Genomic DNA, 94,414 nt, shown 5'->3' on the forward strand with positions numbered 1-94,414 from the left:
TGGGCGTTTACCTAAGAGTATTTTTCGCCTTGGCTTTGATTTCCTTCGTGATATCATCCTTAACCTTCATGACGATGTTAATTCCTCTGCTTTCTTCAACTCCATTAAATTTTTGTCCTGTACTTAGTCATAGTTTTTTAAATAAGCTAAAGTAAAAAATTGCCTCTTCTAACCACAAACTGCGATCGCGATCGCAAAGAGTTGTTTTTTGTTGAATAGTCTGTGTCATAGGTTTTAGTCAGGTAGCATTTAGACAACATCAACCAAATCTATCTTAATTCTTTTGCCCACTGCCCTAGCTGCTTTATCTAAAGTTCGTAAAGTTACTGACTCATACTCAGGATCGAGCAAACGATCTAGTGCCGCACGGCTAGTTTGCATAGACTTAGCCATCTTGGATTTAGTTAAGCCACGTTCCTTCATTGCTTGTTCAACTTGCCAAGCTAAAACACGCTTCAGCGCAATTTCTGTTACTTCGTTTAAAATCCCTTCCTGTTCTAGAAAGTCATCAAAAGCAGAACCTAAATGACAATTGTTAGACATGGTTAACTCCCAGCTTTGTTTTTAAACTCAGTTTGTCGCTTGATGGCTAAATTCAAATCTTCCTTAGGCGTTTTTTGCGTTTTCTTAGTAAACCCGTGCAGAAGAATCATTTGCTCTCCTTCCACACAAAACAAGATTCTAGTAATCGTATTTTCAAGATTAGTACGCACCTCATACAATCCCTTACCCATAGGGCGACAGGTCGGCATTCCGATAGGAAAGCCAAACTCAATTGTTTTAATGTCTTCTCCTATTTTTTGTCTATCTTCTTTCGATAAGGTCATCAGCCAATCCCTAACAGGTTCTTTACCAGATTCAGTTTTGAAAAAGCTTGCTTTAATTCTCTTAATATTGCTCATAGGAAAATTACAGCAGAAGCTCTCAAAAGATAGAAATCAAGTGGTAAATAAGTGAGTACTTAAATTTGATTTTATTATTGTATCATTTTTGGTACGTTAAAGTGTCAAAATGTAAGGAGCATATAGCGCCCTTGTCCCAGAGATTCGCCACTTCTAACCACAAACTGTGATCGGGATCGCACAGCGAAGATTTTTGCTCAATAGTCTGTGTCATTCAATTACCTCCAATACATCGCTATTTGGCATTTGTTTGATTGCTTCTAAAATTTGAGTTTTAATCATAGTTTTTGGATTAATATCTACATTAGAATTGCAATAGGGAAAAAACTTAAAAAGAATCAAGAAAAGTTTTCCAATTTTTCTGATTTTCTATGAGTTCGTCGTAATCATCATCATATAAGGTACTACCTTGTGATATTTGCTCTAACTCATCAGGAGTTAGAGATTCATAAAAATTTCTCCCTGCTTCATCTTGTGCTATTACTCTCATTCTTTCATAAGCTTCCTGACTTCCATCACCTAATAAGTGTCTCAATCGTTGATCGATGGTAAAGGAATTGTCCAGTAAATGCGCTTCCAATATTCCAGAGCTGATATAATTAGAGGTAGAAGGATCTCGTGCTATAAATTCAACTACTGACCTGCCCCAAAAGCTCTCTACTAAAGGATCTAGTAATTCTAGTGAATAATTTAGCGTTAATTTATCTAGGTTTTTAGCATTTGCCATTGAAAAATGGATAACTTGGTTTCTTAGCTTTCCAAACTCTTTATACTGATTGATTTTATTGATTTTAATTCCTGTAGTTGCCCATAATTGCTCAGGCAATTCCTCGTATGAGAAAGTTCGACCATCTTCTAACAAATCAATAAGTGTAAGATTATTCTTACTAGGATTTGACTTGGGGAGTTTAGAAAAAATTAAGAGAGGATGTTCTTGAGCTATTCTGGCTTTTAGTAAAATTTCTGCTGCATGGGCTGCATGAACTACACACATTGGAGTGCGATTATCTATAGCTTCAAACAATGCACTTCGGAACAAAAGCATCCCGATTCGGCGCATATTTTTTGGGACATCTTTCATATCCATCTAAATTTCTTCCCAGAAATCAACATTGAGTATATCGTCAATATCTCGGCTAAACTGCCATATTTTAGGAAAATTCACAGATTTATAATCTGGATGAGCCTTCACAACCTTTAGCGCATCCTCAAAAGCTTTTTGAAATAACTCAGGACTATTGATATAGCCTTTTAAACTTGGAGACTGTTCAAGAATATCTTGGATATCGTTGCGAGTCCTAACAATTGTGACAACCCACCCCGCATAGTCATACTCACTCTTGACATAGCAACGCTTGAGAATATGCTCAATGAGTGTCGTCAATCTTCGCTTGAGTTCACGCCTATCTCTACCCGCCAAACCTTCTAACTCCTCAATTAAGTTTTCAACATCTAGATTGTGAAAATCACCTGCTTTTAACTTCGCGATCGCCTCTTCTAACCACAAATTAAGATCGCGATCGTATAGGGTTGTTTTTTGATCAATAGTCTGAGTCATAGGTTTAGGCGATGCAATACATCATCCATCAAGGTTTAAGATTGCTTCCAAAAATTAGTAGTTAACAACAAGTCAATCTCATGGGTAAATTGCCATGTATCAGGAAAAATCGTATTTTCATATTCTGTTTGTACGATTTCTAGTGCGTCATTAAACAATTCGTCAAAAACTGAGATTATGTGGCGTTTTAGGCTAGGAGACTGTTTGATAATCTTTTTGATTTCATTCCTTTGTCCGATGATTGTTAGCTCCCAACCTCGATAACATTCAGGTAAGTTGACGTAGCAACGCTTGAGGATATGTTCAATCAATCTAGTCAAACGTGATTCTAATTCGCGCCGATCTCTACCCGCCAAACCTTCTAACTCCTCAATTAAATTTTCGACATCTAGATTTTGAAAATCACCTGCTTTTAACTTTGCGATCGCCTCTTCTAACCACAAATTAAGATCGCGATCGTATAACGTAGATTTTTGCTCGATAGTCTGGGGCATAGGTTTAGGCGATGCGATACAGCATTTACGCATTATTTGATAAGTATATCTCAAAGAACAAGGGGCTGAAGCCCCTTGTCTGAATCTAATTACTCAATACCATCAAGAGGCGCAAAGCCTTGACGCTGAGTGTTTTCGGTGATAGACCTTGGCTCTAAGAACTGCAATAGATAATCGCGTCCGCCAGCTTTGGAACCGATACCGCTTAGTTTAAAACCGCCGAAGGGATGGCGATCGACCAATGCGCCTGTGATGCCGCGATTGATGTAGAGATTGCCCACTTCAAACTCACGATAGGCGCGTTCGATATGGGAAGGAGTGCGCGAATATAAGCCACCCGTGAGTGCGAAGTTCGTACCATTGGCGATCGCTAGTGCCTCATCAAAACTCTGTGCCTTGATTACCGCCAATACGGGGCCAAAAATCTCTTCTTGGGCGATCGCGCTGTCAGGATCGACATCGCCAAAAATCGTTGGTGGCACATAGAAACCATGATTGGGAACTTCACCTTCAAAAGCGAGTGTCGCGGTTTCTTTGCCCTTGGCGATATAGTTGAGAATGTTCTGCTGGGCGGCTCCGTCAATTACGGCGCTGAATTTTGTGTCAGGGAGATGGGCTTCACCCACCTTTAGCGATCGCGTGGCTTCCACAAGGCGTTCCATGAAGTTATCGTAAACGGGCGCGAGAACGATCGCTCTGGAACAAGCAGAACATTTCTGACCAGCGAAACCGAAGGCGGAATTCATAACGCCAACTACGGCTTGATCGAGGTCGGCACTTTCATCGATGATGATGCCATTTTTGCCGCCCATTTCCGCAATGACCCGCTTCATGTGCTTCTGTTTAGGACGCAAAATCGAGGCTTCGGTGACGATTTGACAGCCGACTTGCTGGGAACCTGTGAAGGCGATGAGATGCACATCGGGATGTTTGACTAAATGGGAACCAACGGTGGAACCTTTGGCGGGAAGATAGGTAAATACGCCTGTGGGTAAACCTGCGGCTTGCAGAACTTCCGCAATTTTCGCACCAATAACCGAGGACTGTTCGGCAGGTTTGAGAATCACCGTATTACCTGCGGCGATCGCAGCTACACTCATACCTAGGGCGATCGCAAAGGGAAAGTTCCAAGGTGAAATCACGACCACTACACCGCGAGGCTGATAGATGTAAGTATTATCTTCCCCCGGCAGATTGCGCTGTACGCCCGATTCGAGGCGTTCCATTTCCTTGGCATAGTAGCGGCAGAAGTCGATCGCTTCAGAAACTTCGCCATCACCTTCGCGGATCGGTTTAGCCACTTCCCAACAAATCCACGCAATTAACTCTTCACGCTTCTCTTCCATGAAGTCAGCGGCTTTGCGGAGCATATCGCCCCGTTCTTTAGCGCTGAGTTTCTTCCATGAGGCAAAGGCAGATTTTGCTGACTTCACGGCGGCTTCGGCTTGGTCGATGCTGGCTAGACCGATCTTGCCGACTACTTGCGAAGAGTTAGCAGGATTAACCGATTCGATATAGGTTTCTGTTTCTACCGCTTGACCATTGATGATCGGCAAATAGGTTTTACCAAGTTGGCGGCGAACCTGTTGTAAGGCAGTTTGGGCAGCTTCTCTCTCTTCATTAATCGCATAATCGCGATCGCTAGAATTAACAAAGCCATCAAAAATATTCAGAGCAGGTGCGCCATTGTAATTCGCATCCCGTTCCGTCATCACAGGCGCAGCAATTAATTTCCCAATATCAACACCTTCACCACTAATCCTTAAAAAGGAACTATTGGCGGTATTTTCCAATAGGCGGCGAATCAAGTAAGACATTCCCGGAATCAAGTCGCCAAAGGGACAGTACACGCGCACCCGATAGCCCATATCGGCGATCGCTTTGGCAAATTTATCACCCATGCCATAGAGACATTGAGTTTCAAAGGCGCGACTGGGGATATCTAGGGTTTGAACAATGGCGATCGCCTTGGCTAAGGATCTCGCATTATGGCTACCGATCGCCGCATAAAGGTATTGATGATTTTCGAGCAGAATCTGAATTAAGCGCTCGTAATTGGCATCGGTGGAGACTTTATCAGAGAAAACTGGCAAAGCCCAACCCTGTTGGTAGGAACGAATGGTTTCGCGATCCCAATAGGCTCCCTTGACTAAACGCACCGTGACGGGCTTACCGCGCAACTTTGCCCATTCCACAAGTTCATACAAATCCTGTTCGCTATCGCGCAGATAGCCTTGCAGGGTAATACCAACATCCGTGCGATCGCGAAATTCTGGTTCCGTTAAAACCTGTTTGAGAATTTGCAAGGTGAGCGATTTGAACTCATACTGCTCCATATCAAAATGGATACCACAGCCTAGCTCTTTAGCTTTACGCAAGAGTATTCTGGCAGGTTCGCTGACTTTCTCGGTCGTTTTTACTGGATCTAAAGGATCGAATTGGGAATAAAAAGCGCTAAGTTTTACGGAAACTTGCACGCGCTTAAGTTCTTCTCCATCAGCTTTATCAATCTGCTCGATCAAGCCCCAATTTTTTGCCTTGTTCGACAAATCCTCCATCATGCCAATATAGCGATTGAGATATTCACCTGCTTCTACTTCGCTAATGACTGACTCGCCGAGCAAGTCCATCGTAAAGCCAAAGCGATCGCGCCTTAGTTTCTCAATGGATTTTGTTGCTTCCGATAAGTTCTCACCGCAGATGTAGCGCTTGGCGAGGGTTGCCACTGCGGTCGAGAGGGTAGTTGCTGCTGCGGTTGCAGGAATGGAATTAGGATTGTCGGTACTGAAATTCAATAAAGCCCGCAAAGCAGGAACTTCCACCGCATCACTGGCGAGATATTCCTGCATATGCCTTGCGATTTCGGCTTTGCTTTGCAATGCTGGCAAGCAATCGATCAATCTAAATAATTGCACCCGTAAGCCTTCATTTTCCATCGTCCAAGCCATGAGCTTGTCATCAAGGCGCAATTCATCCTTAAGCTGAGATAATTTCGACCAAAAAGAACCCTTCTCATTGCCACTTAAAATCTTCTTGGCGATTTCCTGTGTCTTCGCTTCGTATTTAGAGGTATCGAGAGAAGTATTGAATTTGTTGTTAGAGCTTGTATTTGCTCGCTGTGTTGGGCTAACCACTGCTGTAATCCATAAACCTTGCGATCAATCAGTATAGCTAGTAACCATCATCTACTTATTTGTAGCTTTGTTGGCAAAATCTGGAAATTATAGGGTGATGATTGTTGCTATTTACGGGTTATCAGCGATCGCCATAGTACGAAATTTAATGCCAATTGTAGACAAGTCATGACAAAAAAATAGGCGCGTAATAGCGATCGCAGATTTGTTGGTAGAAATTACATCGACTTGTAATTAATCAAAAACCTGATGATAATTTAGTTTAGTCAGGTAATATTTACCTTTATGACTGATCGCTTAGCTAAAAAATTTATCCAGCTAACTGACTTTGTTGCATGAATAAAAAGAAGGCAAAAGATGGAGGAGCTTAGGATAGACAATTAACGAACAACAGAACAGGAGACAGATTTAGCAAGTTGAATCATGCGATTGAGAGCCGCACATTTGACGAACAACTCAACCGCCATTTTTGTGCATGGCGATCGCTTGACTGGATATCGTACAATTTTAATAACTTAGGTAAAACACTACGCTTAATTATTTGACTATTGCTGAAGCACAGGAGCAATTGCCAGCGCTATCTAAAAACCTCAGAGATCCAGCGATTATTACTCAAGATGGGAAGCCTGTAATGGTTGCTTTGAGTATGCAGCAGCTTGCTTCTTTGGTGGAAACAATGGAGATTTTAAGCGATCGCGAGTTTATGCCAGTGCTACTTGAAGGCATCCGACAAGCAGATTTAGGGCAAACGATTAGTCTAGAAGCCTTGAAATTAGAATTAGGTTTCTAATATGGCTATGGAATATAGAATTATTATTTTTGATTTCGGATATAGCAATAGATTTGAAAAATGACGAATCTTCCTAAACTTTTTTGATATTCTATATTCTCAAAGTCTTACATCTAGATTTATTAAAAAATTCAACCATTATGAGCGATAAATCACCATTATTCTTAAGTTGCATGGAATTAATTGCCCATGCTACAGAACTATACACTTCTGCCAAACCCCGAAATTATAAATTTGTGATTCTACATCTTGCAAATTCCATAGAACTTATTCTTAAGGATCGACTTGTTGATAAAGGTATCAGTATTTACAGTTCTAAGCAAAGAAGCATGACCATTGGAATTTGGGATGCTTTTGAAGAACTTAATAAAGTTGGCATTAATATCCAAGAACGTCCAGTAATAGAGCTATTGATAGATGATCGAAACACTATTCAACATAGATTCGGGTTTACTAATGCGGAAACAGTTTACTTCTATCTCGAATATGTGGTTGCTTTCTTAAAGCGTTTTTTGAATGACGAATACGGTCTTAATCTAGTAGATGTCTTATCTTCACATCTCTCAAATGAGGATTTAGCAATATTGGGTTTATCGGAGAAAAAATCAGAGGAAGAATCTGCTATTGACCGTTTGTTTTTGATTTCACCTGAATCTGCTATTATGCAAGTGTTTAATCTGATCGAAAATCGGTTTGTAAAACTTCTTGGTGCAGATGCAAACACTTCAAATGGATTAATCTCTTTTAGACAGCGTGCCAACATTCCAGATTTGATGCATAAACTATCGAAGGATGGATACCTAAATCATGATAGTTTTATTAAACTTAAGGAGTTGCGTGTGTTGCGAAATCGAGCAGTACATAGTGCTGATTTTATTAATGATGAGAACTCTCCTGATTGGGCTACAGGAATCACGCTTGCTAGAAATATTCTTTCTGGTCTTGACCGTGCAATTGAAGATGGCTTTGGATTAAGCTACAAGGATAATGAATCGATAGAATTATCTTCCATTGATAGGAATTCTGAATCTAAAAAAGATATAATGAGTTAATGTTTCTATAGCGTTATCACCAATATTAGATTGAGGATTTTGTTGATCGCATTGGTTTTTAGCTTTGAGAATAGGCAATCCATCAAAATCTACGATAGCAAATTATAGATAAAGCGGAAGTGGCAAAAGTTGCAATATGAAAATCAACAATTTTAATTTTAGAAATAATAGCCAAAATTGGCATCTAGAAAAGACTTACTTTGATAACTTAAACTTGTTGGTTGGTGCTTCTGGAGTTGGAAAAACCAGAATCCTTAAAGCACTTTATTTAATCTGTAATGTTGCTCAAGGCGAAGTCCAAATGTTAGAAGATGTAGAATGGTCTATTGACTTTTATCATTTAGGACAAAAATATAGATGGGAGCTAAAAGCACTAAGCCCAAATGAAAAAACTTTTTCTAGTGAGCAAAATCAATCTGAAATTGTAGATGAAAAGCTCATTAAATATGCAGAGGATAACGAATCTATAGAAATTCTTCATCGCACTAAAATAGAATCTACATTAAATCAAAATCAAATCCCAAAACTTAAAAGAACTGAAAGCGCGATCAATCTCCTTTCAGAAGAAGATTCTATTACACCTATATCTGAAGCCTTCAAAAGATTTATTTTTAATGAAACCCCTCAAAGTGTAATTGTTTCTATACCATTTGACCCTAGCAATGCACCCCTATCTCTAGATTCTAAATTAGAAGGTTCTGATTCCTCTCTTTATTTGCAAAAATTCAAAGTAGCATCTGGAAATACTACTACGGTACTTAAAGCATATTTCTTACAAAGATTCTTTCCTCATATATTTAATGAAATAAAATATACCTACATTGAAATTTTTCCTAGTGTACAAGATATCAAAATTACTATTAACAGAGAACCCAACAATCGTTATAGTCTTCTCTTTGAAATTAAAGAAACTTTTTCCGAGACTTGGATTACGCAGTTGCGAATATCATCTGGTATGTATCGAACTTTAACTTACTTGATAGAAGTGATTGCTGCACCTGAAGAATCAATTATTATGATTGATGAGTTTGAGAATAGTTTAGGCATTAACTGTATGCCCCAGTTAACAGATTTTATTCTAGACAAATCGCCTAATCTACAATTTATTCTCACCAGTCATCATCCCTATATCATCAATAACATCCCTTGGAAAACTTGGCAGTTAGTGAGCAGAAGCAACGGCACTATCAGAACTAGAAAAGCTGTAGATATTCCTGAACTCAATACAGCATCTAGCTTAGACAAGTTCACACAGCTAATTAACTTACTCGAACATGAGGAAGAAACTGCGTGAATCTCTTGTTCTTAGTTGAAGGAGGAAAAACAGAACCGAAAGTCTACAAAGCTTGGCTATCGCATCTATTCCCGCAGATCAACTTTGTAGATAGACCTGAAAATATGACCACTAACTCATGCCGAATCATTGCGGGTAATGGCTATCCCAACATGGTGAGCGCTCCAAAAATCTATGGAGGACGCTCCCGATTAGAAGAATGTTTACTAGACATCAAAAAATATAATAATATCGATCATTTCTTCTTTTGTGTAGATTCAGAAGATGATCCTTATCAAACTAGATTCGATGAAATTCACAACAAACTGGAAGACTTCAAAACCAAACTGGGTATAGATCAAACTCAAGCTACAGAATTTCATATCATCGTTCAAAATTGTTGTCTTGAAACTTGGGCGCTAGGCAATGCTGATATTCCTGCTCAATACTCAGCCAAGGGGAATTCCGACTTTTTCTCAGTTTTTCAGCTTTATTTTGATGTTCTCACCAACGATCCCGAATTAATGAGTTGTCCACCTGAATATATTACAAAATCGAGATTTCACGAGAAATACCTCAAACAATATTTGCGAGAATTTGGCTTGTTTTATAAAAAAGAAAGACCAAAAACCATTGAAGATAGGGCATATCTTGATGCTCTAATCAAAAGATGCCGATCAACCAATCATTTATCTAGCCTGAAGTACTTATTGGATATCTGGGATAGGCTTTAGAAAGCGATCGCTGTTTTGATTGGCTTGAGGATTTTGGCGATCGCCTTTAATTTGTAAACTTGAGAAAGGTGATCGCCGCAAAAAATGCTTTAACATGCATATATAGCTTTTCAGATAGGCAACCCATCAAACTAGACTATGGAAAAAGTAGCAAATTATGAACAAGACTTCTTAACATGGACACAGCAACAGGCTGAGTACCTACAGAAAGGTCGTTGGGCAGAATTGGATGTTAAAAATTTGATCGAGGAATTGGAAGCATTGGGACGTAGCGAACAAAAAGAACTCAGTAGCTATTTTCAGGTACTGGTAATGCACTTACTTAAATGTCAGTACCAACCTGAGAAAAGAACGTCGAGTTGGAATAACACACTTTCCAATTGTCGTGACAAAATTCAAGACTGTTTAGAAGATACTCCTAGTTTGCAAAGATTCCTTCTAGATTCAGAATGGATAGAGAAATACTATCGACGGGCGAGAAGAGATGCGGCAAAGGAAACACAGAAGCCTCTACAAACGTTTCCGACTGAATGTCCATATACGATCGCCCAAATCCTCGATCCAGAATTTCTCTCCTAAACACGCAAATGAACATCGCTCTCTTTGGAACTAGTGCCGATCCGCCGAGTATCGGACATCAACAGATCTTGCAATGGCTCGATAATCATTACGATCGCACGATCGTTTGGGTATCGGATAACCCCTTTAAAACCCATCAAGCAAGCCTATGCGATCGCATCGCCATGATGGAGCTAACCATCGCCGCCATCCAACCACCTGCGCAAACGATTGGCTTGCATCCCGAACTTAGCGATCCGCGTACAATTAACACCGTCGAGAAAGCCAAGCAAATCTTGCCCCATGCAAACTTTACCCTCGTCATCGGTGGCGATCTTGTGCGGCAATTGCCCACATGGTATCGCGCCCAAGATTTGTTACATCAAGTTAAGCTGCTAGTCGTCCCTCGTCAGGGTGTAAGCATTGCGGCCATTGATATTGAGCGCCTTGTCCAGATGGGCACGGAAGTGGCGATCGCCCCTGACTCCACCTCAATACCTAACGTTTCTTCGTCAGACTATCGCAACAATGGCAACAGTTCAGTCATAATACCCACAGTCGCAGCATATATCCAACGAGAGTCGCTTTACGCATGGCAGACAAGTCCCGCACCACAGTAACTAAAAAACCCCTAGCAGATTTCAAGGTCGGTGTCGATAACGTGATCTTTTCCGTCGATACCGAGCAGAATCGTCTATTGGTGTTACTGGTGATGCGTCAACACGAACCCTATCGCGATCGCTGGTGCTTGCCAGGAACCCTCGTGCGTCAAGGGGAATCCCTCGAAGAATCCGCCTATCGCATCCTCTCTGAAAAAATTCGCGCCAAAAATCTCTATCTCGAACAACTCTTTACCTTTGGTGATATCGGACGCGATCCTCGCGAAGCGCCCGATAGCTACGCAGTGCGCTATTTATCCGTCAGTTATTTTGCGCTTGTGCCCTTCTCTCAAGCCGAACTCATCGCTGATGGGGTTAGCGGCATCGCATGGTATCCCGTCAATCAAGTTCCCGAACTCGCCTTCGATCACAATCGCATTCTCGAATATGGTCATCGCCGCCTCTGCAATAAACTAGAGTATAGTCCAGTTGCCTTTGATGTCTTGCCTGAAGCCTTTACTCTCAGCGATCTCTATCAGCTCTATACCACTGTTCTCGGCGAGAATTTCTCCGACTATTCTAATTTCCGCACCCGTCTGCTGAAGTTAGGATTTTTGAGTGATACGGGCATTAAAACTTCACGGGGGGCGGGTCGTCCTGCCAGTCTTTATCGCTTTGATGCGGAGGCTTTTGCTCCCTTAAAAAATAAACCAATGGTATTTATCTAGGCAGTGCCATTGGCGATCATCGCTTTGATCGCAACATAAGGTTTGCGTAACCCCCAAAATTTATGAGTGGCGGCGCGAAGCGCCGCCACTCATAAATTTTGGGTTAATAGGACAAAATCAAAGCCTAAAACATAAGTGGCGGTGCTTTGCGCCGCCACTTATATTAGCTTCTTAAGGTTGCTTGGAACTTCTCTTCCAGCAAGTCGCGTACTTTTTGATGTACGGGATTGATATCGACATCGGTTAAAGTGCGATCGCTAGCTCGATAGACGAGACGAAAGGCAAGACTGCGTGAACCTTCAGGCACGCCCGTACCAATATATTGATCGAAAAGAGTAACGGAATCAAGAAGTTCGCCACCGATATGGGTAATCGATCGCTTAATATCAGCCACGGTGAACTTAAGCGGGGCAAAGAAGGCGATATCGCGATCGCTACTGGGATAGGTGGAGAAGGTCTGAAAAGTCGGAATGGACTTTTTCATCATGGCATCTAGTAAGGTATAGAAATCCAGCTCAAAGGCATAAATCTCATCGGGAAGTTCCTTCTCGGCGCGTAATTGAGGATGTAACTGCCCAAAGGTACCGAGGCGTTCGCCCGAAATCCATAATGAAGCAGTACGTCCAGGATGGAGGCGATCGTCCTTTTGATCGGGCTGATATTCCACAGCGACCGAGAGATTGTGGAAAACTGAATCGAGTAAACCTTTGGCTTCATAGAAATTCAAAGGCTTGGAGTCATGCTGCCATGCGCCGACGGTAGGATCGCCACCAAAAATCCCTGCAATGCGATCGGTTTCATCGCTGCCAGCTTCATCGAGCCAGAATACACGACCGATTTCAAATCCATTTAAAATACCATTGCCTTGATTGATATTAAAGGCACAGGATTCGATTAAATTGGTGAGTAAATCGCCTCGGAGTGCTCCATACTCGATCGCAACAGGATTATTAATTTTGACTTGATGGGACTCAGTGGGACTGCACAGAGACATATGCATGACTTCCGTTAAACCCACCGCCCTAAAAGCCGACCGAATCATTCGTCCACCTTCTTGATCGGCGGAGAGGAATCCAAATTCTGTTCTTGCGGGGAGGGTTTCCACAAATTTGTCATATCCATAGATCCGCGCAATTTCCTCGACTAAGTCGATTTCCCGCTCGATATCGGCATAGCGATAGGGGGGAACGGTTACTTTCCAGACTGCATAGCTACCTTCTTCGATCGGCTGCTTTTCTAGCTCAAAGGATAGTACCTTGAGGGTTTGTTCGACTTCGGCTTCTGAAAGTAAAGGCAGAGCGCTTTCATCTTCGCGATCAACTTCACCGAGGATCTGCCATACTTTGGTTAAACGGAGGTCAATGGTGCGAACTTCCTTAGATCTGGCATCGACGATGCTTTGTTCGATCGCTTCGCCCCCTGCGAGTTCGATGATCATCTGGATTGCCTTGGCGGTTGCGGCTTCGATCGCCGCTTGATTGACACCCCGCTCGTAACGCGCCGAAGCCTCGGTGCGTAAACCTTGAGCCCGCGCCGATCTCCTTGTGGTAACCTGTGTAAATAGAGCCGCTTCTAAAACAATATTGGTAGTGGTTTCCCCAACCTCGGTTTCAGCGCCACCTATGACACCCGCGATCGCGATCGGTTGGTCACTTGATGTAATTAAGAAGTTTTGACTAGTAAGGGTGCGATCGGTATCATCAAGGGTTTTGATTTTTTCGCCAGACTTCGCAAAGCGCACGCCGATATTGAGTCCTTCCTGTAACGTATCGGCATCAAAGGCATGGAGTGGCTGTCCCCATTCCAATAAAATATAGTTGGTAATATCGACAATGTTATTGATAGAGCGCATACCTGCCGCTTCAATCCGTCGCTTCAGCCATTCAGGAGAAGGGGAAACCTTGACACCTTTAATTAAAGTGCCGATGTAAACGGGACAGGATTTCCGATCCTCCACAGTTACCCAATTGGCAGTTGGGATTTGAAAATCTTTAGTAGCCAAGGGTAAGCGGACTTCCTTACCCAACAGAGCCGCTACTTCACGGGCAATCCCGACCATACTGAGGGCATCGGCACGGTTCGCGGTGGAAGTCACATCAAGGATGGCATCATCTAATCCCAAGAGGGGGCGCACATCATCACCAACGGTAACGCCATCGGGAAATTCATGGATGCCGCTTGATTCTTTCGCAAGCCCGATCTCAGCGAGCGAACAAATCATCCCTTCAGAACGTTCACCCCGTAACTTAGTTGGTCGTAATTTCAGATCAATCGTGGGTAAATATGTACCTATGGTAGCTACGGGGACAAATAAACCTTGTCTGGCATTTGCCGCACCACAGACAATTTGTAAGGGTTCGGGTGCGCCGATATCAACTTGACAGACTTGCAGCTTATCCGCGTTGGGATGACGTTCGGCGGTGAGGATATGACCGACAATGACACCCTCAGCCCATGTCCTGCGGTCTTCGATGGACTCCACTTCAAAGCCTGCCATCGTTAGTTTTTCTTCTAGCTCTTGAGGCGAGAGATCGCAGTCAACAATTTCACGGAGCCAATTCAAAGAGATACGCATTGGGAATTTTTGGAAAAAAGAGTGTTAAGAAATATTTAGATTATAAGTAGCCAAGCATGAGTAAACTAAAAAACCTGAAGTATGGGCTTCTGGCGCAGCAGCAGCTCTATGCTCTGGTTTTAGATTTTAACCTTGCCAAACTAGTTAAGCATAAAAACCCAAAACCAGAGAGCGTACCGCCCGCTATGCGGGCGGTACGCTCTTCTAGGTTTTAAGTTTAATTATGCTTAGCTACTTAGTAGTTTAGCAAAATCCGCACGGCAAACTTACTAACCGCATTTTCGTAATCCTTTAATATAGCTACAGTCACTTGAATGAGGACAAATCAAACGCCAAGAATTGGCTGGCGGCGCGAAGCGCCGCCAGTTAATTCTTGGCGTTTATGTCCTAATACATTTGGCGACAGCTATATATAAACAAAAGCCCAAAGAGAGAGGCAGCGCTTGGCGCTGCCTCTCTCTTTGGGCTTTGTTAGCTATAATTAACATCGACTAATCAAAAGAATCGTGCAGAATGAGTCAAAAAGAAGTAATCCTTACCGATAAAGCCCCCGCTCCCGTCGGTCCCTATAACCAAGCGATCGCCGTTCCTGCGTCGAGCAAATTAATTTTCATGGCAGGACAAATTGCGATCGAGCCTGCGATCGGCAAAATTGTCACTACTACGGTCGAAGAGCAAGCCGAACAGGTAATCAAGAATATTCAAGCCGTTCTTGCCGAAGCTGGGGCAGATTTAACTAACGTGATTAAGACCACTGTATTTCTTGCGGATATGGCGGATTTCCCCAAAGTGAATGCGATCTACGGCAAATATTTTCTCGCGCCCTTTCCAGCCCGCTCCACCGTTCAAGTTGCCAAACTGCCCCTTGATGCACTGGTGGAAATTGAGTGTATTGTCGCCATCTGACGAAATTATTTAGAGGTGCGAGGCAAAGCCTTGCACCTCTAAATAAGAGCCCAAAGAGAGTTGTGATGCATTCTGTTTTCCAATTGGCTATACAGTCTAAATGTAAAATCTAAATGTTTACAAATCGGCTCACCTTTAACCGCAAGTACTGCTACTTAACCATTTTACTCTTCTTCATAGAAGTGGGCATCGCAGTTTTTTTCAATGACCAGTTCATTCGTCCTTTTGTTGGAGACGTTTTAGTGGTTATGCTCATTTACTGTTTTGTCAAAACCTTTTGGAAGATTCACCCCAATATAGCCGCTCTAGCTGTCCTTGTATTTGCCTGTGCAATCGAAGGATTGCAATACTTAAATCTTGTAGATCGGTTAGGACTAGGACAATATAGACTTTTAGCAATTATTTTGGGAACTACCTTTGATTGGAAGGATATATTAGCTTATGTAATTGGTACTGCGATTGTTGTGATATCGGAAAATATAGCAATGTAAGGTTTACTTAGAAAATAAAACCCCCAATAACCCCAAATATGAGTGGCGGCGCAAAGCGCCGCCACTCATATTTATCGCTTGCTCATCATGGCTTCGAGTTGGAGCAACCGACTTTCGGCTAGCCGATCGCGACATTGTTTTACCGATGATGATTCGGTAAAACGTAGAGAATCAAACTGACAATGCTGAGCTTGGTAGATTTGCCATAACTTCTGACTGGAGGAGTCTTTGAGGTTTCCTTGACTTAATATTTTGGCAAGGCGTTGGGCCGTTTCATCTGGTTTGAGTTGAGAGTTGCTCTTTCCTTGCAAATCGGCAATGCGATCGTTGGTAACGTTAGCCAGACAGCTAGAATAGATCAGGGGATAAATGGAACCGCCCTTAAAAGGTGCGCTCGATTCCCGACAGTGGGTATCGCGATAGGAAGTCCAAGTTTGTTCGATCGCTTTGAGTTGGCTTTGTCTAGCTTCGGGAATTTGCCTATAAACTTCATCATAGATAAGCGATCGCAAGAAATCAGCAGTTTTTGCCCATCGCGAAGCACAGATATTTAATGCCATTTGGGTATCTCCTTCACAGGCAGGAGGTACGACTCCAAACTGCTTGGAATTGGCGAGGGTTTGGGATGTAGCGGGAGCGACTGCCATATAAGTCGAACTGAGGGCGATCGCGAGGGTGTATAAAATCTTTTTCATTCTCAATTATCCTAATTAATATTCCAAGTAAAAAACAATTCATTATTTATTCTGAAACTATTTTTTCATAGGTGTAGTGCCAAATAGGTGTTATACCAAATCACAAAATGGCTACGCCATTTTGTGATTTTAAAACCCTTACTGGTTTTGGTTTTCAATTCCCAAAAGTGTAGCCACACTTTTGGGAATTGGTATTAGATAGTCGGCGCGAAGCGCCGCCCATCCACTAAGTACGTCAGCATAAAAAAGCCTATGCCGCCCGCTGCGAGGGCGGCATAGGCTTTTAGTTTTAAAGTCCGTTGCCAATCAGGACAAAAGCTGACCAGTAATAGGGATGAGAAAACTCGGATTTAGGATTGCGAATCATCGATAGTTGGGCTTGGCGTAAGCTTTCTACCTTAGAATGTTTTTCTTTTTGGATTTCTCCATAAAAAATATCCATCAGCTTTTGTGTGCCACCGTCGGAAACCGTCCAGAGTGAAGCGATCGCTGCTTTCGCTCCAGTCCTTTGCATTTGGTAACCAAAACCTAGGATTTCTTCACCACTGCCAACTATACCGCCCAGAGCCGTTTGGCAAGCGCTCAATACCACTAGGTCTACCGCAGGAAACTTGAGGTTCTGAACTTCACGCAGACTCAAGCGCTCGCCATTTCCCATTAAAATGAATGACTCTTCGGGCTTGCCACTCACAAAGGCGGCATGGGTTGCTAAATGGATGATATTGTAGCTTGGCTTGGGTTCTGTGATCGTATCGCGCTCAAAGGATGCGTTTAAGAACTTGGTGGTATTGGGAACGATCGAACTGAGGTTTTCGATTTCCTTCCCCGCAAAGGGCAACCCTGAGAAGGAAAATTTCTGAGAACCCACATTAAAGGAGTAATCACCTTTGCTAAAGGCGGCGGCAATTACTCTGGGCTGGGAGATCGTCTGTGAACCAAGGCGAAAAAGATTCATCGCCGTAATGTGATTGATGGCATAGCTTTCGACGAGCCATTTTTGACCATCATAGAGAGCGGCGAGGGGAATATAACGCAGTTGACCATCGGGGGCATAGATAATCGTTTGGATTTGCGCTTTTTGGAGATCGTCAGCGATGGGCTGGATCATCAATTGATAAAGGTGATAGCTGGACTCTTGCACATCAAGGGAACTGGCATCCTGTAGATCCACTCGAAAAGCGGCGATCGCTTTTTCTAATTGCTGGCGATCAACTTTAACGGTGCGATGAATTGGCGGCACATCGGGAACAAATAAGATTAGTTCAAGGCGATCGCCAAGAATTAATGGATAGAATAGGGCTACTTTTTGGGGAAACTGTGCAGTTTGCATCAAAGCTCTCAACCGTTCTTGCAGGCTGACATAGCTATTCAGTTTGAGATTATCAGCGATCGCCTTTTGATTCAGATCTTTTTCTAAGCTCTTTGCTGGTTCGCTATCAAATAAACCTCCTATTTTTTGGCTTGTCGCAAACTGAATTTTCTCGATTTCCTCAAGCCTTGCCTTTTGAACATCGTTGGGTTTTGCCAGTTGCCTCAACTTATCCAGTTCTTCGCTCAAACTCGTTGATTGGAGTGCAACAGCGCTGATTAACTGGGACAAATTTTGTTCTAGTGGTAAAAGCTCTACGCCTTGGGCAGTGACTTCATTCCCCTTCACATCTTGGAGATAATCTTGAAGTTCCTGTACTTTCAGTAAATCTAATACCTGAAGAGCTTCCATTACTCGTCCTTTCGTCAATAGGATGCTGGCGAGTCCGCGATAGACATCGGCAACCGATTGCTTAAAGGCATTTTGATCCTCACGAGCGAGGCTGCGAATATCTTTGCGGATAGATTCGCGAACATTCACCGATAACTTATAGAAATAGATTGCTAATTCTAGCCTGTCCCGCTCTCCCATCAAACTACCCATGTTACTGAGATCGTTTGCCTCCCCCCGACGATTCCCTGCTTGACGGTGTAAGAGCAATGACTGCTGATAGTTGGCAAAAGCTTCATTGTATTTGCCCGTGTAGTTATAAACTAGACCGATGTTACCTAGAATCGTTGCTTCGGTAACGCGATCGCCAACTTTTCTCGCTACCTTTAAGGCGTTTTGATAGAAATTAAGGGCATCGCTATATTTTTTCTCAGTTAAAGCGATCGAGGCAAGATTGTTAAGGCAGATGGATTCCGAACCCAAATCGCCCGTTTCTTGAGCGAGTTTAAGAGCTTGAAAATAGACTGTGAGAGCCTTATCCAGTTCGTTTAGCTTTCTGTAGGCAAGCCCGATATTGCTATAGATCGAGGATTGAGCGCGTAAGTCTTTTCTTGTCTGGGCGATCGCCAAAGAACGTTGTAAAAAATCAATTGCCTTCGTTGGTTGTCCGATGTTGTAATAAAGCAGGCCCATACTATTGAGGGTATTCCCTTCGTTCTTGCGATCGCCCACTTCCTGATGGATCGCTAGGGCTTGGTCATAAAATTTGAGCGCTTGTCCGTAGTTACTGAGTTTGCGATAGACTGCCCCTAAGTTCCGCAAGGTATTCCCTTCTTCTTTGCGATTCCCTGTTTCTCTCCAAAGAGCCAGAGATTTATTATAGAAATCTAAAGCGATCTTGGGCTGACCGAGAATATCGTAGGCATAGCCCAGATTATTAAAAGTTGCTCCCTCTCCAATCGGGTCTCGTATTGCTTGCCGCGCGGCGATCGCTTTCTCGTAATAGGCAATAGCCGTTCGGAGATCTCCCAGTTTCTCTTGGGTTTTACCAATTTGATTGAGGAGCCGTCCTAATTGTTTAGGATCGCCTAGTTTTTGATATAGGGCTAACGCTTGAAATTGATAGTTCAGAGCCTCCTCATTTTTACCCAGATCGAGATAAATATAGCCAATGGTTCTGAGGGTAAGTGCTTCCCAATAGGTTCTTTTTTCAGTGCGGAAAACGGGCAAAGCCTCTAAATATTTGGCGATCGCTTGTTGCCTTTGCTGTTCCGTGCCATCGTTGATTTTGGTGGCTTCCATAAAGGCAACTTCAGCCGCGAGATACTGGCGATCGGATTCTTGCGCCATTCTTAATTCTTCGATTTTAACTGTAAATTTACCCACAGCCTTTGCATCGGCTGGATCGGCGGCAGAAACTACCAACTGATAATTGCCCGTAGTATTGGCAATAGTGGAAATTACTTCTGCTCCTTCATCCTCATTGGGGCTATCCGAATTAGCGATGGTTTGACCGTCAGGACTGACGAGTTTTACGACCAGATCGATTCCTTGCTGCTGTACGATCATCCTGACAAACTGACCGCTCTTTAGGGAAATGGGAAAGCTTTTCGACTCAGAATTCTGAATGGTTTCGATGGTCTCTGGTTGTGCCTCAGCAGAAGATGAGAGTGGAGGAATTGCAGGTAAAACAATAGTTGTGCAGATCATTGCGATGGAAAGGAACTTCTCGATCCCATCTCTAGTTCTTTGGTGAGAATCGCTTTCAAACAGTTGCCAAACCATAGCAATTAATCCTTTATTTGTTTATTTGTTAATCCTGCATTTGTGCAAATGATGCTCTCTAAGTAGTTCGGCATAATTCAAAACCAAAACCAGAGAGCGTACCGCCCGCTACGCGGGCGGTACGCTCCTCTAGTTTTTTTACTCTTAGTTACTTATAATAATAGTCCTATAATCTTTTAATTCTATAATCTTTGCAGCTTTTAAACCTCTGCCTCTCAAATCATGATCCTTCCTCCTTCGACTTCATCTCGGGCTGAACTTTTGACTGCCCTGCTCTTAGAATTAATAGAAATTTTACGCGATCGCCAAGGTGATACATGGTCAGCAATTGTGCGGATAGCAAACGGAAAATCTGCCACAATTGCGATCGATGATACGCGTATTTTCGTGCAGGCGGAGGGTGAAATGGATTTGCAACTGGCGATCTCGGAGGCGGATCCTAATGCGACGAATGCTTTTGAAAGTACAGGTAGAGCTCTGTACAACATTATCATTGGTAAATCTACCCTCGAAAAATCTGTGGCTTCGGGCAAGATTTTTATCAGTGCTAATTTTGGCGATCTCTTAAAAATCCGTTCGATCGTAACCGCAGTACTTTTAGACACATCGGTTGAGCCAAGATTACTCAGTCTGTGGCATCGATTTGAGCAGGAATGGTTGAAATAGATCTATCAACCGCAAAAGATGAGTGGCAGCGCTTCGCGCTGCCACTCATCTTTTGCGGTTGATTTATGTAATCTTGCTCAAAATAGAAAGCGTTCCAAATGCGATCAGAATTAGTCCACTTCCCCAATTGAGCCAGCTAGACCAACGCCGTAATTCTAAAAATCTCTTGATAATCCCCGTAAATGTGCCCGCGATCGCTAGGGGTAAGACCGAACCGATGGCGTAGGCGAGTAGAAATTCCGTGCCCATCAGCAGGTTTCCCGACCCTGATACCCAAGCTAAGAGCGTCACCAATACTGGCGTGCTGCATGGGGAAGCTACAAATCCAAAGGATAGACCGATTAATAGCGATCGCAATCCCTGCGGTAGATTTGGCGAGATTTCCCAATTGCCGAAACTTGGTAAGCGGAAGGAAATTACTTCCAATAACTGCAATCCCATCACGATCGCAATGAGCCCCATCACGACTGACCAACCCCAAGCTGTCTGTCCGTAGATTTTGCCTAGGAGGGCGGCGGCGAGTCCAAAACCTGTTAAGGCGATCGCAAAACCCAGACAAAACCAAGCCGATTGCAAGGCAGCTTTCCCCGTACTTTTGGATTCATAACCGCCAATATAACCAATGGTCAGGGGCAACATCGAGAGCGTGCAAGGGGTGAGGCTGGTGACCAGCCCTGCTAAGAATACGATCCCCACGCTCGTCCATGAAGCTTGATTAAGTTGTTTGTGGACTAAGACATCCGCCCATTGTTCGAGGTGATAAAACCAGTTAGGCAGCGATCGCATTAGGGTTTCCATAAATTGCATTACTTCAAAATCAAATATAAAAATCAAATATAAAAATCAAATCCCAAGGATGAGTGGCGCGCCACTCATCCTTGGGATAGTTAATGAATGGCGGTAATTGCTGCGCGAATTACCTCAGAACCAGCCCCAACGAGGCAAGATCTATCGGTGAGAATGCGCTTCCAAAGACGGCTACCCGCTTGACCGTGAAATAATTGCAGCATATGGCGGGTGATTTTATGTAACCTCAATCCCTTTGCCATCCATTCATCGATATAGGCAATCATGGCTTCGGCAACTTCTAGGCGACTACGGATCGGAGTCTCATCACCAAAAAATTCGCGATCGCTAGTGGCAAATAGATAGGGATTATCGTAAGCGGCTCGTCCGATCATTACGGCATCGACATATTTTAACTGTTCGTGGGCTTGCTCTAGGGTGATCAATCCCCCATTAATTTCAATGAATAAATGGGGAAATTCCTGTTTGATCCGATGGACATCAGCATAGCGCAGTGGTGGAACTTCGCGATTGTCCTTGGGGCTGAGCCCCTGTAACCAAGCCTTTCGCGCATGGATGGAAAATCGCCGACAACCTGATTCGGACAGAATTCGCACAAAGTTCTGCATGTCTTCATAGCGATCGAGTTCGTCAACCCCGATCCGATGCTTGACGGATACGGGGATCTTGGTGGCGGCACTCATCGCTTCAATGCATTGAGCGACGCGTAGGGGCGTTTTCATCAAGCAAGCGCCAAAATGTCCGCTCTGCACGCGATCGCTCGGACAGCCCACATTTAAATTAATTTCGTCGTAACCCATATCTTCAGCAATCCGAGCGCATTCGGCAAGATCTTGGGGATTGTCGCCCCCAACCTGTAAGGCAAGGGGATTTTCTTGGGGTGAGAAGCCCAAGAGATAGGCGCGATCGCCATGCTTAATGGCGGCACTAGTGACCATTTCCGTATAGAGCAAAGTCCGCCGCGTAATTTGGCGCATGAAATAGCGATAGTGGCGATCGGTGCGATCCATCATCGGTGCGATGCTAAGGGGATGGATGGGGAAGCGATCGCTCTTTGCCTGTGTAGGAATTGGCATTGCCGATAAAGGAGTCATGGTTGGAAAAGGAATCGTCGTGGCTTTGAACTTGCTTGCCCTATCTTAATATGCGTCATGGCGTAAACCATGTAGTAAACTTGGGACGGCTATTTTTGTTTAGAGGTATCGAAGATTCGTGAGTTCGCCAGAGATTTCATCCACCACCCCAGATTTATCTCAGGATGCCCATGGGCATCAAGGTAATCGAGATGAGTGCGAGCGTTCTCAAGGTATCACTACTCTTGCGGTCTTAGCATCGGGAAGCGGCAGTAATCTAGAAGCGATCGCTAAGGCGATCGAGAAAGGACAGCTACTCGCCAAGATTGCCGTAGTGATCTATAACGAACCCGAAGCCTATGTCAAGCAACGTGCTGATAAATTTGGTATTCCCGCAATTTTGATTAATCACCGCGATTACAAATCCCGCGCAGAATTAGATAGGGCGATCGTGGATATCCTCAAGCAGTATCACATCGATCTGGTGATCATGGCAGGTTGGATGCGCATCGTCACCCAAGTGTTGATCGATGCTTTCCCAGAACGAATTCTCAATATCCATCCGAGTTTATTACCAAGTTTCAAAGGCATTCATGCGATCGAGCAAGCTTTTAACTATGGTGTAAAAATTACGGGCTGTACCGTCCATATCCTCAGCCTAGAAGTCGATAGCGGCAGAATTCTCAAGCAAGCAGCCGTGCCGATTTTGGCAAGTGATAATTTGATGGATTTGCAAAAACGCATCCAAGTACAGGAGCATATTATTTATCCAGCCGCGATCGCTGAATATGCCCAATCTTTGACGAAATAGGATTAGGCGGCGCTTCGCGCCGCCTAATCCTACATATCCTGCACCCCAAGGGTGCGTTCTTTTATGGGATAGGCGAGTATGTTGTCACAAATCGAGATTTCATGTCAGAATTCTGAGATTATTTTGTGCTCTTGAGAAAGGATCGGCAACTATGCGTTTAGGACAATTGCTCGCGTTAGCAGGTTACCAAAATTCTCAGCCTGAGTTAGATGGGCTAGAAGTAGAGCGAGTAATTACGGATTCGCGTCATTGCCAAGCAGGGGATTTATTTATTGGGATGACAGGCACACAGGTAGATGGTGGTAAATTTGCACCCCAAGCGATCGCTCAAGGGGCGATCGCCGCGATCGTTTCCCATGCAGCCTTAGCCGCTTTACCCAATCCCGCAAAAGCGATCGCTGTCGATGATGTGGTCGTAGCTTGCAGTAAGATTGCCACCGCTTTTTATGACTACCCTGCCCAAAAGCTGAAATTAGTGGGAGTGACTGGAACCAATGGTAAGACTACTACCACCCACTTAATCGAGTTTCTGCTCCAAACCCAATATGCCGTAGCTTTGTTTGGCACGCTTTACACCCGATGGGCGGGTTACTCCCTGACCGCGACCCATACCACTCCATTTGCTGTAGATCTACAGGAACAGCTTGCCAAAGCGATCGCCGCAGGCTGTGATGTGGGTTTGATGGAGGTTAGCTCCCACGCCCTCGATCAACAAAGGGTATTAGGTTGCCCCTTTGAAGCAGCAGTATTTACCAACCTGACACAGGATCACCTCGACTACCACAAAGACCTCGAATCCTATTTTCAAGCTAAGGCTTTGCTCTTTGGTGACAACTATTTACAGGGGCGAGCGATTATTAACTTGGACGATCCCTTTGGTCAAAGGTTGGTAAAAATGCTGGGTGATCAGCCTTTCTGGAGCTATAGCATCAGCAATCCTCAAGCTGACTTTTACACGGAAAACTTGACCTACCTGCCCAATGGGGTGACGGCAACCTTGCATAGTCCCCAAGGCTCGATCGCGTTTAAATCACCGTTAGTGGGGCGCTTTAATGTCGAGAATATCTTGGCGGCGATCGCGACGGCTTTACATATGGGCATGAGTTTGTCGGAAGTAGTGAGCCGATTGCCAGAGTTTAAGAATGTACCTGGTCGGGTGGAGCGGGTACAGGTTAGCGCCGATCAAGATGTCACGGTGGTGGTGGACTATGCCCATACCCCCGATAGTCTCGAAAATCTACTGGAGGCGATGCGTCCCTTTACGCAACGAGAATTAATTTGTATCTTTGGTTGCGGTGGGGATCGCGATCGCACCAAGCGTCCTTTAATGGGTGGGATCGCCGCTAGGCTTGCCGATCGGGTCTATGTAACTTCGGATAATCCCCGTACTGAAGATCCACAAAGCATCCTCAATGATGTGGTTGTGGGGGTTAAAGCTCATATTGGTGATAAACCTATGATTGTAGAAGGCGATCGGCATAAATGTATTCAAACAGCTATCATTTCAGCTCAAGCAGGCGATACAATTTTGATTGCGGGAAAAGGTCATGAAGACTATCAAATTATTGGGCGGGAGAAAATCCATTTTGACGATCGTGAAGAAGCACAGGCGGCTTTAATTCATCGTCGCAGCTTGTATCACTAGCTAGCTCAAACCCCTTGCTTTTAAAGAAAAAAATTGGTTAAATCCTAGGCAAAAACACGTAAGGAGGATCGGTTATGATGCAAAAGGAAGTATATTCAAAACCAAGCTGAGTCGATCAATATTTGACTCTTTTGCATTTAGTTCAATAATCTATCTTAATTCTGAGAACAATCGTACAACTTTCAGGATAGCCATTGATAGACATTGATAGGCATTGATCACTCTATGATTATTCTATGTTTGTTAGGCTTCTTTACTTCTAGAAATGTGGATTTTTGTATAATAAATCACTAATCCCCAGATTCAGATTACTTTGGTATCAAAATTTTAGGAAGAAATAGCTACATGGGTTCGCAAACTGCCCCCAAACCTAAGCTGCTAGTTATCGATGATGAACCCGATAACTTAGATTTGTTATTTCGGACTTTTTATCGAGATTATCAAGTTCTGCGTGCCAATGGGGGGCCAGAGGCATCAGAATTACTTGATCGAGAAGGGGAGGTCGCAGTAATTATCTCCGATCAAAGAATGCCGATCATGAGTGGAACGGAATTCTTAAGCCAAATGGCGGTGAAGTATCCAGATACCATGCGGATTATTTTGACGGGTTATACCGATGTTGAAGATTTGGTAGAGGCGATCAATACTTGCAAAGTATTCAAATATGTCACCAAACCTTGGGATGAATTTGAACTTAAAAATGTGGTGCGGCAGGCGATCGATACTCACAATGTTCTTCGCAATCGTACCGCTGAACTGCGGCGCACGCTGCGCCAACAATCCCTGCTAAATGCGATCGCTTCCTCCGTTGATAGTGCAGCTCCCTATCGCGAGAGCATTGCGGCGATCGCTGAGTCAATCGCCCGAAATTTTGATGTTTCCGCCAGTATTTTGCGTTTAGTGGAGAATAGCGTTCTTTCCGAAAGCTATTTTACCTATGGCAATCAGTCGTTTCCAGATTTGCCTAAGCTGGTGAAAATTCTCACCCTGCGATCGCAGATCGTGCCAATTAACGATATTGCCAACGATGAGCGCATCTCTGAAACTGACAAGGCTATCTATGCCGAAGCTAATATCAAGTCCGTTCTCTATGTGCCTCTAGAAGTACAAAAAGAATGTCTGGCGATGCTAGCTCTTTATCACTGTGACAGTCCCCATCTATGGAGTACAGACGAATTAGATTTAATTGAGTTGGCTGCTGACCAAGCAGCGATCGTCAGCTCGCGCACTAGAGCCTACGATCGCATTCAAGAACTGGCGAAGCGCGAATCCTTACTCAATACGATTACCAGTACTATCCGCTCTAGTCTCGATCCGCAAAAGATCTTTGCATCGATTACGCAGCAATTGGGGCAAGCCTTAAATTCTGAAAGCTGTGCCTTATCCCTATGGACAGAAGGAGATAATTACTTACGTTGTGTCGGGCTACATTTGCTGGATGAAAATGAAGTAATTAATAGAAAAGAAAATCCTGATGGCTCCTTGCTGCCTCAATCGAGCATGAATATTTCTTGTAATCCCGTCTTCCAAGCTTTAATTGAATTAAAGCAGCCCGTGGCGATCGCGGATTTACATGAAAATCCAGAATGGAATATTACCGACCTTCCTTTGCGTTCTATTGCGCGATCCCTACTAGTCGTTCCCTTACTGTCTGAAGGGAAGATTATTGGTAGTATTTCCATGCGTCAAAATAAGCTGCCAAGGCAATGGCTACCAGAAGAGGTGTCCTTAGTGCAAGCGGTTGCCGCTCAAGCCGCGATTGCCGTACAGCAAGCCAATCTTTTCCAGACAACACGCCAACAAGCCCAGCAGCTTCTGGAATTGGATCGCCAAAAAACAGAATTTTTTCAGAACCTGTCCCACGAATTTCGCACGCCCCTCACCCTCACCATTGGTCCCCTAGAAGCGGCGATCGAACAATCGAATCCACTCCCTTACGAACAATCGGTGATTGCCCTACGGAACTGTCGCAGACTATTGCGGCTCGTCAATCAATTGCTGGATATCCAACGGCTGGATGCGGGCAAAATGCAAGCCTGTTTCCGTCCTTGCAATCTGGTCGAATTTGCCAGTCAAACCATAGATTCATTCCGTCCCTACTGCAATCGCAAAAATATTAATTTACTGAGTGAATTTAGTGACTGTCCCGATATTTATTTAGATCTAGAGAAATTCGATAAGGTTCTCTACAATTTGCTTTCCAATGCCATGAAATTTACTCCTAATAATGGCAATATTACCGTTCGCATTCATACGGACGAAGATGGTAAGCGTTGTATTCTCAGCGTCCATGATACGGGCATTGGCATCCGCGAAGATCAAATTCCCTTTCTCTTCGATCGCTTCCGTCAAGCAGAAGGTTCTGTCAATCGCAGTTATGAAGGTAGTGGCTTGGGATTGTCACTGGTTAAAGAATTGGTAAATCTGCATGGTGGTGATATATCCGTATCCTCGGAATATGGATTTGGTACGACCTTTGCGATTTCTCTTCCTGCTGGTAAAACCCATTTACCCCCTGATCAAGTGACGAATATGCCAGCGGATATCCAGATATCTCGCGCGTCGATCGAACTGGCTGATCTCGAAACTGATCTCAATACCGATGAAGATGCGATCGTAAATAGCGGCGATAATCCATCTTCGAGTCAAGAGCAGGCTGCAAAAATATTAATTGTCGATGATAACCGTGATCTGCGGAGTTACTTGCGGCGTGTTCTCAATCAAGCTGGCTATAAGGTGATTTCTGCCCATAATGGCGCTCATGGTTTGGTCAAAACCAAACAGTACCGCCCCGATCTGATCGTGACGGATTTAATGATGCCCCAAGTGTCAGGCTTGGATTTAATTGCCTTAATTCGCCAAGATCCGCAATTGGCAGGTACTCCCATTATCTTATTGACGGCAAAAGCTAATGAAGAGACTCGCATTGAAGGCACAGAAATGGGGGCAGATGGTTATCTGGCTAAGCCTTTTAACGATCGCGAATTGTTGGCTGAGGTTCGGAATTTGCTGGCTCTCAAAACCAACGAGCGAAGGGTAGCCCAACTTAATCTCTATCTCACGGAGTCGGTTCTCAAGCGATTTTTGCCTCCTGGTTTGGTATCTAAAGCTGCTACGGGAGAGCTAAGTCTGGACTTGCGTCCCGAACCGAGGATGATTACTGTTCTCTTTACCGATATTGTGGGCTTTACTTCGTTATCCAACACGTTAAGATCACGCCGTGTTTCGGAATTGCTCAATCAATACCTTGGCGCGATGACCGAAGCCATTTTTGCCAATGGGGGGACGGTCGATAAATTCATGGGTGATGGCATTATGGCGCTTTTTGGTGCGCCCGAGGATTGCAGTCCTAATGAACAGGTGCGTCGTGCGGTGAGAACGGCCAAGCATATGCAGCGATCGCTAGCGCAACTGAATGAGCAATGGCAAACCCAAGGGATTCCCAAGGTTAGATTTCGTTGTGGGATCCATCAAGGTACGGCGGTGGTGGGAATGTTTGGTAGTGCAGAGCGATCGGACTATACGGCGATCGGTCCTACGGTAAATATTGCTGCCCGTATTCAAGCGGCGGCGGAACCCGATTGCATTCTGGTATCGGCAGCGGTTGCGGATTATCTCAATGATGAGGAGTTACGCAAACGCGAACCTCTGAAGCTCAAAGGCGTTGATGAGACAGTGCTCACCTTTTTTGTAGATAGCTAGTAATAGCAAGGGACTTGCCCTTTAATGAAGTACCAAATATAAAACCAGAATCGGTGGAGCGGCGGAGCCGCTCCATCGATTCTGATAATAAAGTTGCGCCCCTACGGGACCCAACTTTATGGGTTTGGGTAATTTATTTTGCACAATTACTTAACTTGGTATAAAACCTAAAACCTGTGGCGCAAGCGATGCTTGCGCCACAGGTTTTAGCTATGGTTTTTAATTATGCTCAGTTACTTAACGTTATGATTGATACTGTGGCTAATTTGTCCAGATAACTATATGACTCAAACATCCCTTCCCCCCATTACCACCCAAGCAGCCCCACCTGAAAATCAATTTGTCCCTGAAAGCCAAGCGCCGCATTCTTGGTCTGCGGACTTTCTTCAAGAAGTGACAGCCTTAACTAAACGCCTATTTATCCAATTGCGTCGCCGTCCCACTACCTTGATTGCAGGGGTGTTACAGCCCTTGATGTGGTTGCTTTTGTTTGGAGCATTATTTAGCGGGTTGCCTAAGGGGTTAGTTGGGGACGATCAGACCTATGTGCAGTTTTTGGCGGCGGGGATCGTGGTATTTACGGCGTTCAGCAGTGCGCTGAATTCGGGATTGCCGATGCTGTTCGATCGCGAATTTGGGTTTCTGAATCGGATTCTCGTTGCGCCCCTAGTTTCCCGTTTTTCAATTATTGTCGCTTCGGCAATTTTTATTATGGCGCTGAGCATGGTGCAAACCGCAGCGATCGTTTCGGTCAGTGGATTTATGGGGGCGGGTTTACCAAGCTTGAGCGGCTTGCTAGTCATGTCGTTAATTTTGATGCTCCTGATCGTGGACTTTACGATGTTGAGTTTGGGGCTTGCCTTTGCCATGCCTGGACACCAAGAGATGCTTGCCTTTATTTTCTTGGTGAATTTGCCCTTAATGTTTTCGAGCACGGCCCTTGCGCCACTTGCCTTCATGCCTACTTGGTTGCAGTGGATTGCCAGCCTGAACCCATTATCTTGGGCGATCGAGCCAATTCGTTATGTGTATAGTCATGCCACATGGGCTTGGCATAGCGTAATTTTTACGGCTCCTTGGGGTGATATGACGATGCTCGAGGCGGCGATCGCCCTAGGTGCTTTTGGTGTCTTGGTCGGATTCTTTATTCGCGGTACTCTGCGCCGAGGCATAGCATGATTGCAGATATGGGTGAACTTCCTGCTTTTCCTGAAGTTCAACCCTTTGCCGATAACTGGTCATACCTTAAAGCGGAACTTGCTTGGCTCGATCGCGTACTTATGCGATCGCTAGCGAAACAGCGTCAAACCGATCGAGAAATCGATCGCGTTGCCAAAAATGCAGCCGATCGCTCCACTAGTCATTGGTGGAAAGGTTTTATTGCGATCGATCCATCTAAAGGCGGTAGTCAACTCCCCAAACATCCGCCTCAGACTAATCACCCCCTAGGACGCTTTGGCGATCGCCTAGAAGCTAGCCGCGAACAAAATATCCGCCTCGCGATCCCCACCCTATGCGATCGCTTAGAACTCGATCGATTTGATCGAGATCTGCTAATCCTCTGCCTTGCTCCTGAAATTAGTCGCCGTTACGAAAGACTGTATGAATTTCTGAATAATGACAATAACAACAATAAGCAACCTACCGTCGATCTAGCGCTACGCCTGTTTTGTCGCTCCGATGCGGAATGGCGCAAGGCTCGTAACTCTCTTACGCCCCAATCCCCATTAATTAAACGCAAAATTATCCAGCTTTACCTTCCCTCGAATAGCTCCTCGCGATCGTTGCTTGCCAAAGCCATGCTCGTGAGCGAAAAGGCAGCTACCTATTTTCTCAGTGAGGATTTACCCATTGAGTCAATTATTCCTAAACCTAGAAAGAAATAAAATTTTTAAGTCTGATTGCATTCCGTACCTTCAGCTTGACGTATGGAGCCTAAGACTGTGGAAACAACCACGCATTTTTTGCGATCGCCCGATCTAGAAACAAAAGTAATACGACCTAATTCCCCTAAGCCATTAGGATTGCCCTGATGCTTAAACTGCACCCGATATACATCGGGTTCGGGAATTGCCGTAAGTTTGGTTAAAGTCGTGCGCGGTTCGGGTTCGCTATTGTCCACAATTCTGACCCCTTCCTCAAAATTTTGCCAAGGGAGGTTATTCCAATAGGCTGCGTCGGTAGAAGTAGTGGGAGATTGATGAACGGCATATTGCGCAAATCTAGTGGTATTTCTAAAAGTTGCCTGCCACATACTTTGGGTGCGTTTGGCATTGCTTTGCGCCATGCGAAGGGTGCTCAAAGCAATGCTTTGGGCTGCGTTAAGTCTTTGGTTATTGGCAAAGCTGAGCCAAGATGGGGCAGCGATCGCCGCGAGTATGCCGATACTAATCATCACAACTAAGATCTCGAGCAGTGTAAACCCTAAAATTCCATGATGGCGAGGTCTTTTCCTCTTTCGATATGCGCCCATAGCTTTCAGTATTAAATCTGATGATTCTTGGTTAAATTATAGCAAAAAAACTTTTGTTCATCTGCTTACCGAAAATCAGCCGATTTAATAGGGGTAATAGATATGAATCTATGGGTTTGGGTTTTAATTATCAAAAGTGTAGCCACACTTTTGATAATTGGTATTAATTATCAATCAAACAAACCAAGGAAATTTTTGAAAGCGTGGCGAAGCAACGCTTTCAAAAATTTCCTTGGTTTGGGTTTGAACGCAAAGCGTTGTAAACAACAAACCCAATAAGGTTTTGAGATTCCCAAAATGGCGCTGCCATTTTGGGAATTGGTATAAAATCCAAAATATTGTTGCCGCGCGGAGCGCGGCAACAATATTTTGGATTTTAATTTTGTCCTAGACTGGCGGCAGCTATATCTCCTAGCAAGTGGTTGGTTTCTTTCCTGTGGCTAGAGCGCCAAGTATAGTTTGAATTTTTACCCAACCTGTATTCTGAGCACCAGTGGGATTAGATGTACTGAGATTAATGCAAATAGGAAGCTGGTTAGAATTGGGATCATAGATAAAGCCCCTCGCGTCGAACTCAATGTATCTATAGCCATTGGGATCGGTGGGGATATTATTTGCGGTATTCGTTACCGAGGCAAAGACTATACCTTGATCTAAAGATTGTAGACCTCCATTACTTCTCACGTTATCGAGCCGAAAGGTAGAAGTATCAACAAAGGTAATCCTAGTCCGCGTACTATAGCTAGTGGAGTTTTGGGTAGCGCTCTGAGCTGTTTGGTTATTGTTAGATTGTCTTGCTTTCGCATCTGACTGAGCAGTTTTAATGGCTTGAAAGACTTTGGTTTGCGAAGCATTGAGCCGTTGATTGTTCACAAAACTCAACCAAGATGGCGCAGCGATCGCACTAAGAATGCCTACCATAATCATGACTACCAGAAGCTCTAACAGCGTAAACCCAAGAGATTTACCATAGCGATCGCGATGTTTTGAGTATCTGCTTTTAGATTTCAAGGGTTGGAGATATTTTTTGAGGATATGCGGTAAATTTCCTAAAAAATAGCCAAATTTGATTAGTAACAATCTTAAATAAGTTCCTAAATTATTAAAGTTGAGCATGGTTCTTTTCCCTGAAGTTAGCTGAAATGACTATTGCTTAATGCCAATGGCGCTGCGACCGAAGGCTCGTACATCTACAACTGGGAAAAATGGGGTATTGGTCGATGTTGGCGTACGATTAGACAAGGGAACTCCCAAACGAGCAAGGGCATTACCCCTTAGATAAACTCTGGCAGTAACGCTTTCAGGCGCTACACAGGCATAGAAACTACTGAGATTTGATGGATTTGTTACTGTACTTGCGGTAGATGAAAAGTCAGCAGGGACTCTTTGTGTTACCGCTCCAGTAAGGTTGGAAGCGGATAGGGGATTGGGATTTCCTACACCTACGGAAGGATCGTCACAGTCGGGATTGGTAGTAGTAGTTACTCCTGAAATAGTAATATTCTTGCCGATTGGAACGTTAATGCCAGCCGAGGCAACCGCCGTAGAACCCGTACCTGCGGCATTGCTACCACCGCCTTGGTTAGTCTGATATTGCGTATCATCCATGAAATCTACTAAAGCTACAAACGGATTTGTATTAAAATCATAATAATCAAATTTTTTGAATGCAGAGGCTTGAGAAGAGAGGGTACCAGTGCCAGTAAAACTTATTCGGAGAAAACCTTTATCGGGAACGATGAAATAACCACTACGGTCTTGCTGAACAGTAGAAGTAATCAAAGTCGAGGTAACAGGTGTAATTGTAAGAGGTGTACCTGTTGCTGCAGCTCCTGCTCTATTTACTGCGGTGGAGGTTGGACAGTTGCCAGAAGTATCGGAAATCGAACCACCAGTACTGCAATACCAAACATAGCCATCTTTAAGCTCCCATCTCAAAATTCGCGCTGTATTTGACCAAGTAGAGCTGTTCAAATTTGCGTCGCTTTTAAGATAATAGGCAACCAGCGAATTTGTATAGTTAGCCATACCATAGGGAACTTGATAAGGGTTTGTAGCTGCATTACTTGAGGTGCAATTAGTTAAAGCCGTAGTTGGGGGGACGCTTGTTGGATTGTCCTTATAGGGCATACAGCCAAGAATTTGCGACCCACTTGTAGCATTAGTGTAACTTCGAGTTGAAGAGGGATCGTAATAATAGCGTTTCCAAAAAACTAGGACTGGCGTACAACCATTGTTTGCGTTACATTCAGTGCTAAGGGTTCCTCCATCGGCGATCCCTTGTCTATGGGGAAGTTGATCATTGATAGCCGCGAGCGCATCAGCCCCATATATGTAAGTAGCCTCTTGAAGGTCGTCAGCAATATAGCTTATGGCAGCTTGTAATTCTTCTTGAGCGTTGGATTTCGCGGTTTCTTTGCGATCGCTATCCAGCACGCCCAACAAAAAGCTAAGAAGCGTGACCACCATCAGCGCTGCTATAAACGATGCAACTAATAGTTCGAGCAAGGTGAAACCAGATATCGATGCTCGCCGATGCTTTCTCAAGAATGGAGGATTTGGCGATCGCGATATTCCTTTGCGCTGCCGAGATAAAAAATTTTGGAGAAGAGTTTTCACAGCATAGACTCCTTTGCTTTACTAATTTGAGCCAATACCAGTTTGGATATTGTTAAGGTTGGTAGCATTCACGGTTGGTAATATCTGTGATCGCATGGTCACAATGGGGCAATTGCGAGGGAGTGGATTGCCAAAGGATGAAGCTGATCTAGAACAGTTAATTCCATCAGAACCAGTTCCCGTCGCAAGGGTCAAACCACTATAGAGAGCATCAGCACGATAGACCCTCACCGCCAGCCAGAATCCTTGATTTTTCAAATCTGTAGAAGCCGTAGCTACTGTATTGAGTGGACCGCTTCGCATCGGCTGGATAAAAAAGTTTTGGGGATCACTATAAAAGTTTTGTGGGTTGGCACTACTATAAGCATTGCCATTCGGAGAAACACAAATACCTGGTACAGTACCTCCAGGGACATTATTAGCGATATTTTGGCAAGCCGTACTACTGAGCGGAAAAGTTGTTATTGTAGGCGCGACAATTGTCTCAAAAGTATATTGAGCTTGGGCATTTCCTGAGGTAGCAGAATTGTTGTCTCGAACTAAATTGCTGGGGAATTTGGTCGTATCAATCACTCCGCCTCTCACTGCATCAATGTACGATCGCGCGGCTTGAGTTGCCTGATCGACTCGTCGCGAATTAATTCGTGCAGAAGTCGTAAGCGCAACCATCGGTGTAATTGCCGCAATTAAAATGCCTACAACCGCCACCGCGACGAGGGATTCAAGTAGCGAGAATCCCGATTCGGAATCGGTTAAATAATTAGATCGCCCGTTCTTGAGGAGATTAGCAAGATTACGAGCGATCGCGATCATCGATACTTTGTGCATAGTTACGTGCGTAATAATTTGTGAAGTTCGATTGTTTCGATTGTCTATAGCTCGAAAATTGAAATTGCCCATAACCCACCATCTTCCAAGAATGAGAATGATAATGCAGAATTTTAAAAAAGTCTTTAATTAATTTGTATTTTAATTGGATTTTAATTGGATTGTATTTAGTAAAGGTGAGAAATAATTTATTTCACCACCTTTACATTATTTGCTGGCGATCGTTACTTGTAGACAATACTGGGAGTGTCAGCGGCAGTCTTACTGCCAAAGGTTGCGCTGTTGCTAGATGCAAGTGTGTCGCAAACTGCGCGGCGATCAGTTCCTCTCAAGACTCTCTTAACATACAGAGTAGGATCTGTGCCCAATCTCTCAGGCAAGCCAGCATTAACTGGCGAAGTGTTGGGGCTAGTCGCGGTCGGATCGGTCGGCTCTAAGGCGCATAGTAGCGATTGCAGCCAAGGATCGTCACTATTGACCTCTCTAAAAAACTCATTGGATCCGGGGATTGGGACTGCAAAGCGCTGGGCAAAGAGATCAGGTTGCTGAGTTAGTAGACCCACATCATAGCCCCAGAGACGAATCGGTGGTGAATAGTAAGGAATGTTTAGTGCAATGTTAGTTGTCGATTGATAAGACAGATCGAAACCGCTCATACCACCATTTGCTAAGTTAGCCACAATGGGTTGGGCTGGATTGATAAATATCGTTTTGATATCACCATAAACGACTCCATTACCATATTGCCCGCTACTACTCTGAACCGATGGCGATGTTGGTGAGAAAGGAGCAGTTGCGTAAGTGCTTCGAGCGTTTTGAATGAATCCACCAGATATTTTGAGAGGAACCTTGGTCCAGTTCTCAAGGAAACGCACAAAGTTTGCCAATCCGCCACCAGTTTCAGCCGAGGAGACCGTTGTATTTGGACTTACTCCAGTCCTTGCAGCGCCAATCGTACTAGAGGTTGTATAACTCACGCCTTTTCTTGATGGGGATGCACCAGCAACAAAGTAAGCATTGACCTCAGTTTTGGTCGGACGAATCGTCCATTGCCCCGCCGTAGAGGAAGGCAACCCATTAGTACCAGTGAAACTTGAGTCAATCTGAGCGATTACATTGTTTGGAGTGGTGACATTGGGGAAGTGGACTTGGAGTACGGGTTGGAGTGCGGGTTGATTTACCTGCGTCATGGCAGTCATCAGCGTTTGGTTACTAATGAGTGCTTGATTTGCATAAAATCCTAAGAATCTTACGCCTCGGAAGGATGTGTTGCCATCTAATACCGCGATTTCGGTAGTATTGTTTGCAGTAGCACCGCCGTTCGGCATTGTACCGATAAAGTTACCAGTAATTACATTAGGTAGACTTGGAGTGCCCGAAAACGTTAGGTTGACCGCACTTAAAAAGGTTCCAACAGCCCCGCTAGATATAGTTACTGGCGAACCGCCTAGGGTAGTTGATAGTTGGAAAGTAGTGCTTGAAGAAGGACTTGCAGGTATGACGTAGTAAGGGATTCCTGCTGTTAATCCTCCTGAAGAAGTGGATGCGAATACTGGCTTCCCAGAACTGAAAGCATTAGCAGTTGGAATAGTAATTGTATTGGCAGATACACTTGTAATAGATTGACTGGAACTAGTTCTGGGGAAGACCCAGAAAATATTATTAGGATCGACTCCATCTAAGTTCACGCGGAAGCTATTAAATACAATGTCTTCGGCTGAAGAAGCCATCATGATGAAGACTGGGTCGGGACCACGACGGATGCTGGTTGGCGTACAAGTACTATCAGCAGCAGAATCGTTAATATTACCTGTATAAGTTGGATTGGCGCAGTTAGCTCTAAAGGTCAGCGTACCCGAAAGAGTTCTGGTACCAGCGATCGCCGTACCAAGATTACTCAAGTTATAAACGTGAACCTTATTATTGGCGTAGGTGTTTTGCGCTCTCAAGGATAGATTGATGTTTCCACTGAAATTTCCAGAACCAGCAGAAGTTAGAATTAGAGGGGACGTACTCAAAGATGTTAGCGGCGCACCCCCCATAGTTAGCGATAAATTAAAGGTCTGTGGCAAGGGTGAGGTCGCACTAGAAGAGGCTGTCGCCGCAGTTACATCGCGAACGTAGTAAGTCATATTGGCGGTCAATCCTCCTGGAAGACCTGAGCCAGACAATACTACTGGCTGATTATTTACCAAGTTATGTCCTGCAGATACCCTGAATGTACCTGTCGCAAGGTCGGCTGCATTTAAGGTGAAAGCGTTCTCACTATAGATTCCGTGGTTCAACGGGCGCTTATCGGTGGCGGTAGTGGGGATCTGAGTGGTGCTGTTATATCCATTGCTATTAGTCGTATCAAGTTGTACGGGACTACTATTATCAGGCAAGCCTACAAACTTGTTAGCTCCAGTATTTCCTGGAATGAATTGAGTGCTGAGTAAACCAGTACCACCCGTCAAAGCTCCAGCAGTGCCACCGTAAGTATTACTACCCATGAAGTTAGCGATCGCTAAACTAGCTGTATTCGTTCCATTCGGGCAAGATCCACCGGATATATTGTATTGGGGTGTAGTGTTACCATATTGATCTTTGAACACTTTGTTCACGGATTGGTAAGCGCTCGACATGCCAGTTCCACCGCATACTGCATAGGTAGTTGCGGGAAAAATAGAGCCTGAGGTATTTCCACTACTGTTGTTGTCGCTAGGGAAATGGGGGTTATAGGGAAGGTTAAGGTTGAGGAGGTTGGTTGACCCAGAGGTTGTCGTGCTGCTGCCATAAGTAAAGGTTTGTGATGTGCAACGAGCATCTACGAAACCAGTGGTTGAGTCAATACAAACAGTGTCGGGTAGCATCAACCTACCCATCGAATTCAGATTTGCTTTTAATGTATCGGAGCCACCAAAAGGACCACCCCCGATCGAAGGAAAGCTCAAGTTATTGATGAAGAGGTTGTTAGTGTTATAAACAACTCCACTACCCTCTCCTAGCCAGTTACCGTTGCTATAGGCTGAGCGATACCATAGAGTTCTATTCGCAGTTGGTGGCAGAGAAGTACTCATTTGTGAGTTGCTACCATTGCCAGCATTGGTGTCAGTCAAGTCACCAGGCAACATCGGAATCTCGCCTAAGGTTTGAGGTGAAGGCGGGATTTCAGGGAAAATCTTATTATCCCTACTTGTAGCAGGTGTTTGGCTATTGTCTAAACTGTTGAGAGGGAAAATCTGAAGCAGTCCAGATCCCGCGGTAGTGCCATTGATTGCAGTACCAGTGGGACTTGTGGCAAGTTGGAATGTGTAAGGTTGATAGGTGCCGCTTGTGCCGCCCGAATTAATAACGTAATAAGTAGTAGTACCTGCAGTGAATGGAGCTGGTAAAGCACCGCTACTATTGACCGTTAGAATCACTGGCTGACCGTTTAAGAAGTTATTACCAGTTGCCGTGAAGTAATCGGATGCGGTATCGAAGCTGAATGTAAACCCATTTCCCCACACGTATTGCCCGATCTGATTACCACTATTGCCGTTCCACGATGGTGAAGTAAATACGCGAGGATAGACATCGGAAGATGAATGGTAAAACGGATAGGCAGCAGCAGGTGGTGAAATTATCGAGAGAGGCATACTCGACCCCGCATGGGTGCTGCTCATGCGAGTGGGCATACTTGCTGTTGCATGAGTGCTACTCAGTCGGGCGGGCAAGCTCGCAAATATGGGTACGTCAGGTAGCGAGTTGTTGATTACCGGAGTCGGAGTTGTAGGTGGTGTTGTTGGTGTGGGAGTTGTAGGTGTAGGTGTAGGTGCTGTTGGTGTGGGAGTTGTAGGTGTGGGAGTTGTAGGTGTGGGAGTTGTAGGTGTAGGTGTAGGTGCTGTAGGTGTCGGACAAGCTGCTGCTGTGGTTTTAGATCTTGGAGCGTCATCGTTGTTGTAGGAGGTATTTGTAGCACTTGGACTACCACAAGCAGGAGCCGCGGGAGTAGGAGGAGTAACGTTGGCATTTGTACTAATCGTCCCAACCCGATAGGACGATGCATTAGTACTTTGAGCGCTACCTGTGGAGAGATTTCCATAGCCAGTGGTTCCAGTCGCGTAAGTGACATTGGAACCAGCGAGGTTATCGATACTGAGTCTAAATTGTTCGGTGTTATTTTCGTTAGCACTATCGCGAACGACCAGAACGGAGAGTACTTTGGTGTCGGGGTCGTTACCAGGATCGGTCGGTCCATTCCACGCAATGACCGTGCAATACTGCTGGAGCAACGATGTTGTTATTGTTTTGTCAGGACATTGAGCGCTTTCGGGTGCAACGCTTTGAGCGCTAGTCGCACCTGCTCCCAAGCGCGGGTATGGACTGCCAAAAAGTACGTTTACAGTGCCCGTGCCAGTTGTCATGCTTAGATTGACTGGAGTAGTACCATTAGTGGTTGTCCCGTTATACAAGCGGTTGATGTAATCGACTTTAGTATTAGTATTCCCATCGGTAAATAAGGGGAATGCATCGCCAACATCACCTGGAACCGCCTGAGTTGTGTAGTTACCACTGGGGAATGGATACAGCGTAACCTTCACCCTTACCTGTTGACCTGAACCCAAGAGCGATCGGTTGTTGAGTTTGACACCAAAGTCAAAGCGCTTGTAAACGGCGTTGTTAGTACTTCTACTGCCAAAGTCAGCAGTATTCGCGGCAGTCGCTGCTAATACTCCACTACCACCAGTGTTATTGTCATAACCGTTAGCACTGGTAGCAGTAGTACCAGTACCAGTACCAGTACCAGTAACGTTACCAAGTGCACCAGTTGCTGTTGTGTCGGGAGGTGTTCCCTGATATCCCTGACCGACTCCAGGTGTAGTTGTACCCCAGTTAACAGATGGTAGAGTAGTCGTGCCTAACTGATACTCTAGCGTTCCACCAGTATTTTGATTTCCTCTTCTTCCTTCAACAAGAGTTAGATCGTTACGTTGGTAGTTACCCGAACTATCCACATAGCCCAGTTCGACTGATACTCCCGAATCCCCGCAACCTACAGTTCCATAGCTACTTTTATTATTAATATTAAAGGGTGTACCTAACGATCCCATGATCATTGGGTAGGTATAGCCTGTAGCAAGATTGCCATTATTTACACCGATGGGTAGCGGCCAAGACTGGTTGTTCTGACCAGGGCAATTGCCAGCAAAAATCAGTTGCTGGTTGCCATCTTGGTAAATATCGTCGTAACGAAGGAATGACGGGCGACGTGCGTAGCGGAAGTCACTCAGAGCAATATAGCGAGGTGCACCTGCTGGTGTAGAGACACTATTAGCCCCCGCCAACACCGTAATGTCGGGTAGAGTTGTCGTACCCGCGCCAGCCTTAACCCAATCCGAGAAAGTACATTCGGTAGAAGGGATTTTGCGGCAGATCTCCATGCCATATTCGTTAAAGTTAATGCGCCGCTGCACGGGCGTAACGCCATTAGCGTTATAGCTAGCCATATTGCCATTAACTGGAGTCGACGAATTGGGCGATCCCATCCAAGTATTGCTAGTCGTACCCGTACCGAGATCGGAATTGAGCGGAGTTAACCAAGCCGAGCTAGTTAAGAAATTGTTATTGAAGAAGCCATTGCGACGCAAGTTGAGAACGTAGCTACTATCCTTTAAGGTGTCGCTGTTATATAGAGAAGGATTTAACTGGGACTGCCAGTTGATGCTGGTAGAAGTATTGGCGTTATTGCGAAGGTCAAAGTCGCCATCGGTGCGATAGCCATCGCGGAAATTAGCAGATAGAATTGTTACTGCATCGGCTAAAACCGTCGTAGCTCTCCATTCGTCCCCATTAGTACAGTTTGTATTGGAACCAGGTCTGCAAGCAAAGTCTCCATTTAGCTTGTCAGCTGCCCCATTATTTGCATGGCGAGTGTAGAAGTTGTTCCATACATTAGTGAGTTCCGTTGCTGTGGGCGGATTGGACAGGGTTTCATTGAGTAACTTCGTAAACTCTTGCTGAGTATGCTTGTTAAATCCAGGAGTGGCGGTAGTGCTCAAAGGATCGTACTGAGCCTTGATATAAACTGGATTGTTGGAAACTAGGGTCATTCCCTTTTCGCCTTGAGTAGCCGCAGTCCAAGGATAGCTAGCGTAGGTGGTTTCCGAAACTGGAAGGCTACCGTCAGCATTGCCGAGGTTGCTAGTTTTGAGAGCGCTACGCCACAGACGCAGACCATTTATCAGCCGAATGCCATTGGGCTTGCGGGTGGGATCGAGGAGAAAGTCTGTAGAGCTGAGGCTGCTTTGATCGCTGCTGAGTGTTGTGGTTGGATTGCCAGATGCATCGGTACTGTAATAACTCAAGTCAGGTAGTGCATCTTCGCGGGTAGCGTAGACAACGCCACTATAGGGAAGCAAAAAGTCAGTAGCAACACCCGTAGCATTGATCGTACCTGTAACAGTAGAACCACGCATCCGATCTAGATCCATATCGGTGGTGCGGATTTCGAGAGGTTGGCGTTGCTCGATCTCTAGATCGTAGATATCGCCGCGATTTTTAGTAGCCGCCGTGCCAGTAGCGTACAGACTACCCGTTGAAGTGGAATTGTTTCCGTTAGCACCTTCGGTAAGGGATTCGTTGCGGTTGAGAGATTTGACTTCTCGACCATCAAGAAATGCAGCTTCTCTAAAAGTGCCGTGCGGTAACTGAATCCCTGAAATGGGAGATGCGGGAGTGCCAGTCGCGAGAGTGAGAGAACCATCAAGAATTTGCAACGCGCAAAGGTTGGCATCGAGGGTTGATTGTTGTGGCAATGTGAGTTTTGCTGCCGCTGCGGTGGTGACAGCCTGCGTGTAAACGATCTTTTTAAGTACGGCACGCAAATTGGGATTTACAAAGCGACCGTTCGGGAAGATGAGATTGGCTTGATAGGCAAGACGATCGCCGAGATTGGTAGTACTATCGGCAGGATTTCTAGCCCCATCCTTAAATTTATAAATATTGGAGGGAGAGAGAGTTGCGCTGACCGTACTGAGGGTGTTGTCATAAAACATCCCTAAATTGGGATCGTATTTAATATTAGTGAAGGCTACAGTTGTGTCAGAGGCAGTTTTGCCAACTTGATAGACTAAGCCATTATCCGAGCGTCCGTTAGTTGCACCATTCCAAGGAGCTGTCGATGCATTTTTGGCAGTAGTAGGATTGGTGGGATCGTAGTAACTGCTGACGCAAGCGATCGGTCTTTGGTAAGTCGTTGGCGCACCAATTGCATTGTAAGCACTGTATTTATAGTAATAGATTGCCGAGGCTCGCATTTGCAGATCGCCTTTACGACTATCCGCAGAGTTACCACTCGTCATGGGCATGGAGTCCGGCCAGACGACATAGTTACGAGGTGCTGGATCGAATGTCGTGGTATCGCTTGCAATGGCAGGTGCGGCGTAATAGGTTTGCTTGTAAGCGTGATAGGGATCGTCAAGACTAACTGTGGGATTGTCTATAGGCTGTCCGTTCCATAACGGAGCGCTAGATTCATCTACGTTGACTGTAGTTGTGTTGTCGACAACTCCCGTAACGAAGCGCGGTAGAAAAGTTTTATCGGTGCGACGGCTATAGATACCAGCATTGGTAATTATCCTAATCCCACCAGTCGTGGGTGAAACGTTAGCGGTAGTAACGGTTGGATTAGTAGGATCGGTAATGGTCGGGTCGGTAGCAGCCGATAGTTCCCAAAAACCGCCACGATCAGTTACCCCTAGATTGCTGAGAGGGATTGCCTGAGTATAGCGATAGCGCTCAACCGATCCAGCGGTACTTTCATTCGGGTCGTTCCAGAAGACTGATGAATCTGTGGAGATGTAGTTTTGCTGGGAACCGCTAACATACCCCAGAATGTTGGTACTGGGATTTACGTAGAGCCAGTAAGCGGGTAAACCATTACCAACCAATATGCGATCGCCTGCCATTCTCTCGCTATTAGCCGCCACATAGCTGGGATCGCTTGCGGCTAAACTGAGGCGATTAGTTATTCCCGTCGGACGTAGTAGGGTAAAACCGTTAGCTGCATCATAGATGGTTCCCTTTCCATCAAAACCAGCACCAGTGGATAAGCTATAGTTAGTCAAACTCTTGCCAAAGTTGGTATTGGCGAAGCTGGGTAACATCCAAGAGACGGGAGGTGCTAAATCTGGAGCGTTGGGGAATCCAGGAACGGCAATTTCTGTTAGTAAAGTGGATGGGACAGTATCTGTCCCCTTAAAGGGCACTTCACGGAACGATACCTTATGGATGCGGGCTTTGAAATAGGTCTGATAGGCAGAAACCCTAGCGGCATCGACTTCAGTCTGAGAGGATAACGCCCCATCTAGAATCCTACTAACTAGATCGGTTTGAACGGAGGTAGGATCTTGTTTATTGGCATAGTTGAGGTTGCTAGTGCTAAAGCCTGAGGGTAAAGGAAAACTAACTGTAACGGTTCCTCTTCCATCTGGACCACTAATAGCATCATTTACCAGCAAGTTAATGCGATTGTTAAAAGCAAAATCGTTAAGTGCTAGATCGGAGCTAAGATTTCCAGCTGCGTTAGGATCGACACTCTGATTGGTTTCATTGATTAGTTTGACACCTCCTGCGGTCGTGTCGGGCGGTTTGCCTGCACCTAAAAACAGGTGTACCTGTACGTTACCCGTAGCGCTTGATGTCGTTCCAGTTTTGTCTGGAGAGAGGGTTGTGGTGTCATTATTCAGGGCATCTCCTTCAACAACGTTACCCGCGATAACCATCTGGCTATTTGATTCTGTGTAATAACAAGAACCGAGTAAGTTAGGATTTGAAGGGTTATCTCCCGAACTGCTAACTTGATAGAAGGTAATATTACTATTGCTTGATGCACCTACCATCAGGTTGCCAGAACTGTAAATCCGCCCGTTGATGCGGAAAGTTGCTACGTTAACCAGTTCCGTATCGCCTTCAAAGAAAACAGCATTATTGTTTTGAGGCGATCGAGCCCGATCTTGTTGAAGTTCTACAGCAGCGATCGATTTTGGCCCTGTATAGACCTCATATAGAGCTTTTTGTGATGCATTAGAAGGAAAACTTGCCGTATCTGTAATGGGTACGGTAACAGCATATACAAAGAAAGCTTTACGGAGCTTATTGTCTCCAGAGGATGACCAACCTCCATTACTAGCAATATTTGTCAATCCTCCAGTGGAAACGCAAGCGCCCGATAGAGTAGTTTCATCCATTGGTAGGGCTCTGGACTCAATAGGAACGATCGGGCGATCAGTTATAGATGGAGGACGAGCTCGAAAAAGAATACTGTATAGACCATACGAATCAAACTTACCATTATTATCGGTATCTATCGGGAATTTCCATGCAGTCGATACATACTCCCGATTCTCGATTTTGTTGCCAGTAGTGGTGGTCGTTACACTAATATTACCATCGGGTTTGGAGGTCGCTGTACCCGCATTAGCACCAGTACCAGGCGTTAAGAAGTCGTAAACAAGTTGTAAGCGAGTCTCATCAGGTAATGTATATTTACCGCTATCGGCGGACATTACAGTGTCAAGCGTGAGTTCTGGCGGTGTGGTACGCGGTAAATTAGTATCGCTTAAGAGAGCGCTAATTTTAGCGCGAGCGCGGTCTAAAACGGGCGTTGACGCACTTCTAAAGACCTGCTCTGCACGTGAATTGGATGCACTTTTTGCACGTTCCGAGGTTCTCGCAACCGTCGTAACCACTAATAAAGTGACAATTAAAGTTACTAAGGTCACAGTTGGTAACACAAAGCCGGCTGCGCGACCTTTCTTTTGCCCCTTTGATGCTCCTAATAATTGCCGTACAAATCGACGACTGATACGAATAGGACTGCCGATTTTATTCAGCCATTTTCTTAACTTGGCGATAAACTCGGCAAAGAAGCGATTGATTTTTCGGCTTTGTTTGGAATCAGACATAACTTTTACCAACCTGACTGCAATATATTACCCAAGCAAGTTACAAAAGTTACAAGTATTTTAATTAAGAGTCTAAAAATATGCAAAATTGTTCATGGTTAGGCAGATCTGCTAATTAAATTCCACAATCTATAATCTATTTACATAGCTTATTTATAATAATTTCTAGATACAATACTAGACAAAAGGTACGAGCAAACCCTTACAAATAGGAATTTGCCATTATGATGCAAAAATCAGATATGCAAAACACTCAACCAAGATTTGCTACTTTCGATCCGCGCTATGGTTCAAAGATTATAGTCACTTCCGAACCAATTACTGATGATTGGCGACGCTGGATCGCTGATAGCAAGCTTGCAGGGGATGATGACAGCCTAATTATGCAACGTCTCGTTGCACATGGCATTAGTCCTAGTGCTGCTCGATTAGAAGTGAGTTCTCTAGGAAAAAACCCATATTTTCAATCAGGCTATAAATTCGTACAAATACTCAAAAAAATAGAGTCTCACGCAAATATTCTGGCTGATCTGGCATCTCTTTCGCCCAATTCACTCAAGATTGAAAATAGAGATAGTATTTCACGAGCCGATTTTCTTGAAAATTATTACACTAAAAATATTCCTCTTATCCTGACTGGTATTACTAAAAACTGGTCTGCGCTCTCTTTGTGGAATCCTCAATATTTGCAAGATCGGTTCGGACATGTCGAGATAGAAGCGCAAAGCGATCGCAATAGCGATCGCTTATACGAAATTAATATCGATAAACACCGTCGCAAAATGCAAATGACTGACTACGTGAATAACGTAATAAATGGTGGTGCTACGAACAACTACTATATGGTGGCAAACAACGGCAATATCCAAAAAACAGCTTTGCGCAGTTTGTTAGACGATATTGAAGTGTTTCCCGAATATCTCGACCCGCAAAAAATTGATGGCAACTGTTTCTTCTGGTTCGGGCCAGCAGGAACGATCACTCCTTTACATCACGATCCTGTTAATTTGATTTTCGTACAAGTATACGGTCGCAAAGTTTGGAAGATTATCCCACCGTACTATACCCATTTGATCTATAACTATCGAGGTGTCTTTAGCGAAGTAGACTGCGAAAATCCCGACTATGCGAAGTATCCTTTATTTCAAAAAATCCCAATTATTGAAGTGACTTTACATCCCGGAGATGCCATATTTATGCCTGTAGGTTGGTGGCATGCTGTCAAGTCTCTTGACATCAGCATCTCCATGTCTTTTACCAATTTTGTGTTTCCCAACCAATATGCATGGGAGTATCCGTCAATTACCAATTAATGATGCAATGCAAGCTCTGCTTAGGGTAAATATAAAGGCGGCGCGAAGCGCCGCCTTTATATTTTATTAGTTAACGTGAGTTCGGGATAATTTGAAACGGGATTTGAGAAATAGTTTGTGTATCAAATCCTTTTTCAAAGCCCAAAAGTAAAAGCCTTGCTTATCAAGGCTTTTACTTTTGGGCTTTGAAAATTTGTTAGCTTAATCCGAACTGACGTTAGTTAAATAAATTTAATCTTTTTTGCGGCATGAAGACATGTTTTCAATAGTACAAATCCTTCTTTAATATGATGAATATTGGATTTACCATAAGTACGGGGAAAATAACGGACGGGGATATCCATGATCTTTAATCCTAATTTGGCAGCCCCAAAAAGCAGATCGAAATCCCCAAACGGATCGAAGTCTCCAAAGAAATCGCGATTTCTTGCCAATCTTTGATAATTTTGGCGTGAAATCGCTTTTGTCCCACATAGAGAGTCTTTGATTTGAGTATTGAGTAAGTAAGACAGCAAAAAGGCAAATATACGATTGGCGATACGATTGAGCCATGGCATAGTTGCTTTGCTAAGTGGATAAATAAGACGACAGCCATTTGCAAATTCGCAAGTACCTGAAGCAATCGCCTCAAAAAAATATACTAAATCTCTAGGTTGTACTGTTAAATCTGCATCCAAAATTATTAATACATCCCCTGAAGCCCTTTCAAATCCTTGCCATACAGCATTCTTTTTACCATCACCAGATTGCTTATATGCTGCGATCTTGAAGCGATCTCTATATTTTTGCTGAACTCGCAAAATCTCATCCCAAGTTCCATCGGTCGATCCTCCTTCAACAAAAATAATTTCTGTGTCGCTCCCGATTTGAGGCATATTGGTGATGCAGGCTTCAATATTTCCTTCTTCATTACGTGCAGGAATAATTACCGAACAGGTGCAAGGAGATGAAATCTGAATAATAGGACGCGCAATAATATGCTCGTTTAAACAAAATTGGTTGAATAATGGTAGTGGTGCAATTACACTATTCGCAAACCACGAAATTAATGGAATATTTTTGGGTAATAGCAATCTTTTACTATGGCAGACAACTTCAAACTGACAGAGATGCAAGAGATTGGCAACGTCACTATAGCTCAGCCAATTGAGTTGAGGTAAAGGGTTTCTTTGTCCAATTAAAGAAGCAATCTTTAGAATAATTTCCCAACTAGGGTTATGTAAAGTTAAGATTAATCGGGTTGAAGGTTGACATGATTGATGTAAGTTTTTGAGTGTCTGGGTAATATCACTGAGGTAGCTAATTGTATTTGCCATCAAAATATAGTCAAATAAAATATCTGATGAACGAAATTCTTCAGCATTGGAGATTATAAAATCTAAGCGTGGGAAGTTAGATCGAGCTTGCTCTACTGCTTGCGCATTTTGTTCAATCCCTAAACCATAGCTTGGTTGTAAGGAATTAAGTAAATAGCCAAGATTTGAGCCGACTTCTAAAACTTTATGTTCTTCCCGAACAACAGATTTATAAAAATTTTCGATGTCTCGATAATAATAAAGATTGAGATTTCGCCATTTTTGGAGACTATTACGATAAGAAATATCCATGAATCAACAGCCTACTTCAACGACAAAAATTTCTGAGATGGATAAGAATGATTTTTACTCTCACCCAATCTACATTAATCAGCTTAAACCTGAAGTTATCAACTTTATCGATATAGGGGAGGGATTGCAGGTAATTGTGATTAAACAGGAGCATGAGATCTCAATAATTAGTGACATATGTCCACACATGGGAGGCTATGTAAGTCAGGGTAAATATTGTGCTAAGTCTCAGACATTGCAATGTCCTTGGCATGGCTATATTTTCGATCTGGCTACAGGTGTTTTTAAAGAAAATCCTAATGAAGTTATTTGGGATAAACTTCGCTATCCAACCGAACATTTTAAGCCAAACACAACCCCAAAATATAAGCTTAATAAACTTGAATATGAAATCGATCAAGATAAAATTTACATCCGCAGACAACCAAAATCTGGCATACCAAAATCTGCCATATAAGTACATTAGTATATCTAAAGCATAAAGCCAGAACCTGCATCGCCCCCTGCGCGTGCGGCGCAGATTTTTAGGTTTTAAGTTTATTTATGCTTAGCCACTTAAAAAAATCTAAAAAAATCTAAAAATAGTTTTAGTAAATGATCCATAAATTCTCATTAATTTACGAGTTAGACGCACCGATCGCGATCGCTGTTGCTGCGTATCTGGATAGCGAACATTATATTTTTTTACATAAAGACTATACAGATAAATATGAAGTTCTTTATCATGAACCTCATAGTAAAGTGATCACCGTTCGCCAAACATGGAAACTTTTTGGAATTAGCATGGGACAGGTTTATAAGTGCGAATATATTCCGCCAGCCGAATTCCGAAACTATGATGTCAAGCCTTCCCCTTGGTATGTTCCCAGCATTCACCATCTCATATCGGTAAGTACAAATCTGCAATACTTGCCAAGTTCTGAGAAAGACACAACGATTAGTATTCTCGATGTTGAGATAAAACTACCTTTTTGGTTGTATCCCTTAAGATATATGATTCAAAAAGGGATAGAGAAACTTAAAGTTGAGAAGGATGCAGAAGATATGGAAATGATCTACCGCCGAGAAAAGTTATTTGGAAGGGGCAATAACTCAGTATATCTTGCAAATCATCAGTTCATGTTGTACAAAGATGATTACGTTAAATACTATGGAAACTCTTCATAAAAATGTAGAAAAAAATCAATAAAAGTACAGATCAATAAAAGAAATAGGGCTGTCAATGCTCGTAACATTCGATTTTCAATTGGTAAGAAGTTTATTTAAAAGGCTTACTAATTTGGTCTAGAGATCCATATTTGGGCAATAATAGAGGTGAAGATTTTGCGATCTTTGCAGCTCGTCTTGTAGTTTAGTATGGGAAAATATCTATGAATCAGCTGGCTCCCGTAGTTGTAGCAAGTCCAGAGAATGGCAATTCCCAAGCGATATCACTTAAAGATATTGGGATTGTCTCGATTGCATTAATAGCGCAGTGTTTGTGGACGAGTATTTTTATCTCTACTAAAGTAGGTCTATTAAATTGTTTACCATCTTTAGTATTTCTGGGGATGTGGTACTGGTTTACCAAGTTGTCACTGGGCATTAAATATTCTCGGTGGTATTTTCTATTAGGTTTTTTGATAACATTGCGGTTGCCAATTACGATTGCTCCTCAATTAGAGTTTGTGAGTTGGATTCTTTATCTCAGTATCATCAGTTTAATTGGATATAAATTTTTTGAATATTTTAAGAATCGCCAGCAATTAATTGTTTTATATTTGGCTACCGCAATTATTCTCTTTAATTCTTTTACTCATTTATTTCTAGATTCCCCATTCACGTATTCTTTTCGACTTGCAAATCAACTACCTTCTAACTATATAACAGGACAGGACAACAATCTTACTTGGGAATGTTCCTATGAAGGTTCTAATTTGGCTGTTCATTGCGACACACGTCATTATATTCCATCTGAAAAAATATTTTCAGAGCCTAATTATGATGCCAGCTTTTCCGTGTTCCTGAATCGCTTCTTTTATGGCTATCTCAATTCATTGGTGGGTGTTCAAGGACACCGCTGGTTTATGAGCTTTAGCCTCAATATATTTATTTGGATAAGTACTTGTGTTGCCATCTATCGTATTGCAGAAATAGCTAAACTTAGCGAAAGAGCGCAAAAAATAGCTATGCTTTGTTGCGCGTCAAGTTGGGGATTTGTGCATTTCGTTGCCCAACCCTCACCGCATATCGCGGCCTTTGCGAGCGCATCTATAATTCTCTGGGCAACTTTAGAATTAATCAGTGATGAACTAATTAATTACCCTTTATTAATCCTATTGATTGTCTCTGGTTCCTTGACTTATGATATTTATCCACTGATTCTAATCAGTTCTCTGCTATTTTTTATCCACAAACGTCTAATTTTCGGTGTTTCAATTCCATTGCTATCGATCTCGCTGAATGTATTTTGGAAATATATTTCACTTCAGCAGATACTTGGCACGATCGGCGATATTCAAAGCATTAGCAGCCCATCCAGTAATCTTACTTATAGCTTCCAAAATTGGGCTAAAGTGATTTTAAGTTTAAATTTTGGTCGATTCTGGCAGCTTTTATCCAATGGCTTTATGACATACCTATATGGGGGGATGATCCTTGGAACGATTGCTTCTACAGGATTGTTAATTTACCTAGCAATTAATAAAAAAGACGAACCTAACTATGACGATAATAAATTGCTATTTACGGTTTCTGCTTGCTTTTGTACGGTAATGTTAATTGCCATGTTTTTAGTAGCGGCACAGTCGGAAATATGGAGCCCAACGAAACTTATTCCTCGCTTTGCTTTTTATATTTATCCAGTTAATACTCTGGCGATCGCTTTTTTTGCTGATAAATATATCAATCGTTGGGGCTACGTTGCACCAATAGCAACATTTGTGGTAGCTAATTCAACCCTTATAAAACTTGCTTCGATATCAGCATTTTTTGAATATGGTCTAGTTGGATTATATTGGCAATAGATTTAGATTTATTAAAATCAAGCAGTTTTTAGATCATTACTTTTTAGATTCATCCAATTCTCTCTTTTTGGTTTGTTTTTTGTCATAACATGACTAGCGACAGCTAAAATGTTTGCTATATAGCACCAGTTTGTCTGTACAAAAAGAAAAAGGTTTGGATGGCAAAACCGATCGCTAAACTACTACCCGCAAAGGTTCCTAATACCGTCAAGCTGATTTTGGGCGATAATTCGAGATCTTTAATTTGTTGACCAATTAGGGTTATGGCGGCGGCGATCGCGCCGATTCCCAAACTGCTTAACCAACTGGTCGAAAACTGGAGGATGGAAACAGCGATCGCGATCGCGAGGGCGATGGTTAATGCCGTGGCAATTAGATCGTTAATGCTAAATTTTTTGTCTAGTTTGGGATCGTAGCGAACATCCCGAAAGCCAAACCAATAGAGTAAGAGACAGATACCCGCACCAATGAGAGCGTCAGTAGGATTGGATTTAATAAATATAGTAACGATGGCGGCAAGGGCGGCGATCAATCCTCCTAAACTTCTAGGCAAGGCAAAGACACCAACGACTGCTAACAAGAACAAAGCGCCAGCCGTCCAATATTGGTAGTCGTGCAGCAAAATTCTTAGGTAGCTACCTAGATATCCATAGGCGATCGCGATCGCAACTAGAGAAATAAATAGCCTAAATCCAACTTCAAACCTTCCGACCTTGAGTGCCATAAGATGCCACCTTTTTATTTATGCCAGCCTAAAAACACTATAAACATGCATCTATTGCTGATTGCTGAAACAAAGTATAGCAATCGATAGTTAAAGAAGATAGAGTTACTTGACTTAGGACAAATCACAACCCAAGAATTGAGTGGCGGCGCGAAGCGCCGCCACTCAATTCTTGGGTTTTATGTTCTAGTACAATTGGCTACAGCTCTAGTTATTTCGCTAAAAAGCGCTAGGTGCAAACCGCTATATCCCATAGGCTTAGGGAGGAATCTATCTTGCTAAAAATCAATCTAAAGGCGATCGCCAAGTCTGTTTGGCAAATGATCAAAGCGACCATCTTCAGGGATGTGGTGCTATTACCAGCCTTGGGTTTTGTAGGCATTATTCTCCTCTGGTGGTTAGTTGCCCTTTGGCGGAAGGAATTAATGCCTACCCCTATCGAAGCCTTAACTGCCAATTTAGACTATATTCTCAATCCATTTTTTCAACGGGGAGCGGGGAATTTAGGCATAGGATGGCTGCTATTAGCTAGTTTGCGAAGAGTTTTGATTGGCTTTGGACTAGGTGCTTTAGTGGCAATTCCCACGGGATTTTTAATTGGGATGTCTCGTCCCGCAATGCTAGCGTTGAATCCGATCATTCAGATTTTTAAACCAGTTTCTCCTTTAGCTTGGCTCCCAATTGCGTTGGCGATTTTTAACTTAGCCGATCCCTCCGCAATTTTCGTGATTTTTATTACTTCGCTCTGGCCAACAATTATCAATACGGCGCTGGGCGTATCTAGCGTTCCCAAAGATTATTTAGAAGTTGCAAGAGTTTTGGAAATGTCGAATTGGCGAAGGATTACGAAGATTATTTTGCCAGCGAGTTTACCCTATATTTTTACGGGGTTAAGGATTAGCTTGGGTATTGCTTGGTTAGTAATTGTGGCGGTGGAGATGTTGACAGGAGGAGTGGGGATTGGTTTCTTTGTCTGGGATGAATGGAATCGCCTAAACTTGAGTTCGGTATTTTTGGCAGTGTTGGTAATTGGCGTAACTGGTTTACTGCTCGATTATGGCTTAGGTTTTGTGCAAGTTTGGGTAACTCGTCGTCCAGCAACGGGAAATTTATAGTTTCAGTCACTTGACTGTAGCTATAAAAGTGTGGTCACACTTTCGTGAATTGGTATTATTACAATAATTTGAGGAATTAGTTAGCCATGAATTTGCCTCAAGACTGGAGTCGGCGAAAATTTTTACAAACTACAGGTGCTAGCATGTTTGGCACTGTGGTTTCTGGTTGCGCGATCGGCGATCGCCAACCCCGCCAACTCTCGGCGGAGGCTTTGGCAATGGAGCCTGTGGTGGATTCTAAGACCCTTGAGAAGCCTAACTTAACAGTTGGGTTTGTTCCTGTTAACGACTGCGCTCCCTTTGCGATCGCATGGCAAAAAGGATTCTTTCGCAAATATGGGCTTAATGTTACCCTCAACCGCGAAGCCAGTTGGGCAACCTCTCGCGACGGTGTAATTTTTGGTCGCTTAGATGCCTCTCCCGTCGTTTCTGGAGCCGTAGTCAATGCGCGTACTGGGGCAGAAGGAGCGCGGCACGCTCCCTTATGTGCGGCGATGACCATCCATCGTCATGGTAATGCGATCACGATGAGCCGAGCTATGTGGGAATCGGGGATACGACCTTGGCAAGAATATAATGGTAATCTATCCGCATTGGGCAAGGATCTGCGCCGCTTTTTTGAAAATTTACCACTGGAGCAAAGAGTTTGGGCAGTTGTGCTTAGCTCCTCAATTTACGAATACTTCGTGCGTTACCTAACGGCAGCGGCGGGGATTAGCCCCGATGAAGATTTCCGATTAATTGTCATCCCGCCACCGCAGATGGTTAATAATATGCGAATTGGGGCAATGCAAGCCTATATGGTTGCGGAGCCTTGGAATACGAGAGCAATTACGGGCAATGAAAATATTGGGTTTACCTTTGCTCAAGGGCGAGAGATTTGGCGCGGACATCCCGATCGCTTGCTAGGAGTGATGGAATCCTTTATTGAAGCAAATCCTAAAACATACCGTTCTCTCGTGAAAGCGATGATTGAAGCCTGCCAATATTGCAGCAATCCTAATAATCGGGAAGAAGTGGCTAAACTAATTACCGATCGCGCTTTTACAGGGGCGAAACCTAAACAAGGAGCGATCGATAGGTATACCCGTCCAGGCCTTGTGGGAGAATATAACTACGGTGGTTTCGATCGGCAGCAACGCATCGTTAAGAGTTTAGAAACGACCCTATTTTTCGATCTTCCATCAGAATTACAAAGCCAAGCCAACGACCATTCCACTTTCCTATGGCAGTCGGAATGTCTATGGCTGATGACACAAGCAGCTCGTTGGGGTCAAATTAAGGAAATCCCCAAAAATGCCGAACAGATTGCTCGACAAGCATGGAAAACGGATTTGTATCGACAGATTGCGGCGGAGATGAATATTAGTTGCCCCAAAGAAGATTACAAGCTAGAACCTGCGGAGATGTTTATCGATCGCCAAGCCTTTGATCCTAGCGATCCCGTGGGATACCTCAATAGTTTTGAAATTCGCTCAAATCGCCCCCGTTCGTTTGCTTTCCGTTAAGAACTGTCAACTTTTTCCTATTCATTTTCCTATTCATATAGATACAGTCACTTGACTTAGGACATAAACCCCAAGAATTGATTGGCGGCGCAAAGCGCCGCCAATCAATTCTTGGGGTTTATGTCCTAGTACAATTGGCGACAGCTATATTATTGATTAATCCTATGATGCATCCCGAAACCGATCCATCGATAACTAACTTCCTCGAAATTAAGGATCTATACAAATCCTATCGCAAATCCAATGGAGAAGAATATGTAGCTTTGAATGGGATTAACTTATCCGTGAGTGCAAGGGAGTATATATCCATCATTGGACATTCTGGCTGTGGTAAATCTACGCTCTTGCGAATTGTGGCAGGTTTAGAGAGACTAACCAATGGTTCCGTATGTCTAGATGGTCGAGAAATTCGCAAACCGAGCGCTGAGAGAATGATGGTTTTTCAGCAATATTCTTTACTGCCTTGGCTCACGGTACGCGAAAATATTCAACTTGCTGTCGATGAAGTCATGAAAACCGCATCTGCACAAGAGAAAAAGGATATCGTAAGCGAACATTTAGGTATGGTTAACCTTACGGCGGCGGCGGACAAATATCCCGATGAATTGTCGGGCGGGATGAAACAACGGGTAGGAATTGCCAGAGCTTTATCAATTCGTCCGAAAATGTTACTGATGGATGAACCCTTTGGCGCGTTAGATGCCTTAACTCGTTACAAGTTACAGCAGCAAGTACTTAATATTTGGGAATTACAAAGGCAGGCGGTGATTATGATTACCCATGATGTGGATGAAGCAATTTTTATGTCCGATCGCATAGTGATGATGACCAATGGTCCCGCTGCTAATATCGGTGAAATTCTATCGATACCTTTTCCGCATCCACGCGATCGCCTTGCGATTCGCGAAAGTACCGAATATTTTGAACTCCGCAATCATATCCTAGGCTTTTTAGATCGCTACTTTACCCATGATGAATAACTTAAAGCCCAAAAATAGAATGACGGCGCTTTGCGCCGTCATTCTATTTTTGGGCTTTAAGCTGAGCCTGTACCGACCGCATAGCAACCAGCACAGGCTTTTAGATTAGCCACTTACTATACCCGTTTTGCCAGATTCCATAATTGGATATACCCAATGGGGACGCATCAGCATGACGGTATCGATGACGTGAATGATTCCATTATCTGCTTCGATGTCTGCGGCAATGACTGTCGCATTATTTGCCTCAAAGCTCTCATGGGAAATATCTAGATCGATTTGAGAACCCTCTAGCGAAATGAGAGACTTAACGCCAATTAGATCTTCTCTTTTATATTTGCCTGATACGACATGGTAGGTCAGAATGCGGGAGAGTTGAGGAATATTCTGGACTAGCGTTTTGATCGTACCATCGGGAAGCTTGGCAAAAGCCGCATCATTGGGAGCAAAAACCGTAAAAGGTCCTGGGCTTTGTAGGGCTTCGACCAAGTTCGCCACTGATACGGCGGTGACAAGGGTCGAAAATCCTTCATTACTAACGGCAATATCAACAATTGTAGTCATGGTTATCTTGTGGCGGTGATGAACTGGCGGTGATGGACTTGTGGCGGTGATGGACTTGTGGCGGTGTGGATGTTGCTTGGCTCAAAATGGCTATGCCATTTTGAGCTTTGGTATAACAATTTATCGATAATCCTGACTTTGGATCGCGTTGATTCTCGCCGCTTTATCCATTCCGTATTTAGGATTGCAGAAACGATTTAGTTGTCCTTCAAAATAATGGCGATTGGCTAAGAGGTGCTTGGGGTTAGGATCGTCTAGAGGATAGAGCAAAGCCGCCCGACCAGCCTGAATTACTGCGGAGGTGACATTGTACATCGATCGCTGAAAACTCACTGCCAATTGAATCAACATATCGTCTTCGCCCCGACAATATTGTTTGTAATAGTCCACTAGATATTGGGGGAGGAAGTGGTACATATCTTGGTGTAGTAGCGTGGGGGGAATGCCTGCGGAACCTACGGGAAATTTATCCGCATACAAAATACCAAAGTGGAAGTCCTGTTGGTCGGTAGGGATTTCATGGGCTTGGGCATTGTAGGATTTAGTGCCTCGGAAAGGCGAAGTGCGATAAAACACAGCTTCGACATAGGGGAAGGCTGCTTCATAGAGCCAAGTAAAACCCTTAGATTTGGGAACAATATCTAACCATTCACCACCGATGTTTACACGGTGATAGATGGGGCGACCTGCGATCGCGAAAATACCATTTACCAAGAAATCCATCGCATCGGGAACGCCCTTAAACCCGCCTTCATCGTAGATATCCGACATCTCGAAAAACACGGGAGCCATAATTTCCCAAAATAGCCCAAGGACTGATGTCATTGTGGATTGACGACATTGTTCCATGAACATCTCAGGAAAAAGCTTGTATAGTCCCAGCATGACGGGATTATTTTTAAAGAAGGCTTTAATCGCGCGATCGGCATTCTGGCGATATTCCTCTGAATCCATATAGGGCTCTAGCTCGCCGCCCATACCGCGATGCCAGAGCATAGCTCGCATACATTCTTCAGCAAACTCCATGTTGATGCGATCGTGATAGAGATGGTGAAATAGCTTCGGGATTTTTGCCTTTAGCTCGCCCCTACTCATAAATTCTAGGAGTTCAGGGTGGGCTGTGGCTTCACCGCGCCAGAATTTGAGATCGGCATTGTCGCCTGCATAGTGATTGGGCAGATCGAGATATTCTTGGGTTGGGAAGTATTTGAAGGCAGGAAGGGGATCTAAAAATACTTGCTCAGCTATGTACAGTAAGTCTCGCCAATAGAAGTCCATTGGTACGGCATAGGCTTTGTAAAGTCCGATAATCTGCATGAGATTTTCGGGCGTATCGGGAAGCATGGAGCCACCTGCTTCTAGGCGATGGATGATATCGGCGAGCGGATGGGTGGAAGGCGGTAGTTTCGTAGTGGGTTCGAGTAAGGTGCTGGTCATAATTTTTTCCCTATTTTTTCTTAATATTAAGCATTTAAATTAAGCATTTAAATTAAGTATTCAAGATTCAAGTAGCTGGGCATGGTTAAAAACCAGAGTCAAAAGCTATAGCACAAGCGCAGCTTGCGCTACAGCTTTCTGGGTTTTATATTTAATTGCCCCTAGATACTTAAGAATCAATAAACTTCAAAGTTCTTTTTGTGCCTTAGTCTTTCCGAAAAGCTAAAAATATTTGCTCGTAGAGGGATGACTTGAGATTGGCACTAGCGACAACCACCGTTTCGGGAACTCTGGCGATGATTTGAATGGCACTTACTTCGCTCCAGCGTACTAACCATGATGGCTGAACTCCCAGAATGACAATTAAGGCGGTAAGAATTAGGGCTGGTAATTGTTCTAATCCACTAACCTTGGGATAGTAAGCCGTATGATTGTCTAACTTGCCGAAACAGGTGCGATTGAGCAAAATTACGAAATATACGGCGGTAAGCCCAGTACCGATGATCGAAAAGAGCGTGGGAATAGGGAATTTACTAAAGCTACCTTGGAAAATTAGGAATTCGGAAATGAATCCTACTAGTCCAGGAATACCTGCACTTGCCATACCTCCAAGGATTAACAAGGCGCTAGTTGAAGGCAAGCCTCTCAAGGGGTTTAACAATCCATTTAAAACATCTAAATCCCTTGTACCAACTTTTTCTTCGATCACACCGACGAGATAGAACAGTAGTGCTAGCACTAGACCATGACTGACCATTTGAATGATGCCGCCAACCATACTTAAGGGAGTAGCTGCCGCTGCTGCCAGAAGAATATAGCTCATGTGACCGATGGAACTGTAGGCAACCATTCGCTTGATATCCTTTTGGGCGATCGCGGTCATGGCTCCATAGAGAATACCTAACCCAGCCCATAATGCGATCCAAGGCGAGAGCAAAGCCCAAGCTTCAGGAAATAGTCCGACGCAGAACCGAAACAAACCATAGGTTCCTAGCTTAGCGACGATACCACCCAACATCATGACGGTTGGTGTTGTCGATTCGACATAGGCATCGGGTAGCCAAGTATGGAAGGGGACAAAGGGGGCTTTGATCGTAAAGCCCAGTAGTAACACAACGAGGAGGGGAACTTGAATTTCAATGGGTAAACTGAGATTCTGTAAGGTCGTGTAGTCGAAAATCGGAGTAGGACTGGCGGAGAGCCAACCCAGAGCCAAAAACCCTACTAAAACCAGAATCCCTGAAATAGCAGTGAAGATTAAGAACTTCATTGCGGCATAGCTGCGCTGTGTCCCGCCCCAGACCGCAATCACTAGATAAAGAGGTATTAACTCAATTTCATAGAAGAGAACGAATAGTAGGGTGTTGGTGGAGAGGATTGCGCCGCTTACTCCCGCATGAATTAAGAGCATTAAGACATGGAAGAGGGTATTCCTTTCTTTGATTTCCCGATCGCAAAAACAGACGATCAACCAAGTGAGCAATCCATTTAGTACTACTAGGGGAAGTGATAGTCCGTCAATGCCAAGGCTGTAGTTTAATCCGAGGTTTTCGAGCCAAGGTAAATTTTCAGAAAATTGGAAGTTAGAAATCTTGATATCAAATTTATAAAGTAGAAGAAAATCAAGAATGAGAATGGCGGTGGCGACGATCGCGGAGCCCTTTTTGACTTGATTTTGCGGTAGGAAAGCGATCGCTAAAGCCCCGATGACTGGCAACCAGATTAAAGCACTGAGCATAGTTTGATTCCTAATTAGAGATCTAGTTTTAGAGAGTGCGATTGAATAGTAATAAAAGTAGAACTCCAATGCCGACTACGATCGTCAGGGTATAGAGTTGTAATTGCCCAAAGGTGCTGTAGCGAAGATTCTGACCGCTAAATAGGGTTGCCAAACCAAAGAAATTACCGACACCATCGACAAAGAAGCGATCGAACCAGTACATTTTCTGAGATATGCCATCGACTAATCCCACAATTGTGACTTTATAGAGCTTGGGGGTATAGAAATCGTTGGCTAAGAAGTTTTGCAAACCTTTCCATCCCAGTTGAATTGGCTTGGCAATGCCATCATTGAGATAGAGATATGCGCCTGTGGTTAGCCCTGCCATATTTGCTCCCAATAACAGAAGAGCCTCGGGACTGGTAACGATTGACCAGTCAGTAATGATTGCCAAAGAACTAAGAACCTGAGGGGTATGGAGTACAAAACCCGCTAGTAATGTCATGGGTAGGACAATTAGCCAGAGAGGTTCGACGGATCTTTCGGTCATCTGTTTGGGTTTCCCGCCCCAAATTAGTCCGAATACACGTATTAAGCTCAAAGCCATCAAGCCATTAATTAGCAATATTAGTTCCGCTAAAGCAGGGTAGCTCTCCCATAGGTGCGAAATTAGATCGAGCATGGCCCAGAATCCACCAAGGGGAGGACAGCCGATCAAGCCGATCGCGCCAACTAAAAAGCACAATCCTGAAATCGGACGACGCTGCCATAATCCGCCCATCTGGGTGAGATCTTGGGTGATGTTGTTGGAAATAATGCTGCCTACTGACATTAGTAATAGGGCGATCGCTAAGGCATGGGACAACATTAAGAGATAGGCACTGTGGATTTCTCCAGTCCCAACGGCAATAAAGATCAGTCCCATAAAGGCGCTGGTCAGGTAGGAGAGCGATCGCTTCACATCAATTTGGGCGATCGAGATTAATACCGTTCCTAAGGCGGTCGCCGCACCAACGGCGATCACTACCTGCTGGGTAAGAGGGGATAGAGCCAAGAGAGGGTAGAGCTTTACTAGAACCCAAGCTCCTGTCGCCACGATCACGGAGTTACGCAAAATCGTACTGGGCAGGGGACCTTCCATCGCCTCATCTAGCCAGAGATGCAATGGAAATTGAGCACATTTGCCCATGGGACCTACCATGAGGGCTAGGGTTACTAGGGTAATCGCGAGCGGATCGACGTTTGCCTTGCTAGCCCATTGGGTGAGTTCGCTAAAGTTCCAAGTGCCCGTTAGGGGCAGTAAGCCCACTACGCCCATTAATAAAATTAGGTCGCCTACTCGTTTGGTTAAAAAAGCATCCCTTGCACCTGTGACGACAAGGGACTGGTTATACCAAATCCCTACGAGAAGGTAAGTACCTAAGGTGAGAACTTCAAGAATAACGTAACTAAAAAAGAGGGAGTCGCATAGAACTAAGGAACACATGCCAGCTTCAAAAAGTGCTAGCAAGGCAAAGAATCTGCCCCAGCCCCAATCCATTTCCATATAGCCTACGGCGTAAATTTCGGCGAGAAGGCTTAACCCTGTGATTAAGACGATCGCACCAACGTTAATTGCCGAAATCTGTAAATCAAGGTTGAAGTGCAATCCTCCCACAGTTAACCAAGGAAAGGACAACGAGTATTCTGGCTGTCCCCAAGCTACGGTCAATGCAGCGATCGCATGAATCAGGGAGACAAAGGTCATCAGGATATTGATGTAGCCTGCTGGTCTTGGCCCTGTTTTGCGGGTAATACTAGGAAACCAGACGATCGATAGCATTGCACCTACTAAGGAGTAGCAGGGAATTAGCCAGATCGTGTCCAGCCAGTTATTTATCATATAAACTCTATTGACTTATAGAAAATCATAATTAATTGTCTATGATTATTGCAAAGATATATCTAAATGAAAATAGGTTAATATATTGCTTTTTATCTATGGTTATGATTACTAAGCGCTATTAATGTCACCCACGCCCTTCCCCGCCAAGGATTGGTGGGGTGGGTAAAGTTCTCTTATCCCTAATTCTTGGCTTTGAGCGGTTGATGTCCTATAGCTATTATTTCTTACTCCGTGAAGGATTAGCGTTGCAGTGCTTCGCGCCGCAACGCTAATTCTTCACTGGGAAGGGAGTAATACCAATTCACGAAAGTGTGACAACACTTTTGTGAATTAAGGTTTGTGAATTAAGGGACTTGCGAGAAAATAAGATACCAATCCAGATTTACCAGAATCGGTGGCGCGGGCTCCGCCGCGCCACCGATTCTGGTTTTATATTTGGTACTTCATTAAATCGCAAGTCCATAAACACCAAACCCAGTAAGGTTTTGAGATTCCCAAAATGGCATTGCCATTTTGGGAATTGGTATTAAGATGGCGAGGCGAGGTAAATTTAAGTGAATTATTGCGTGAATTACTGCGTGAATTATTGTGTGAATTGGCGATCGCGTCTTCACCGCTCTGAGGTTACAATCGATAACATCCCTAGCTATGAGGTTTTTCAGCACTTAAATTACTGAGAGTTAATTGGGGCTTTGAGTTAGCTTGCTGCAAGCTATATTTGCCAAGCTATATTTGCTTTGAGCTACTTTGATTTAGATGGCGCTGAAATTATGGAACTTGCAACTCTTCGATCGCACCAGTGGTTTAAGCTCATCTGCGGTGCTAGTTATCAGGATTTACCTGCCATTCGCAATTTGGCTCTGATCTACACCCTCGCAGGTGCAGATTGTATAGATATGGCTCCCGATCCTGCCACGATTCGAGCCGCACGGGAGGGCGTAGCGGTAGCCTTAGAGTTAGACTTACAGGCGATCGCTCCTTTAATAATGGTTAGCTTCAATGATGGCGAAGACCCCCATTTTCGGAAAGCGGTCTTTGATCCTCAGCTATGTCCCCACGATTGCCCAAGACCTTGCGAAAAAGTATGCCCCACCACAGCAATCAAGTTTAGTAATGATTACAATGGGATCATGCCAAATCTTTGTTATGGGTGCGGTCGTTGTCTGCCCCTATGTCCAGTGAAGATAATCCATACTCGCGAACAGGTCTATGTCCCTGAAGATATCTTTGATGAAGTACTTAATCAGTCCATTAATGCGATCGAAATTCATACTCAGCCCCATCGCACTCAAGAATTTGCCTCATTTTGGCGGCGATTAAGTCCGATTATCCCTCAGCTCAAGCTGGTGGCAGTTAGTTTTCCAGACTGCGATGATTTGCGTGAATATCTCATGTCTTTACTAGGTGTGATGCAGCCCCAGCCGCGATCGCTGATCTGGCAAACCGATGGTAGACCCATGAGTGGTGATATCGGTGATGGAGCCACCCGAGCTGCCTTGCAATTAGGACAGAAAGTTTTGGATTTTCAGTTACCCACTGGTTTTGTGCAATTGGCTGGTGGTACAAATGCGAGTACTGTTCCAAAGCTACGCCAAGCTGACATTCCCGTGGCTGGAGTTGCCTACGGTAGCTATGCTCGCAAGATTGTAATGAATTTTCTTGAAGGTTTGGAGGAGCCTATCCCCGATCGCCTTGAAGATCGCCCCGATTTGCTCAGACAAGCGGTGGCGATCGCCCGCAAGCTAGTTTCACAAATCAAATCTTGAAATGCAAATCTTGAAATGCAAACCTGAAATGCAAATCTGAAATGCAAACCTGAAATGCAAACTTAGAATCCCATTTTAAAATCCCATTTTAAAATCCCATTCTAAAATCCCATTTTCAAAAGTCTGAATAACTATGCACGACAACGAAATTAAACAACTACTCCCTTCCCACCAAAGAAATAGATATACAAGATATCCAAAACCAAGAATTAGCGTTGCCGCGCGAAACGCCGCAACGTCTAATTTTTCACTGGAAAGGCAGTAGGCAAAAACTAGGCAGAGATGAACATTTCGCCTCCTAAATTTTAAAAATTTTAAAAAATTAACCATAAAAAACTAAAAGCCTAATGGAATCAATCCGCAAGCAAGTTACAGATAATCTCGATCAACTTCTCGATATTTTGCCGCCGCGCATCAAAAATAGCCTTGAACTATGTGGTGGTTTAGAACAACTTGTCGAAATTGTGATGGACTTAGGTAGGTTGCCCGAAGCCCGTTATTTTGACACGACTAAATACTTAACCGATGACCCGATTACTAAAGAGGATTTGGCGATCTGTGTCCAGCAAGTTGGCGAATTTGGAGGCGATAATCGCGCAGGAATCGAGCGCACCTTACACCGTATCAGTGCCATTCGCAACCGCAAAGGCGAAATCATCGGATTAACCTGTCGCGTTGGCAGAGCCGTCTACGGTACGATCGCCATGATTCGCGACTTGGTAGAAACAGGTAAATCAATTTTGCTCTTGGGTAAACCTGGAATGGGCAAAACTACGGCTCTGCGTGAAATTGCCCGCGTCCTTGCGGATGATCTCAATAAGCGGGTGGTGATTATCGATTCTTCCAATGAGATTGCGGGCGACGGGGATATTCCTCACCCTGCGATCGGTCGGGCGCGAAGAATGCAAGTCTCTCAGCCCGAACTGCAACACCAAGTGATGATCGAGGCTGTGGAAAATCACATGCCTGAAGTCATTGTGATTGATGAAATTGGTACAGAATTAGAAGCCCTTGCCGCCAGAACGATCGCTGAACGAGGAGTGCAACTGGTTGGCACAGCCCACGGCAATCAATTGGCGAATCTCATCAAAAATCCGACCCTCTCCGATCTGATCGGTGGCATTCAGTCCGTTACCCTTGGTGACGAAGAAATGCGCCGCAGGGGTTTGCCCCAAAAAAGCATCCTCGAACGCAAGGCTCAGCCTACCTTTGATATTGCCGTAGAAATGTGGGAACGCTACCGCTGGGCCGTCCATACCGATGTCGCAGGTACGATCGATATGCTCCTGCGCGATCGCGATCCTGGTCGTCAAATTCGGGCAGTCAGCGATGCGGGTGAAGTTACGACCACTGAGGAGAAGCCCAAAAATCCTGAAGTGATGCGCAATCCTGCGGTCAAGGGTTGGCGGGCTACGGGCAAAATCAAACCCCTACCCCTCGATCCACAGGTGCAAATGCGTTCCGAGGTTGCCGATCTGACGAGTAAGATCGATCGCAATATTGATCGCAATATCGATCGTAATGTTGATCGCAATAATGTAGCCGAACTAAACGAATCCATTGCGGAGGAAGAGGAAGAATTTGGTGATCTTACCTCCTACGACACGATGCGGGAGCGGTTTGGCACTCTCAATGTTTATCTCTACGGCGTTAGCCGTCATCAAACCGAGCAGGTAGTGCAATCGATCAATTTGCCGATTGAAATTACCAAAGATCTTGATGAAGCGGATATCGTGCTTGCCCTGCGATCGCAGATTCGGACTAGCTCGAAAGTACGTCAAGTTGCCGAAGCAAGGCAAATTCCCATTCATGCGATCAAAACCAGTACCCTGCCGCAAATTACCCGTGCTTTGAGACGCATTTTACATATTGACGAAAGTCCCACCGACACGATTAGCGATCTGAATATGTTTGCCTATGGTGACTCTGAGGATGAAATCGAAGCCCTCGAAGAAACCCGTCTTGCCGTCGAACAGATCGTGATTCCCAAAGGTCAACCCGTGGAGTTGCTGCCCCGTTCGTCAATTATTCGGCGGATGCAGCATGAACTAGTCGAGCATTACCAATTGCGATCGGAAAGTTACGGCTCTGAACCCAATAGACGTTTGCGTATTTTTCCGAACTGACCTCTCCGAACTGACCTCAGGGAATTATAGCTATATTCACTTAAGTCAGGACATCAAACCCAATAGAGAGTTGCGGCGCGAAGCGCCGCAACTCTCTATTGGGTTTGATTTTTGTCCTACCCAGTAATGTTTACCAATGCCAAAAATGATGTTGCCATTTTTGGCATTGGTATAACGTGAGTGGCGACAGCTATATGCCCTGATACACTTGGCGATAGCTATAGATAAAAAGTTATGAAGATACTGCTCGTTGAGGATGATGAAGTACTAATTGCTGTTTTAACTAAAAGTTTGGCAGAACATCACTATATTGTGGATGTGGTCAAGGATGGCGAGATGGGATGGACCTATGGCTCTACCTTTGATTACGATTTGATTCTCTTAGATATAGTTTTGCCTAAGCTAGATGGTATTCATCTATGTCAACGATTGCGAGCAGAAGGCTATACTACCCCAATTCTATTGCTGACCGCGCAAAATGCCAGTACAGCGAAGGTTAGCGGATTAGATGCGGGGGCGGATGATTATGTGGTGAAGCCCTTTGATTTACCTGAGTTAATCGCAAGAATTCGGGCGTTATTGCGTCGGAGTAATGCCAGTTCTTTTCCTCTATTGGTTTGGGGAGATTTATTGTTAAATCCGAGTACCTGTGAGGTTTCTTACAATGGTCATCCCTTAACCCTAACTAATAAAGAATATGAGTTATTGGAGCTATTACTGCGCGATAGCCAGCATTTGCTAAGCGCTGATGAAATTCTCGATCGCCTTTGGTCTTCCGATGAATTTCCTTCAGAGGCAACCGTGCGATCGCATATTCGGCGGTTACGACATAAATTAGTATCCGTGGGCGCACCCTCGGATTTTATCGCAACCGTGCATGGACGCGGCTATTACCTGAAAGCGCCCGATCCTTTAGCCCAAAAAGATCTACCGACTCCCCCATTGCTAGCTCCCCCATTGCTTGGTTCTCAAAATTCTAGCAATCACTCGACTCGTCAGGAAATGTATTTAGCATTTTTAAACGAACAGTGGATTAATACTAAACCGAGGAGTTTGGAACAGGTCAAGAACATATTTCAAGTATTGCAGAAATTAAAATCTGGGGAATTAGATCCGCAGTTGCAAGCCCAAGCTTACCAAATTGCCCATAAATTGACTGGTACGTTGGGAACCTTGGGATTGACGATCGCCATGCAGTTGGCTAGTCAGTTAGAAAATCTGCTCAACAGTCAAACATTACTCAAAAAAAATCAATTAGAAATATTTGAAGCTTTAGCTATTTCCTTAGAGAATTCAATTCAAAGCATAGACTCAATTTGTAATGCACCTGTGGCAGCGATTTCTGATTTTGCATTTTCGTTACTTAAACAAGATGCTTCACAAATAGTTACAAAGGTAATGATTGTAGATGATGATATTGATTGCTTGCGATCGTTGCTGAAGTTGCTCCAGCCTTGGGGATTCAAAGTGACAACCTTAGCCGATCCTAAGGATTTTTGGACGGTGTTGCAATCCGTTTTGCCCGATGTTTTAGTCTTAGATGTGAATATGCCACAGATGAACGGGATTGAAATCTGTCAAGCTCTAAGGAGCAATCTCGACTGGCGGCGCTTGCCAGTGCTATTTCTCAGCGTGATGAATGATGCCAATACCCAAAATCTCGCTTTTAGCGTTGGGGCGGATGATTATTTATGTAAACCAGTCGTGGGCATAGATCTAGTGAACAGGATTCACAATCGCCTACAACGAATTAAGGCTTACCAGTAATACCAAAGCTCAAAATGGCGTAACCATTTTGAGCTTTGGTATAATTATCGTGAAGCACCACGTTCAAACCCTTTGATGATTTCTAAGTAGCTAGGCATAAGTAAACTTAAAACCTAGAAGAGCATACCGCCCGCTGCGCGGGCGGTATGCTCTCTGGTTTTGGTTTTTAATTATGCCTAGCTACTTACACGCATTTTGCACAAAAAATCAGTCATGGTCAAACGATAAATACTTTGAAAAAATCCTTTTTTAAAATTCATATACATTGAGATAAAATCGCATGACTCAAGCTACACAAGTGTCGCTGCGAGAGCAACAATATCCTTTAATTCATAACTTAGCTGATTGCATTGAAGCTGTCTGGAGAGACAACTTAGATTTGTCCCCTTATCAAGTGCCCGAAGATTTGGGTTATGTCGAGGGGGCTTTAGAAGGCGAACGTCTAGTCATTGAAAATCACTGCTATAAAACTCCTCAGTTTCGGAAATTACATTTAGAACTCGCGAGAGTTGGTAATGGGCTAGATATTCTTCACTGTGTGATGTTTCCCAATCCTGAATATGGGATTCCCATTTTTGGAGCCGATTTAGTAGGTGGTCGTGGAAGTATTAGTGCGGCGATCGTTGATTTATCCCCAGTGCATCCCGAACGTGCTTTACCTCGCAGCTACTACAATGCGCTATCTAATTTGCCAGCGCTGCAATTCGAGCAGACCCGTGAACTACCCCAATGGGGCGATATTTTTTCAGATTTTTGTTTGTTTGTGCGTCCCATGGGCGATCGTGAAGAGGCTGATTTCTTACAAAGAGTGAGGGAATATCTGACCCTGCATTGTCAGCTAGCGGTAGCGACAGAGCCATTAACTACTTCCCTTGAAATCGAGCAAGTTCTGGCTGGGCAGCGTTATTATTGCGAAAAACAACAACAAAATGATAAAACGAGACGCGTTCTCGAAAAGTCCTTTGGCACTGAATGGACAGAACGATACATGACCACAATGCTATTTGATTTTGCCACTGTTTAATTTTGCCTAAGGGAAAGTGAATTCTGGATAATTTGAAGCGGGATTTGAGAAAGGGTTTGCTACGCAAACCCTTTCTCAAATCCCAAAAGTAAAAGCCTTGCTATGCAAGGCTTTTACTTTTGGGATTTTAAAATTTACCAGCTTAACCCGAACTAACGTTAAGGGATAGTTATCGCAACATAAGCCCCCAAAGATGAGTTGCGGCGCTTCGCGCCGCAACTCATCTTTGGGGGCTTATACCAATTCACTGCTTAAGTTATTGGTATTACCTATAACTTAAGCGGTGACAGTTATATCTCATTACTTGATTGATGGTAATAGCCTACAAATGCTTAACAATTATTTATTTAGATTTAAAATTGTTAATAGATTGCTGGTAAAAATTAATAGATTAAAAGCGATGAAGATAATTAATCTTTGGCAATCTTTGGGCAGTAGGCAACTCTTTAATAAATTAAAATGGCTCAAAAAATTGCTTTGTTATTAAACTTTATATAAAGAAATAAGATCGAATGCAAAGAAAGCTTAACAATAATTGATTAGGTAGAAAAGCCTATATCAATTGGCTGATAAGGTTTATAGGGAAACTAAATTTTCTTTACTTAACTACATATTTGCCACTTCTTGATTTGCACAAAATCTGCACAAATTAGTTGTTTTAATCGCTTTATCCAAAAGCTACGGAACTAAAAAAGATTTAATTAACCTGCTTAATCAGCCTTAATTAGACTTAACTAGTTCCATTAAGTAAATTGATCGAAGTTGATTTATCGCTTTAGTCTTTATCGCTTTGGTCAATGATGCTTAGAATCTTTTGTATTGGGTATTTGCATTAAATCAATACCTAAGAAAAAGATTTAGCTAGGAACGATTCGCGATTTATACATCATTTAAAAAAGGAGATTCTTTAAATGGCTTTAGATGTTTTTACTAAGGTAGTTGCTCAGGCAGATACTCGTGGAGCTTATATTGCTGATTCACAAATTGATGCGTTGAAGCAAGTAGTTGCAGATGGCACCAAGCGTTTGGACGTAGTTAACCGCATCACATCTAACTCTTCTGCAATCGTTACCAATGCAGCTCGCTCTCTATTTGACGATCAGCCTCAATTGATCGCTCCTGGTGGAAATGCTTACACCCACCGTCGTATCGCTGCTTGTATTCGCGACATGGACATCATCCTTCGCTATGTCACCTATGCAATCTTCACTGGCGATGCCAGCATTTTGGAAGATCGTTGCCTCAATGGTCTACGTGAAACCTACAGCGCATTGGGCGTACCTGGTGGATCTGTAGCTGTTGGTATCGAAAAGATGAAAGATGCAGCGATCGCGATCGCTAACGATCCAAACGGCGTAACCCGTGGTGATTGCAGCGCTCTTATCGCAGAAGTAGCTAGCTACTTTGACAAAGCAGCCGCAGCAGTAGGCTAAGCCTGAAATTCTCTCAGAATATTTTTTGCAATATTTTCTTTTTCTCGAAATTTCACAACATCCATATAAATTTTCAGAGGTACATTGAGCATGAAAACCCCTTTAACCGAAGCAGTTTCTACAGCAGATTCTCAAGGTCGTTATCTTGGAGTTCCTGAATTTCAAGCAGCATTTGGTCGTCTACGCACCGCCGCAGCTAGCCTTGATGCAGCTAAAGCAATCAGTGCTAAGGCTTCTAGCTTGGCTGAAGGCGCAGCAAACGCTGTGTATCAGAAATATCCTTACACCACCCAACAACAAGGCAACAACTTTGCTTCTACCCCTCGTGGTAAAGCTAAGTGCGTTCGTGACATCGGCTACTACATCCGTTTGGTCACCTACAGCCTAGTTGCAGGTAGCACTGGTCCTTTGGATGATTACCTCGTCAGCGGTTTGACCGAAATCAACCGTGCATTCGACCTTTCTCCTAGCTGGTACATTGAAGCTTTGAAGTACGTTAAGGCTAATCATGGCTTGAGCGGCGACGCAGCTTTAGAAGCTAATTCCTACATTGATTACGCAATCAATGCCTTGAGCTAAGGTTTTTCCTCCTAATTCAGAAATAGAGAATCAGGAAAACCCCGAAGACGGTAAGTCCGCCCCCACGGGGGTGTGCTTACCGTCTTTGTCTTTTCTACAGCGATAGAGGATCTGTGCATTGCATTTTTTCCTTTGTCTGTGTCAATTATTGTTCTATAAATCAAGACCGATATAGTATTTTCAGTTTTCAAGTTGTCTTTAGACAGCTTGAAAATTTCGATACAGAATTAAAAAATTTTCAAAGATTATTTAAAAACTATTGAGGAGCTTAGATATGACAAGTTCTATGGCAGCAACTCGTTTGGGTTTTGAACCCTATGTGAATGCATCTCCTGTGGAGTTGCGTTCAAATTGGACAGGTGCAGATGTTATTACCGTGATTGCTGCTGCTAATCGGCAGATTTTTGGTAATGATCATTTGATGCTGTCGGAGCGTCTAACCAGTGCTGAGTCACTACTTGCCAGTGGCAATTTATCTGTCCGTGAGTTTGTGAGAGCTTTGGCTCAGTCGGAGTTGTATCGGAATAAGTTCTTTTCCTCGACTCCACAGGTTCGCTTTATTGAATTGAACTTTAAGCATCTATTGGGTCGCGCTCCTAATGATGAAGCGGAAATTACGGAACATGTAAATCGCTATATCGAAGAGGGGTATGAAGCAGAAATCAATTCTTATATTGATTCTGATGAGTATCAAGAGAATTTTGGAGAAGCGATCGTTCCTTACTATCGTGGCTTTGCAACGCAACGCGGTCAGAAGAATGTCGGCTTTAACCGTATGTTTCAACTGTATCGTGGTTATGCTAACAGCGATCGCGCCCAAGGGAAAAATAAATCTACTTGGTTGAGTGAAGATTTAGCTCGTAACGTGGCTAATCCCATTCGTACTCCTCATTTTGGTCAAGGTCTGGCTGGTAATGCTAGCGACGATCGCGGACAGCTTTATCGGGTAACTGCGGTTCAAAGCGATCGCGGTCGGACGACCCAAATTCGTCGTAGCGTTACGGAATATTTGGTATCCTATGACCAACTTTCCCCTACCCTACAGAGGCTAAACAAGCGCGGTAGCCGTATTACGCAAATTTCTCTTGCTTAAGGCGATCGCTTGTTTCCTTTTCACTTAATCGATTTCACTTAGTCGATTTTATTTAGTCGATTTCACTTAGTCGATTCTCCCTAGATTCAGAATAGGAAAATTTAATTAATTTATTTTTTCTATTCTGATAGGGAGATAAACTGAGGATGTAGGCTTAATTAACTAAACATATTCAAGGAGAATAATCTGTGGCAATTACAAATGCTGCTTCCCGTTTAGGGACTACTGCTTACATCAATGCAAGTCCAACTGAACTTCGCCCTAACTTTTCAGCCGAAGATGCTCAAATTGTGATTAGCGCAGTTTATCGCCATGTATTAGGCAATGACTATGTCATGGCATCTGAGCGCTTGGTTCCTCTGGAATCCTTGTTGATCAATGGTCAAATTACAGTGCGTGATTTTGTCCGTGCTGTCGCTAAGTCTGAGCTATATAAAACTAAGTTTCTCTATCCAAACTTTCATACTCGCGTGATCGAGTTGAACTTCAAGCATCTATTGGGTCGCGCTCCCTATAGTGAAGCAGAAGTAATCGAACATCTTGATCGCTATCAAAATGAAGGTTTCGATGCAGATATTGATTCTTATATTGATTCTGATGAATACGAAGCTAGTTTTGGCGACGCAGTAGTACCTTACTATCGTGGCTTTGAAACTAAAGCAGGTGATCAAACCACTGGCTTTACCAGAATGTTTCGTCTCTATCGTGGATACGCTAATAGCGATCGCGCTCAAATCGAAGGAAATAACTCAAGATTGGCAGCCGAACTTGCTCAAAACAGCGCTTCGGCGATCGTTGGTGCATCTGGTGGTAACGAAGGCTGGGCATACCGTCCATCCCTGAAAGGCACAATGGCAAGTCGCGCCTTTGGTCGTTCCTCTACAGGTTCTACTGATCGTCTTTATCGCATCGAAGTTGCCGCAGTTGCCGCTCCTGGATACCCTAAAGTCCGTCGCAGTAACCGCGAGTATATCGTCTCCTATGAGCAGCTATCTAGCACATTGCAACGCATCAATAAAATGGGTGGTAAGGTCGCCAGTGTGACCATCGCTCAGTAGTTGTAAAATTTTTATACGGCAAATCTATTTTTATGATATCTTCTACCTCAACCACAGATAATCGCTTCTTTATATACGAAGTGTCTGGCTTGCGCCAAAATCAAGAAACTGAAAATAGCAGCCACGCTATTCGTACAAGCAGCAATATTTTTATGCAAGTTCCTTACAATCGCATGAACGAGAAGATGCGTACAATTACGCGTCTAGGCGGCACGATCGTAAGCATTCGTCCTCTTAATAATCATTTGTCCGCAGACGAATAATTATCCTATAGTCTAAAAAAGCAGATGGAGTACCAAGCTCTCCATCTGCTTTTTTAGGACTATGTATCCCCCCTACACCAACTGCTTTTTGCTATATGGTTGCTCATACCAATTCACGAAAGTGTGACAACACTAGGGTTTTCAAATCACAAAATGGCTACGCCATTTTGTGATTTGGTATAAAGCCCAAAAAAGCCATAGCTCACGCGCAGCGTGAGCTATGGCTTTTTTACTCTGGTTTTTAAATATGACCAGCTACCTAGCTATAAGATCGCTAATTGGTAAGTAATTAATTGGCGATCGTGGGTAATCAAAACTCAACACAAAAAACTTATTTAGGTAATTTAACCGATTACCATAACGCAGGAACGGGACGAGCAGGTACTGCGGCGGGAACCTCTGGTCTAGTGACAGGAACCACAGGTGCAGGCTCTTCAGGAGCAGCGCAGGCATTAAATCCTTCACTTAACAAAGAGGAACAATAAGAGGTGGGCAAATCACGGGTGCGAATTGTTGCATCGCTGACAGTTTGCAAATCCATCATTTCTCGATTGATTGCTCGAAAAGCATTGACTTGTTGTTCTATCCATTGATCCCTATATTTAAAGTTGATATAGGGGGCAGGAATGTTGGGATCGGAGGTAATATCCAAGACTTTGTTCTGTACCTGAGGATAGGTGGCAGGAAAGTTGCGAGGATATTGATCTTGATCGGTGAGCAAAGGGTCGGCAAAGGCAGCACCACTAGCTAGCAGTGTTGAAGCTGCAACTAACGATGAAGCAAGCCAAGAGAATCTAGTACTCATATAAATACGCATCCTCAAAGTTGGACGCTGACTAATGTAGCAGATCCAGTCATAAATTGACTGGTTTCGGAAAATTGATATATAGCTATATTTAGGTTATATAGCGATCGCCAAATGTACTAGGACATAAACCCCAAGAATTGACTGGCGGCGCTAAGCGCCGCCAGTCAATTCTTGGGGTTTGATTTGTTCTAATTCAAGTGACTGTAGCTAGCCCAAACGAGAGATACGGCGCACCGCGCCGCATCTCTCGTTTGGGCTTTTTGTCATAATATGACTGGCAACAGTAGCTCAATTTTTTGTTGTGGGAGGATGGGCAGCATTTAAACTAAAAAAGTATTTACAAAATCAAAAGCTAAGTCAAAGTTGTGGAACATCCAAATCGCGAACAGTTGCTCGATCTGTTTTGTCGTCTTGCTTATAAAAGTGGCGACTTTATCCTCTCCTCTGGGCAAAAAAGTACCTATTACATCAATGGCAAATTAGTCACACTACATCCATTTGGTGCTTTGTGGACGGGACAGGTCTTATTAGAGATGTTGCCAGCAGAGACAGGGGCAGTGGCAGGTTTAACCTTGGGTGCTGATCCGATCGTGAGTGCGGTAAGTGTGGTATCGGCCTATGAAAATAGACCAATTCCTGCTTTGATCGTTCGTAAGCAGCCAAAAGGTCATGGAACGGCAGCATGGATTGAAGGTCCTGAACTTGCGCCAAATACGAATGTGGTAGTGCTAGAGGATGTGGTGACAACTGGGCAATCGGCATTACTCGCTGTCGAGAAATTACGTGATGCTGGTTACACTGTTACCCATGTATTAACGCTGGTCGATCGCCAACAGGGGGGAGCCGAGCTTTACGCTAAGGAGGGGCTAACGTTTGGTGCGGTATTTAATATTGGTGAAATTCAGAATTATGCCAAGGGGCTGTAGCCATATAATTTGAAACGGGCTGCGATACAGGGTTTGCTACGTAAATCCTGTATCGCAGCCCAAAGGTAAAAGCCTTGCTTAGCAAGGTTTTTACTTTATAGCGACAGTCACTTGACTGAGAACAAATCAAACCCCAAGAATTGAGTGGCGGCGCTTCGCGCCGCCACTCAATTCTTGGGATTTATGTCCTTTAAACTTGGCGGCAGCTATACCAATTCACTGAAGTGAGCCAACACTTTAGTGAATTAAAAACCAAACCCAGTCAGGTTTTGAGATTTCCAAAATGGCGTTGCCATTTTGGAAATTGGTATGACAACACTTTTGTGAATTAAAAACCAAACCCAGTAAGGGTTTTCAAAGCTGAAAATGGCGTAGCCATTTTCAGCTTTGGTATTAGATATTACTTTTGTGATTTAGAAACATCAAGATTTAGGAATGGAACCGCACCATTTCCTCCTAATACTTGGGGAAACTTGCCATCCCATTTTTCGATCGCTTGTTTCTGCAATAGTTCCGAAGTTAGGGTCTCACGTAGGAGACGTTGGGCTTCCGCTTGCCCCTTGGCGCGATTGATCGTTGCCTCAGCTTCCTGCTCGGCTTCTCTGGCAATATATACAGCTCGCTGAGCGCGTTGTTCGGCAATCTGTTTCTCCTCTACTGCCTTGGAAAATTCGGTTGAGAAATTTAGATCGACTACGCTGGTATCTAGAACGATAATGCCATACTTACTCAAACGTTGACTCAAAGCTTCATCAAAATCTAGCTTAAGCTCATCGCGCTTAGTGATCGCCTCTTCTACGGTGCGTCTTGCCGCAGCCACTTTAAACGACTCTTGAGTTTGTGGGGCAATGATTTTGGAAACAATATTTTGCAAAGTGCCTTGAGTACGGCGGATAGTTACCACCTCAATGGGATCGAGTCGAAAGTTAATTGCAAAACTTGCTGTGAGTTGTTGTAAATCCTTGGTGGAACTTTGGGCAGGGACTTCAAATTTCTGGACGGTTAAATCATAGACATCAACCTGTGAAATTACAGGCGGCTTGAAATGTACTCCCTCAAGTAATACCCCATCCTTAGCTTTTCCTAATATGCTCAGTACACCTGCTTCTCCAGGATTAATAATTACGAAGGAATTAAAACTAATAACTGCGAGAATTCCTAATATGGCAACTAGGATTAAGGATTGCCAGCTTGTTTCTTGGTCTTGCATTACTTTTTCCTAATATCTATGGGTTTCGATCATATAAGTAAGTGGGCTTAATTAAATATATAGCTACCGCCAGTTTTGTTAGGACAAAATCAAAACCCCAAAGAGAGTTGCCGCGCTCCGCGCGGCAACTCTCTTTGGGGTTTTATACCAAATAACAAAATGGCGTAGCCATTTTGTTATTTGGTATAAAACCCTTACTGGGTTTGGTTTTCAATTCCAAAAAGTGTAGCCACACTTTTTGGAATTGGTGTTATGTCCTGATACAGTTGGCGGCAACTATAAAACCCGCAAATCTGCGGCGTACGCTGCGCGTACGCCGTAGATTTGCGATCTGGATTTTAATTATTGGGCTAGTTGCTGTAACTGATAATCGAAAAACTGCTGTTGAAAAGTGAGTTCGTTGGCTGCTTGAATGAATTTTTGGCATAGGGTTGGCGGAGTTGTATTTAAGGTGATCGCCTTAATACGGATAGTTGGGTTGTCTGGATCTAGCGGGTTATCGATCGCCTGAACCGCATAACCGTATTGCTGTAACTCATCGAAGCCCATTTGCAATATATCGCGATCGCCGATTCCTAACTTGGCAACTAGTTGCGATCGCTTAATCTCTTTACCAGTCCGACTGAGATATTTAGCAATTCCTACTAACGTTTGCCATGCGATCTTGCCATTGATTTGCTGGGGATTGGGATAGGTAAGCGCGAGGGATTGATTGGCTTGCCGAGCGCTGGCGATAATGGTATTGAGATCTTGCCAACTTTGCGGACAGCGATCGCAGATAGTTGTCACTAAATGGAGATCGATTGTGTCATCTTTGCCGCGCCAATCAATGATTGTGAGATTTGCGTCAGCCTTGGTCAAGGATTTCGCAAGGGCAGGTACTTCGTTAGTCAGAGGAGCACTTTGGGCATGAAAATCGATTAGCCTGACATCGTAACGCTTGCGAAAGGCATTATCGACCAACTCGATCACGATATCGCAAGGAGTATCGGGTAATTCGTAGCTATAATGTCCCCACCAATCGCCATGAATCCGATTGCCCTGCCGATCGCTTAGGGTAAATTCTGTTTTGATATATTCAACTTTCTGACCTTTGGATGTACGGATATTCGCATTGGATATGTCTGAAAAGTGACAATTACGAACCAATAATCGAGGATAGGGATTCCCCATCCCGAAAGGTTCTAACTGTTTTAGCGCGTTAAATAAATCTTTGTTTAAATCGGCGATCTCTACTTCTAAATCAATCGTAATTTTCTTACTTTGCAATACTCCATATTGACTCCAGAACGAACGATCGATCGACTCAATTAATACCTGTAAATTCTCGATCGGAAAGCTCAAGCCCCCCGCTAGAGGATGTCCGCCGAAGCTCTGCAATAGATGCTCTTGCCCCTTGAGCAGATCGTAGAGATTGATGCCCTCTAGCGATCGCGCACTACCTTTGGCAAGACCATCCTCAAGGGTACAGAGGATCGTCGGGCGACCATATTCGGCAACCACTTGCCCTGCTACTAATCCTAAGATGCCCACCGACCATTGCGGATCGACCAAGACAATAATTCCTACGGTTGATAAATCTAGTTGGGCAATTTTGGCTTGCACCTGTTTGAATACTCTTTTTTGGAGGGCTTTCCGCTGAGTATTTGCCATTTCGGTCTGTTCGATCAGCGCTTTACACAACTGCTCATCTTGGGTGGTAAGTAGTTCCACGCATTTTCGGACATCTCCCCAGATACGACTAACGGCATTAATGCGTGGGGCAATGCCAAAACTAATGTCGATGGGGCGATCGCCAACCCTTTTGCACTGCTCTAACAGCATTCGTACGCCGAGGCGCTTTTTTTGACGCAATACTTCAATTCCCTTTTGGGCGAGATAGCGACAGTCTCCCGTAAGCTGCACTAAGTCGGCAACTAAGCCGATCGCCACTAAATCCAATAAATCCTCTAGGGGCTGTGGCGGCACTTCGGGCATGGTGGCATAGAGGGCTTCCATGAGTTTATAAGCTACGGCAACTCCCGACAAATGGAATAGGGGATGTTCACTGTTTAAATAGCGAGGATTGATAATTGCCGTGACAGGGGGACGATCGTCGGGCAAGGTATGGTGATCGGTGACGATCACATCAATTCCTAATTCTTGTGCGTAGCTTAGGGCTGTGAGGCTGGTGCTGCCCGTATCACAGGTAATAATGAGACTGAGAACTTGATCTGCGGCTTCGCATTGTGATCGCAACTCATCTAAACCCCTAGGGGATATTCCATGGGATTCTTTTAACCGATCGGGAATATAAAAAACTAAGCGATCGCCTTGGGCAAAAAACTGCCCTAAGCCTTCCCATAAAACCGATGTAGCCGTGATCCCATCGGCATCAAAATCTCCCCAGATGGCGATCGTTTCGCCTCGTTCGTAAGCTGTTTGGATACGGGCGATCGCGATCGCCATTTCGGGCAAGGCAAAGGCACTAGTGGGTTGATAGGCTTCTATGTCCAAAAATGCGCTGACCTGTTCGGGACTCACAAATCCTCTTTGCCAAAGTAACTGCGCTGCAAATTTACCCACCCTTTCCCACATCCAAGTCGGTGGTTCGATAGAATCTAAAATTTGCCAATTAGTTAAGGTCATAATCGATATGGCGTAGCCATTTTGTGATTTGAAAACACTTACTGGGTTTGGTTTTTAATTCACAAAAGTGTGATCGCACTTTTGTGAATTGGTATTATAGGGTTAGTCTGTTTGGATTTGAGTGCGGACTTCTTGAAGGATTTTGCCTAACATATTTTTGCCAGAGCCATCGGCTCCACAACCCCAATAATAATCCCCTGGTGCATTTTCGACAATTTCCTCATCACCAGTAGCAATCAACAAGAGCTTTAATTGGTGGTGGGTTTGAAACTTTTGGAGAACGGCTTTACGCATGACATCATCTTTGATTTCTTCCCAATCCTCTCGCAGCGGCACAGAACGACTGCGACCTAAATTGGCAGCGGTTTTGGGATCGATCGCTTGGCGAATTTTTTCTTGATAGTTCCGATCTAAAAACTTCTGAGCCTGAAAGTAATGTTCCGTTGTTTTCCACCATTGCCCATCTAACTCAATACCAAAAGGAGCAAAGTTAGAGAATTCTCCATAGGCTTGACTAGTCGTGTAGAAATAAATCGTCATAAAGGTTTCGATCTTGTTAATGCATTCCTTATTAAGTAACTAGGCATAAGTAGACTTAAAACCTAGAAGAGCGTACCGCCCGCGTAGCGGGCGGTACGCTCTCTGGTTTTGGTTTTTAATTATGCCTAGCTACTTAATGCGCAGTAAAAGAAAGTTCTGAAGTTTGGCTAGAAGATAAATCATTACAGGGCAAACTAATCGTGAAGCGGCTTCCCACACCTAATTCACTAGTTGCTTCAACGCTTCCACCATGCAGTTCGATAATTTTTTTGACAAAGGTCAGCCCCAGCCCCATGCCGTCATACTTGCGGCTATAACCTGTATCGACTTGCTTAAAGGGTTGAAAAATTCTATGTAAATCTTCTGTGGCGATACCAATGCCACTGTCAGTTACTGAGATGCGAACTGGTGTCGTGAAATTAGACTCTCGTTGATAGTCTGGCTGATTTTCACAGGTTAGTTCGAGGATAATATGACCATTTTCAGGTGTAAATTTCACGGCATTATTGAGCAAATGCATTAGAGCCTGAAAAATGCGCCTTTCATCTAAAATCATGGAGGGAATTCCTTCTTGAATTTTCGATTCAACCTTAATTCGTTTGGGCACTGCGATCTTGGCAACACAACCAAGACAGGTTTGACAGAGTGCTGCGAGCGACATCGGTTCGATGGTTAATTTAAACTCCCCTGCTTCAAGCATAGATAGATCGATCATGTTATTAACTAAGTTTAATAAATGATCACCGCTGCTATTGATAACTTGAATTGCTTCCAATTGCTTGGGATTGATCGAACCAAATACTTCTTCCTTCAAACAGTCTGAAAAGCCCAAAATTGCATTAAGCGGCGTGCGAAGTTCGTGACTGACTACGGACAATAATTTCTCTTTGAGGGTGGTTTCCTTTTGTTCGTCGTTTTGGGCGCGATGGGTGGTTAAGGCGATCGCTAATGTGGAAAGGAGTTGCTCTTGCCGAAAAGGTTTAACTACATAGCCCATTGGATTGGTCGATTGGGCTCTCTTTAAGGTTTCTGCATCTGAAAAAGCAGTGAGGTAAACGACGGGAATATCACAGAAGGATTGAATAAACTGGGCGAGCTTTATCCCATCAATATCCCCTTTGATCCGAATATCTAGAAGAACGAGCTTAGGAGAATATTCTAAAATCTTCTGGATAGCCGTCTGAGCATCAACAGCGATCGCACAAATGGTATAACCTTCGTCACGAAGTATTTGGGCAATATCTTGCGCGACTAGTCTTTCATCTTCAACTATGATTACTGGGATACTCAATGTCTTAACCTCGTTCAGAAAGCTGCGAGCAAACCAATCTTGATTCTATGATTTATTCTATGATTTGTTGAGATTTCTAGTTGAGATTTCTATAGGATATCAATCTCAACATAAAATTTGCCTTGATCTTAGCGCAGAAAGCCCCATGAAAAAACAAATTGCTAGACAAAATATCGTGATTTTTTAGGGTGATTAGCTGCTTATTATCGCATGACTATAATATTTTTTGCCCAAATTTTATATAAGTAGTTCAGCATAATTAAAAACAAAACTAGAGTGCATAATGCTGGCGTAGCAGATGGTAAGCTCTTCTAGATTTTAAGTTTTTTAGCTACTTAGATAATGGTTCTGATTAACGAGTCTTTTTCCACACAGGAAAAATTAATTGAAATTTCGTTCCTTCCTCTCCGTTATGAATAAGAGTTCCTTCTAGTTGTTCTGCTAAACTGAATACTAGCTGCATCCCTAAGCTATCTGTATGTTCTAAAATAATATTGGCTGGAATCCCGATCCCATTGTCTGCCACAATCAAATGATATTGCTGTTGTTTTTGTAAAAGCTGAATATTTATTTTCCCAATACCTTTAGGGAAAGCATATTTTAAAGAGTTAGATATTAATTCATTGATAATTAGTCCTAAAGAGATCGAGCGATCTAAGGGTAAAGAAATATTACTTGCATCTATCGTATATGTGATCAATGTCGGACTTTTTCCATAGCACTGAAATAAATTTACTAGTAAATCAGATATATAGTTATAAAAATTGATTTGATCGAGATCGTCATTGCGATGAAGTTGGGCATGAAGCAAAGCCATCGATTGAATACGATTTTGATACTCTTCAACTAAGATTTTGACTTCGGGGGGAGTTTTGCGAAACTGCATTCTTAAAAGGCTAGACATTACCTGTAGATTGTTTTTTACACGGTGATGGACTTCTTTGAGCAATACCTTTTTCTGTTGCAGTTCATTCTCTAATTGCTGATATAGGATTTCTTTACTAGCAAGCTCGATCTGTACCTGCTGATACAATGTTGCCTGTTGGAAAATAATCGTAAATTGACTAGATAACTGCTTCATTAAATCTATTTCCCATTCCTGCCAATGCCGAGAACTATCGTATTGATGTATGCATATCAATCCCCAGAGTTGATTATTGTTAATGATTGGCATCGCTAACTTAGCTTTAATGGGTGGAGAAATGAGATATTCATTGCCTAGAGATATAACTTTTAATTCCAATTCACTCGCTGAGTCTCCATGTAAGACATAAAGGTTTCCCTGTAGATATTCTTTGTATAGATCTTCGGGAACGGTATTATCCCAAACAATGGCATTGAAGATGGATTGCCAAGGTGCAGAAACTGATTCGGCAACAACTAACCTAGTTCCGTTATCTAATACTTGATAAATAAGAGTGCGATCGCCATGGAAAAACTTATGGATTTCGGTAACGGTTATATTTAGAATTTCCTCTAGTTGGAGAGAAGACCGAATGCGTTGGGTAATGATGCTGAGGAGTTTTTGTTGTGATGTTTGCTCAAGTAATCGAGCCTCGGCAAGCTTTAGTTCGGTAATATCCAGCATAATCCCATGGCGAGCAATATCTCCATTTTTACGCTTAAATAAGGTCACATTTAGATTTTCGATCCTTTCGGGCATAGAGTTGATTTGTAACCATTTAATCTTGCCTGAAGGGGTAACGATTCGGAATTCATGGTTTAAAGGAGATACTGAGGATATGCTATGAAGTGCTGCGTCCCAAAAACCTTGCCGATCATCGGGGTGATGATGATCGTAAAGACATTTGCAGTCTTGGAGTACTTGTTCAGGGGACAATTCATAGATATCCTCAACCCTCGAACTAATATATTCAAAATAATGCTCGCCTTCAGGATTATGAATATATGTATAGATTATGCCAGGGAAACTTGAAACAATCCTTGCGAATCTTTGTTCGCTTGCCATTAGCTCGGCCTCTACTATTTTGCGATCGGTAATATCATTGGCCGTACCAGTAGTTAACAAGACCTTGCCATTTTCATCACGACTAAATACCGTATCGAGAGTGTAAAGCCAACGCCAATTCCCATTAGCATGTTTCATGCGATACTCAGACTGAATGATTTCTCCATCAGCAGCAGCCTTAATCCGTTGAAAATATTGGAAATATATATCCATATCTTCTGGATGGATCAGGTTAGGGAAAAAATCAGTTCCCATTTCTTGAATCTCTTCGGGAGTATATCCGAGAATAGATTGCAAATTTTTGTTTGCATAAATGTTTCTCTGCTCTTGGACATTGAATAGATAAATGATTCCTGGGGAAGAGTCGGCAATTTGATTAATGAACCTTTGACTTTCTTCCAGATTTAGCTCCATTTGTTTGCGATCGCTAACATCTTGAGCGTTACCAATAATTTGTTGGACTCTTCCACAATCATCGCGATTGAAAATCGTGTCATAGCTACGGAGCCATTTAATCTCACCATTTGCATTGATTGCTCGATATTCAACTTCTAAGATTTCTTCATCACGCGCATGACTTAATCGATGGAGGTGAGATTCCATGGTAGCAAGGTCTTCTGGGTGAATCAGGTTCCGATGTAAGTTATCTTTCATCGCTTGGATCTGTTCCGTTGAATAGCCCAAGATCTTGGCAATTTCTCGATTAGAATAAATATTTCGTTTTTCTTGTAAATCGTATAAGTACAGGATATTGGGTGAAGCATCAGCAATCTTTTGAATGAATTTGAGATTATTTTGTAATTCAATCTCAGTTTGCTTGTGAGCCGTAATGTCAAAACAGAAACCAATGTACCCTAGAAAAAGATGATCTTTACTAAATATTGGGGCTCCACGATCTATAATCCAACCATAGACTTGATCGTGGCGCTTGAGACGATATTCCATTTCAAAGGATTTTCTCGCATCAAAGGCTTTAAAGTAAATATCTCGACTCATCTCGCGATCATCGGGATGAACGCCTTCAAGCCAACCATCACCAATTTCTTGCTCTAAGGATCTGCCCGTATAGTCTAGCCAAGCTTGATTGAAATAGTAGTAGGACTTATCTGTCCCAGATTCCCGCAGCATAACAAGAGCGCGATCGGCAATGGTATAGAAATATTCCCGATCGCCTATTATTTCCTCAGAAGACAATGGTGGATCAGGATGTTTGGATATTGGCGATTCCTGCCATTGCCTTATAGCAATTTCTTTTCTGGCAATTTCTTTTCTGGCAATTTCTTTTCTGGCAATTTCTTTTCTGGCAATTTCTTTTTTCAAGTGAGATTGGGCGATCGCATTCCGCAGGGCTGCAAAAATTAATTCCTTAGTTAAAGTCTCTTTGACCAGATAATCTTGATAGTCTTGGGCAATACGAACTATGCATCCTTCATCTTCGGCTTTCACCAAAAGAACTACAGGCACTTGGATAGAGTTCAGTTGGTGCAAAAAAAAATCTTTGTCGGGATGCGATTCTTCCCATTCTAAAAATATGCAGTCAGGGGGAGATTGCAGATCAGTCTCTAAAGTTACTAATAGAGATAGAGCGTAATGGAAATTATGGAAGTGATAATGATCGCCTCGATGTTCGATGATATGAGGATAGTCTGAAGCTGAAAAACCTATGGGGGAAAGAGATTCATAGCTGTCTGCGATTATTAACACTTTCCATTCAGAACTAGCTATAACTCTGTGCATGGGTTTAATTTAAATCAGTAAATCAGTTAAACATAATAAATAGTAGAAATAGTTCGGCATAGTTAAAAATTAAAGTAAGAAAGCTCCTACTCATTTCTTAAATTGGTATTACTTATGCTTGGCTGCTTAGGGCTATTATATAGCAATCCTAAGTGGTTTGTGGAAAAATGTAACTCCCAAAATGGAGAGCGTAACGTCGATTAATTTGTATATTTAGTAAACAAAGATGATAGAAGAACTGCATCAAATTGGTGATATTGTCAGCGATCGCTATACCATCGTTTCAGTTCTAGGGCGTGGCGGTATGGCAATCACCTACGCGGCAACGGATCGCCTTCGCGATCGCGCCGTGGCGATCAAAGTGCTATCTCTGCGGCAGGCTAGCCAGTGGAAAGCGATCGAATTATTTGAACGGGAAGCTAAGGTATTGGCTAGCCTCAATCACCCACAAATTCCGAAATATATCGACTATTTTTATACCGATCTTGAGAGTGATCGCCGCTTTTATTTGGTTCAAGAGCTGATTGAAGGCAAATCCCTAAATGAGATCGTTCAGAATGGGATGCGGATGACAGAAGGAGAAGTAAAGGAGATCGCGATACAAATCTTAAACCTGTTGTGCTACCTGCACGAACTATCACCCCCTGTCGTCCATCGAGATATCAAGCCTCACAATTTGATCCAACGACCTACGGGAGCGATCGCTCTTGTGGATTTTGGTGCGGTTCAGGATATTTATCGTAATACGATCGCTGGGGGGAGTACCTTTGTCGGAACCTATGGTTATATGGCTCCCGAGCAATTTCAGGGACAAGCAAGTTGCGCTTCTGACCTGTATGGGTTAGGGGCAACCTTAATGTTTCTGCTCACCCATCGTTCTCCTTCAGAATTGCCGCAAAATCGCATGAAAATTGATGTGCGAGCCTGTACCAAAATTTCCCCAGAATTTGCAGAGTGGTTAGAGCAAGCGATCGAACCTACTACTGAGGATCGTTTCCCTTCCGCAAGAATTGCCCTAGAAATATTGGAAGGGAAGCGTAATTCTACTTATTCTCTGGCTAATAATCTGGCTAATAATTATATTGCTACTCTAAAATCATCAGGTGAAATTGCTAAGACGCGCAAATTAAAACCTTTAGATACCCGCATTCAGTTTGAAAGAACTAGCGATCGCCTGACGTTTAAAATCCCTAGCCTTGGCTACCGTCCTCTGACATGGGTTTTCGGAGCCCTTGCCCTTGGTATCTATTGGGGCTTAGATAAATTCATTCTCCCTTACCTCAATACCTTTGGCTTGCTATCTCAGATTGCCCTAGGATTCGTTGCGGTGATGGTTGGATTAATGTCACTTATGTGCGCTTTTTTGTTTGTCTACGCATTAATTGGTAATGTCTTAATTGAAATGGATCGCCAAACCTTCAGGATTTCATGGCATCTATTTGGGATTCGGATTGGACGCGAACGGGGCTATAATTCGGAGATTACCCGCATTGGGATTGAGGAAATTGAATCAGAAAACGGGCAAAAAAGTACCCAATATGCGATCTGGCGAGGTGCTAGCAAACATCGTTTTGATTCGATTTTAATCGAAAAAGAAGAGACGGATTGGATATTAGGTGAACTATTGGATTTTTTAAGCCATTTATAGACTTGTTAACTATAGTGCTAAATAGGTAAGGATGGGCGGCACTTCGCGCCGCCCATCCTTATGATGTAAATCCTTTCTTTTCTTCCTAAAGAAATAGATGTATAAAAACAAGAGATAGCAGTAAGGCGCTTCGCGCCGCAACATCTAATTCTTCACTGGGAAGGGAGTAGCTTCTGACTAGAAAGGGAGTATACTTGCTTATCATTCTTTGGCAGGATGATGTTCTCAAGTATAGGGATTAGACTCTTTTTTATAGATTTGGATTAAAAAATCAGTACTAGGTAACTGATGGAGGTCATAACTATGGATAGCCAAGAAGCAACCATTTTCGCATTACAGAATCGCATTAAATATCTGGAAGCCCATCTCCATCTGGCTTTACAGGTTTTGCGTGAAATGGAAGACTATGCTCAAGATTCCATAGAACCCTTTGAATCATTGCCAAAATCTCATGCTAAATCTCATACCATAGATATAGTTCCAACTAGTAAAATTGAATTGCCGACATTTCTCAGTTCGCGCACTTGGAAACATCAGCCTCCCATGATGAAGAGCACGAATGCATTTGTCTCCCGCGATCGCGCGATCGCAAATGCTTCCTAATACCAAGTTAAGAAATGGCTACGCCATTTCTTAACTTGAAAACCATTACTAGGTTTAGTTTTTAATGCACAAAAGTGTTGTCACACTTTCGTGCATTGGTATAATTTCAGCAAACAATCGAAAAATAATTAATTGCAAGAAGGTGTAGCGTCATGACGCTACACCTTCTTGCTTTGTTTAGGACATACAATCCCCAATATGAGTGGCGGCGCTAAGCGCCGCTACTCATATTAGTTTAGACTTCGCCGCGATACTTTAAGATAACTACGCCCAAGGGTGGTGCAGTCACATCAATGGAGTAAGGTTTACCATGAGTGCCGTAGTCATCGGTATACTTGCCTCCCATATTACCGATCCCGCTACCGCCATAGATTGGGGCATCGCTATTGAGAACCTCTTTATAGAAGCCCTTTTCAGGAACACCAACCCGATAGTTATGATGGGGAACAGGGGTAAAGTTGCAGACTACTAACACAAACTCGCCATCTTCACCTTTCCGTAAGAAAGAGATGACCGAATTGCGCGTATCGTTGCACTCAATCCATTCAAAGCCTTCTTGGGTGAAATCCTGAGTGTAAAGTTCGGGGAGCGATCGCAATAGTTTATTGAGATCGCTGACATATTTTTGCAATGTTTTATGGCTAGGATACTGCAATAAATGCCATTCGAGATCGCCCCAAACATTCCATTCCGCCCATTGACCAAATTCCATCCCCATGAACATGGTTTTCTTGCCAGGATGGGTAAACATATAGCCATAGAGACAGCGCAGGTTGGCAAATTTTTGCCATTCATCTCCAGGCATCTTCCCAATCATGGGACTCTTGCCATGAACCACTTCATCATGGGAAAGCGCTAGCATAAAGTTTTCGCTAAAAGCATACCAAATACTAAAGGTTAGGTAGTTGTTATTATGTCCGCGAAAATAGGGGTCGAGCTTGAAATAGTCCAGCATGTCATGCATCCAACCCATGTTCCATTTCAGGTTAAAGCCCAAACCACCTGAATAGGCTGGCCATGTCACCATCGGCCAAGAGGTAGATTCTTCGGCAATGGAAAGCGCTCCGGGATAATAGGTAAACAGAATGCTATGCAGGTGACGAAATAGCTCGATCGCTTCCAAACTCTCGCGACCGCCGTACTCATTGGGCAACCAAGTTCCCGCTTCGCGGTTGTAATCGCGATAGATCATCGAAGCAACCGCATCAACCCGAATACCATCAATATGGTATTTGTCAAACCAAAAGAGGACATTGGCAATCAAGAAATTTTTAACTTCACTGCGTTTGTAGTTAAAAATCTTGGTTCCCCATTCTTTATGTTCGCCAATTCTGACATCCGCAGGCTCATACAGAAAAGTTCCATCAAAGAAGGATAAACCATGTCCATCCTTGGGGAAGTGAGCGGGAACCCAATCGACAATGATGCCAATGTCATGCTGGTGACATTTATCGATGAAATACATCAAGTCCTGCGGTGTACCATAGCGGGATGTGGCGGCATAGTAACCAGTGACTTGATAGCCCCAAGAGCCATCAAAGGGATGCTCGGCAATGGGCATCATCTCAATATGGGTATAGCCCATTTCCTTGACATAGGGGATGAGATCTTCAGCAAGTTCGCGATAGGTGAGAAATCTCGCTCCAGGCTTAAGATCGGCTGCGGATACGGCCGGATAGCCACTGTCAGGAGGATTTGCTGACGAGGCATGCATCCAAGAGCCAAGATGCATTTCATAGACAGAGATGGGCTTTTTGAGGGGATCTTCCGTGCGGCGCTTTTCTAGCCAAGCGCGATCGTTCCACTGGTAGGTATTGAGATCTGTGACGATTGAAGCGGTTTTAGGGCGGATTTCTTGGAAGTAGCCGTAGGGATCGGATTTTTCGTAAATATGTCCTTCGGGACTCTTGATTTCGTATTTATATACTGTGCCAACGGTTAAATCGGGAATAAATAGATCCCAAATACCCGTATTACCTTTACGCATTTGGTGCTTGCGTCCGTCCCAGCTATTGAAATCACCAATGATAGAGACGTTGCGGGCATTAGGAGCCCAGACAGCGAAATATACCCCACTGACATTATCGATGGTGGTAAGGTGCGCACCCATTTTTTCATAAATTTGATAGTGCGTTCCTTCACCAAATAGGTAGGCATCAAACTCTGTCAGTAATGGTGATTTGAAATAATAGGGATCGCGAATTAGGCGATCGCTGTCACCAGACTTGACTTTAAATTGATAGCTAAATAGGTGGGGGGCATCACTGATAATGCATTCAAAAAAGTGCGGGTGATGCACGGAATGCATCGGATATTCTTTATGTTGGTCGGGTGTAACTACATATACTGCCTCTGCATCGGGTAGATACGCTCTAACCACCCATACCGACTTACCGTCTTGCTCAATTTGATGTGGCCCGAGGACTGTAAAAGGGTCGTGGTGTTGGTTCCACACAATGCGATCGATCTGCTCGGTGGGTATGGTCGGGGTCATATCTCTTTTAGTAAACGCACATATTTAAATTACTGCATATTATTCACCAAATTGCGGTGTGTAATCTAAACTAAAGACTGATGGTTTATTTCGTTTTTTTTTAATATGGCGCTTGCTGTTAAATTCCTTACCAAAAATATTTATAGCTACAGTCACTTGAATTAGGACAAATCAAGCCCCAAGAATTGACTAGCGGCGCTTCGCGCCGCCAGTCAATTCTTGGGGCTTACGTCCTAGTACAATTGGCGATAGCTATACAAATATGCGTGAATATGAGTGAATATTCATAAATATTCGCGAAAAGGCAATTTGCTAGGTTTATTTTTGAGTAGTGCTAAATAGGTAAGGATGGGCGGCGCAAAGCGCCGCCCATCCTTACCTATTTAGTTTTTCATCGTTTTTAAGTTAACCATTCTCAAAAATAAGGCGATCGCGGTAATTGCCCCACAGGAAATCGTCAAGATCCAATTTTTAAGATTCCATTCCACCGCACCTAGATAACTTGAACCGATCGCAATGGTATGCCCTGAGGCGAGTACCAACGCAGGAACCGAAAGTAAATGTAAATAACGCCAAGCCTTACCGAGTTTAGCGACCATCCAATCAGAACTGGTGATGGCGGCTGGAGTCATTAAGGCGATCGCGATCGCCCCTAACCAAATTGCTAGTTGATGCCTTGGGATCAAGAAAGATAAAGCATCAAAATTCCATTGAAAAGTATGTTCGAGCATATGGAAAGTATGGGCGATGGAAAGGATGAAGGCTCCCATCCCGATGGCACGGCGATAGGTCATTAACGCCGACCAAAATTTTGATAGCTGTCCGAGTGGACGCGCTACCAACGCAAGAACGAGCAGAATTAATCCACCATGCCCCGTATAATCCACCATGTCGCTACTTCGCAATACCGTTAGGATGCCGATTGTTAGCGTGATCCAGCCCCCCATCCGAAATAACTGACTGCGGCGATCGCGGCTCATTAGTCCCGCAAATATGCCAATGCCCAGCATCGATGGTAAAGTGCCGAGCCCAAAAGCCAGCATCGTTAACGCTCCCTGCATCATATTGCTAGTTTCGGCTGCCTTGAGTTGAGCCGTATAGAGAAAACCACAGGGAATCAATCCCCATGTCATCCCAAGTAAAGCGGGGGTAATAGGATGGGAATAGAGGGATAACTTCATCATGGCATTGCTAAGACGCTGATGGAGTCCGAGGGCAGCTATGGGATTGAGAAAGGGGATCTGAGGTAAACCTTCAGGCTCGATCTGCACCAGTCCCATCCACACTAATAAAATTCCCGTCAAAATCGCTAGCCACCGTCGCAGATCGCTTTCTATGCCTGCTAGCTGACCACTGGCAATTAGTACTGAACCGATCGCCCCAATCGCCGCACCTACCAGTACATAACTGAAAATCCTACCAATATTGAGCAATGCGTGAAAGTACAGATGCTGTTGCCAAGCTTGGGAAGGCTCGCGATCTTGTCGATCTTTTCCAGAAAGTGAAAAGGCAACGGTCAAGGGGCCACACATACCCACGCAGTGACCAAAACTTCCTAAAAATCCCAAGGCGGATATAAGCAATAAATCTAGCATTCTTCACATATAACGCAATTTGGATGCTTATTTGCCAACATTGACGGTAAAAGTTAATTCAAAGGGTGGGAAATCTTCATCGCCCTTAGGTGCGCCGTTTAATCGCAGTTCGTATCTGCCTACCTGTGGAAATACGATCTCGATACTCGGCAAGCCCAAGTATCGATCAAGGATCGATGGCATTTGGGATACTGTAAATTTAATATTTTTGTTGGTTAGAGACCTTACTTCTAAACGACAGTTACAGTTATTGTAAGGAATGATTTCGCCGCCCCGTCTCGTTAACGCGATCCAAGCTCGCGATCTTTGACCTGCGATCGGGCGATCGTCTGGCTCGATATGTAATGTCCCTCCAACTTCATTAGCGGTTCTTACTTCATGGGCAATACGAATGGGAAAGCTCTTACTTCCTAAATCCTCGTTGAGATTAGGAGTAGATAGATGCAAATTTAATAGGATAGAAGCAATTTCCAACATTGATTAATTAATGATTATTTTTTGAGATGGAACGGTTAGGATTTCTTAATTACTCCACAGGCAATGCGAGTCTTGTAATCAACATTAGGAATGGTTGAATTTCCATTTGCGCCTGCATGGATGAGAATGGATGTACCGCCTTGCTTGAGCAATGAGTTGGGCTTGTTATCCAAACTTAGTCGGGGAAGTAGGGCATTCAGTTTGCCCTTACCATCTTTCTTAACTACGATATTGGGCAAGTCCCCTGCGGGGTTATGTTTTTCTCCTTCATGCTTTTCATGGCTCCCATGGGCTCCATGCATAGGATTAATCTCATGATCATCATCGTCATCATCTTTAGGATTTTTAGGATTGAAGTGATTTCCCGATGTCTTAAAATCTGGAGCATCACATTTCCCATTCTCATGGATATGGATCATATGCTCGCCCTGAGTGAGTTTCTCGACATTGACGATAACCTGCAATCCTAGCGGCGTTTGGGTAAATGTTGCTGTGCCCACCTGCTCGCCTTGGATATTAAAAATATTGGCGATCGCATTTTGAGGATTGCGAATAATCACGGAAGTGGCATTTTGAGCGATCGCCGTAGTTGCGGAAGTGACTGCGGTAGCTGCTGTGATTGTCATGCAAGCCAAACCCAAATTAACAATATTAAGCTTATGCCTAAAATTATGCCTAAAAAGAGCTAGAAGATGATTTTTATGAATCATTTTATTAGTCATATGTTCGCTTTTTTAAAACCTGTTTTCCTAAAATGCTCTTCCATTGCGGTTTTCATTTTGCCTACGGCAAAATGAAAACTCAAAACCCTTATTAAGTAGCTAGGCAAGTAGCTAGGCGCAATTAAATATAAAATCCTAAAACCTATAGCGCACGCTGCGCGTGCACTATAGGTTTTGATTCTGGGTTTTATACCAATTCACGAAAGTGTGACAACACTTTCATGAATTAAAAACCAAACCCAGTAAGGTTTTGAGATTCCCAAAATGGCGTTGCCATTTTGGGAATTGGTATTAATATCTCCTAGCTTTTTGCCCAGCCATTGTCAGCTTGCTCGATCACATAGTTTGCAACTAGATTAATTTCATTAGCAGTGAGTTTTTTGCCAAAAGCAGGCATTGCACCTTTCCCCTTCGTAACTTGGGCGACGATTGCCTCAACCGAGTATTTGCCATACTTTTCCAAGGCATCTTTTTTCAAGCTTTTGGCTGCTACTACTCGGTTTGTGCCGCCTGCATGACAGGAAGCGCAGTTTGAACTAAAAACTTTTTGACCTGATGTCTGTTCAGCAAAGGCAGGTTGGCTAAAGGATAGACCTAAAAGCAGGGTTAGCGCGATCGCGAAAATAGAGAAAATGCGTTTCATAGTTATAATTCCTTGGTCGAGTTACTTAAATATTCACGAAAAATAAGGGCAAAGCTTTACGCCGATGCCCTACGCGGCTTAGCCGCAAAGTCGAGTTGAATTTTAGTCTGGGTACATCATGCCCCTACTTGCTCTGGCAGTCAAAAGACGGCTCGTCAAACAACATAAAATTTCATTAAAATGTCAAAAATTGGGGCGGGTAATTGCTGAACTGCTTACAATCCCGACTGTTAGGCGATGATAAGAAACTTTTTTTAAAATAAAATCGTCTCTCATAGTATTAACGTACTATGTTGCAGACAACTTAAAAATTTCTGACTAGATTTAAATTAAATATTTAGGTTAAGTACGAGTTAAATTTGTCAGAATGCCAAAAAACGATCTCAACCTTGCTAATAATAGCCACTTAACTTATAGCCTGAACCTTTTTGGGAATTTTATGAAACGCCCTTTGCAATCTGTATTTGTGTCTGTATCTGCATCTTGCTTAGCAGTCTTAGTTACTGCTGTCACTGCGATGCCTAGCTTCGCCGCCGATCCGTTTCGCTCCACAAATGCAAGAGAGATCGGTAGTGAAACTCAAAAAGCCTTTGAATTAATGTTCAAAGACGGAAATTATGTAGCAGCAGTGAAGCAGTTGGATTTAGCCGTTAGAACGGAAGCTAATGATCCACTTCTGTTTTCCTTGCGAGCATCCACTTTTTACGCTAAAGAAGACTATTTGTCCATGAAGATTGCAGGCGATCGCGTGCGGGTCAACGCTGAAGCCCTAAAGGGTAAGGATAACCTCAGAGCTTACACATATTTAGCCGTTAGCGATCTGATTGCAGCGGGATACATTATCAAAACTGAAGGCGTATCTAGTGCGCCTTCGGCTTTGCCCTTAGTGCAGAGCGTCTTTGACAATATCCAAAAAGCCAAGGATATCTCCCCTAACGATCCTGAGCTAAATTTGATTAAGGGCTATGTGGATATGCTAATCGCTTCAGTATTGCCCCTCTCTGACCTCGAAACTGCCTTAGAAAGTCTGAAGCAATATGCAGCCCCCGATTATTTGAAATGGCGTGGAATTGCCCTCGCTTACCGCGATGCGCGGAAGCCAGAACTCGCACTGGATGCTGTAGATAAGGCTTTGGCTTCTGCCCCCAGCAATCCAGAACTGAATTATCTCAAGGGACAGGTGTTATGGATGCAGGGTGGTAGCAGTATTCCTACTGCCAAAAAACATTTTGAACTCGCCCTTAGCAAATCTAAGCAGTTGAACCCCAGCCTCCTGTCTGAGATTCGCGAGCAATGTCGCAATATTTCCAATGGTACCAATTGTCCCGAACAGAAATAAGGTTTTGGATTCAAGCTACTGAAATAAAAACTAGATTTGTTTGGAATATAAAACCGCAAAGATAAGTGGCGGCGCAGAGCGCCGCCACTTATCTTTGTTATAATCGCAAACAAAAGAGGGATGCCGCGCGGAGCGCGGCATCCCTCTTTTGTTTACAGTTGATGGCAGATATATAAGGATCTGGCAATACAAAGTCTATAAACTAAGAACGGTATTATAAAAAAGTAGGGTCACTTCATAGATTGATTCTATTTTTTTATAGAAAGTAAACAAAAAAACTCATGGCGCAAGACATTAAACTGATCGTGGTAGATATTGATGGCACGATTAGCGGAGATGCCAATCAGGTCAATGATGCGGTGAAGCAGGCGGTGAAAGCTGCGCAGGCAAAGGGAGTCAAGGTCGCGATCGCCACAGGGAGAATGTACCGTTCGGCTCTAAGATTTCATGAATTGATCGCCTCCGATATGCCCTTGATTTCCTATCAAGGAGCCTTTATCAAGGATCCGAAAACTGGTGAATTAGTTGGACATTGGCCAGTGGAAATAGGACAGGCTTTAGCTCTCCTTGACGATCTAGGCGAATTTGCCACTAACGATAGATTGTCAATCCATATTTATATAAATGACGAACTCTACGTTCGGAAAATGACCGCTCAGACGGAATTCTATGCCAAGCGATCGAAGGTAGACGTTACAGTAGTTGGAGATTTGCGCGAATTTCTGATTAAGCAATGTCAAGAACAACCACCCACCAAGATTTTGGCTCTGAGTGATACCGCAGAACTAGTCACGGAAATGCTGCGAGTCCTTAAGGATCGCTATACGCCCCAACAGCTCTATCTCACAAAGTCCGTGGCGACTTTCTTTGAGGCGACTAATCCGATCGCGAATAAAGGTACAGCCGTCAAGCACTTAGCTGAAAATATTTTGGGGCTAGATCGATCGCAGGTTTTAGCGATTGGCGATAATTTCAACGATCTAGAAATGATTGAATATGCGGGTATTGGTGTCGTGATGGGCAATGGTGCTGAAGGGTTAAAACCCTTGGGTGATTGGATTGCCCCCAGTGTGGAAGATGACGGTGTGGCCGTAGCGATCGAAAAATTCGTACTATAAAGGGAATGTAATGCGGCGATCGCTTGTGGAAAGTTTGAGATCTTGTTTTTCTTGGCTAAGTCTATGCAGCTTGGTGGCGATCGCGGGTTGCTCAAGCCCTTTAGTATCTAAAGCCATACCTGATCAAGTTCGCATTGGAACCTTTAATCTCGAAAATTTTGATGGGTTGAGCGAGGAAAAGGTTAATGTTGTGAGCCAAATTATGGAACGTAACTTTGATGCGATTGGTTTACAGGAAGTGAGTCCCCTAGCGGCCGAGAAATTGAAAGAAAGACTGAATAAATCTCAATCTTGGGAATTTATTTTAGGGGAATCGGGTGGTAAGCAGCGTCTCGCCTTCTTTTATCGGAAAGAGGCGATCGCCGCTCAGAAAGTGACGGAATGGCAAAAGGTAAATATGACAGGAACCTTGCGATCGCCCCTCGTAACCTATGTTCAAGTTGGCAAAGATGGCAAGAAATTCGATTTTACACTCGTGATCGTGCATCAAAAGGGTGGCAGTGGCAAGGATGCTGACCGTACTCGCCAAAATCAAAGTGATCTCCTGCGAAAGGAGGTTGATCAATATCAACAGAATCCACAATCCGATCCCGATCTGATTCTCGTCGGTGACTTCAACAGTCCTACATGGGCGGATCAGAACCGTGGTTTGCGCAATGCGCCCCTGACTTTTCTCACCCGTGCGATCGAAACCGATGCCCAAGAGAATTGTTTAAAAAAACATGGGCAACCGAAAACTCCCGACGGTCGCCCCCGCTATTCCAATCGCGGTACTGGTTGTGTGATCGATCATATTGTCGTTTCTAAAGCCCCTAAGGGAGCCGAGACTGAATATATTCCTCAATCATTGCAGATTCTCGATCCGCAAAAAGATTTGGGCTTTGACAGCGATCGCAGCTATTTTGCTAAGGTGTCCGACCATCTTCCCGTACGCGCAATTTTTCGGACAAATTAGTTGTCATAAGTACCTCAGCATAATTAAAATCCAGATCTAAAACCTGCGGCGCACGCGCAGCGTGCGCCGCAGGTTTTAGGCTTTTATATTTAATTAAGCTCACTTATACCAATTCCCAAAAGTGTGGCTACACTTTTGGGAATTGAAAACCAAACCCAGTAAGGGTTTTAAAATTACAAAATGGCTACGCCATTTTGTAATTTGGTATTAAATATAGG

The 94,414-nt window shown here is 43.7% G+C and carries 73 protein-coding genes; 38 read left to right on the top strand and 35 right to left on the bottom strand.

What is annotated here, in order from left to right; genetic code table 11:
- Positions 1–249: 249 nt before the first annotated feature.
- The 6 genes from PseudUWO310_RS04610 to pruA form a co-directional block, all read right to left on the bottom strand.
- Positions 250–543 (bottom strand): helix-turn-helix domain-containing protein, encoded by a 294-nt coding sequence (locus PseudUWO310_RS04610; protein ID WP_142599425.1) that lies wholly within the window; start codon positions 541–543, stop codon positions 250–252.
- Between the two features lie 2 nt (positions 544–545).
- Complete coding sequence (locus PseudUWO310_RS04615; protein WP_055073516.1) at positions 546–902, bottom strand: type II toxin-antitoxin system RelE/ParE family toxin; 357 nt, start codon at positions 900–902, stop codon at positions 546–548.
- Positions 903–1,230: 328 nt separating this feature from the next.
- Positions 1,231–1,989, bottom strand: a complete 759-nt coding sequence (locus tag PseudUWO310_RS04620) for a hypothetical protein (RefSeq protein ID WP_223805536.1) — start codon at positions 1,987–1,989, stop codon at positions 1,231–1,233.
- Entirely contained in the window at positions 1,990–2,460 is a 471-nt protein-coding gene (locus PseudUWO310_RS04625) for a DUF29 domain-containing protein (RefSeq protein WP_142599428.1), read from the bottom strand.
- Between the two features lie 35 nt (positions 2,461–2,495).
- Positions 2,496–2,954 carry a DUF29 domain-containing protein gene (locus PseudUWO310_RS04630; RefSeq protein WP_142599430.1) on the bottom strand — a complete coding sequence of 153 codons (459 nt, stop codon included), beginning with the start codon at positions 2,952–2,954 and terminating at the stop codon, positions 2,496–2,498.
- Between the two features lie 89 nt (positions 2,955–3,043).
- Positions 3,044–6,088 (bottom strand): L-glutamate gamma-semialdehyde dehydrogenase, encoded by a 3,045-nt coding sequence (pruA, locus tag PseudUWO310_RS04635; RefSeq protein WP_142599432.1) that lies wholly within the window; start codon positions 6,086–6,088, stop codon positions 3,044–3,046.
- A 541-nt stretch (positions 6,089–6,629) separates the two neighbouring features.
- Here pruA and PseudUWO310_RS04640 point away from each other — a divergent pair.
- The 4 genes from PseudUWO310_RS04640 to PseudUWO310_RS04655 all read left to right on the top strand — a co-directional run bounded on the left by PseudUWO310_RS04640 (position 6,630) and on the right by PseudUWO310_RS04655 (position 9,937).
- The gene (locus tag PseudUWO310_RS04640) at positions 6,630–6,878 is read left to right on the top strand and encodes a type II toxin-antitoxin system Phd/YefM family antitoxin (RefSeq protein WP_142599434.1); all 249 of its coding nucleotides are present in this window, start codon (positions 6,630–6,632) and stop codon (positions 6,876–6,878) included.
- 173 nt (positions 6,879–7,051) lie between these two features.
- Positions 7,052–7,930 carry a hypothetical protein gene (locus PseudUWO310_RS04645; protein ID WP_223805537.1) on the top strand — a complete coding sequence of 293 codons (879 nt, stop codon included), beginning with the start codon at positions 7,052–7,054 and terminating at the stop codon, positions 7,928–7,930.
- 136 nt (positions 7,931–8,066) lie between these two features.
- Positions 8,067–9,224, top strand: a complete 1,158-nt coding sequence (locus PseudUWO310_RS04650; protein WP_142599438.1) for an AAA family ATPase — start codon at positions 8,067–8,069, stop codon at positions 9,222–9,224.
- Positions 9,221–9,937, top strand: a complete 717-nt coding sequence (locus tag PseudUWO310_RS04655) for a hypothetical protein (protein ID WP_142599440.1) — start codon at positions 9,221–9,223, stop codon at positions 9,935–9,937. Before PseudUWO310_RS04650 ends, PseudUWO310_RS04655 begins: the two co-directional genes overlap by 4 nt.
- Here the strand turns inward: PseudUWO310_RS04655 and PseudUWO310_RS23550 are convergent.
- Positions 9,911–10,033 carry a hypothetical protein gene (locus tag PseudUWO310_RS23550; protein WP_263363387.1) on the bottom strand — a complete coding sequence of 41 codons (123 nt, stop codon included), beginning with the start codon at positions 10,031–10,033 and terminating at the stop codon, positions 9,911–9,913. The two genes, PseudUWO310_RS04655 and PseudUWO310_RS23550, sit on opposite strands and share 27 nt — an antisense overlap.
- Before the next feature lie 42 nt (positions 10,034–10,075).
- Here PseudUWO310_RS23550 and PseudUWO310_RS04660 point away from each other — a divergent pair, with 42 nt between their 5' ends.
- The 3 genes from PseudUWO310_RS04660 to PseudUWO310_RS04670 are packed head-to-tail and all read left to right on the top strand — an operon-like array spanning position 10,076 to position 11,822.
- Positions 10,076–10,516 carry a DUF29 domain-containing protein gene (locus tag PseudUWO310_RS04660; protein WP_142599442.1) on the top strand — a complete coding sequence of 147 codons (441 nt, stop codon included), beginning with the start codon at positions 10,076–10,078 and terminating at the stop codon, positions 10,514–10,516.
- An 8-nt stretch (positions 10,517–10,524) separates the two neighbouring features.
- Positions 10,525–11,115, top strand: coding sequence for a nicotinate-nucleotide adenylyltransferase (locus PseudUWO310_RS04665; protein WP_142599444.1), 591 nt, complete (start codon positions 10,525–10,527; stop codon positions 11,113–11,115).
- Entirely contained in the window at positions 11,088–11,822 is a 735-nt protein-coding gene (locus tag PseudUWO310_RS04670; protein WP_009625944.1) for an NUDIX hydrolase, read from the top strand. The genes PseudUWO310_RS04665 and PseudUWO310_RS04670 overlap by 28 nt, the downstream gene beginning before the upstream one ends.
- A 163-nt stretch (positions 11,823–11,985) precedes the next feature.
- Here PseudUWO310_RS04670 and pheT read toward each other — a convergent pair whose 3' ends face one another.
- Positions 11,986–14,397 carry a phenylalanine--tRNA ligase subunit beta gene (pheT, locus tag PseudUWO310_RS04675; protein ID WP_142599446.1) on the bottom strand — a complete coding sequence of 804 codons (2,412 nt, stop codon included), beginning with the start codon at positions 14,395–14,397 and terminating at the stop codon, positions 11,986–11,988.
- Between the two features lie 513 nt (positions 14,398–14,910).
- On the opposite strand from pheT, the gene PseudUWO310_RS04680 reads away from it, so the two are divergent.
- Positions 14,911–15,303 (top strand): Rid family detoxifying hydrolase, encoded by a 393-nt coding sequence (locus PseudUWO310_RS04680; protein ID WP_142599448.1) that lies wholly within the window; start codon positions 14,911–14,913, stop codon positions 15,301–15,303.
- Positions 15,304–15,416: 113 nt separating this feature from the next.
- Complete coding sequence (locus tag PseudUWO310_RS04685) at positions 15,417–15,794, top strand: DUF2809 domain-containing protein (protein WP_142599451.1); 378 nt, start codon at positions 15,417–15,419, stop codon at positions 15,792–15,794.
- 71 nt (positions 15,795–15,865) lie between these two features.
- On the opposite strand, the gene PseudUWO310_RS04690 is transcribed toward PseudUWO310_RS04685, so the two are convergent.
- Together PseudUWO310_RS04690 and PseudUWO310_RS04695 are read right to left on the bottom strand one after the other, a co-directional pair.
- Positions 15,866–16,489 (bottom strand): lysozyme inhibitor LprI family protein, encoded by a 624-nt coding sequence (locus tag PseudUWO310_RS04690; RefSeq protein WP_142599453.1) that lies wholly within the window; start codon positions 16,487–16,489, stop codon positions 15,866–15,868.
- 289 nt (positions 16,490–16,778) lie between these two features.
- On the bottom strand, positions 16,779–19,973 hold the full coding sequence (locus tag PseudUWO310_RS04695; RefSeq protein ID WP_142599455.1) for a CHAT domain-containing protein: 3,195 nt from the start codon (positions 19,971–19,973) through the stop codon (positions 16,779–16,781).
- A 222-nt stretch (positions 19,974–20,195) separates the two neighbouring features.
- Between PseudUWO310_RS04695 and PseudUWO310_RS04700 the strand changes: the two genes are divergently transcribed.
- On the top strand, positions 20,196–20,639 hold the full coding sequence (locus PseudUWO310_RS04700) for a hypothetical protein (RefSeq protein WP_142599457.1): 444 nt from the start codon (positions 20,196–20,198) through the stop codon (positions 20,637–20,639).
- 63 nt (positions 20,640–20,702) lie between these two features.
- Here PseudUWO310_RS04700 and PseudUWO310_RS04705 read toward each other — a convergent pair whose 3' ends face one another.
- Entirely contained in the window at positions 20,703–21,446 is a 744-nt protein-coding gene (locus PseudUWO310_RS04705) for a cytochrome c biogenesis protein CcdA (protein WP_009629023.1), read from the bottom strand.
- Between the two features lie 80 nt (positions 21,447–21,526).
- Positions 21,527–22,540, bottom strand: coding sequence for a tRNA dihydrouridine(20/20a) synthase DusA (dusA, locus tag PseudUWO310_RS04710; protein WP_142599460.1), 1,014 nt, complete (start codon positions 22,538–22,540; stop codon positions 21,527–21,529).
- 118 nt (positions 22,541–22,658) lie between these two features.
- On the opposite strand from dusA, the gene purN reads away from it, so the two are divergent.
- From purN to PseudUWO310_RS04735, 5 genes are all read left to right on the top strand, one after another.
- Entirely contained in the window at positions 22,659–23,330 is a 672-nt protein-coding gene (gene purN / locus PseudUWO310_RS04715) for a phosphoribosylglycinamide formyltransferase (protein ID WP_142599462.1), read from the top strand.
- A 151-nt stretch (positions 23,331–23,481) separates the two neighbouring features.
- Positions 23,482–24,975, top strand: a complete 1,494-nt coding sequence (locus tag PseudUWO310_RS04720; protein WP_142599464.1) for a UDP-N-acetylmuramoyl-L-alanyl-D-glutamate--2,6-diaminopimelate ligase — start codon at positions 23,482–23,484, stop codon at positions 24,973–24,975.
- Between the two features lie 345 nt (positions 24,976–25,320).
- Positions 25,321–28,677 (top strand): response regulator, encoded by a 3,357-nt coding sequence (locus tag PseudUWO310_RS04725; protein ID WP_142599466.1) that lies wholly within the window; start codon positions 25,321–25,323, stop codon positions 28,675–28,677.
- A 282-nt stretch (positions 28,678–28,959) separates the two neighbouring features.
- Positions 28,960–29,856, top strand: a complete 897-nt coding sequence (locus tag PseudUWO310_RS04730; protein ID WP_142599469.1) for an ABC transporter permease — start codon at positions 28,960–28,962, stop codon at positions 29,854–29,856.
- Positions 29,853–30,563, top strand: coding sequence for a hypothetical protein (locus PseudUWO310_RS04735; RefSeq protein WP_142599471.1), 711 nt, complete (start codon positions 29,853–29,855; stop codon positions 30,561–30,563). The genes PseudUWO310_RS04730 and PseudUWO310_RS04735 overlap by 4 nt, the downstream gene beginning before the upstream one ends.
- Positions 30,564–30,568: 5 nt before the next feature.
- Here PseudUWO310_RS04735 and PseudUWO310_RS04740 read toward each other — a convergent pair whose 3' ends face one another.
- The 5 genes from PseudUWO310_RS04740 to hpsA all read right to left on the bottom strand — a co-directional run bounded on the left by PseudUWO310_RS04740 (position 30,569) and on the right by hpsA (position 44,526).
- Positions 30,569–31,075 carry a Tfp pilus assembly protein FimT/FimU gene (locus PseudUWO310_RS04740; protein WP_142599473.1) on the bottom strand — a complete coding sequence of 169 codons (507 nt, stop codon included), beginning with the start codon at positions 31,073–31,075 and terminating at the stop codon, positions 30,569–30,571.
- Positions 31,076–31,561: 486 nt separating this feature from the next.
- Positions 31,562–32,266: a Tfp pilus assembly protein FimT/FimU gene (locus PseudUWO310_RS04745; RefSeq protein WP_142599475.1), complete on the bottom strand. Its 705-nt coding sequence runs from the start codon at positions 32,264–32,266 to the stop codon at positions 31,562–31,564.
- A 30-nt stretch (positions 32,267–32,296) separates the two neighbouring features.
- On the bottom strand, positions 32,297–33,769 hold the full coding sequence (locus PseudUWO310_RS04750; protein ID WP_142599478.1) for a hypothetical protein: 1,473 nt from the start codon (positions 33,767–33,769) through the stop codon (positions 32,297–32,299).
- Positions 33,770–33,790: 21 nt separating this feature from the next.
- The gene (locus PseudUWO310_RS04755) at positions 33,791–34,597 is read right to left on the bottom strand and encodes a prepilin-type N-terminal cleavage/methylation domain-containing protein (protein ID WP_190315904.1); all 807 of its coding nucleotides are present in this window, start codon (positions 34,595–34,597) and stop codon (positions 33,791–33,793) included.
- A gap of 224 nt (positions 34,598–34,821) precedes the next feature.
- Entirely contained in the window at positions 34,822–44,526 is a 9,705-nt protein-coding gene (gene hpsA, locus PseudUWO310_RS04760; protein ID WP_142599482.1) for a hormogonium polysaccharide biosynthesis protein HpsA, read from the bottom strand.
- Positions 44,527–44,750: 224 nt separating this feature from the next.
- On the opposite strand from hpsA, the gene PseudUWO310_RS04765 reads away from it, so the two are divergent.
- Positions 44,751–45,839, top strand: coding sequence for a cupin-like domain-containing protein (locus PseudUWO310_RS04765; protein WP_223805538.1), 1,089 nt, complete (start codon positions 44,751–44,753; stop codon positions 45,837–45,839).
- Positions 45,840–46,060: 221 nt separating this feature from the next.
- Here the strand turns inward: PseudUWO310_RS04765 and PseudUWO310_RS04770 are convergent, their stop codons facing one another.
- Entirely contained in the window at positions 46,061–47,446 is a 1,386-nt protein-coding gene (locus PseudUWO310_RS04770) for a glycosyltransferase (RefSeq protein WP_142599484.1), read from the bottom strand.
- Between PseudUWO310_RS04770 and PseudUWO310_RS04775 the strand changes: the two genes are divergently transcribed.
- From PseudUWO310_RS04775 to PseudUWO310_RS04785, 3 genes are all read left to right on the top strand, one after another.
- On the top strand, positions 47,445–47,903 hold the full coding sequence (locus PseudUWO310_RS04775) for a Rieske (2Fe-2S) protein (RefSeq protein WP_142599486.1): 459 nt from the start codon (positions 47,445–47,447) through the stop codon (positions 47,901–47,903). The genes PseudUWO310_RS04770 and PseudUWO310_RS04775 overlap by 2 nt on opposite strands.
- A 137-nt stretch (positions 47,904–48,040) precedes the next feature.
- Positions 48,041–48,613: a hypothetical protein gene (locus PseudUWO310_RS04780; protein ID WP_142599489.1), complete on the top strand. Its 573-nt coding sequence runs from the start codon at positions 48,041–48,043 to the stop codon at positions 48,611–48,613.
- A gap of 203 nt (positions 48,614–48,816) precedes the next feature.
- Positions 48,817–50,451, top strand: coding sequence for a hypothetical protein (locus PseudUWO310_RS04785; protein ID WP_142599491.1), 1,635 nt, complete (start codon positions 48,817–48,819; stop codon positions 50,449–50,451).
- A 115-nt stretch (positions 50,452–50,566) separates the two neighbouring features.
- On the opposite strand, the gene PseudUWO310_RS04790 is transcribed toward PseudUWO310_RS04785, so the two are convergent.
- Positions 50,567–51,175 (bottom strand): hypothetical protein, encoded by a 609-nt coding sequence (locus PseudUWO310_RS04790; protein WP_142599494.1) that lies wholly within the window; start codon positions 51,173–51,175, stop codon positions 50,567–50,569.
- A gap of 320 nt (positions 51,176–51,495) precedes the next feature.
- Here PseudUWO310_RS04790 and ntrB point away from each other — a divergent pair, with 320 nt between their 5' ends.
- The 3 genes from ntrB (at position 51,496) to PseudUWO310_RS04805 (ending at position 54,778) form a co-directional block, all read left to right on the top strand.
- Positions 51,496–52,290 carry a nitrate ABC transporter permease gene (gene ntrB / locus PseudUWO310_RS04795; RefSeq protein ID WP_411729015.1) on the top strand — a complete coding sequence of 265 codons (795 nt, stop codon included), beginning with the start codon at positions 51,496–51,498 and terminating at the stop codon, positions 52,288–52,290.
- An 86-nt stretch (positions 52,291–52,376) separates the two neighbouring features.
- Positions 52,377–53,798 carry a CmpA/NrtA family ABC transporter substrate-binding protein gene (locus tag PseudUWO310_RS04800; RefSeq protein ID WP_142599498.1) on the top strand — a complete coding sequence of 474 codons (1,422 nt, stop codon included), beginning with the start codon at positions 52,377–52,379 and terminating at the stop codon, positions 53,796–53,798.
- A 164-nt stretch (positions 53,799–53,962) separates the two neighbouring features.
- Positions 53,963–54,778 (top strand): ABC transporter ATP-binding protein, encoded by an 816-nt coding sequence (locus PseudUWO310_RS04805; protein WP_142599500.1) that lies wholly within the window; start codon positions 53,963–53,965, stop codon positions 54,776–54,778.
- A 105-nt stretch (positions 54,779–54,883) separates the two neighbouring features.
- Here PseudUWO310_RS04805 and PseudUWO310_RS04810 read toward each other — a convergent pair whose 3' ends face one another.
- The 4 genes from PseudUWO310_RS04810 to PseudUWO310_RS04825 all read right to left on the bottom strand — a co-directional run bounded on the left by PseudUWO310_RS04810 (position 54,884) and on the right by PseudUWO310_RS04825 (position 60,381).
- Positions 54,884–55,342: a fasciclin domain-containing protein gene (locus tag PseudUWO310_RS04810; RefSeq protein ID WP_009625201.1), complete on the bottom strand. Its 459-nt coding sequence runs from the start codon at positions 55,340–55,342 to the stop codon at positions 54,884–54,886.
- A gap of 120 nt (positions 55,343–55,462) precedes the next feature.
- Entirely contained in the window at positions 55,463–56,779 is a 1,317-nt protein-coding gene (locus PseudUWO310_RS04815; protein WP_142599503.1) for a CO2 hydration protein, read from the bottom strand.
- A 205-nt stretch (positions 56,780–56,984) separates the two neighbouring features.
- Positions 56,985–58,517: an NADH-quinone oxidoreductase subunit M gene (locus PseudUWO310_RS04820; protein WP_142599505.1), complete on the bottom strand. Its 1,533-nt coding sequence runs from the start codon at positions 58,515–58,517 to the stop codon at positions 56,985–56,987.
- A gap of 28 nt (positions 58,518–58,545) precedes the next feature.
- Positions 58,546–60,381 (bottom strand): NAD(P)H-quinone oxidoreductase subunit F, encoded by a 1,836-nt coding sequence (locus PseudUWO310_RS04825; protein WP_142599507.1) that lies wholly within the window; start codon positions 60,379–60,381, stop codon positions 58,546–58,548.
- Between the two features lie 502 nt (positions 60,382–60,883).
- Here PseudUWO310_RS04825 and PseudUWO310_RS23555 point away from each other — a divergent pair.
- The 10 genes from PseudUWO310_RS23555 (at position 60,884) to PseudUWO310_RS04870 (ending at position 71,493) form a co-directional block, all read left to right on the top strand.
- Positions 60,884–61,006, top strand: coding sequence for a hypothetical protein (locus PseudUWO310_RS23555; protein WP_263363388.1), 123 nt, complete (start codon positions 60,884–60,886; stop codon positions 61,004–61,006).
- Positions 61,007–61,154: 148 nt separating this feature from the next.
- A complete protein-coding gene (locus PseudUWO310_RS04830) occupies positions 61,155–62,150 on the top strand; it encodes an LdpA C-terminal domain-containing domain (RefSeq protein WP_142599509.1) in 996 nt (331 codons plus the stop codon).
- A 347-nt stretch (positions 62,151–62,497) separates the two neighbouring features.
- Positions 62,498–64,276, top strand: a complete 1,779-nt coding sequence (locus tag PseudUWO310_RS04835) for a R3H domain-containing nucleic acid-binding protein (protein ID WP_142599513.1) — start codon at positions 62,498–62,500, stop codon at positions 64,274–64,276.
- A 234-nt stretch (positions 64,277–64,510) separates the two neighbouring features.
- Entirely contained in the window at positions 64,511–66,043 is a 1,533-nt protein-coding gene (locus PseudUWO310_RS04840) for a response regulator (protein WP_142599515.1), read from the top strand.
- 280 nt (positions 66,044–66,323) lie between these two features.
- On the top strand, positions 66,324–67,067 hold the full coding sequence (locus tag PseudUWO310_RS04845) for a phycocyanobilin:ferredoxin oxidoreductase (RefSeq protein ID WP_142599517.1): 744 nt from the start codon (positions 66,324–66,326) through the stop codon (positions 67,065–67,067).
- Between the two features lie 911 nt (positions 67,068–67,978).
- Positions 67,979–68,500 (top strand): phycocyanin subunit beta, encoded by a 522-nt coding sequence (locus tag PseudUWO310_RS04850; protein WP_009625584.1) that lies wholly within the window; start codon positions 67,979–67,981, stop codon positions 68,498–68,500.
- A gap of 90 nt (positions 68,501–68,590) precedes the next feature.
- On the top strand, positions 68,591–69,079 hold the full coding sequence (gene cpcA / locus PseudUWO310_RS04855; RefSeq protein ID WP_009625585.1) for a phycocyanin subunit alpha: 489 nt from the start codon (positions 68,591–68,593) through the stop codon (positions 69,077–69,079).
- 274 nt (positions 69,080–69,353) lie between these two features.
- Positions 69,354–70,172: a phycobilisome linker polypeptide gene (locus PseudUWO310_RS04860; RefSeq protein ID WP_142599520.1), complete on the top strand. Its 819-nt coding sequence runs from the start codon at positions 69,354–69,356 to the stop codon at positions 70,170–70,172.
- Positions 70,173–70,360: 188 nt separating this feature from the next.
- Positions 70,361–71,230 carry a phycobilisome linker polypeptide gene (locus tag PseudUWO310_RS04865; protein WP_142599522.1) on the top strand — a complete coding sequence of 290 codons (870 nt, stop codon included), beginning with the start codon at positions 70,361–70,363 and terminating at the stop codon, positions 71,228–71,230.
- Positions 71,231–71,262: 32 nt separating this feature from the next.
- The gene (locus PseudUWO310_RS04870) at positions 71,263–71,493 is read left to right on the top strand and encodes a phycobilisome linker polypeptide (RefSeq protein WP_009625588.1); all 231 of its coding nucleotides are present in this window, start codon (positions 71,263–71,265) and stop codon (positions 71,491–71,493) included.
- A gap of 352 nt (positions 71,494–71,845) precedes the next feature.
- On the opposite strand, the gene PseudUWO310_RS04875 is transcribed toward PseudUWO310_RS04870, so the two are convergent.
- Positions 71,846–72,298 (bottom strand): hypothetical protein, encoded by a 453-nt coding sequence (locus PseudUWO310_RS04875; RefSeq protein WP_142599524.1) that lies wholly within the window; start codon positions 72,296–72,298, stop codon positions 71,846–71,848.
- A 368-nt stretch (positions 72,299–72,666) separates the two neighbouring features.
- Between PseudUWO310_RS04875 and pyrE the strand changes: the two genes are divergently transcribed.
- The gene (gene pyrE / locus PseudUWO310_RS04880) at positions 72,667–73,227 is read left to right on the top strand and encodes an orotate phosphoribosyltransferase (protein ID WP_142599526.1); all 561 of its coding nucleotides are present in this window, start codon (positions 72,667–72,669) and stop codon (positions 73,225–73,227) included.
- A gap of 400 nt (positions 73,228–73,627) precedes the next feature.
- On the opposite strand, the gene PseudUWO310_RS04885 is transcribed toward pyrE, so the two are convergent.
- The 5 genes from PseudUWO310_RS04885 to PseudUWO310_RS04905 all read right to left on the bottom strand — a co-directional run bounded on the left by PseudUWO310_RS04885 (position 73,628) and on the right by PseudUWO310_RS04905 (position 82,602).
- A complete protein-coding gene (locus tag PseudUWO310_RS04885) occupies positions 73,628–74,437 on the bottom strand; it encodes a prohibitin family protein (protein ID WP_142599528.1) in 810 nt (269 codons plus the stop codon).
- Between the two features lie 342 nt (positions 74,438–74,779).
- Complete coding sequence (recJ, locus tag PseudUWO310_RS04890; RefSeq protein WP_142599530.1) at positions 74,780–77,065, bottom strand: single-stranded-DNA-specific exonuclease RecJ; 2,286 nt, start codon at positions 77,063–77,065, stop codon at positions 74,780–74,782.
- Positions 77,066–77,167: 102 nt separating this feature from the next.
- Positions 77,168–77,605, bottom strand: a complete 438-nt coding sequence (locus PseudUWO310_RS04895) for an NADAR family protein (RefSeq protein ID WP_142599531.1) — start codon at positions 77,603–77,605, stop codon at positions 77,168–77,170.
- Positions 77,606–77,738: 133 nt separating this feature from the next.
- Complete coding sequence (locus PseudUWO310_RS04900) at positions 77,739–78,896, bottom strand: hybrid sensor histidine kinase/response regulator (RefSeq protein ID WP_142599533.1); 1,158 nt, start codon at positions 78,894–78,896, stop codon at positions 77,739–77,741.
- Positions 78,897–79,248: 352 nt separating this feature from the next.
- Entirely contained in the window at positions 79,249–82,602 is a 3,354-nt protein-coding gene (locus PseudUWO310_RS04905) for a PAS domain-containing protein (protein WP_142599536.1), read from the bottom strand.
- A 226-nt stretch (positions 82,603–82,828) separates the two neighbouring features.
- On the opposite strand from PseudUWO310_RS04905, the gene PseudUWO310_RS04910 reads away from it, so the two are divergent.
- Positions 82,829–84,250 (top strand): serine/threonine protein kinase, encoded by a 1,422-nt coding sequence (locus PseudUWO310_RS04910; RefSeq protein WP_142599538.1) that lies wholly within the window; start codon positions 82,829–82,831, stop codon positions 84,248–84,250.
- A gap of 303 nt (positions 84,251–84,553) precedes the next feature.
- Complete coding sequence (locus tag PseudUWO310_RS04915) at positions 84,554–84,853, top strand: hypothetical protein (RefSeq protein WP_142599540.1); 300 nt, start codon at positions 84,554–84,556, stop codon at positions 84,851–84,853.
- A gap of 235 nt (positions 84,854–85,088) precedes the next feature.
- Here the strand turns inward: PseudUWO310_RS04915 and glgB are convergent, their stop codons facing one another.
- From glgB to petJ, 5 genes are all read right to left on the bottom strand, one after another.
- A complete protein-coding gene (gene glgB, locus PseudUWO310_RS04920; RefSeq protein WP_142599543.1) occupies positions 85,089–87,347 on the bottom strand; it encodes a 1,4-alpha-glucan branching protein GlgB in 2,259 nt (752 codons plus the stop codon).
- A 383-nt stretch (positions 87,348–87,730) separates the two neighbouring features.
- Positions 87,731–88,942, bottom strand: coding sequence for a sulfite exporter TauE/SafE family protein (locus PseudUWO310_RS04925; RefSeq protein WP_142599546.1), 1,212 nt, complete (start codon positions 88,940–88,942; stop codon positions 87,731–87,733).
- Positions 88,943–88,969: 27 nt separating this feature from the next.
- A complete protein-coding gene (locus PseudUWO310_RS04930) occupies positions 88,970–89,419 on the bottom strand; it encodes a hypothetical protein (protein WP_142599548.1) in 450 nt (149 codons plus the stop codon).
- 35 nt (positions 89,420–89,454) lie between these two features.
- Positions 89,455–90,045 (bottom strand): superoxide dismutase family protein, encoded by a 591-nt coding sequence (locus tag PseudUWO310_RS04935; RefSeq protein ID WP_190315905.1) that lies wholly within the window; start codon positions 90,043–90,045, stop codon positions 89,455–89,457.
- 397 nt (positions 90,046–90,442) lie between these two features.
- On the bottom strand, positions 90,443–90,784 hold the full coding sequence (gene petJ / locus PseudUWO310_RS04940; protein WP_142599553.1) for a cytochrome c6 PetJ: 342 nt from the start codon (positions 90,782–90,784) through the stop codon (positions 90,443–90,445).
- A 439-nt stretch (positions 90,785–91,223) separates the two neighbouring features.
- On the opposite strand from petJ, the gene PseudUWO310_RS04945 reads away from it, so the two are divergent.
- Positions 91,224–92,123 carry a Sll0314/Alr1548 family TPR repeat-containing protein gene (locus PseudUWO310_RS04945; protein ID WP_223805539.1) on the top strand — a complete coding sequence of 300 codons (900 nt, stop codon included), beginning with the start codon at positions 91,224–91,226 and terminating at the stop codon, positions 92,121–92,123.
- A gap of 281 nt (positions 92,124–92,404) precedes the next feature.
- A complete protein-coding gene (locus PseudUWO310_RS04950) occupies positions 92,405–93,241 on the top strand; it encodes a Cof-type HAD-IIB family hydrolase (RefSeq protein ID WP_142599557.1) in 837 nt (278 codons plus the stop codon).
- Here PseudUWO310_RS04950 and PseudUWO310_RS23560 read toward each other — a convergent pair.
- Positions 93,236–93,358, bottom strand: coding sequence for a hypothetical protein (locus tag PseudUWO310_RS23560; RefSeq protein ID WP_263363391.1), 123 nt, complete (start codon positions 93,356–93,358; stop codon positions 93,236–93,238). The genes PseudUWO310_RS04950 and PseudUWO310_RS23560 overlap by 6 nt on opposite strands.
- Here PseudUWO310_RS23560 and PseudUWO310_RS04955 point away from each other — a divergent pair.
- Positions 93,315–94,196 carry an endonuclease/exonuclease/phosphatase family protein gene (locus PseudUWO310_RS04955; RefSeq protein WP_223805540.1) on the top strand — a complete coding sequence of 294 codons (882 nt, stop codon included), beginning with the start codon at positions 93,315–93,317 and terminating at the stop codon, positions 94,194–94,196. The two genes, PseudUWO310_RS23560 and PseudUWO310_RS04955, sit on opposite strands and share 44 nt — an antisense overlap.
- The last annotated feature ends 218 nt before the right edge of the window (positions 94,197–94,414 follow it).

The sequence above is a fragment of the Pseudanabaena sp. UWO310 genome, assembly GCF_006861605.1.
In the GTDB taxonomy this organism is placed as follows: Bacteria; Cyanobacteriota; Cyanobacteriia; order Pseudanabaenales; family Pseudanabaenaceae; genus Pseudanabaena.

What these genes read in the sequence shown, in the direction of transcription:
- PseudUWO310_RS04810 (WP_009625201.1), bottom strand. Translation starts at nt 55,342, where the DNA reads ATGACTACAATTGTTGATATTGCCGTTAGTAATGAAGGATTTTCGACC.
- PseudUWO310_RS04850 (WP_009625584.1), top strand. Translation starts at nt 67,979, where the DNA reads ATGGCTTTAGATGTTTTTACTAAGGTAGTTGCTCAGGCAGATACTCGT.
- PseudUWO310_RS04775 (WP_142599486.1), top strand. Translation starts at nt 47,445, where the DNA reads ATGAATCAACAGCCTACTTCAACGACAAAAATTTCTGAGATGGATAAG.
- PseudUWO310_RS04720 (WP_142599464.1), top strand. Translation starts at nt 23,482, where the DNA reads ATGCGTTTAGGACAATTGCTCGCGTTAGCAGGTTACCAAAATTCTCAG.
- recJ (WP_142599530.1), bottom strand. Translation starts at nt 77,065, where the DNA reads ATGACCTTAACTAATTGGCAAATTTTAGATTCTATCGAACCACCGACT.
- PseudUWO310_RS04705 (WP_009629023.1), bottom strand. Translation starts at nt 21,446, where the DNA reads ATGCAATTTATGGAAACCCTAATGCGATCGCTGCCTAACTGGTTTTAT.
- PseudUWO310_RS04950 (WP_142599557.1), top strand. Translation starts at nt 92,405, where the DNA reads ATGGCGCAAGACATTAAACTGATCGTGGTAGATATTGATGGCACGATT.
- PseudUWO310_RS04815 (WP_142599503.1), bottom strand. Translation starts at nt 56,779, where the DNA reads ATGACCAGCACCTTACTCGAACCCACTACGAAACTACCGCCTTCCACC.
- dusA (WP_142599460.1), bottom strand. Translation starts at nt 22,540, where the DNA reads ATGACTCCTTTATCGGCAATGCCAATTCCTACACAGGCAAAGAGCGAT.
- PseudUWO310_RS04840 (WP_142599515.1), top strand. Translation starts at nt 64,511, where the DNA reads ATGAAGATACTGCTCGTTGAGGATGATGAAGTACTAATTGCTGTTTTA.
- PseudUWO310_RS04780 (WP_142599489.1), top strand. Translation starts at nt 48,041, where the DNA reads ATGATCCATAAATTCTCATTAATTTACGAGTTAGACGCACCGATCGCG.
- PseudUWO310_RS04870 (WP_009625588.1), top strand. Translation starts at nt 71,263, where the DNA reads ATGATATCTTCTACCTCAACCACAGATAATCGCTTCTTTATATACGAA.
- PseudUWO310_RS04680 (WP_142599448.1), top strand. Translation starts at nt 14,911, where the DNA reads ATGAGTCAAAAAGAAGTAATCCTTACCGATAAAGCCCCCGCTCCCGTC.
- PseudUWO310_RS04885 (WP_142599528.1), bottom strand. Translation starts at nt 74,437, where the DNA reads ATGCAAGACCAAGAAACAAGCTGGCAATCCTTAATCCTAGTTGCCATA.
- PseudUWO310_RS04770 (WP_142599484.1), bottom strand. Translation starts at nt 47,446, where the DNA reads ATGGATATTTCTTATCGTAATAGTCTCCAAAAATGGCGAAATCTCAAT.
- PseudUWO310_RS04735 (WP_142599471.1), top strand. Translation starts at nt 29,853, where the DNA reads ATGATTGCAGATATGGGTGAACTTCCTGCTTTTCCTGAAGTTCAACCC.
- PseudUWO310_RS04650 (WP_142599438.1), top strand. Translation starts at nt 8,067, where the DNA reads ATGAAAATCAACAATTTTAATTTTAGAAATAATAGCCAAAATTGGCAT.
- PseudUWO310_RS04645 (WP_223805537.1), top strand. Translation starts at nt 7,052, where the DNA reads ATGGAATTAATTGCCCATGCTACAGAACTATACACTTCTGCCAAACCC.
- PseudUWO310_RS04700 (WP_142599457.1), top strand. Translation starts at nt 20,196, where the DNA reads ATGATCCTTCCTCCTTCGACTTCATCTCGGGCTGAACTTTTGACTGCC.
- PseudUWO310_RS04765 (WP_223805538.1), top strand. Translation starts at nt 44,751, where the DNA reads ATGATGCAAAAATCAGATATGCAAAACACTCAACCAAGATTTGCTACT.
- PseudUWO310_RS04625 (WP_142599428.1), bottom strand. Translation starts at nt 2,460, where the DNA reads ATGACTCAGACTATTGATCAAAAAACAACCCTATACGATCGCGATCTT.
- PseudUWO310_RS04695 (WP_142599455.1), bottom strand. Translation starts at nt 19,973, where the DNA reads ATGGTTTGGCAACTGTTTGAAAGCGATTCTCACCAAAGAACTAGAGAT.
- PseudUWO310_RS04860 (WP_142599520.1), top strand. Translation starts at nt 69,354, where the DNA reads ATGACAAGTTCTATGGCAGCAACTCGTTTGGGTTTTGAACCCTATGTG.
- PseudUWO310_RS04930 (WP_142599548.1), bottom strand. Translation starts at nt 89,419, where the DNA reads ATGTTGGAAATTGCTTCTATCCTATTAAATTTGCATCTATCTACTCCT.
- PseudUWO310_RS04615 (WP_055073516.1), bottom strand. Translation starts at nt 902, where the DNA reads ATGAGCAATATTAAGAGAATTAAAGCAAGCTTTTTCAAAACTGAATCT.
- PseudUWO310_RS04660 (WP_142599442.1), top strand. Translation starts at nt 10,076, where the DNA reads ATGGAAAAAGTAGCAAATTATGAACAAGACTTCTTAACATGGACACAG.
- PseudUWO310_RS04610 (WP_142599425.1), bottom strand. Translation starts at nt 543, where the DNA reads ATGTCTAACAATTGTCATTTAGGTTCTGCTTTTGATGACTTTCTAGAA.
- PseudUWO310_RS23555 (WP_263363388.1), top strand. Translation starts at nt 60,884, where the DNA reads ATGGCATTGCCATTTTGGGAATTGGTATTAAGATGGCGAGGCGAGGTA.
- PseudUWO310_RS04630 (WP_142599430.1), bottom strand. Translation starts at nt 2,954, where the DNA reads ATGCCCCAGACTATCGAGCAAAAATCTACGTTATACGATCGCGATCTT.
- PseudUWO310_RS04835 (WP_142599513.1), top strand. Translation starts at nt 62,498, where the DNA reads ATGGAATCAATCCGCAAGCAAGTTACAGATAATCTCGATCAACTTCTC.
- PseudUWO310_RS04730 (WP_142599469.1), top strand. Translation starts at nt 28,960, where the DNA reads ATGACTCAAACATCCCTTCCCCCCATTACCACCCAAGCAGCCCCACCT.
- PseudUWO310_RS04725 (WP_142599466.1), top strand. Translation starts at nt 25,321, where the DNA reads ATGGGTTCGCAAACTGCCCCCAAACCTAAGCTGCTAGTTATCGATGAT.
- PseudUWO310_RS04820 (WP_142599505.1), bottom strand. Translation starts at nt 58,517, where the DNA reads ATGCTCAGTGCTTTAATCTGGTTGCCAGTCATCGGGGCTTTAGCGATC.
- PseudUWO310_RS04925 (WP_142599546.1), bottom strand. Translation starts at nt 88,942, where the DNA reads ATGCTAGATTTATTGCTTATATCCGCCTTGGGATTTTTAGGAAGTTTT.
- PseudUWO310_RS04800 (WP_142599498.1), top strand. Translation starts at nt 52,377, where the DNA reads ATGAATTTGCCTCAAGACTGGAGTCGGCGAAAATTTTTACAAACTACA.
- PseudUWO310_RS04685 (WP_142599451.1), top strand. Translation starts at nt 15,417, where the DNA reads ATGTTTACAAATCGGCTCACCTTTAACCGCAAGTACTGCTACTTAACC.
- glgB (WP_142599543.1), bottom strand. Translation starts at nt 87,347, where the DNA reads ATGACCCCGACCATACCCACCGAGCAGATCGATCGCATTGTGTGGAAC.
- PseudUWO310_RS04690 (WP_142599453.1), bottom strand. Translation starts at nt 16,489, where the DNA reads ATGAAAAAGATTTTATACACCCTCGCGATCGCCCTCAGTTCGACTTAT.
- PseudUWO310_RS04945 (WP_223805539.1), top strand. Translation starts at nt 91,224, where the DNA reads ATGAAACGCCCTTTGCAATCTGTATTTGTGTCTGTATCTGCATCTTGC.
- PseudUWO310_RS04785 (WP_142599491.1), top strand. Translation starts at nt 48,817, where the DNA reads ATGAATCAGCTGGCTCCCGTAGTTGTAGCAAGTCCAGAGAATGGCAAT.
- pheT (WP_142599446.1), bottom strand. Translation starts at nt 14,397, where the DNA reads ATGCGTATCTCTTTGAATTGGCTCCGTGAAATTGTTGACTGCGATCTC.
- PseudUWO310_RS04620 (WP_223805536.1), bottom strand. Translation starts at nt 1,989, where the DNA reads ATGGATATGAAAGATGTCCCAAAAAATATGCGCCGAATCGGGATGCTT.
- petJ (WP_142599553.1), bottom strand. Translation starts at nt 90,784, where the DNA reads ATGAAACGCATTTTCTCTATTTTCGCGATCGCGCTAACCCTGCTTTTA.
- PseudUWO310_RS04910 (WP_142599538.1), top strand. Translation starts at nt 82,829, where the DNA reads ATGATAGAAGAACTGCATCAAATTGGTGATATTGTCAGCGATCGCTAT.
- PseudUWO310_RS04935 (WP_190315905.1), bottom strand. Translation starts at nt 90,045, where the DNA reads ATGACAATCACAGCAGCTACCGCAGTCACTTCCGCAACTACGGCGATC.
- cpcA (WP_009625585.1), top strand. Translation starts at nt 68,591, where the DNA reads ATGAAAACCCCTTTAACCGAAGCAGTTTCTACAGCAGATTCTCAAGGT.
- PseudUWO310_RS04845 (WP_142599517.1), top strand. Translation starts at nt 66,324, where the DNA reads ATGACTCAAGCTACACAAGTGTCGCTGCGAGAGCAACAATATCCTTTA.
- PseudUWO310_RS04825 (WP_142599507.1), bottom strand. Translation starts at nt 60,381, where the DNA reads ATGATAAATAACTGGCTGGACACGATCTGGCTAATTCCCTGCTACTCC.
- PseudUWO310_RS04670 (WP_009625944.1), top strand. Translation starts at nt 11,088, where the DNA reads ATGGCAGACAAGTCCCGCACCACAGTAACTAAAAAACCCCTAGCAGAT.
- PseudUWO310_RS04905 (WP_142599536.1), bottom strand. Translation starts at nt 82,602, where the DNA reads ATGCACAGAGTTATAGCTAGTTCTGAATGGAAAGTGTTAATAATCGCA.
- ntrB (WP_411729015.1), top strand. Translation starts at nt 51,496, where the DNA reads ATGATCAAAGCGACCATCTTCAGGGATGTGGTGCTATTACCAGCCTTG.
- PseudUWO310_RS23550 (WP_263363387.1), bottom strand. Translation starts at nt 10,033, where the DNA reads ATGTTAAAGCATTTTTTGCGGCGATCACCTTTCTCAAGTTTACAAATT.
- PseudUWO310_RS04665 (WP_142599444.1), top strand. Translation starts at nt 10,525, where the DNA reads ATGAACATCGCTCTCTTTGGAACTAGTGCCGATCCGCCGAGTATCGGA.
- PseudUWO310_RS23560 (WP_263363391.1), bottom strand. Translation starts at nt 93,358, where the DNA reads ATGGCTTTAGATACTAAAGGGCTTGAGCAACCCGCGATCGCCACCAAG.
- PseudUWO310_RS04805 (WP_142599500.1), top strand. Translation starts at nt 53,963, where the DNA reads ATGATGCATCCCGAAACCGATCCATCGATAACTAACTTCCTCGAAATT.
- hpsA (WP_142599482.1), bottom strand. Translation starts at nt 44,526, where the DNA reads ATGTCTGATTCCAAACAAAGCCGAAAAATCAATCGCTTCTTTGCCGAG.
- PseudUWO310_RS04755 (WP_190315904.1), bottom strand. Translation starts at nt 34,597, where the DNA reads ATGCACAAAGTATCGATGATCGCGATCGCTCGTAATCTTGCTAATCTC.
- PseudUWO310_RS04915 (WP_142599540.1), top strand. Translation starts at nt 84,554, where the DNA reads ATGGATAGCCAAGAAGCAACCATTTTCGCATTACAGAATCGCATTAAA.
- PseudUWO310_RS04745 (WP_142599475.1), bottom strand. Translation starts at nt 32,266, where the DNA reads ATGCTCAACTTTAATAATTTAGGAACTTATTTAAGATTGTTACTAATC.
- PseudUWO310_RS04875 (WP_142599524.1), bottom strand. Translation starts at nt 72,298, where the DNA reads ATGAGTACTAGATTCTCTTGGCTTGCTTCATCGTTAGTTGCAGCTTCA.
- PseudUWO310_RS04830 (WP_142599509.1), top strand. Translation starts at nt 61,155, where the DNA reads ATGGAACTTGCAACTCTTCGATCGCACCAGTGGTTTAAGCTCATCTGC.
- PseudUWO310_RS04790 (WP_142599494.1), bottom strand. Translation starts at nt 51,175, where the DNA reads ATGGCACTCAAGGTCGGAAGGTTTGAAGTTGGATTTAGGCTATTTATT.
- PseudUWO310_RS04895 (WP_142599531.1), bottom strand. Translation starts at nt 77,605, where the DNA reads ATGACGATTTATTTCTACACGACTAGTCAAGCCTATGGAGAATTCTCT.